The following is a 115,343-nucleotide window of genomic DNA, read 5'->3' on the forward strand; positions in this document are numbered from 1 at the left end:
GGGCCGAGAATCCGCGCTTCGACCGGGACACTCATCACTTCCAGGAAGCGCAGGAGTGAGTCGCTCAGCTTGTCATCCATCGGCGAGGAGTACATCCCCTTGGGTTTGGCTTCGGCCAGCCCGGCGACTTCATCAAGCTCCAGCATCAACTCGGCGGCCAGGTTGAAATCCAGGCGCAGATACACCGCCAGCATCGGCTCGGCTGCGCTGGCTTGCGTCTCCATGCTGAAGGGCACGGGTACCGAGACCACCAGGTAGTGTTGCGCGTCGTAGACGTAGATGTCTTCACCCAGGTAGCCACGCTTGCGCCCCTGGCAGACGATCACGATGCCCGGATCGTAAAGCACCGGCGTGCGGTTGAGCGGACGATTGGAGCGCAGAAAGCGCACGTCGTCGAGCGGTGTCAGGTTGTATCCCTCGACAGGCGCCAACTGCCCCATCAACTCGATAATGCGGTCCGTGCGTGGGTTGTCATGGCCCATGTCGCCTGCCTCCAGCGGAAAACCGGAATGTACTCCGACGGCGATGCTCCTGGATACGTCGCTCATAGGATCAGGCAAGCAATCGAGAGAAACCCGCAGCAACTCCCGGATTCCGGGCGCGCGCCCCTCTCTCCAGGCTTATAGGAATGGGCAATCAAAGCACATGAACGGATATTCGCTTGTCTGACCGATCTGCGTAGCTTGGAAAAGGACGGTTGCAGGCCACGAGCACTGCAGCCGCACTTTCAATTCCAGCTCCGGAGAGTCCTCATGCTAATCGTCTATAACCCGGCAACCGGTGAAGAAGTCGGTCGTGTCGTCAAGAATACCCCGGCCGAAGTGAAGGCCGCGGTTGATCGCGCTTGCGCGGCATTCCCGCAATGGTCGTCGAAACTGGCGAAGGAACGCAGCGACACCCTGAGACGCTGGCACGACAGCGTCAAGGCCGACAAGGAAGCCTTCGCTGAACTGCTGTGCCGGGAGAACGGCAAGTGCCTGACCGAAGCCCGTGGCGAAATCGACTACGGCCTCGGGTTTATCGAGTGGTACGCCGAAGAGGCCAAGCGTGTCTACGGCGACACGATCCCGACCCACGACAAGCATGCCTCCGTGGTAGTGACCAAAGAGGCCATTGGCCCCGTCGCGGCGATCACGCCGTGGAACTTCCCGTTCATGATGATCACCCGCAAGGTGGCGACCGCGCTCGCGGCGGGCTGCACCATGGTCATCAAGCCGGCCGAGGATACCCCGCTCACCGCTTTCAAGTTGCTGGAATACGCACGCAAGGCCGGCATCGGTGAAGGCGTGCTCGAAGTGGTGGTCGGCGACCCCAGGGAGATCGGCCTGATCCTGACCGGCGACCCGCGCATCCGCAAGATCTCCTTCACCGGTTCGACCGGGGTCGGTCGCCTCCTTGCCGCGCAATGCGCATCGACCATCAAGAAGATGACCATGGAGCTGGGAGGCAACGCGCCCTTTATCGTGTTCCAGGACGCCGATATCGACGAAGCCGTCAAAGGCCTGGTCGGGGCGAAGCTGCGCAATTCGGGCCAGGTGTGCATTTCGCCCAACCGGATATTCGTGCAGAACACTATCTTTGAAGACTTCGTGAAGCGGGTCAAAGCCAGCGTGGCCAGGATCGAGGTCGACCAGGGCCTGCGGGAAGACTTTGTCGTCGGGCCCATGGTCAACCAGATGGGCTTCGACAAGGTCGTGGCCCTGGTCGAGGAAGCCAGGGCTGCCGGTGCGAAAATCCTCGCGGGCGGCAAGCCACATGCCAAGGGCGGCCTGTTCTACGAACCGACCGTCATCACCGGCTTGTCGGATGACTCCCCGCTGGCACGCAACGAAATCTTCGGTCCCGTGTTCGCGATCTATTCCTTCAAGGATGAGGCCGAAGTCATCGAACGCGCCAACCAGACCGAGTTCGGCCTGGTCGCCTATGCCTACACCAGTGCGCTCGGCCGCTCGTTGCGCCTGGCCCGGGGCCTGGAAGCCGGGATGGTGATCCTCAACTCCGGCTCGGTGGGAACCGCCTCCGTTCCGTTCGGCGGCGTCAAGCAGTCGGGCTACGGCAGGGAGGGCAGCTACTACGGCATCGAAGAGTACGTTCACGTCAAATATGTGCTGATGGCCGGCGCTCAACTCTGATGAAAAGCTGATGCTCCCCTGATGGACCCGGGGCGGCTGCCCACAGCGGCTCGCCCCTCGCTGAAACCCTCGAAATAAAGGCCCGCGATCCCCACAACGCCGTCCCGACCTGGGCTAACATATGTCTTATGGCCAGTATGGATGCAGGACAAAAGTAAATTTTGTGTCAGTTACGCCCAATATCTCCAGAGGTGTGGCAACTTTCTGAACTATATTCATAAAATGTAACGCTTTTTCCAGAAAGCTTTTTCAAGAAAAGCCCGTTGCCAACGGCATATCCATTTTTAGCGAGTCCATCCGCGTGAACATTCGTCATTCCATCCTCGGCCTTTTTTTTGTCCTGGCCGGCACCGTCGCTGCAACCACCGTCGAGGCGCGTGAAACCACCCAGGCCCCTCGCGATACCACTCACCTGCAAGTCGCCTCCGGCAGTGCCCTGCTGATCGATCTGCAAACCAACAAGACCCTGTATTCCAGCAACCCGGACGTGGTCGTGCCGATCGCCTCGGTGACCAAGCTGATGACCGCCATGGTCGTGCTGGACGCCAAGCTGCCGATGGACGAGTACATCTCGGTGAACATCAGCGACACCCCGGAAATGAAAGGCGTGTTCTCCCGGGTCAAGCTCAATAGCGAGTTGCCGCGCAAGGAGATGATGCTGATTGCCCTGATGTCATCTGAAAACCGCGCCGCCGCCAGCCTCGCCCACCACTATCCGGGCGGCTATGCCGCGTTCATCGCCGCGATGAACGCCAAGGCCAGGTCCCTGGGCATGATCAATACCCACTATGTCGAACCGACCGGCCTGTCGATCCACAACGTGTCCACCGCCCGCGACCTCAGCAAGCTGCTGATGGCCGCGCGTCACTATCCGATGCTGAGCGAGCTGAGCACCACCAAGGAAAAGACCGTGGCATTCCGCAAACCCAACTACACCCTGGGTTTTCGCAACACCGACCACCTGATCAACAAGGACAGCTGGAAGATCAAGATCACCAAGACCGGCTTCACCAACCAGGCCGGCCATTGCCTGGTGCTGGTCACCGAAATGGGTAACCGCCCGGTGGCCCTGGTGATTCTCGATGCGTTCGGCAAGTACACCCACTTCGCCGATGCCAGCCGGATCCGCAACTGGGTGGAAACCGGCAAGAGCGGCGGCGTGCCGGACGTGGCCCTGCGCTACAAGGCCGACAAGAACCTGAAGAACCGCCAGGTGGGCGCCCAGGCCGCAAAGTAACCACGGATCAACCGGCCCGGTTCACCGGGCCGCGTTCAACGGCGTTTGAGTGCCTGTTTATGCGCGTACATCGCCTTGTCGGCGTCCGCAAGGAGACTTGCGACCGTCTCATGGCGCTCGGCGTCATATTCGATCTGCCCCACGCTGAAGTTAATGTCATAACCCCGCTGCTGCCCTGAGTTGCGCTCATCCAGGGTTTCGCGCAGGCGCGCCATGATCGCGCTGGTTTCAACGTGGTCGGTGCCGGTCAGCAGCACCACGAACTCGTCGCCGCCCAGGCGACCGATCACATCGCTTTCGCGAAAGGCAATGCGCAGCACATCGGCGAAGGTCTTCAGCGCCAGGTCGCCTTCGGCATGGCCGAAGACATCGTTGATCTGCTTGAAATCGTTCAAGTCGAAAAACAGCAACGAAGCCGGCTTGTCCATGCGCTTGCAGACACCCAGGCCATGATTGGCCAGGGCCTCGAAACCACGGCGGTTGGACAGCAGCGTCAGCTCGTCCATGGTCGCCATCTGCACCGCCACCAGCTCCTGCTCGGCCATGCGCGCCAGGTCCCGCAGCAACGCCCGTTCTTCGTCGTCGAGGGTACGTGGCCGCGTGTCGATCAGGCACAAGGTGCCCAGCTTGCTGCCATTGCCCACCGTCAGCGGGCAACCGGCGTAAAAGCGGATACCCGGCTCGCCGGTCACCAGCGGGTTGTCATGGAAACGCTCGTCATTTTCCGCATCCGGCACCATCAGCACCTGATCGCCGAGAATCGCGTGACCGCAGAAGGAAATATCCCGCGGCGTCTCGCTGACCGTCAGCCCCACGCAGGACTTGAACCACTGGCGGTTCTCGTCCACCAGGCTGACCAGGGCAATGGGCACGTTGAACAGGCGCTTGGCCAGGCGGGTCAGGCGATCGAAACGCTCTTCGGGCGAGGTATCGAGGATATTCAGCGAGCGCAGGGTTTCCACGCGGGCAGTTTCGTTGGCAGGTTTTATCGGCGCTAACATCACGGACTTCCCAGGCTTGCGGTCCTGCAAGCGTATGACAAGAAATGAACCTGTACAACGATATGGACCTTGTATATCCCCCGAGGTTCTACCGGCACGACCTGTGACCGGCGCCACAACCCGACGCCAAAACATGCCAGGTGCCCACGGCAACCGTCATACTCGCCCTCCGCCATCACCGCACAGGATGTCACCCGTGAGCGCCGCCCGTAACGAAACCCACGAATCAAAGAGCATAGGCCGCCTGTTGCTGGAATTGATCTGGCAGATCCTGGTGCTGGTGGTACCGATTTTCTTCGTGACGATCCTGCCGCCACCCCTCGCCTTCGCCGTGGTACTCGGCTGTGCCGGCGCGATGTGGCTGTGCGCGCGATTCGCCTGGCTACCCGGTGCACGGGGTGCGGCCCGACTGATGATCGCGGCGGTGTTCGGCCTGGGCTTCAGCCTGGGGCGCGCCCTCCCCGAGTACTGGAACATCGCCGCCGCCTTTATCGCCATTTTCCCCGGACTGGCCTGTGTGAGCCTCTGGGAACGCAAGCTCGGCCTGGTGCCGGAACCCGAACCGGATTCCGGTCAAGCCGGTGCCAGTGCGTGGGGCGGCCAGGAACCGACCCACACTCCGGAGGGCGAACCGATCCGGGTCTACAACTACAGCGAAATCGCCATGGGCGGTCCGGTCACCTGCGACTACCTGTTTCCCGACGGCATCCTGCTCAAGGGGCTCGGCTCGTCGGCCCGCTTCTCCAGCGATGGCCGCTATTTCGCAGCACCGGTGCCGTCGCGCCAGGACTGGGGGCTGGTGATTCTCGACCGGCCATTGCGCCGCCTCTATCGTTGTCACAACGATCGTTTCTGGGAACTGGACACCTTCAATGAGCACGGCCTCGGCGGACGCTACAGCCCGCTGGTGGACAACAGCGCGGACCTGATCGCCCTGGAGACGCTGCTCAAGGACGCCGACGCCGTGGACCTGCTGCCCGCCGGCGATCTCTGGCTCGAACCCGGCCATTGGCAGCAGGCCCTGGCCCGGCAGCAGATCGAACAGCGCTCCCCGGACGGCCGGCACCTGCTGGAAGGCCAACTGAGCCTGCCCGCCAACCTGCTGGAGCTGGAGCAACCCCTGGCACCGCTGCTGCATCCGGACTACCGCCTGAGCCTGGACGGCGAACCCGCGGCGCTGCTGGTCAAGGCGCAGACGCCGATGATCTGGAGCGAAGACAGCCAGCTTCTGGTCTGTGTCGCCACGCCCGCCGCGCCAACGTCCGGCCAGTTCCATGGCCTGTGGCTCTGGCAACAGGGCCAGGGCTGGCGCGCCTTGCGCACGCCCTGGAGCGCCAGCGACCGCAGCCCCTCGGGCTACTGGAGCGATCCGGTGGCGCTGGACGCACAGTTCGTCTGGCTGGAAAGCTACCTGCCGCTGAATCAACCCGACAACGGGCGCTTCGGCTACCAGTTGCACAACATTCATAGCGATTCGGAAATCCTCGTCGGTCACGATCCCCTCGGACGGGAACAGGATGCCGACTGGAACCGTGCGCGCATCCGCCTGGTGTTGCCGCTGGACAGCGACGGGCAGGCATCCGCCGTGCAGATCGAATCCGCGGCCTTCAAGGATGGCAGCCGTGCCCGCTTCATCTGGGAGCGGGACAACCAGGACGCCGTCGGCGGCTACCGTTGCGAAGTGGTCGGCCCGCAGCGGGACACCTGGAACCTGCCCGGTCTCTGGCGCCTGGAGCATCGGCTCAGCGAGGACGCCTGTCACCTGGCGCTGATGCCCTTTACCGATACACCGGCGATGCCGGATCGGGTGGTCGTGGCCGATCCCCGCACCCGCCGCCTGCTCGACGGACCGGCAGTACGCCTCGCCGAACTGGTGGATTTTCGCGACGCCATCCTCAGCGTCGCGGTGGTCTGCGGGCGCCAGCCCCGGGACCTCACCGGCACGCCCCTACGGCGCTTTACCGAAGCCGCCCCGCCAGCGGCAGAGGCCGGCGGGTTCTGTCATTACCGGGAAGACTCGCTGCTCTATTACGAGCTTCGCCGACTCAAGCTCGGCGCCGACACACTGGAACCGTTGCCGGCCTGGCGGGTGGTCAACCAGCCACAGATCGCCACCGCCGAGGGCGACTACATCCAGCCATCCCCCAGCGGGCTGGACGTCGCCTGGTTGTTCGGCACCGCCACCGAGTACGGCAACGACCTGCTGCGCGGACAGATCGCGCGCCTGGGCGGCCACCTGCTGACCGCTTCCGGCTGCGCCCTGTCCGACCTCGCACCGTCGATGATCTGGTCGCCCCAGGGACGTTACCTGGCGCTGACCCGACTCTACCTGGAACATCGCGATTTCGAACACGGCCGGCGCGCCTGGAAACTCCTGCTGCTCGACCTCGAGGCACACACCTTGCGGACCGCGCCGGACTGGCTGGGCAACCGGCCGCAGTTCATCGACTTCAGCGGCGATACCCTGCACCTGCGCGAGTTCGAGGCCGACTGGGACCTGCGCGATGGCTCGGACCCCGGCCGGCGGGTGAAGATCGCCTTGCAGCACGTGCTGGAATGGCCCGCCGAAGCCCTGGAACGCCATGGCGACCTCTGGCTGACCCGCGCCGATGCCCGCGACGCGCAGGCCTGGCAAGCGCTGGATAGACCGGCGCTTCTATAGCGATCACCGAAGCCTTATCACGTCATTTTTCGATCGTATCCAACAGCAAGCCGACAGCGTGCTTCCACGAATACTCCGAAGCCAATTTCCGGGCGAGCTCATGAGCTCGCTGGAAGGCCGCCTGCGGATCGCGCAGTACACCCTCGATACGCTTGGCCCACTCATCGGAGGCTGACGCCAAATCGTCCCTGGCCTCCACAATGTAATGCTGGGACTCGACATCGCCCAAGACGTGCCGAAGGAACTCACCGATACCGCTCTGACGGCTGACCAGAATGGGGACGCCGAGGGCCAGGGCTTCCTGGGCGACCAGGCCGAACCCTTCACGCCGGGAGGGCATCAGCAGCAGCGTCGCGCGCCTCAGGTCACCCTCGATCGTATTCCCCTCGCTGGCATACTCGCGCACCCGAATCGACAGGTTTTCCGCACCGGGAATATTCAACAGTTGCGTGCGCAAGGCAGCGCCTGTTCCTTGTGGCGCCCCCCGTACAATCAACTCGGGGTCCGACGGGAAACGCACGTTACGGTCCAGCAGCTTGGCCAGCCCCAGAGCGCCGATATCCAGCCCCTTGAGTTCCTGATCCTCGGCACGCCCCAGAATCAGACAATGCAGCCCACTCGGTGGACTCCTCATCGCCGAGCAGGAAAAGCCCGGAATCATTTCATGGACATCCGAAGGACTCTCCAGCGCCGCCACCAGATTACGCGCCTCACGGGACAAGCGCGGGCCAACTGCAACGACCAATGCAGCCGTTTCTGAGAGCCCGAGCTCAATCCTTTCACGCTCCTCGCTCTGGGCCGCGGCATCGTCCTTGCCCTTGAACCACTCGATCTCGCCCGGAGCCATATGGACAAAATGAATCCGCTTGGCCTCACGGAAGAAATCCGTTGCCTGGACATCCGCCGCCGGTCCGGTGATACGCCCATGTCCCACCACCAGTTGCGGGCTGAACCCCTCGGGCAAGGCCAGACGACGCAGCAATCCACTCATGACTTCGGCACCGGGCCCTCCAGGCGCGCGCAGAAGATGGATGTCATATTCCCGGGCATGACCGATTTCCGCTTCGGTGGCATCCGGCACCGCACAGACGACCCTGCACCCCGCCGCGGCCAATGCCCGGCAAAACTCACGGTTGAACGTGGACAATCCACCATGGGCGGACTTCCATTCCGTGGCCATCACCAGAATCGAGGGGCCACGGGCAAGCGCTTGCTGCGCCGGTGTGTGGGACGATGAGGGTTGCGTCGGCGCGTGGCCGCCATTTTCTTTCATGTGGGTTATCCAATCCGTGAGTTCGTGACAGGCATCCATATTCAGTGGTCGTCTCACCACATGATCCATGCCGGTCAAGGAGGGAGGCAGTAACGTCAGGCAGTTGGCAGGATGCGCGGTCGAGTAAGACACCGGCTCATTCCACAGCGCCAACAGGTGCGCCTGTGTCGCGGAGAAATCCTTCGCCTGTCGGGCACTGGTGTAGACCGAATAAAGACGAGATGCCAGGGATAGATTGCCCTGGCGAAAGGCAATGAAACAACGCAACCAGGTGTCGACATGCCCTGGCTCATTGCTCAAGCGCTCGAAAGATTCCAACACGAAATGCGCGTTGTTCACTTCGCCAGCGCACAACCGGCAAAAAACCTCCTGAATTACCAGATAGTAACTTGATGGCCATTGCACTCTGCCTTCACGGGCGATCTGCGCACCGTCAATCCATCGCCCCTCGATCTGGGCTAAAAGACATTGGGCGAGAAAAGCTATCGCCGATGCTCCCTGATCAAGTTCGATAACGCCCCTCAAATAATCGAGGTCAAGTCCGATAGCAGCATTGAAAACAGATTTTTCTCTGATAGTCCCACTCTCGGCAATGTGCCGTGGCATCTCCGGACTGGACAACAGCAAACGCGCCTCATCAATTCGGTTTTCCTGCCTCAGCAGATAAGCGCACTGGGTATAGATCGGAATCTGGTGAAACTCATGGGGCAACGCCCGCATGCTCTCAACCAATAACGCAATGGCTTCCGGTCGCCGCCCATCGTCTTTGAGCAATTCGGCACCGACAAGATAGAGGGCCGCGCGATTGCACTCCACCGGCAGTTTTTCAAGTCCCTCTCCAACCAGCTCAATCGCTTGTGACTGCCGCCCCTCTTCTTTCAAATACTCCGCGCACAGCTGATACAGTGCCACGAGATTGAATTCCGCAGGCACCTTCTCTATACCATCGAGCAACAGCGAAATGGCCCGGTCACGCTGGTCATTTTTCTTAAGCAGTTCGGCGCACTGCGAATACAGCACCACATTATTGAATTCGGCGGAAATGAGATTGATCCCATTGAGCAAAAACTCGATCGCCTCAAGACTGCGATTTTTCTCTACCAGAAACTGCACATGTGCATGATAAAGCGCGACGACATTCTTTTCTGGAGGGATAGCGGCAATACCCCGTCTCAGCAGGCTCATGGCCTCGTCCGTACGCCCCTTGCTCCTGAGCAGCCTGACTCCGTGCAGGTAGAGAGAGACGGGATTGCCACCCTCCGAATGCGCCTCGATTGCTGCATTGAGTGTCAGCAACGCATCGTCGATACGACCCAGGCGTTCTTCGAGACGAGCGACAAAATCCGCGGCATCCGGGGGCCATCAGGACCGACAGCCAACTTGGCGTGTTCTAGTGCCAACTCGATGTCACCGATCCGGTTGCGTTGTTTGAGACAACGAGCCAGGTAATACTCAAGCGGCCTGACCAGACAATCCTGCAGTAGAATGGTCAGCACCGAGATCAATTCATCCAGCTCTTCCCCTGCCGGAATCTTCGAGTTCGACTTGATGGTTTTCATCAGATGGTCGGCGGTGCTCAACACGACCCGATTGAGGTCTTCGTGGCGACCGGCATGGTGCAGGTGATAGCGAAGTTCCGCGAAGGTACTGGCGACTCGCTTTTGGTCCATCACCATCGCTCGTGCTTCGTAGGGGCGAATATGATAATCGGCGGCTTTGGAGTGAGCCTGCCTGAAATCAGGCCCGCAATCGCGCAAATGAGCCAGTCCGATTTCCCGGATGATCGGATGCAGCGAATGCCAGCCCTGACGTTGGCTCAGCAGAAAGCGGGTAATCAGCAGATTGCGAAAATCATTGGCGTCTTTGGCGACACCGCCACAGATCACATCAAAACACACACGTTCGAAACTTCTGCGATGGGCGGAGAGCATCCGTAGCCGGCGCTGCTGGAGCGGCTCCAGATGACTCATGGTACGTTCCAGCAGGTCCTGTTCGAGCCTCTGCAGGAAGTCACGGGAGACTTCTCGATCCTGATAAGCCCAGAGGCTGGGGTTGGCGCCTATCACCTCGTCCAGCGACTCATAGGCCAGGGTCGCCACCAGACTCTCGATAGCCCTCGGATTGCAGCCCAATGAACGGATCAGTTCCGGCTTGCGCTCCGGCGGTACCGCGTCAAGAGTGCCGCTGCCCTGCAACCTGTCGTCCAGCAGCGCGATAGCGTCCTCCTCCGTCAGCGCCGTCAAGGTTTTGATCGGGAAGCTCTCCGACCAACGCGCACGCTCGACCAGACGGTCGCTGACCAACAGCAATCGCCCCCGGAGGGTGGGTCGGGCTCTCAGGAAGGCCAGAATCCCGGCCAGATCGCTTTGCGGCTCCCCCGTATCCGCCTTGAACAGGCGCTGCGCCTCATCGAGAACGATCAGCACCGGTTTGCGCAATGCCTGCTCCAGGGCAAAAGCGGGATTGGGTTGCTCGGAAAGCAAGGTGTTCAACATCGTTTCGACGCCCAGCGTCGTCAGCCTTTCGGCGATATCGGACAGCGTCCCCTGCAGGGCACCCGCGCGCTCCACCACCTCTTCGATGATGACCTGCCAGTCCTCCAACTGCTCGACATGCATGGCCAGCTCTGTCGAGAGTTCACTCTTCCCGACGCCAGGAAATCCTTCGACAAAACACACCACCGGCCCGTCCTCCAGCCAGTGCTCTGTCAACCAGCTCAGTACCTGACGACGATTTTCCCCAAAATGCGCCTTGTGCATGCACACCATCCCTAGTCAACACGTAATGGGCCAGCACTTGCGCGCCCTCAGAACGCTGAAGGAATGACAGGTGAGAGATCCGGGAAGCCGTGACGGTCTCATCGACGCGTGCGGGGCGACCGGGCGAAGCGCTGGGCCGGGCAATATTTAATTGCCATCATCATAAGTCAATACTCGTCCCCTCTACTATGCCGAGACTCCAACAACGCTGTTCCCAAGCAACGTCTCTCCTGCCATTCTGATGAAAAATTCGATCTCGCCGCTCCACCCGGCCTTCACGGGCTGAATCAATGGACTTGACCATGCACAGATCTGCCACTGCCCACCCTGACGACAGGGCCCCGTACTTCTGGCGCGATGCCACCCTGCCGTTTATCGAGGCCCGCTCGATCCAGGACGGCCGCAAGGTCTGTTATGCACGCCATTCCCACGAGCATTTCTCCATTGGCGCGATCACCCACGGGCGCAGCACCTATATCAACGAACAGCAGCAATGGCAGGTCGAGGCCGGCACCGTGGTGCTGATGAATCCCGGCGAGGTGCACGCTTGCAACCCCATCGACGACCAGCCCTGGGCCTATCGGATGTTCTATGTCGAGACGCCCTGGCTGACGTCCCTGCAGCACGAACTGGGGTTCAGCCCGGACCTGGATTTCCGGGCGTTTTCAGCCACCCACAGCACCGATCCACTGCTCTTCCGGGGCTTGAACCTGCTCTACGAACAACTGGTGGACGACGATCTCGCCCATCTGGAGAAACAGTGCGCCATCGTCGAGTTCTTCACCCTGCTGCAACACCACCTGAACCCGGCGCCGATCCCCGCCCGCGAGATCAACCAGAAGCTCGAACGGGCCGCGGCCTATATCCACAAGCACTGTACCGAAGCGCTGAAACTCGAGGATATCTGCCAGGCCGCGCAACTGTCGGCGTCCTACCTGACCCGCGCCTTCAAGCAGCACTATGGCATGACGCCCCACGCCTTCCTGGTCAACCGGCGCATCCAGTACGCGCGCAACCAGTTGCGCCGTGGACGGCTGATCGCCGATGTCGCCCTGGAAGCCGGCTTCGCCGATCAGGCGCACTTCCAGCGGGCGTTCAAGCAACACCTGGCCGCGACACCCGGCCAGTACCGCGGCTGACGGCTCAAGGCAGCAGCAGGTAGATCGCGCTGAGGGACAGCAACAGCGCCATCAGCCGGTTGAACAGGCGCATGCCCCGGGGATTTTCCAGGTAGCGGCGCAGAAAGGTCCCGGCAAAGGCCCAGCAGGCAATCGAGCCATAGCAGATCACGAAGTAGATCAAGGCAAACTCCAGCACCACCCGCGTATCGCCGTTGGCGGCAAACGCCCCCATGCCCGCCACGCAGGCCAGCCAGGCCTTGGGGTTGAGCCACTGCATCACCGCGCCGACCGCCAGGGTCGGCCGCTTGCCGGGTTGGCCGGCATGCAGCGAGCCGTCGTCCATCGCCAGCTTCCAGGCCATGTACAACAGGAACGCCACGCCGCCGAGCTGGATCACCCGCGTCAGCGAGGGCAGCGCCAGCAACAGTTCATGCAGTCCCAGGCCGATCAGCACCAGCAGCAGGGTGAAACCCACGGTGGCGCCGGTGACGTGCCGCAGGCTGGCGCGCAGACCGAACTGCGCGCCGGAACTCAGGGCCACGATATTGACCGGGCCGGGGGTGATGGACGACGCCAGCGCAAAGGCGGCCATGGAAATCAGAACGCTCATCGAATACTTCCCTCTCAGTGAAATGTGACAGGCAAAGTACTCAACCACCCCGGCAGCGTATTGAAGAAAACTCCCCTGGCGGCGCATTATCCGGATCATCGTGTTGCTCTGGAGGAACATCCCACATGTCGGCTTCCACACCTGTCCCCATCATCGAGACCCACCGCCTGCTGCTGCGTCCGGTGCAGGCGGACGACCTCAAGATCGCCCAGGCCATCCACGGCGACCCGCAGACCAATCGCTACAACCCCAAGGGCGCGGCGTCCCTGGAAACCACCAGCAGCAACCTGTTCAACTGGATCGAGCACTGGAAGAGCCGGGGCTTCGGCTACTGGGCCGTGTGCGACAAGGAACACCCGCAGACGGTGCTGGGCTTCGGCGGACTGCAGGACGGCCTGTTCGGCTCGCGCAGCGGACTGAACCTGTATTTCCGCTTTGCCCCGGACGCCTGGGGCAAGGGCTACGCCAGCGAAATGGTCGAAGCCGCCCTGCACCTGGCCTTCAGGACCCTGGAGCGCAACGAAGTGATCGGCCTGGTGCGGCCGGACAACCTGCCCTCGCGCCGTACCCTGGAACGCGCCCGGATGATCGTCGACGGCGAGCTGGACGATGTTCCGGGCCAGCCCCACAGCCTGCTCTACAGCCTCAGCGCCGAACGCTACCTGAGCCCGGAAAGTTTCATGTAGCCGCGGCGGGCGAAGGCGTAAGATGGGCCGAGCACCCATTACAAAATGTGTCAGTCCAGGGAAAGCCACTATGAAATCGAGCCTCGTCAAAGCCGCACTGGTGATCGGCAGCCTGTTGTTGAGCGCCTGCTCCGGCGTGACTACCAGCAACAACAGCGCCTGCGAGACACTGAGTTGCCAGCAGCACTACAACAGCAGCGCCCGCGTCAGCCAGCAGAACGGCTCGATGAACAGCAACCTGGGCAGCAGCTTCAGTGAGTACGGTGCGAGCATGCTGCGCGACTGAAGCGATTCGCTACAGCGCGCAGACCTCCCGCAGGCAGCCGCGTAACCAGCGATGGGCCAGGTCGGCGTCCATCCTCGGGTGCCAGAGCATCGATACACTGAAGTCTGGCGCATCGAGCGGCAAGGCAAAGCTGTACATGCCCAATCGCAGCCTTGCGGTATGGCGCTCCGGCACACTGGCAATCAGATCGCTGGAACGGGCCAGCGCCAGCGCGGTGGAGAACCCCGCGACAATCGTCAGCACCGCCCTCTCCAGGCCCAGGCGCTTGAGTCCATCGTCGATCGGCTCCTTGTCGAGGCCACGACGGGACACGCTGATGTGCTGGCCCGCCGCATAGCGGGCCGGAGTTATCGTCCCTTCGCTCAACGGATGCCCCGCGCGCACCACACCGACAAAACGGTCGCGGAACAGCGCCTGGGTAAACAGCTCCGGACTCGCCGCCCTCCCCACCACGCCGGTCTCCAGATCCACCGTACCGTCGCGCAGCGGTGTGCTGTCCTTGTCCGGCTTCTGCACAAAGCGCAGGCGCACACCCGGTGCCTGCTGGCCGATGCGGGCAATCAGCGCCGCGCCGAAATTTTCCACGAAACCTTCGCTGGTGCGCAGGGTGAAGGTGCGGACCAGTTGCCCAAGATCCAGCTGTTCGGCGGGCCGTAACAACGCCTGTGCCTCCTCCACCAGACGACCGACCCGCTCGCGCAACTCCAGAGCCCGGGGTGTCGGCACCAGGCCACGTCCGGCCCGGACCAGCAGCGGGTCGCCGGTGGTTTCCCGCAGGCGCGCCAACGCCCGGCTCATCGCCGAAGGACTCAGGCGCAAACGCTCGGCGGCTCGCGCCACGCTGCCCTCGGCCAGCAGCACATCGAGGGTCAGCAACAGATTCAGGTCAGGTGTCGACATCGGCAGCCCCGCTTCAGGTGAGTCATGGATAGCGTCAGACGCACGAATAACCTGCAACCCATGCGCCTTCCGCCATAGTAGGGGCCAGCGTAGATTTCCGGTAGCTGCGTATCGGCAGCGCCGGGAAAAGAGGACGAGATGAAAGTCACCACCACCGCACGACATCAAGCCACCACAAACCATGGCAGCGATGCCCCCTCCGTACGCTGGGCCCTGGGCAGCCTGGCCCTGTCCATGCTGCTGTCGTCCCTCGGCACCAGCATCGCCAACGTCGGCCTGCCGACCCTGGCCCAGGCGTTCGAGGCGTCCTTCCAGCAGGTCCAGTGGGTCGTCCTCGCCTATCTGCTGGCAATCACCACGCTGATCGTCAGCGTCGGACGCCTGGGCGACCTGCTGGGCCGGCGTCGCCTGCTGCTGTCCGGCATCGCCCTGTTCACCGCGGCCTCGGCCTTGTGCGGCCTGGCCCCGACACTGGGCTGGCTGATTGGCGCGCGGGCGCTGCAAGGGCTTGGCGCGGCGATCATGATGGCGCTGACCCTGGCCTTTGTCGGCCAGACCGTGCCCAAGGCCCGCACCGGTAGCGCCATGGGCCTGCTCGGCAGCACCTCGGCCATCGGCACCGCCCTCGGGCCATCGCTGGGTGGCATGCTGATCGCCGGATTCGGCTGGCAGGCGATCTTCCTGATCTGCGTACCGCTGGGCTTGCTGACCTGGCTGCTCGCCTATCGCCACCTGCCCGCCGATCCACTTGCAACCCAGGCCAGGCGCCCCAGCTTCGACCTGCCGGGCACGGCGCTGCTGGTCCTGACCCTGGGCGCCTACGCACTGGCCATGACCCTGGGGCGCAACCATTTCGGCTCGCTCAATATCGCCCTGCTGGTGGTAGCGGCCGTGGGTGCCGGGCTTTTCGCGTGGGTCGAGACGAAGGTCGCCTCGCCACTGATCCAACCGGCGATGTTCCGTGACCACTTGCTGAGCGCCAGCCTGGTCATGAGCACGCTGGTTACCACGGTACTGATGGCGACCCTGGTGATCGGGCCGTTCTACCTGGCCCTCGCCCTCGGCCTGGAACCGGCACGGGTAGGCCTGGTCCTGGCGATCGGACCCGCCGTCGCGGCGTTGGCCGGCCTACCCGCCGGACGGATCGCCGACCGTTTCGGCGCCCCCGTCATGACCCTCGCCGGGTTGCTGGCCATCGCCCTCGGCTGCCTGGGGTTATCGCTGCTGCCGCGGACCCTGGGTGTCGCCGGCTACGTCGTGCCCATGGTGATCCTCACCCTGGGCTACGCCGTGTTCCAGACGGCCAACAATACCGCCGTCATGAGCGAAATCCCGGCAGACCGGCGGGGCGTGATTGCCGGCCTGCTCAACCTGTCGCGCAATCTCGGCCTGATCACTGGCGCCGCGGCCTTGGGCGCGGTATTTGTATTCGCCACGACCAGCAGCGATATCATCACGGCGGATCCCGAGGCGGTGGCAGCCGGCATGCACACTACCTTTGCCGTGGCCCTGGGACTGATCGTCGTTGCGCTGGGGCTTGCCCTGGGAAACCGCGCCAGGAGCAGATGACCATGGACGTCACGTATGCGGTGGCCGGTAAGCTCGACTGCGAGCTGTGCATTCCGGTGCGAGCGTTGTGATTAGCCGGGTGGTCGCGTCAATACAAAGCAACGGAGTGACCTCTGGCCACTCCGTTACACACTGCCAGAGACTCTTCGCTCAAATGGCGCCGTGTGCCGCCAAATTGCGGTACTGCCCTTTGAAATACAGCAACGGCTGCGCCGCGTCGGCTTTATGCAGGTTTAACGCTTTCACTTCACCAATCACGATCACATGATCACCCGCAACATATTCAGCGTGAATTTCACAATCCAGCCAATGCAGACTGTCGGCAATAACCGGATTGCCCAGCGGTGATTGCTGCCATTCGATTCCCTGCCATTTATCCGTGCCCCGGCGAGCGAACTGGTTGGAAATCCTGACCTGTTCACCGGATAGAATATTGACTGCGAATCGACCCGTCTCGCGAATTTTCGGATAGCTGGCCGAACTGCGCATGACGCTGAACGACACCAGCGGCGGGTTCATCGACACGCTATAGAACGACTGGCATGTAAAGCCAATCGGCTCGTCACCGGTGTGCGAGGTAATCACCGTAATACCGGAAGCGTAGTGGCCGAGCGCCTCACGAAAGCTCACGGGCTCAATGGCAGTAACTGTCTCAGTGGCAGGGAGTGACATGCTAAATCCTAGTTCGACAGCTCTTTGCGGATGATCTCTGCACCGGCGCTCAACGCATTCAACTTGCCCCTTGCTACCTGGCGAGGCAATGGCGCCATGCCGCAGTTGGTGCATGGATAGAGCTTGTCGGCATCGATGAACTGAAGTGCCTTGCGCAGGGTATTGGCCACTTCCTCAGGCGTCTCAATGGTATGGTTTGCCACGTCGATGGCACCGACCATCACTTTCTTGCCGCGAATGAGTTCGATCAGATCCATTGGAACGTGGGAGTTATGGCACTCCAGCGAGACGATATCGATGCTTGATTTCTGCAACTTGGGGAACGCCTCTTCATACTGGCGCCATTCCGAACCCAAGGTCTTTTTCCAGTCGGTGTTGGCCTTGATACCGTAGCCGTAACAGATATGCACCGCCGTTTCGCATTTGAGTCCTTCGATGGCCCGTTCCAGGGTGGCAACGCCCCACTCGTTCACCTCATCGAAGAACACATTGAATGCAGGCTCATCGAATTGAATGATGTCGACGCCAGCAGCTTCGAGTTCCCTGGCCTCCTGGTTGAGGATCCTGGCGAACTCCCAAGCCAGCTTTTCACGACTCTTGTAGTGGGCATCAAAGAGCGTGTCGATCATGGTCATGGGGCCTGGCAGAGCCCATTTGATCGGTTGCCCGGTTTGTTGACGCAGGAACTTCGCGTCTTCTACAAAAACTGGCTTCTTGCGGGCAACAGCCCCCACCACCGTGGGTACGCTGGCATCGTAGCGATCACGAATCCTGACGGTTTCACGCTTTTCGAAATCGACCCCTTCGAGGTGCTCGATAAATGTGGTCACAAAGTGCTGACGCGTCTGTTCGCCGTCACTGACGATATCGATGCCAGCGTGCTGCTGCTCTTGCAGCGCCAGGCGCAATGCATCCTGTTTGCCCTCGATCAACCCTTCATCCTGCAATTTCCAGGGCGACCAGAGGGTTTCAGGCTGTGCGAGCCAGGAAGGTTTAGGCAAGCTGCCAGCAGTTGAAGTCGGTAACAGTTTTTTCATAGCCGATTAAAACCTTGTATTTTCAATGACTCAAAGAGCGTAACTGGCAGACCATTGCTCAAGAATGGTCTGATAAGGCTTGATGAAGTGTTCTCCAGCAAACTTCCCCTGTTCAACAGCCAGACGACTGCGCTCATCTCGGTCGTACACGATTCGAGTCAACGAGTAGTCCTGGTGTTTCAAGCTGGGCTGATAGACTTTCCCGGCCGCGGAATTCGCGTTGTAAATCTCGGGGCGATAGATCTTCTGGAAAGTGTCCATCGTGCTGATCGTACCGATCAGCTCAAGATTGCTGTAATCATCGAGCAAATCGCCGGAGAAATAGAAAGCCAACGGCGCTGCACTGTTCGGCGGCATGAAATAGCGGACCTTCAAGCCCATCTTTTTGAAGTATTCATCCGTCAGGGAATATTCATCCTGCTGATATTCAACACCCAGTACAGGATGCTGGTTCTCGGTGCGCTGGTAAGTTCTGCTGCTCGAAACGCTCAGGCAGATGACAGGCGGCTTTTTGAAGTGCTCTCTGTAGGCGTCCGAGTTGACGAAGCATTTGAACAGCTTGCCGTGCAGATCGCCAAAATCGTCTGGCGTACTGAACCCGGTCTGATTCTTGTTGTGCTCCAGCAACACGACACTGAAATCGTAATCCCGCACATAGGAGGAGAAGTTGTTTCCGACAATGCCCTCGATGCGCTCGTTGGTTTTCCTGTCAACGATGGTGGTTTTCAACACCTCGATCAACGGGATGGCATTACCCCTGAGATGCGCATCGATATTCATTTCAGCGGAAATGATTTCCAGCTCGACCGTGTAACGATCACCTTCAGGATTGTCCCAATGCGCCAGAGTGTTGAAGCGGTTGTCGATCATCTTCAGGGTGTTACGCAAATTCTCCTGACGACTCTCTCCTCGCGCCAGATTGGCAAAGTTGGTGGTAATCCGCGTCTTGTCCGACGGACAATAGTTCTCATCGAAACAGATGCTCTTGATAGCAAATGTGAATTCGTTTTTCATCGTGACCCGCACCTGTATTTCGACAAAGCTGAACTGGCGTCTTGCTTCTTTCAGCTTTGATCAACTTTCTGTTCCTTCACTCGGCAGCCTGTAGATCGACCACGGTGAAGAGCTGCACGCATTTTAAGCAGGGAGGCTGCATGAACAAAAACGAATTGATTTCAAAAAAACATTAGTCGCGCTCATGATGACGGGTCTGCTTGACCGCTTCGATCACGAGCGACGCCACCACTCTTGCGCCAGTTGTAATCCCAATCAGTGACGTCGGGGTATTTCCGTGTGCTGCGGATACCGCTATCGGTGATCTGTTTCGTGTCTTTCCAACGAGAAATCGCCAGCGAACTGCTGATGACGCTGAAGCCATGTTCGAAGGCGTACAGGACCGTACGCTCAAAGCACAGCGTGCAACGCACGCCACGCTCAGGTTCAGGCTCCATGCCTTTCGCTGGACCCATTGTCGTTAATTGATCTATGGTGAGGAAAACTAATCCTAATACCACTCAACTCAAATTTTATTCATAATCATGATCGATATTCGTCATCTTAAAACCGTTCAAGCCATGCGTGACACCAGCAGCCTGGTTGAAACGGCTGAGCGCCTGAATCTTACTCAGTCAGCCATTTCCCATCAGATGAAGGAGTTGGAAGAGCGGATGGGAATGACATTGTTCACGCGCAAATCAAAGCCGATGCGCTTTACCAGCGCGGGCCTGAGATTGCTGAGACTGGCTGACGAAGTCCTGCCATTGCTGAGGGAAGCCGAACGCGATTTCAGCCGGCTAGCGGGGGGCTCCGCTGGACGTTTGCACATGGCTATTGAGTGCCACAGCTGCTTTCAGTGGTTAATGCCAGCCATCGACGCCTTCAGGACCTCATGGCCCGAGGTAGAGATGGATCTGGCATCAGGGTTTTCTTTCGCACCACTACCTGCACTGGCTCGTGGGGATCTGGATCTGGTCGTAACATCCGATCCAATCAACCTGAACGGCATTACCTACGTGCCGCTGTTTGCCTATGAAGCATTACTGGCAGTGGATAATCACCATCCACTGGTTGGAAAAAACGTCATTCTGCCAATCGACTTGAAACCCTTCACGCTGATCACCTACCCCATCGAACGGGACCGCCTGGATATCTTCACACGCTTCCTCGATCCAGCCGATGTCGAGCCACTCAACGTTCGAACGTCAGAGATGACCGTGATGATGATGCAATTAGTGGCATCAGGTAGGGGCGTTTGCTGCTTGCCGAACTGGGCGCTATACGAATACACGTCTCGTGGTTATGTCACAGCGCGGCGCCTGGGCGACAAGGGGTTGTTTCCGACTCTGTTCGCTGCAGTGCGTTCAGACATGCTGGCAACGCCATACATGCAAGACTTTTTACTGACGGCGAAAGATACTTCTTTCTCGACGCTGGAAGGCATCAGCGCGGTTCGTTAATAGCACTCCCCGTTCAGACCTGTCGCTCTAGATACAGCGTCCGTGAGTGTCTGCTTGGGGTTGTGGATTCAACCGGTCGACGCAACAGATTGGCCCCTGCGCAGTGAGCGAAGCGGCAGCTCTCCACTGCGAGGCCAAACCCAATCAGAGCAAACCCGGCTAGGAACATCGAGGGCGCAAAGGCGGATGCTATTGCTCACCGCATCTTCAGGAGTTTTCGTTCGGTGACTGACTTAAGCAGCAGCCATGCCTATGCAAAACGATTCGACGCTGTGCTCGCCTACATCGATACGTACCTCGAAGGCGATCTGTCGGTGAATGCATTGAGCCGGATCGCCAACTTCTCGGCGTTCCATTTTCATCGACAGTTCACGGCGTATGTCGGCGTTCCGGTTGCACAGTATGTGCAGCTGATGAGGCTTCGGCGCGCCGCGCACCAATTGGTCGGCTCACCTGATCAGTCCGTTCTGGAGACAGCGCTCAGTGCTGGCTTCGAAAGCCCCGAGGCCTTTTCAAGGGCGTTCAAGCGAGCCTTCGGCATGGCGCCGAGTGCGTTCGCAAAGGCACCGAACTGGCAGCTCTGGAGTGCGGTATTCGTTGTCCCTCACTTTTCCAGGAGTATCACCATGCAGATACGTATCGTGGAGTTCGCCGAAACCCGCGTGGCAGCGCTTGAACATCGCGGGGCTCCCGGCCTCGTCAGTGAAAGCGTCAATCTTTTCCGTCAATGGCGCATGCGGAGCGGCCAGTCGCCGGTGGCCCTGAGCCGCTCCTTTGGCATCCCCTACGACAATCCCGATACCACGTCCGCGGAGGACTTTCGGTTCGCGATTTGCGGCGAGATAAAGGAGGCCGTACTGCCCAACGAATTCGGTGTTCATGAACGGGTCATCCCCGCAGGGCGCTGTGCCGTGATTCGCCATACGGGCTCACCTGACTACATCGGAGAAACCATCTACCCGCTTTACCGCGACTGGCTTCCCTCCAGTAAAGAAGAGCTTCGGGATCATCCGTTGTTCTTCCATTACCTGAGCGTCTTTCCCGAAACGCCGCAGGATCAATGGCAAACGGATATTTACGTTCCGTTGAAATAGGCGAGGCCGGCTTCCGGCCCGGCTTGCCGCTCGATCAGTGACACGCATTGACCGGGCGGCAGCTTTCGGCCGATTCTGTTGAAAAAGTAGCTCCCCTGGCTGGCCTCCGGCAAAATCTCAGCATTGGCCGGAGGGGATCACACAGCATGATGGGACAGTTATCGAGTGGGCAGGAGCGACTGTTTTACTCGTTCAACCTTGAAGACCACATCCCAAAAAATCATCTTCTGCGCAGCATTGATCGGTGTCTCGATCTGAGCGACCTGCGCCACTACCTCTCCGATTTCTATAGCCCAATTGGACGTCCGTCGATTGATCCTGAACTGATGATCCGCATGCTGATCGTCGGCTACTGCTACGGCATCCGCTCCGAACGGCGGTTGTGCGAAGAGGCCCATTTGAACTTGGCATATCGCTGGTTCTGCCGGTTGAGCCTTGAAGATGAAGTCCCCAACCACTCAACCTTTTCGAAAAATCGACACGGCCGTTTTCGAGAGAGTGATCTGTTTCGCTGGTTGTTCAATGAAGTGCTGCGTCGCTGCATGGACGCCGGCCTGGTCAAGGGCGAAGGCTTTGCCGTGGACGCCAGCATCATCAAAGCGGATGCGAGTCGGCAGCGCGGCGTACCGGGTGATGAACCGGTCAACTGGAGCGATCCGGCCCTGAGCACCCGCGCCGTGCGTGAGTACCTTGAAGGCCTCGATGAAGAGGCTTTGGCCGAAACGCTACCGAAGCGCCTGTCGCTGACGGATCCTCAAGCCCGCTGGACCGCTGCGCCAGGCGGCCCAGCTTTCTACGCTTACTCCACGAATTATCTGATCGATACCGACCACGGCGTGATCATGGATGTGGAACCCACACCCGCTCATCGAACCGCAGAAGTCGAGAGCACCAAGACCATGATCGATCGGGTCGAAGCGCAATTCGACATCAAGCCGGAGCGTCTCATTGGCGACACCGCTTACGGTACCGCGCCGATGCTGGCCTGGATGGTGGAGGAAAAAGACATCGAACCGCATGTGCCGGTGTGGGACAAAACCGAGCGCAAGAACGACAGTTTTTCGAGCAACGATTTCCACTGGAATGAAGAGGCTGAGGAATACCGCTGCCCGGCCGGAAACCCATTGCGCAGCGAATGGCGAGCCTTCAAGAATGAGCGTTCACATGTCACCAAAGCCAACACCATCATCTTCCGATCCCGGCAGACCGACTGCGCTACGTGTCCGATGAAAGCCAAGTGCTGCCCAAACACAGCGTTCCGCAAGATCGCTCGCAGCGTCCATGAAGCCGCTCGCGATGTGGCTCGGCGCATTGCAGCAACGCCGGCATATCAGCGGTCTCGCCACAAACGTAAAAAGGTCGAAATGTTGTTTGCCCACCTCAAGCGCATCCTGAAATTGGATCGGCTGCGGCTACGTGGCATGAGTGGCGCGACGGATGAATTCACGCTGGCCGCTGCGGTGCAGAACCTGCGACGGCTTGCCAAATTTTCATCTCAAGGGCCACCAGTCACGGGATAGGTGCGCCTGCACCAAGCAAAAAACCTCAAATTAACCCAATAACAGAGCGGCAAAGGTCATCGAAGGACCGAAAAACCACTCAATGTGGTGAGTAGGTTCTCCAGTGGTGGTCGTGCCTGAGTTCAGGCCGTTTGAAAATCCGACTTTTTCAACAGAATCGGCCGATAACAGCCATCCAGCAGTTGAGTCGTCAAGCCTATCACCGCCCCCCGAAAGCAGGCCCAATGCCCCCTTCACAACTGATCAAACTGCCCCAGTCCGCGTCGCTACAACTCAAGGAACACACAAGCAATTGTCGGATACCACCCAGCAGGAAATGGCGCCAGGCAGGAGTAGCTGCTACACCTTGGGACTGACTTGACCGCCATCAGGAGCGCGCGCCATGCCCAAGAGCTTTACGCAAATGGTCGAAAGCAGCGCAGGAGCGCTGTTGTTCACGTCTTCCCAGGACACCATTGCCACGTTTCTCGGTGGTCCCATGATGAACTATGAAGGCGTGTGCGCGGCGCTGGTGATGATGTGGTTTGCCCAGAACACGGCCAAGACCGATCCTGCGAAAGGCATCATCAACAAGGCCAAGGCCTTGAACCTGCAGAACAAGATGGAAGCCGGCTGGGCAGGTCTGGCAACCGTCGAAACACAGGCGAAAGTGACTGTCGGCCAGCATTTCTGGTATCGCTCGACAACAAAGCACGAGTACACATCAAAAAAATACGGTGCCGACCTGAAATTGCAATTCGATCCGCTGAACAAGCGCGAGAGCATGAGTATTTTTGTGATCTATTTTCCGTCGGGGGCGGCACATGCCATCGGCGTATGGCGTTTCCCTACTGGCGCCATGGCTCTGTACGACCCGAATGAAGGCGCCTGTGCCATCGGCAAGGACAATTTCCGCGAGTTCCTGAATACCTTCCTGACCGAGCTTTACGACACCACCAATGGTTATGCGATCTGCGCGTTCTACAGCGATCCCAAGCCATGACCGGATGATACAGACAGGCGAACATACCCCTCATGTCTCTGCTATGTGACGCAGAGCGTCACGGGCTGCATTACCACGCAGAGCGTGGGAACGATCGAACGATCGAACGGAGGAGGTCAGAGATAAACCGTTGAGCACCCGCCCCACCGATGACCCTGTGACCTTGCACTGCAACCAAACGTGCAGCCGCCCTGGAATATCGGCACTGAACCGTACACCTGAGCAGCAAGTTTCAGGTACAGATGGGGAAAGCCTGCGACGCACTGGTATCCGGCCAGGACTTGACGTTATTGTCGGTTTTTCCGACTTTCGATCTGGAGCCTGCCATGGACCTGTCGACCCTGATCCTGTTTATCCCGGCGTGTTTCGCCCTGAACATGGCCCCCGGCCCGAACAACCTGTTGTCGGTCAGCAACTCGACCCGTTATGGCTTTCGCACTTCATGCCTGGCCGGCCTCGGGCGCTTGCTGGCCTTCGGGGGAATGATCGCCCTGGCCTCGGCGGGCCTGGCGGTGGTGCTGCAGACTTCCGAGTTGCTGTTCTACGGTATCAAGATCCTCGGCGCGGCCTATCTGATCTACCTCGCCATCCAGCTCTGGCGCGCCAACCCCGAGGCCGAAGCCAAGGCGGCTGGCGCACCGGCCAGCCTGCCCGCCCTCGCCCGCCAGGAATTTCTGGTCGCGGCGGGAAATCCGAAAGCCATCCTGATCTTCACCGCCTTCCTGCCGCAGTTCGTCGACCCGACCCAGAGTGTCTCGTCGCAATTCGCGGTACTGGGCGCCTTGTTCCTGGCGCTGGAATGGATCGCCATCAGCGCCTACGCCTATATGGGCGTGCATATGCGCCGCTGGTTCGCCGAGCCCAAGGGCAAGCGCCTGTTCAATCGCGGTTGCGCGGTGCTGTTGTCCGGGGCGGCTTCGGTGCTGCTGATGGCGCGGCGGGCCTAAGCCTCGCCCGCCAGGGCCACGGCATCCGCTCCCGCCGCAAAACGCAGCTGGCCGGTGGTATCCGTCGCGGCGCGCCATACCCCTTCGGCCACGTCCAGCTCGGTGGTCCGCGCCGACGACTGGGCGAGGGAGGCAAAGACGGCCTGGGCGAACGGCGCGTAAGCCGGGGGATCAGCCCGTCCATGCGCGCGCTGCCATTGCTGGTGAAACGGGTAGTCGGCGCATAGCCTGGCTCGACCAGCTTCACCGCGACATCGAATGCCTCCAGTTCATGGGCCAGCGACGCGGTGAACCCTTCGATCGCCATCTTGCTGGCGGTATACACGGCCACCAGCGGCATCGGCGCCAGCGTCGCGCTGGAGGTCACATTGACGATAACTCCGCAACGGCGGCCACGCATGTGCGGCAGCACCGCCTGGGTCATCGCCATCACGCCAAAGGTGTTGGTCTCGAACACTTCCCGCGTCGTCGCCATCGGCGTCACCTCGAAAGCACCGAACAGGCCGATGCCGGCATTGTTGACCAGGACATCGAGGGGCCCACTCTCCTCAAGCACGGCGGCAATGCTCTCGGGCTGCGTGACGTCGAGCGCCAGGACCCGCAGGCGCTCCGAAACGGGCAGCAGGTCCTCGCGCGGCGTGCGCATGGTCGCGATCACGTTCCAGCCCTGGGCGTGGAAATAGCGCGCGGTTTCAAGGCCGTAGCCGGAGGAGCAGCCGGTGATAAGCACGGTTTTCATGAAAAGAGATCCGGGGTAGTTTCAAGAGTGGCAACGATAGCGACGAGAGAGCGGACGCTCTACAATCGAAAGTCCTTATTTGTTTTGCAATCGTCCAAAAATGAACGATCCACTCTCCGAGATCATCACCCTGCTCCGCCCCCGCGCCGTCTTCTCCAAAGGCATCAGCGGGGCCGGGGTCTGGGGCGTGCGCTATTGCGCCTTCGGCCAGCCAGGGTTTTGTGTCGTCCTCGAAGGCAGTTGCCTGCTCGCGGTCGACCAACAACCGGTCCTCACCCTCCAGCCAGGCGACTTCGTGCTCCTGCCGGCGACACCCGGCTTTACCCTGTCGGGTTTCGAACCGGTCACCCCCGAATGCCTGGACCCCAACGCGGCAGCAACCCCCACGGGCGAGGTTCGCCACGGCCGGCAGGACGGCGCCGCCGATGTGCGCCTGCTCGGTGGCTACTTCCTGTTCGATTCGCCCGATGCCGACCTGCTGGTCTCGCTGCTGCCCGCGCAGATCCATGTGCGTGGTGTCGAACGCCTGTCGCTGCTGACCGGACTCGTCGCCGAAGAGGCGAGTCAATGGCGCGCAGGCCGCGACCTGGTCCTGACGCATCTGGTGGAGATGCTGCTGATCGAAGCCCTGCGCTCGACCTCGGGCGACGACTCGCCTCCCGGGCTGCTGCGCGGCCTCGCGGACAGCCATATCGCCCTGGCGATGCGACAGATGCATGGAGACCCCGCACGCGCCTGGACCATGGTGCAACTGGCGAAGGTGGCCGCCTTGTCACGTTCCGCGTTCTTTGAGCGTTTCACCCGCACCGTCGGCATGCCACCGATGGAGTACCTGGTGGCCTGGCGCATGGCGGTGGCGAAAAACCTGCTGGGCCGCGGTGATATCGGCATGGCGCAAATCGCCGAACGGGTCGGCTACAGCTCGGCCAGTACCTTCAGCACCGCCTTCAGCCGGCATGTGGGCCTGCCTCCGGGTCGTTATCTGCGAGGGCAGCCCGGTCCAGTCCTCGCTGCACCGCCCAGGACAACGGCAAGGTCAGCAACAGGATCGTCGCCAGGGTGATCACCGCCACGGCAATTCCGCTGGCGTCCCCCAGCCGGCCAAACAGCACCGGCGCCAGCGCCCCAGCTCCGATGGTGCCGGTGTAGAACAGGGCGAACGCCTGCTCGCGCCGGCCCGGCCCCGACACCTCCGGCACCACGCCATAGAGCACCGAGGAAGTGCCGTTCAGGGCCAGCCCCAACAACGGCAGCATCAGCATCAGGCCGGCCAGTGGCAGGTATACCGCCAGGATGATCAGCAGCGCCGTGGCCGACTCGGTCAGCCAGACCGTCTTCACCATGCCGATACGCGCCCCCAGGTAACCGCACAACAACTTGCCGAAGGCACCGCCGACGAACAGCAGCGCCAGCGCCACGCCGATGCCTGCCGTCCCGGCGCCCTTGCTGGTCAGCAGGAAGGGCAGGAAAGTGAGAAAGCCCATCCTTGCCGCGCTGTCCAGCAGACCGGTCGCCAGCAATGCGCGCAGGCCGCTGACGGAACCGCTGCCGGTGGCCCGCCGGGCCTGTTTCTCCTGCGTCGCCGGCTCGACCCGCGCGGGAATCAACCACCACAGCAAGCCGGCAGCGGCCAGGCCGAGCAGCCCGATCAGCGTGGTGCTGGCTCGCCAGCTAACGACTGTCAGCAGCAGGCCGATCAGCGCCGGGATCAGCATCTTGCCGATATCGCCGGCGAAGTTGTATTGCGACAAGGCTTGCTTGACACCCCCACCCGCCTCATGGGTATCGCTGACCATCGAGGACGCCAGCGGATGCTGGGTACTGGCGCCCAGTCCGCCCAGCATCAAGGCCAACAGCAGGACCGCCAGTCCGCCGGCCTGCCCCGCCAGCAGGTAGGCCACACCCGCCAACGCCGTCCCGCCCACCAGCAGGCGTTCACGGCCCCAGCGCCGGGCGGCGCGGCTCGCCAGCAACTGGAACCCGGCCATCATCCCCGAGTAGGCGCCACGCAACAGCCCGACCTGGGCGTAGCTCATGCCGAACTGCAACTGCCAGATCGGCAGCAGCACATAGATCACATCGGTCAGGCCGTCATGTACCGCATGGGCAGTACAGGCCGCCCACAGCGAGCGACGGCGCGAGGGGGTGTCAGCAGGTCGGGATTGAGCCTGGAAAACCTTATCGTTCGTGGTGTTCATTATCGGCGACGTCAGTCAGTAGGGTTGAAGAACAAGCCGGACTCAGCCGAGCCCGACGACCGAAGCCGCGTTCCGGGGTGGTTTCCAGCCGACCAGGGCGATCAGCAACGACAGCAGTTGAAAGCCGACGATCAGCGCCACGCAGCCCGGCCAGCCCCATGGGCTCCAGACCAGCGCCGGCACGATGGCGCCGCAGCTGCCGCCCAGGTAGTAACCGGTCAGGTACAGGCCGACCGCGCCGGCCTTGTCATGGCGGGCAGTGGACGTGATAAAGGCGTTGGCGGCCGCCTGGGCGAGAAACACCCCGGTGGAACTCAGGGCCAGGCCCGGCACGATCAGCCACAACGAAGGCAACAGCGTCAGCGCCGAACCGCTGACCCCGAGCACCGCCGCGCCCACCAGCAATTCCGATTGCGGGCGGGACTTGCTCAGGCGCCCGGCGACGGGGATCACCACCAGCGCCAGCAGGAACACCATGTAGATCGTCCCCAGCGCCGCGCTACCCAGCTCGAAGGGCGGCTGGCCGAGGTACAAGCCGGCGTAGGTGAAGGTCGCCACCTGCGAAAACAGCACACAGAAACCGACGCCATAGGCCGCCAGCAAAGGCTTGCTGCGCAGCTCGCGCAGGGCCAGCAGACGGTTGCGCACCACCGGCGCCAGCGACCGCGGATTGGCCGGCAGCAGACAATGAATGGCCAGGGCAACCAACAGGCTGATCCCCGCCAGCAACTCGAAGCCTTCGCGCCAGCCCACATATTCGCTCATCACCCCGATGACAAAACGCCCGGCAAAACCGCCGAGCACGGTGCCGGCGACATACAGGCTGGTGACTTCGGTGACCATGCCGCCACGCCAGCGCTCGCCGATATAGGCCACGCTGGTGGCGAACACCAGGGGAATCAACATCCCCTCGATAAACCGCCACGCCAGCAACTCGCCGAGGCTGTGGGCACGGGCCGCGAACCAGGCCGGCACACACAGCAGCAAGGCCGCGACGACAATCACCGGGCGTTGCTCGAAGCGACCCGCCAGGCGGCTGACAAAGGGCGCGGTGATCGCCACCGCCAGCGTGGTCACGGTGATGCTCCAGCCGGCCTGGCGGGCGCTGACGTGGAAATCCGCGGCAAACACCTGGAGGATGCTCTGGGTCGCGTACAAGTGGAGAAAGGCCGCGCAACCGCAAAGAAACAGCGCAACGCGGGCGGACAATTGGCGCGAATTCATCGGAGCTCTCGTTTTATACCGTGAGGACTTTATAAGATAGGCAGCTCACCGAAGACCAATACCGAATTCGGACCGATCAATACCCAAGGACCCGGATGCTCGATCTACGTAGATTGCGTTACTTCCTGACCGTCGCCGAAGAGCTGCATTTCGGTCGCGCGGCGCTGCGCCTGCATCTCGCCCAGCCGCCGCTGACCCGGCAGATCTCCGCGCTGGAGAGCGAACTGGGGTTTCGTCTGTTCGACCGCACCAGCCGCACGGTGACGCTCACGCCCCAGGGCCGGCACTTCCTGCCCTACGCCCGCGCCGCGTTGGAGCAGATCGACCTCGCCGAGGTGATTGCCGGCAAGCTGGCCACGGGCCTGGCCGGCCAACTGGCCCTCGGCTACGCCAGCTCGATTGCCCTGTCGGATATCTTCAGCCAAGCCATCCAGGTGTTTGCCCAGCGCTTTCCGGACGTGCAATTGACCTTGCTCGAAGGCTCTTCCGGCGGCCAGTGGTCGCAGATCGCCGATGGCCGCCTGGATATCGGCATGAGCCGCAAGCAACCGCCAGACGGCCAGGGCGGGCTGCAATCGCTGTCCCTCGGCGACGAACCGCTGGTGGCCGCCCTGCCCAGCGACAACCCGCTGGCCGGCCAGGCCGAAGTCAGCCTGGAACAGCTCGGCGCCTACCCGCTGATCCTGTTTCCGGCCGATTACGGCTCGGGCCTCAACGGCACCATCGAGCAGCTCTACCAACGCCATGACGTGCCCTTGCGACCGGGCCCGGCCGGACGCCAGATCACCTCGATCATCGCCCTGGTGGCCGCCGGCCAGGGCGTCGCGCTGGTACCCGCCTGTGCCCAGGCCCTGGCGAAAAAAGGCGTGACCTATCGCCCGCTGGCCGACCCTGGAGCCTGCGCCCCGCTGCTGGTGCTGACACGGGCGCAAGGTCGCAGCCTGCTGGTGGAGGCCTTCATGGGGGTGATCGATGAGCTGCTGGCGGACCGCTCGTAACCGGGCCAAGCCTGCGGCCAGTACCGGAATCGCTGAAAAAAACGACGGGCAGACCTGAACAATCGCGCCTGCGGGTCGATACAGGAAAAACACAATAAGATTCCTCTCCGACCCGGGACTTCCCATGAAGTGGAAAATACGCAACAAGGTTCTGCTGCTGGCCGTCATTCCTGCCCTTTTGCTGGCCTTGATCATTCAGTTGCTGGCTTTTTCCGAGCAGCAGACCATGGGCGAACGAAGCATCGAGGAGACGCGCCAGACCCTGCTCAAGACCCGCAAGGACGAGTTGGTGCACTACCTCGATCTGGCCTACAGCACCATCAAGCCACTCTATGACGGGGCCGACGCCATGGCTCCGGCCACCCAGGAGGAAGCCAAGCGGCGCCTGCGCGAACTGCACTACGGACAGGACGGTTATTTCTTCGGCTACAGCGACAAGGGCGACCGGATTTTCCTGGCCGGCAAGGACGAGGGGAAAAACTTCTGGGACCTGAAGGACAGCCACGGCACCTACCTGATCCGCGAACTGATCGGCGCCGCCAAACGAGGCGGCGATTTCGTGACCTATTACTATCCCAAGCCCGGCAATGACAGCACCGCCTACCCCAAGCTGTCCTACAGCATCTACCTGGAGAAATGGAACTGGACCGTCGGCGCCGGCTTTTATGTCGACGGCCTTGACGCCCTGATCGCCGAACAGACGCAACACCAGCAGCAGACCATGGAGGCGCTGCGCTGGAAACAATGGGGCATCATGCTGGTGTTGCTGATCGTGCTGAGCATGGTCGCCGCCTATGTGGCCCGTTCCATTGTCAGGCCACTCGGACTGCTGACGCGTAGCCTGCAGGACCTGGCCAGCGAAGACGGCGACCTGACCCGCCAGTTGCCCGTGGATGGCAACCAGGAAACCGCCGATCTCGCCAGCGCCTTCAACCAGTTCGCGGGCAAGATCCGCCATATGGTGCTCGACCTGACCCGCTGCGCCCAGCAATTGCAGGAGCGCAACGAGCAGCTCAAGCAGAGCGCCCAGCATGCCTCCGACGCGTTGACACGCCAGACCCGCGATGCCGAGCAGGTCACCCACGCCATGGAGCAGATGGCCCTGGCCACCCATAACGTGGCGGAGTCGGCACAAAGCGCGGCCCAGGCGACCCGCGATACCGATGAGCAGGCCCAGGCCATGCAGACCAACGTGAACGACACCGTCAATGCCATCGGCGGCCTGGCCCGGGATATCGAAAAAGCAGCCCAGGATATCCGGACCCTGGGCAGCGACGTGGAGTCCATCGGTTCCATCCTCGATGTGATCCGTGGCATTGCCGAGCAGACCAATCTGCTGGCCCTCAACGCCGCCATCGAGGCCGCCCGCGCGGGCGAACAGGGCCGCGGTTTTGCCGTGGTGGCCGATGAGGTCCGCTCGCTGGCCCAGCGCACCCAGCAAAGCACCCAGGAAATCCAGGGCAAGATCAGCCAACTGCAACAGGGCGCCCGGGCAGCGGTCAGCACCATGCAGAGCAGTCTCGATGGCAGCGAAGTGGCGGTGACCAAGGTCAACGGCACCGGCCAGATCCTGGCTCAGGTGAGCAACGCGGTATCCGAGATCAATGGCATGAACAACCAGATTGCAACCGCCGCGGAAGAACAGTCGAGTATCGGTGCGGAGGTCAACCAGAGCCTGTCGCAGATCAGCCAGCACATCAACGACACCCATGCCCTCACCACCCGCAACAATCAGATGTGCGTCGAGCTGGATCAGTTGTCGCGGGAATTGGGGCTGCTGGTCAAGCGCTTCCGGGTCTGACGATCCGGGCGCGCGCCTGGCACCTGACTATTCGTACACCGTCACGCAATTGCGCCCGGACTTCTTCGACGTGTACAGCGCCTGGTCCGCCCAGGCGATCAGGTCAGCGTGGGTGACCGACGGGCGACTCAGGTCGGCCACGCCCAGGCTGATGGTGAAGCGGATAACCTGCCCTTCGTGCAGCACTTCCAGCGCTTCGACCGCCTTGCGCAGGCGTTCGGCAAAGAACCGGCCACCGGCCTTGTCGGTGTCCGACAGCACCACGCCAAACTCTTCGCCGCCATAACGCCCGGCCACGTCGCTGTCACGGACATGCTCGCAGACCAGCTGGGCCACCTGCTCGATCACCTTGTCACCGGCCTGGTGCCCGTAGGTGTCGTTGACCCGCTTGAAGTGGTCGATATCGAACATCACCAGGCTGGTGGGATTGCCATGCCGCTGGTGCCGGGCATGGGCGACCTTCAGGCTTTCTTCCCAGTGCCCACGGTTGTACAGGCCGGTCAGGCGGTCGGTGCTCGACAGGGTCTGCAGTTGCGCATTGGCGGCCTGGAGCTGGTGGCGGTTGGTCGCCACGTCGGTCACGTCGTAGATCACCAGGCAGATATGGCGGATCTCGCTGTCGGTGGAGCGCAACGGCAGCAACGTGGTGTTCTGGTACATGAAATCTTCCAGGCCGGTGATCGGCTGGTAGCTCTTGAACCGCACCAGGTAAGGCCGCTGCTCCCAGATGGTGAACGCCGGGGTGCCCAGGGTCGCGACACTTTCCACCTTGCGGCTGAACCATTCGCGGTCGACATCGGGAAACAGATCGAAGAAGGATTGGTTGTTCGCGTCCTTGGGCTGCACCCCGGAGCGGTTCTCCATGAAGGTGTTCCAGACCTGCACGCAGTAGTCGCGATCGAGTACCACCACACCGACATCGATGCTCTGGACGATCGCCAGCAACCAGTGGAACTCGTTCAGATCGATGTGATCGTTCATGGCTCAGTTCATCAGGTAGGCGAGTTTATGGGTCAACCGCTCGATCGAATCTTCCGTGAACAGCAACAGCAGGTCAAAGTGGATATCGTGCCCTTCCAGGCTGTAGCTGATCTCCACCGCCAGGGTCTTTTTCCAGCGCTGCCCGTTGACCCGGATCAGCTCGTCGATGGCCGCGTGCTGCCCGAGGATCTGCGGGTGGCCCTGGGAAAACACCACGTCGATCTGCTCGGCGATGCTGCTCAGGCAGGCGCCGATCAGCACGCTCGACAGGTCCAGCAGCATCTCCAGGTCCGAGTACTCGGGCCCCTGGCGCTTCATCAGCTCGGCCATGTCGGCGATTTCCGAGTCATGGAACATCAGCAGCGCTTCACCAGCAATGCCACTGCCGATAAAACCCTGGCAGATGGCGGTGAGCTGCTGGCAACTGCCGGCATCCATCAACGCCATGTGCAACTCGCCGACTTCGAGGATATTCACATTGGGCACCGGCAGTTGCACGAATACCCCGAGGACCTTGGCAATCAGCGCGGCGGCACGGCCGATGGCGACGTTGACCGTTTCGCGAAAGGCGTCGCGAAAACTGATTTCCACGCTCGGTGCCTGGCGCGGTGCGGCCAGGGCCTGGCCCGGCGCGCCCAACAGGCCCAACTCGCCCAGGGTATGGCGCAGCTCGCTTTCGTCGAAGGGTTTCTTCAGGAAAGCCAGGGCGCCCAGGGCCCGGACCCGACGTACCGCTTCTTCCTGGACATCCCCGGAAATCACGATGACCTGGGCGGCCAGTCCTTCGGCGCGCATGGCAGCCAGGACCTGGTAACCGTCCATTTCCGGCATGGTCAGGTCAAGCAGCACCACCTGCCCCAACCCCTGGCGTATCGCCTCCAGTCCCTGGCGGCCGTCACTGGCCTCGGTGATCGACACCGACCAGTCCGCCGGCAGCGCGCGCAGCACCTGCTTGCGCGCCATGCTGGAGTCGTCACAGACAAGTAGGGGAATCACTGACACAGGCCGGTGCTCATCGTATGGAATATCAGGGAAAAGATTAGTGGCATGATGCCATAACTTTCATAAAAGACGTGTATGCCCGCGGTTTTATTGAGAACCACGTCCAATAATCCATCAGCCTATACGCAACCGGACGTAAGGGTATGGCTTAGATCAACAGACATGACACCTGCCCGGGCAGGACTGACTGGACAGTCGAGGCCTTGCCAGCCACTTAACACTCTTTGACAGTTTCCCGACAAAGCACTCAAAGACCGCCACCGCCCCCGGCCCTAGGATGGGATTATTCTCATTGCTTCCGGGTGTCCCATGCTCCGCTCGCTCCGCACGCTTCCCCTGATCAGCTTCCTGTTGGGCAGCATGGGGTGCAACGGCCAGCCACCGGCGCCGACACCGATCCTGGAAAAGGGTGACTACAGCAGCATCATCCGTTACCTGCAGACGCAGATCCCCGAGGAAATGGCCGAGCGCAAGGTCCCGGGGCTGTCCATTGCCCTGGTCGCCGGCCAGGAGCTGATCTGGGCCCGGGGCTTCGGTTATGCCGACAAGGAAGACGGCGTGCGGGTCACCGATCACACCGCGTTTCGCGCCGGCTCCCTCTCCAAATTGCTGACCGCCACGGCGGCCCTGCAACTGGTCGAACAGCGCCGGCTGAGCCTGGATGCGCCGCTGCAGGACACCCTCAAGGAGTTCTACGTCCGCTCGCGCTTTCACGAACGCCAGCAGGACGCGGACAAGGCCGTGACCCTGCGCCGCCTGCTCAGCCATCAGTCCGGCCTGCCTGGAGAATACCTGCGCGACCTGCGCACGCCGTCGGCCCTCGACCAGTTGCCGCAACGGGTCTCGGGCCTCTGGCTGAGCAACCCGCCCGGCCGTCAGGTGGCCTACTCGAACCTCGGTTATGCCCTGGCGGGTGCCGCTATCGAACGCAGCAGCGGCGAAAGCTTCGAGAACCAGTTGCAGAAAACCCTGCTCAAGCCGCTGGAAATGACCCAGTCGAGCTTTATCGGCGATGGCGACCGCCAGCCGTTCCGGGCCCAGGGTTATCAAAACGGCTCGCCGCGCCCCGACACGGAAATCCGCGACCTCTCCGCCGGCGGCCTCTGGGCCAGTCCCCGCGACCTGAGCCACTACGTGCAGATGCTGTTCGCCGACGGCACCTACAAGGGCCGACGGATCCTGGAGGCGCAATCGGTGCAGGAAATGTTCCGCCAGCAGAACCGTGGCAACGCCCTGGACTTCGACTGCCAGATGGGCCTCGGCTGGTTCCTCGCACCCTGCGGCGACGAGCCGGTCGGTCCCGGCGTACGCACGTTCCAGCACAGCGGCGCCAGCGGCGATTTCGTCGCGCAGATCAGCCTGCTGCCCGACCAGCAACTGGCTGTGATCGTCATGGCCAATTCCGACACCAGCAGCGAACTGGTCGCCTCCCTGACCACCCGCTCGCTGCGCATGATGCTCCAGGCCCATGCCGGGCAAAGCGCCTGCACCGAAGCCTGCGAGGAGGAAGCGACGGTGGCCGCCGGCACTCGTACGGTCCCCAGCGATATCGACCGGCAACGGCTGGAGGGATTCTATGCCACGCCGTCCGGGGTCCTGCGGATCCGGCAGGAACGCCAGCGGTTGTACGCCGACCTGGCCGGCAACCGCTTCGAGTTGCTGCGCGATGAACAGGGCTGGCTGCGCGCCGAGAAAAAACTGCTGGGTTTCTGGCCGGTGGACCTCGGCGAACTCGGCCGCCTGCAGATGGATGTCACCACGGTCCAGGGCCGGCAGATCCTCACCGCCCGCAGCCACGGGCAATTGATGCCCCTCGGCGAGCGCATCGAGCCGGTGCCCCTGCCCAGGGGCTGGCTGAACACCGTGGGCGAGTACCAGGTGATCAATTCCGACGAGCCCGAGGCGGCCCTGAGCGGCGTGAGTATCCGGGTCGAGGACGGCTTCCTGCTGCTGCGCGGGCGGATCAACGAGCAGGAACTGACGGAGTTCATCCTCACCCCCATCGACAACGCCCACGCGGTCCTGGCCGGCAACGGCCTGGGCCTGGGCGACACCGTCAGCCGCCAGGTGCTGGGCATCAGCGCCCTGGGCTACCGCTTCAAACGTGCCTCCGAATCCTCTCCCAGCCTGATTTTCTGATATCGGTGGCGCGATTGATGGGTCCGCTGGCCCCTACCTTCCGGACGCGCTCACCGTAGGAGCCGGCTTGCTGGCGATGAGGCCGGTAAGCCTTGCATCGCCTGATCGGCCGTCATCGCCGGCAAGCCGGCTCCTACGGGGTTGCGATGTTGTCGAAGCGACCGTCAGCGGGCCTGTTCCACATGCATCCAGGTCAGGCGGAACGAGGCTCCACCCCACTGCGAATCCCGCACCTCGACGTGGCCGCCATGCCATTGCGAAACCCGCCGCACCAACGCCAGCCCGAGGCCGAAGCCGCCGGTGCGACGGTCGCGACTGGCATCCAGGCGCAGGAACGGCTCGAAGATCTTCAGCCGGCCCTCCGCCGGCACACCGGGGCCGTCGTCACAGACCAGCACCTGGTAATGGTCTTCATGACGCGTCAACGATACCTGCACCCGCCCTTCGGCATAACGAATGGCATTGCGCAGCAGGTTGATCACCGCCCGGGCCATGAAACGCGGCTCGATGCACACGCTCTCGACTTCGCAGGCGGCAATGGTCAGTTGCACGCCGGCGGCCTCCGCTTCCAGGGCCACGCTGCCCACCACGCTGTCGAGCCAGCTGTGGGCCTCGATGATCTCGCGGCGGTTCTCCCCGGCACCGTGTTCCAGGCTGGCGTAGGTCAGCAGTTCGGAAACCATGTCCTCCAGCTCGCCCAGGTCGGCGTGCATGTCGCTGATCAGTTCGCCACTGACCTGCGGATCGATATGCTGGCGCAGTTGGTCCAGCTCGAACGACAACCGCGCGATGGGCGTGCGCAGCTCATGGGACACCGCGTTGGTCAGCTCGCGCTGGTTGTCGATCAGGCCCTCGATACGCGCGGCCATCTGGTTGAAATGCTCGGCCAGTTCGTAGATGTTCGAACGCCGGGGCAGATGCAGCCGCGCGCTCAGGTCATTGTTGCCGAAACGCTGGGCTGCCAGGCGCAGCCGTTCCAGGTCGCGCCAGTGCGGGCGCACCCAGAAGAACAGCACGATCCCCACCAGGACCCCGAGCATCAGGTAGGCCGCGATGGTATAGGGCACCGTCATGCTCGGTTCGGGCGGCAGCTTGATGCTCAGCAGTTGCGGGCCGTCGTCGATCCGCGTGATGTACTCGGTGAACTGCTCGCGGACCACCAGCTGGTTGCTGGCCAGCAGTTTCTTCTCCCGCTCGGTGAGATCCAGGGTATCGGTCTCCACCAGGCTCAGGCTCAACCCGTAATGCGGCTTCCACTCCAGCAATTGCCGCTCGCGACCGGCCTTGTCGAGAGGCCGCAGGTCCTTGACCAGGGCATAGGCCTGGCCCCGCACCGACTCACGGTTGAGGGCCTCGGTCGGGCCGTTGAGCAACTCGGTGAAGACGTAGTTGACCGTATAGATAGCGCCACCGAAACCCAGCGCCAGGAAAATGTACAGACGCAGGAACAGGCGCAGCATCTACAACTCCCAACCGAACGGATTGAACAGGTAGCCCTTGCCCCAGATGGTCTTGATGCACACCGGTTCGCGGGGATTGTCATGCAACTTGTTGCGCAGCTTGCTGACATAGACATCGACGCTGCGGTTCAGGCCATCGAAGGCAATGCCCCGAATCCGGTTGAGAATGTCATCGCGGGAAAGGATTTCCCCGGCGGCATTGGCCAGCAGCCAGAGCAGTTCGAACTCCATGGTGGTCAGTTCGATCAGCTCGCCGGCCAGGCGTACTTCGCGGCAACTGCGGTCGATGCTCAGGCGACCGAATTCGAGAGTGCCCCGCGCCGAGGCATCCGGCGTCTGCCGACGTTGCAAGGCACGCAACCGCGCCAGCAGCACGGGCGGCTTGATCGGCTTGATCACATAGTCGTCGGCCCCGGATTCCAGGCCCAGGATATGGTCGAGGTCATCTTCCTTGGCCGTGAGAATCACGATGGGGGTGTCGGCAATGGCGCGAATGTCCCGGCACACCTGCAAGCCGCTCTGCCCCGGCAGCATCAGGTCGAGCACCACGATCCGTGGCTTGAACTCCTGGAAAGCCGCCAATGCCACATCGCCGCGATGTACCGTGCGTACGTCGAAACCGTGCTGGGACAGGAATTGCGCCACCAGGGCCGCAAGCTTGAGGTCATCTTCAACGAGCAACACTTTGCTCAATGCCGAACTTTCCATAAGTGACAATCTGCAGATATATAGAGTGCGCGCATTATAGACGCGCCAGGGTCGATAAACTCCAGTGCCAGCGCAAACAAATCGGCTATTAAAAAATTCAACTATACAAACTTTTACATTCTTTAATCTTTTTAACAGTTGCCGCTCAATCATTAATAACTTTCAGCTTGCCGACGAGACTGTCGCGACTTGTCAAAGGGCCGGGGTCTTGTAAAAATCCACCTCCCTTCAATCAGGCAAACCCTGCTGTCGTGGCGTCCAGGCGTTGATTCGCGCGACGTTCGACCCCGTGGCGCCACCTCTTCCTGTCGAGCCTGCCCGTTGCGCGCATGCCGACTTCACAGACAAATACCTCGATGATTGAATGCCCATGACTATTCGACAACGACGCCCTTCCGACAACCTTCCCCTCAGTGAACTCTGGCTGCGCTCGGTGCGCGCCACCCACACTTTCCTCGATGAAACGAATATCCAGGCGCTGTATCCGCAAGTGCGCGACCTGTACTTGCCGGCGGTGCAGGTCTGGGTCGAAGAGCAGCCCGACAAGAGCCTGGCCGGGTTTATCGGCGTCAGCGACGACAAGGTCGAAATGCTCTTTATCGAACCGGCCCTGCGTGGACGGGGCACCGGCACGCGCCTGCTCGATTTCGTGCGCGAGCGTTGCGGTCCGTTGACCGTCGATGTCAACGAGCAGAACCCCGAGGCCCATGGTTTCTATCGGCACTATGGCTTCAAGGATATCGGCCGTTCGCAGACCGATGGACAAGGGCAGCCCTTCCCGCTGATCCACATGGCGCTCGAGCCGAGCTAGCGAACGTCGCTCCCGCCCATCACCGCGGCGCTACCAGCTCGGCACTCTGTCCGCTGGCCAGTAGCGCCTCCGCCACCGCCCCGCTCGCCTTCTGCCGCTCGACAAAGGACCTGACGAAGGCCGCCGCGGCCTGATGGGCCACCGGCACGGCCACCGCCTGGCGAATGGTCATGAAGTCGTCTTCCAGCAACCGCCAACGCTCATCGACCAAACCGCGCAGGTAGTCACGCACACCCGCCGCCGCGTCCAGCCCCTGCTCGATGAAAAGATCCACCGCGCCTGCCGAGGTCGGCGCGCGCACCAGTTCGGCGTGCTGCACGGTGCGGCTCAGGTAGAGGTCATAGGCCGCGCCCTGGCCCACCGCGATCCGCCGCCCCGGAGCATCCAGTTGTGCCACCTCGGTGAACGGCGCGTCAGCCGCCACCAGGTAGGTGCCCTTGATGATCACATAAGGTGCGCTGAAAGCGATCTCACGCTCGCGCACCGGTTCGATGGCGAGGAACGCCACACGCCAGGCGTCCTGCGCCAAGGCAGCGAAGACCTTGCCCGCCGCCTCGAAGCAGAACGTCTCCAGGGTCACGCCGAGTTCTTCGGCCAGGGCCTCGGCCAGCCTCATGGAAACGCCACGGGGCCGGCCATCGTCGCCACGCTGGGCGAGCACCGGGTTGCCGTAGTTGATCGCGGCCCGCAACACACCGTCGGGGGCCAGTTGTTGCAGTACCTGGGGGTCAATCGGCTGCACATCACACTCCTTGGCGAGTCCGCTTCACGGTTTTACGCACGACAAACGGCAATACGCCGCCGTGCTCAAGGTACCCAAGCTCCTGCAACGAGTCGAGGCGCAACAGCAGTTCCGTGGAGCAAAGCGTACCGTCCGCACGCCGGATCACCAGGGTGATCGGGTTCTCGCCCACACTCAGTTGATCGAGGCCCTCGAAGGTCAGGGCTTCGCTGCCGTCCAGGCGCAGGTCCATGACCCCGGCGCCGCTCTTGAACACCAGCGGCAGCACGCCCATGCCGATCAGGTTGCTGCGGTGAATACGCTCGATACTGCGCGCCACGACGACCTTGATACCCAGCAGGCTGAGCACCTTGGCCGCCCAGTCACGGCTGGAACCGGCGCCATAGTTGATCCCGGCCAGCAGTACCGTTGGCGTGCCACGGGCGATGTAACTCTGCGCCGCCTGGTACAGCGGCAGGTATTCGCTGCGGTCGGCATTCCACGCCCACACGCCCTGGCGCGCCGGCTGGCCGGTATCCAGCAGGTTGTTCAGGCGCGGATTGGTGAAAGCGCCACGCACCATCACCTCATGGTTGCTGCGCCGGGTCGAATACTGGTTGAGGTCCGCCAGGGCTTCGCCGCGCTCGCGCAACCAGTGGCCGGCCAGACTCTCGGCGGGGATGGTCCCGGCCGGCGAGATATGGTCGGTGGTGACATTGTCGCCCAGTACCACCAGGGCGCGGGCATTGGCGATGGACAGCGAGGCCGCGGGCTCGGCGCCGATTCCCGCCAGGTACTGCGGGCGACGCAGGTAGGTGGACCGCGGCTGCCAGGCGAACTGCACACTGCCGTCGGCTTCCAGGGCCTGCCAGTGATGGGTGCCCTGCCAGAGCAGTTCCTGGCGCTGGCGGAACAGCGACGGCCGTACCACCCTGCTCACCAGCGCCGCCACCTCGGCCTCGTCCGGCATCAGCTCGTGCAGGTACACCGGCCGGCCGTCCCGATCCACGGCCAGTGGCTGGCTCGATACGTCGATATCGATGCTGCCGGCAATCGCATAGGCCACGCAGAGCGCCGGCGACGCCAGGTAGCCGGCAGGGACCCTGGGATTGACCCGGCCTTCGAAATTGCGGTTGCCCGAAAGCACCACCACGCCTTTCAGGCCCTGGTCGGCAAAGGCCTCCACATGGCTTTCCAGGCTGCCGGAGTTGCCGATGCAGGTCATGCAGCCGAAGCCCGCCAGTTCAAAACCGACCGCGGCGAAATCCCGTAGCAGGTCGGCGTCCTCCAGGTAATCGGCGACCACCCGCGAGCCGGGAGACAGGGATGTCTTGACCCAGGGTTTGCGCCCCACCCCACGGGCCCGGGCATTGCGGGCCAGCAAGCCGGCCTGGATCATCTGCGCCGGGTTGGCGGTGTTGGTGCAACTGGTGATGGCCGACATCACCACCGCGCCATGGCCGATGGGCACATCGAACGACGGCTCGAAAAAGCGCTGCCCGGTATCGGTGGGGATCTGCTGGTGAAACGAGGCCGCCGCCGTCGCCAGGGACTGGCGCTGGTGCGGCTGGTGAGGCCCGGCGACGCTGGGCTCGACCGTGTCCAGGTCCAGCTCGATCAACTCGTCGAACTGCGGCTCGGGATCGCTTTCCCGACGCCACAGCGACTGCGCCGCCATATACGCCGACACCTTGCTGACCAGGGCGGTCGGGCGCGCGCTGAGGGTGAGATAGGACAGGGTTTCGTCATCGAACGGGAAAAACACCACGGTGGCGCCGTACTCCGGTGCCATATTGGCGACCGTGCCCCGTGCCGCCCAACTGAGGGACGCCAGGCCCGGCCCGGTGAACTCGACGAACTTGCCCACCATGCTGCGCCGGCGCAGCAACTCGGTCACGGTCAATGCCAGATCGGTGGCGCTGACGCCGGGGCGCAAGGCATTGCTGACCCGGATCCCCACCACCTGTGGATAGGGAATCGGCACCGGTTCGCCGAGCATCGCCGCCTGCCCTTCCAGGCCGCCGACGCCCCAGCCCAGCACACCGATGGCGTTGATCATCGGCGTGTGGCTGTCGGTGGCGACCATGCAGTCCGGGTGCAGCAGCACCTGGCCGTCGGCCATGTTCGACTCCCAGACCACCTGGGCAATCGACTCCATGTTCATCTGGTGAATGATCCCGGTGCCCGGCGGGATCACCTTGAAATTGTCCAGGCTGGCCTGGGCCCACTTGATAAACCGATAGCGCTCGCTGTTGCGACGGAAATCGATCGCCAGGTTGGCCTCCACCGCGCCGGCCTCGGCGTAGTGTTCGACGATCACCGAATGGTCGATGGTCAGCACCGCCGGAATCGACGGGTTCACCGCCCGCGGATCGCCACCCAACTCGGCCACCACGTCGCGCATGCCGGCAAAATCCGCCAGGGCCGGCAGGCAGGTGGTGTCATGGAACATCAGCCGATTGGGCTGGAACGGCACCTCGCAATCGGCACCGTTCCCCGTGGCCCGCGCCAGCACCCCGGCAGCGCCGCCGGTGCGCAGCGGGCGATGTTTTCCAGGAGGATACGCAGCGAATACGGCAACCGTGCCAGTTGCCCGGGCGTCAGCAACTTGTGCAGGTCGAGATAGGCGAAGCGTTGCTGATCAATGTCGAGGTGGCTGAGAAATTCGCTCATACGGGGACTCAAGTCAGACCAGTTGTTTGAACACGCGCTCGATGCGCTCCAGGCCCCAGTCCAGTTCTTCGCGACTGATGGACAGCGGCGGCGCGATGCGCAGCACGTTTTCGTGGGTTTCCTTGGTCAGCACCCCCTCGGCCAGCAGCGCTTCGCAGATCGGCCGGGCATCGCGGTCCAGCTCGACCCCGACCCACAGGCCACGCCCGCGGATCTCGCGAATGGCCGGCGAGCCAAGGGCGGTCAGGCGCTCCACCAGGTACTGACCCAGTTGCGCGCTATTGTCGATCAGGCCCTCGTCCTCCAGCACCTTCAACGCCTCCAGGCCGATAGCTGCCGCCAGCGGGTTGCCGCCGAACGTGGAGCCGTGGCTGCCGGCATCGAACAGGTCCATGATCGGGTGGTCGGCGACGAACGCCGACACCGGCATGATCCCGCCGCCCAGGGCCTTGCCGAGGATCAGCGCGTCCGGGCGGATGCCTTCGTGCTCGAAGGCGAACCACTTGCCGGTCCGGCCCAGGCCCGACTGGATCTCATCGAGGATCAGCAAGGTATTGGTTTCATCGCACAGTTGGCGCAACTCGCGCAGAAAACCGGCGGGCGGCAGGCGAATCCCCGCCTCGCCCTGGATCGGCTCGATCAGCACCGCACAGGTATCAGCGGTAATGGCCGCGCGGAAGCTCTCGATATCGCCGAAGCGGGCTTCGCTGAACCCGTTGCAGAACGGACCGAAATCGGCCTTGTACGCCGGCTCCGAGGAGAACCCGACGATGGTCGAGGTACGGCCATGGAAGTTGTTGTCGGCGACGACGATCTTCGCCTGGTTGGCCGCGATGCCCTTGACCCGGTAGCCCCAGCGGCGCGCCGCCTTGATCGCGGTTTCCACCGCTTCGGCACCGCTGTTCATCGGCAGGGCCGAATCGAAGCCGCTGATGCGGCACAGGGTCTGCAGGAAGTTGCCCAGCGGCTCGCTGTAGAACGCCCGCGAGACCACGCTGACCTTGTCGATCTGCGCCATCGCCGCCGCACGAATACGCGGGTGGGCATGGCCGTGGCTGACGGCGGAATAGGCCGACATCATGTCCAGGTAGCGGCGCCCGTCATCGCCGATGGCCCAGACGCCTTCACCCTGGACGATGACCACTTCCAGGGGTGAGTAATTGTGGGCGCAAAAGCGCTTTTCCAGGGTGATCGCCGGATTCGGTTGCATGGGAAAGTCCTGCCAGATAACAAAAAATGAATGGTTTCAAGGATCGCTCCCACGCTCTGCGTGGGTGCGCCGCCCGGGACGCTCCGCGTCCCGCTTCAAGTGCGCCTGGAGTTGACGCGGAGCGTCACGGGATGCACTCCCACGCAGAGCGCGGGAACGATCGGCTATTCGAGGATCAAGCGCTGAGCAACTTGCCGCTGCGAATCGGCGTGGCACCGGAGACCCGGCCCAGGGGATCGCCCGGCTTGACGAAGCGAACGTCGCGACGCATGTACAACACGCCGGTGTTGTGGCTGTTCAGGGTGGTGATCTTGCCGCTGTGCGGGTCGACGATATCGAACAGCGGCTCGCCCGCTTCGATGCGACTGCCGACCGCGGCGCGGTGGACCAGCACGCCGGCGCAGGGCGAATAGAACTGCTCGCTGCCCGCCAGGGGCGTGGCCGGGTTACGCAGTTCCGGCAGCGGTCGCGGGGTGCCTTCGATGGCGCCCAGGTGGGTCAGGTAATCGATGATCGCCGTGGCATCGTGTTCGGCCAGGGCATAAGAAACGTCGCGCTGACCGCGGTGCTCGATGGTCACCGCGACGCTGCTGTCGGGAATCGGGAAACGCGCGCCGAAGCGCTCGCGCAGGTTCAGCCACAGCAGGTACAACGCCTCGTCGAACGAGTTGGCCTGGGAATCGGTCGCCAGCAGGGAAACCTCGGCACCGATATAGCGGGCCAGGGGTTCGACCGTCGGCCACACCGTTTCCCCGGTGTAGACGTGCATGGCCGCTTCGCGGGAACAATGCAGGTCGAGCACGATGTCGGCGTCATGGGCCAGCAGCATCAGGGTGCGCTGCAACGACTGGAACTCATCCATCGGCTCGGCGGCCCGCAGGCACTCGCCCCAGGCCTGGCGAATCAGTTGCCGGTTAGCGTCGATGTCCTGGCCCAGCCGGGACTCGATCTTGCCCGCGATCTCCTGGTAGGGCACCGGGAAACCACGGTTGTAATTGCGCCCGCTGCCCAGCTCGAAACGCCCGCTCGGAGCGCCCATGATGTACTGGCTCAGGCCCGCCGGGTTGGCCACCGCCACCAGGACGATTTCGGCATTCAGGCGATTGGCGTCTTCGAGCTCCGCCAGTTGCCGACGCAACCGGGCGGCCACCAGCAATGCCGGCGTTTCGTCGGCGTGCAGCGCCGCCTGGATGTAGATTTTCCGCGCGGCCCCCAGTGCACCGTAATGCTCACTCTCCACGTGCCTGTGGGTACCCTGTGTCGCTTGCAGCAAGGGGTGTTGATTAAGTTTCATAAACCAGAAGTCTCGATATTCGAGTGACGGATGCCGTGGAAATAGTAGCGAGCAGCGGTGATCACCAGTAAGGGCGGCCAGGGCTATCTCGATCTGTTGTTCCGATCACGACCGCCCCCGCCGGGATCACTCCCACGATGCGCATGGGAGTGATCGGCGGGCCCTGTTACCAGAGGGCGATGGTGTAACCCAGCAGCACGCGGTTCTCGTTGACGTCGTTGAAGTAGTTGCCCTTGGCCAGGGCGTTGCGCCAGCGCATCGACACGCCCTTGAACGGACCGGTCTGCACCACGTAGGCGATGTCCAGGTCACGCTCCCATTCGCGGCCCTCGCCGTTGAAACCGAGGACTTCGGCCGAATCGCCCTTGGCGTACTTGGCGCCGAAGGTCAGGCCCGGCAGGCCGATGTCGGCGAAGTTGTAGTCGTAGCGGGCGTGCCAGGCCTGTTCCCGGGTCTGGGTGAAGTTGCTGAACTGGTACTCGGTGAACAGGTAGGTGATGGAGCCGTCCAGGTAGGTGAACGGCGTGGTGCCGTACTGCCGCTGGAAGCCGCCACCGATACTGTGGCCCTTGTACTGGTAGGTCAGGCGCGTACTCAGGGCACGGTTGTCGACATCACCGGCCAGGCCGGCGCCATCCTTGTCGGCCTTGAAGTAGCGTATGTCGGTTTTCAGCGCGCCCGGCCCCAGGCCGAAGCTGTTCTTGAACCCCACGTATTGCTGGTGATAGATGCTGTCCAGCTCGGCATAGTGGTAGCTGAGCAGGGTATTGGGGGTCAGCGAATAGTCGCCGCCGGCGAAGCGGAACTTGTCGCTCAGGGCCGTGCTCTTGTAGACCTTGCTGACGGTGGTCAGCTTCATGTCTTCGTAGTTGGTCGAGTCGCGGTCCTTGGCCTGGTCCAGTTGGCCGAGGCTCAGCTTGAGGTTGCTGATGTCATTGGAGATCAGCTGGGTACCGCTGAACGACTGCGGGAACAGCCGGCTGGTGTTGGGTTGCAGGGTCGGCAGGTCCGGGACCAGGTAGCCCACGCGCAGTTCGCTCTTGGCGAAACGGGCCTTGGCGGTCACCCCCAGCTTGGAATACTCGTCGGACGCGCGCTTGTCGCTGTCGCGCTGCAGCAGCCCGGTGCCGGAACGGTCGGGGCTGGAGTCGAGCTTGACCCCGAGCATGCCGGTCAGGTCCAGGCCGAAACCCACGGTGCCTTCGGTGAAGCCGGACTTGATGCCGAGAATGAAACCTTGCGCCCATTCGTTGCGCATCGACTGCGAGGCTTCTTCACGGTAGTCGCGGTTGAAGTAGTAGTTCTTCAATTCCAGCGCGCCGCTGCTGTCCTTGATGAACTCGGCATGGGCCAGCGACGGGAGGATCCCGCTGCTGACGACGCCCACGCCGGTGATGAGATGAGTCAGGGATTTTTTCATTTTTTTAGCTCCTGGCAGTGTCGAGAGGTAGGGTGTTTTTCTTGTTCTTCGGGCATGGCTTCGCCGTTCGCGCAAATCGACGATTTGCGCGGCGGGTGAAGTCAGTCCTGGGTTACAGCGCTAGCGGGACGGGGGCCGGGCGGATGCGATAGCCACCGTTGTCCAGTTTCTCCAGAGGGCTGGCGGCGGCCAGCAACTTGCGGGTATAGGGATGTTGCGGTCGGTCGAAGATCTCGTCGCGACTGCCCATCTCCACCACCCGCCCCTCGCTCATCACCGCGACCCGATGGGCAATGCGCTCCACCGCCGCCAGGTCGTGGGAGATAAACAGGCAGGCGAAGCCGTACTGCGCCTGCAGGCGTTCGAACAGTTCGAGAATCTGCTTCTGGATGGTCATGTCCAGGGCCGAGATCGGTTCATCGGCGATCACTAGCCGCGGGTGACGAACCAGCGCCCGGCCGATCGCCACGCGCTGGCGCTGACCACCGGACAGCTGGTGCGGGAAGCGGTCGACGAACTGCTCGGCCAGGCCGATATCCGCCAGCGTCCTGGTGACCCGTTCGCGCTTTTGCGCGGGAGTCATGCCGGGCACATGGCGCAGCGGTTCGGCCAGGATGTCGCCGATCTTCATGCGTGGATCGAGGGACGAATACGGGTCCTGGAAAATCATCTGGCACTGCAGGCGATGCTCGCGGTTGCCGGCCTTGAGAATGTCCACGCCTTCGAACTCGATGGCGCCGGCACAGGCGCTGTTCAGGCCGACGATCGCCCGGCCCAGGGTAGTCTTCCCGGACCCGCTGCCGCCCACCAGGGCCAGGGTCTCCCCCGGCGCGATGGTCAGGTTGGCCGAATGCACCACGCGCTTGGGCTGGCTGCGCCCCCACAGGCTGCGCGGGCCGGGGTGTTCGATGCACACGTCCCTGACCGTCAGCAACGGCCCATCCGCCTTCGGCAGTTCGGCCAGTTCGCCGCGCCGGGGCAGCGCCTCCAGCAACTGGCGGGTGTACTCGGCCTTGGGCGCCAGCAGGATCTGCTGGATGCTGCCCTGCTCCACCGCGCGGCCCTCGCGCATCACCACCACCTTGTCGGCATAACGCGCCACCAGGGACAGGTCATGGCTGATAAACAGAATCGCCGTGCCCTGCTCGCGGGTCAGCTCCAGCATCAGCTTCAACACGTCCAGTTGCGCCAGGCAGTCCAGGGCGGTGGTCGGCTCGTCGGCGATCAGCAGCGCCGGGCGCAACAGCATCACCGAAGCGAGCATGATCCGCTGACGCATGCCGCCGGAGAACTCATGGGGATAGGCGGCCAGGCAGCGCTCGGCATCCTTGATGCCGATATGGCCGAGCATCTCCAGGCTGCGCTGGCGAATCTGCGCGTCGCTCAACAGCGTGTGCAGACGCAGGCCCTCGGCCATCTGTTCGCCAATGCTCATCGACGGGTTGAGGGAGACCATGGGTTCCTGGAACACCATGCCGATCTTCGCCCCGCGCAAGGCCCGCAGTTGCTCGGGCGTGAGCTGATTGAGGTCATGTCCCTGGAAGCGCACCTGGCCGCCGCAGTGTTCCAGGGGCGGCGGCAGCAGGCCGATGGCGGCACGGGCGGCCATGGTCTTGCCGCTGCCGGATTCGCCCACCAGCGCGACGATCTCGCCGGGGGCGATGGTGAAGCTCAGGTCGTTGACCGCCAACGGGCCGTGGCTGCCCACGCGGATTTTCAGCTGATCAACCGCCAGCAATACATCGGTCGTGGTCATGGTCACTTGCTCATCCGCGGGTCGAGACGATCACGCAAGGCGTCGCCACAGAGGTTGAACGCCAGCAGCGCCATGGCGATGCAGGCTCCGGGAAACAGCCCCAGCCAACTGGCCGTGGCGATATACGGGCGGCTGGCCGCCAGCATGTTGCCCCAGGTCGCCGCCGGTGGCGGCACGCCCAGGCCGAGGAAGCTCAGGGAGCTTTCGGCGAGGATCGCCCAGCCGAACATGCTGGTGGCGAGCACACAGACGGGGGCCACGCAGTTCGGCGCGATATGCCGCAGCATGGTGTACAGCTCGGAGTTGCCGATGACCCGCGAGGCTTCGACGAACTCTTTCTCCCGCAGCGACAGCACCGTGCCGCGCACCACCCGCACCACCGAAGGGGTGTAGGCCAGGCTCAAGGCGAAGACGATGCCGTACAGGCTCGGGCCGATGATCGCCATCAGGCCCAGGGCCAGCAGGATGCCGGGAAATGCCAGCAAGGCGTCGTTGACCATCATCAGGCCACGGTCGACCCAGCCGCGCAGGAAGCCGGCCAGCAGGCCCAGCAACGTCCCGGCACTGATCGCCAGGGTCACGGTGAGAATGCTGACCCACAGGCTGGTGTGCGCACCGATCATCAACCGGCTCAACACATCGCGACCATATTCGTCGGTGCCCAGCCAGTGGGCGGCCGTCGGTGCCTGCAAGCGTGCCAGCAGGTTCAGGCTCAGGGGATCGTGGGGCGTCCAGACCAGGCCGAGCAAGGCCATGATCAACAGCACGGCCAGCAGGATCGCGCCGATCAGCGCGTTCAACGGCGGCACACGCCAGGACCTGGAAGCACGCACCGGCGCCGGCAGCAGCACCTCGGGCGCGGCAGGAAGAGGCTTATTCATAACTTAACCCTGGGGTCGAAGAGCGGGTACAGCAGGTCCACCAACAGGTTGACCAGCACATAGACAAAGGTCACCAGCAGCAGGCAGCCTTGCAGCACCGGGTAGTCCCGGGCGTAGATGGCATCGACCATCAGGCGGCCGATACCCGGCAGGGTGAACACGGTTTCCAGCACGGCGATACCGCTGAGCAGGTTGCCGAGGATCAGGCCGATCAGGGTCAGCGTCGGCGCAAAGGAATTGCGCAGCGCGTGGCGCCACAACACCGCCCGCTCCGACAGGCCCTTGGCCCGGGCATGGGTGATGTATTCCAGGCGCAGCACCTCAATGGCGCTGGCCCGGGCCATCCGCGTGATCGCCCCGAGTTCCACCAGGGTCAGGGTGACGATCGGCAGGACGATGTAGCTCAGGGCCTGCCACGGCGCCGTACCGAACGACACGTAGCCCACCACCGGCAACCAGCCCAGCTTGATACCGAAGGCGTAGAGCAGCAGCAGGCCGAGCCAGAAGCTGGGGATCGACAGCAGCAGCGTGGCCGTCGACACCACGCCGAAATCCAGCGTGCTGTTCTGTTTCCAGGCCGACAGCAGGCCGGCGGGCACCGCGATCAGGGCCGCCAGCAGCACCGACACCAGGACGATCCCGGCACTGACCTGGAAGCGCTCGAGGATCAGTGGCAGCACCGCCTCGCTGGTGGTGATCGAATGGCCCAGGTCGCCGCTGAACACGGCCTTGAGCCAGATCACGAACTGCAACGGCAGCGGCTGGTCCAGCCCCAGGGCCGCACGGGTGACTTCCAGGCTGTGGGCGTCGGCCATGTCGCCGAGCATCAACAGGGCCGGATCACCCGGCACCAGGCGGATGATCGCGAAGACCATCAGCGAGATCAGCAGCAAGGTCGGGATCGCCATTGCCAGCCGTTGAACGATGAAACGCAACATCCTCAGTTACTCCCGGACGCAGGCACGCTGACGGTCCACAGCCGCGGCTTGGACACCGGCCAGGTGCGCAGGCCCTGCACGTAATCGCGGGAGGCGGCAATCGCGTTGCCGTTGTACATCGGGATCATCGGTACATCCTTGAGCATCTGTCGATGCAACTGGTCGAACAGCGCCTGGCGCTTGTCGATATCGGATTCACGCTGGGCCTCGCGCAGCCACTGGCGCGCCTCGGGGTTATCCCAGACCTTGCGCGGTTCCTTGTCCTTGTCGCCGGTCACCGAGTCGAAACTCAGGGCCGGGTCCAGGCGCTCGGAATACGGGAAAGCCATCATCTGGTAGTTGCCGGTCTGGTAGCGTTCGAGCTGGGTGCCCCACTCCAGGGTTTCCAGTTCCAGGTTGATGCCGCTGGCCTTGGCCATGGCCTGGACGAACACGCCCATGTCGAAGATCGCGGCGTAGCGCTTGTTGACGATCAGCTTGATCGGCTCGCCCTTGTAACCGGCCTCGCGCAGCAGTTGCGCGGTTTTCGCCGGGTCGAAGTTGAAGCCCAGGTCCTGCGTCGCCTTGTGATAGTGACTGCCGCTGGCGACCATCGAGTTATTGGCCTGGGACCGTCCCCCCGTGAGCGCGGCGACGATCTGCGCGGAGTCCAGGGCATGGGCGATGGCCTGGCGCAGGCGCACGTCCTTGAGCAGCGGATCACGGGTCTGGAACAGCAGGGCATTGACCGACATGGTGCCGCTGGAGGTGACCTTGATGCCGGAACTGGCGGCCAGTTCGGTGGCGTCCAGCGGGGTGACATCGATCAGCAGGTCGACGTTCTTCGACAGCAATGCCGCCTTGGCCGCCGCCGGGTCCGGAATCACCAGCAGGCGGACGCGGTCCAGGCTGGTGGTCTTGTTTCCGGTGTAACCGTCCGGGGCCTTTTCATCCCGCGGGGTGTAGTTGGCGTTGCGCAGCAGTTCGACATACTGGCCGGGCTTCCACTCACCCAGGCGGAACGGACCGGTGCCGATGGGCGCCTTCCACTGGCCGTCCACCACCGAGTCCGGGTGCAGGATGCCGCTGCCGCCACATTCAGGCAACGCGGTGCTGGTAAGGAACAGGCCGTTGGGCTTGTCGAGGGTGAACACCACGGTCAGTGCATCCGGCGCGCTGATATCGACGATTTTCGCGCCGCCATGGCCGTCGAACTCGGGGGCGCAGCGCCATTGGGTCTTCGGGTCCAGGTAATGCTTCCAGGTCCACAGCACTTCGGCCGAGGTCAACGGCGCACCGTTCTGGAATTTCACCCCGTCACGCAGATGGAAGGTGTAGCGCAGGCCGTCATCGGACATCTGCACATCCTTGGCCAGCAGCGGGCCGACGGTCGCATCTTCACGGAAGGCCACCAGTCCTTCGGTGATGTGCAGGATGATCGCGTCGGAGTTGGTGTCACGGTTGACTCCTGGCTCGGTGCTGCGAATGTCGGCGTTCAACGCCACCTTCAACAGATTCTCGGCGTGAGCGGTGCCCATCAGCGCAGCTGACAAGGCGCCAGCCAGGATTAAAGTCTTATTCATGATAAATGCACCCTAAATGATCCTTAAGCTCGGGTTCGGACGCTGGCAGGACCCAAGAACAGGCACGGCCGAACACCTCATGATTTGTTGTTGTTTTAATCGCGCTTATCCCATAGGCCGCGGCACTATCGAATCGCTTATAACCTTTCGTTTATCAATAACCGGGTATTGATAATATTTGGTCAGACTCACTGACGCGGGTATTTCCAATCAATGCCCCGACACCGTGTTCATGTTCCGGAACCGATCTTAGAAGCAACCCGAGGAACTTGAGAAGAACGCTCGGAGTGATCGGGATCGGTCCAGGCGATCAACCCCTGGTCCGTTGTGGTCATGGCTCAACCCTACCGAGAAATCGGGCCCTGGAGCGGAAAAAATTGCGATTTCAGTGATCAGAAATACTGAACCTGATCGTCAATACCGATCTTTCAAGGCCAATTGGCATCCGATAAGCTGCGGCCGGTGCATTATTGGACGACCCGGTTTTCGCCCTACAAACAATTCTCATTCGATAATTAACGTCGTGCACACAACAACTGGAACAGCTTGATCAATAACGAACGAAACGAGGCCGACCGTCATGACTCTCACCCATCTTCGCGCGTTCTGTTCCGTGGTTGAAAAGGGCAGTTTCCGTTCTGCCGCACGCCAACTGGATGTCGCCCAAAGTACCCTGACGCAATCGATCCAGACCCTGGAAAAAGAACTCGGCGTGGTCTTGCTGCAGCGCTCGAACCAGGGCATCAACCTGACTCCGGCCGGCGAGGTGTTCCTGATCCGCGCCCGCTCCATCACCCTCGATTGCGAACGTGCCCTGCTCGACCTGCAGCCCTGGAAAGGCGAACCCGAAGGCCATATCGCCCTGGGCGTGACCTCCGAGCCCCTGGCCGAATTGCTCCTGCCGGTGCTGAGCAGCTTCACCCAGCGCTTCCCGCGCATGCAGGTGCACGTGGCGAGCGGTTCGACCAAAGGCCTGATCGAAAAGGTCCGCGACGGCCGCCTGGATTTCGTGCTCTGCCCGCTGGCCCCGAATGTCAGCGATATCGACCTGTCCATCGACCGCCTCTACAGCTCCAACGCCGGCATCATCGCGCGCAAGGGGCACCCCCAGGCCCAGGCCCGCTCGGTACAGGCCCTCACCGACTGCCAGTGGATCAGCGTGCGCCCGGCAGGCGTGGTGGGCGGCGCGGAAAACCGCCTGACCGAACTGTTTCGCGCCCAGGGCCTGGCGCCGCCGAAGATCGCCATCACCACCGACTCGCTGCTGGAAACCCTGCACATCGTCTCGGAAACCGACTACCTGACCATCGAGCCACGCATGCTGCCGGGGATGAAACTGTTTTCCAGCGCCCTGACCACCATCGCCATCGAAGAGCCCCTGGCGTCGCGCGATGTCTGCCTGATCAGCCGTCGCGCCTCGCCGCTGACCAGCGTCAGCCAGGAGCTGACCAGCATGCTGATTTCCTATTCACGGCTGGTGCACCGTACCCGCTGATCCACTCCTCCCCCGAAGACGCCGAGCCTGTCCATGCCTAGCGATTGCGCAACACCCACCCTGCCCCGCATCTCCCACGATGGCCTGCCCCGCGCCACCCCCGGCAGTGTCGGCATCGATGCCGACCATGTGCGCGCCTTCCTCGACGAAGTCCAGGCCGCCGGCCTCGACCTGCATGGCCTGATGCTGCACCGCCACGGCCATGTGGTCGCCGAAGGCTGGAGCTGGCCCTGCGACCCGAACGAACCCCGCGTCCTGCATTCGGTGGCCAAGAGCTTCACCGCCTGCGCCATCGGCCTGGCCGTGGAAGAAGGCCTGCTGAAGCTGGACGACCGGGTGGCGGCGTTCTTTCCCGAGCATCTGCCGGCCGATGCCGACCCACGGCTGGCGGACCTGACCGTCGAGCACCTGCTGACCATGCGCACCGGCCATGCTTCGAACACCTCGGGGTCGGTATGGCGCGCCATCGACACCAGCTGGATCACCGAGTACTTCAAGATCCCCCTGGCCTATGCCCCCGGCAGCCATTACGTCTATACCAGTGCCGCCAGCTACATGCTCTCGGCCCTGATCAACCGGGTGACCGGACAGACCCTGCACGAATACCTCAAGCCCCGCCTGTTCGTCCCGCTGGGCATCGACAACGAGCGCTGGGCCATCGGTCCCGATGGCGTCAATCCCGGCGGCAACGGCCTGACCGCGCCGGTCTGGGCGATGCTCAAGCTGGCGATCCTGCATGCCCAGGGCGGGATGTGGGAAGGCCGGCGGATCCTGCCGGCGGACTGGGTCGAGGCTGCCACCCGCCCGCAAGGTGGCCCGGACAGCCGCTACGGTTACCACTGGGCGATCAAGCCACGCCACGCCTATACTGCGGTCGGCGTGTTCGTGCAGATGGCCATGGTGTTTCCCGAATACGGCGCCACCCTCGCCATCGTCGGCGGCATGAAGAATTCCGCCGAGGTGATTCCCTTTATCGAACGCCACTTCCCGGCTGCCTTCGGCAACGACAGGCAACCGCGCCCGGAGGCGGATGCACGACTGCAACAGCGCCTGGCGCGCATGGGAGAAATCCCGGTGCTGGTTTCCAGCGGCGCGCCGTCAGCGGCCCCTTCGGGGGTTTTCGAGGTGCAGGCCAACAACCTCGGCGTCCGCCAGCTGTCCTTTGCCTTTGAAGATAATCTGCTGCGGTTCCAGCTGACCGATACCCATGCCAGCCATGCCCTGGAGGTAGGCATCGGGCAGTGGCTGCGCGGCGTCACCGATATGCCGGGACGGGCCCTGCACCACGGTTACGAATTCAAGGGCGCGCAGATCGTCGCCGGTGCCCGCTGGCTGGATGGCAAGAGCCTGGAAATGACCTGGATCTACCCGCAGACCGCATTTCGCGACCGGGTGCTGTGTGTGTTCGACGGCGATCAGCTGAGCTTCGCCCGCACCGTCAACGTCAACAGTGCCGGGCGCGAACAGGAAGTGTTGCAGGGGCGGCGCATCAAGGTTTGACTCTTGCCACAAACGCGGACGCGGAGCGCCCCGGAAGGCATTCCCACGCGGGAGCGCGGGAACGATCGTTCAGGCGTCCGCTCTCGCCAGCCCGCTGCCACTGAAGCGCTCGCGATAGGCCTGGGGTGTCACACCCAGGGCTCGCAGGAAACTGCGACGCAAGGTTTCCTCGCTGCCAAAGCCGCAGCGGGCGGCGATCCGCTTGATCGGCGTGGCGGTGTCGCTGAGCAGGCGACGAGCGCTTTCCACACGGAGGTTCTCGATGGCACGGGCCGGCGTCTGGCCGGTTTCCGTGCGGTAGTGGCGGACAAAACTGCGCTCGCTCATGCCCACCTGTTGCGCCAGGACCGGAATCGACAGGTCCATCGCCAGGTGCTCGGCGATCCACGCGTGCAGGTCGCCAAAACGGTTGCCGGACTTCTGCAGGGACAAGGTCGCGCTGAACTGCGACTGACCACCCGGACGCTTGAGAAATACCACCAGGTGCCGGGCCACTTCCAGCGCCATCGACCGCCCCAGGTCCTGCTCCACCAACGCCAGGGACAGGTCGATACCGGCGGTGACTCCGGCGGACGTCCAGACCGGTCCGTCATTGATAAAGATCGGATTGGGCTCGACCTGCAACTTCGGGTATTGCTCGGCCAACTGCTCGCAGCGAGTCCAGTGCGTCGCCACCCGCCGCCCATCCAGCCAGCCGCTGGCCGCCAGCAGGAATGCCCCGGTGCACACCGAGGCGACCCGTCGGGCGCAGGCGGCTTGCTGGCGCACCCACTCCACCAGCAGCGGGTCCTCGGCAGCGGCGTAGGTGCCCCAGCCACCGGCGATGATCAGACTGTCGCAGGGTGTCGTCGCCGCCGGCAGCGGCTCGGCCACCAGCGCCAGGCCGGCCGAACTCATCACCGGCCCGGCCTGGGCGGCAATCACTCGCGGCGCATAGGGCAACGGCAGGCCCTGGGAACGAGCCAGATCGTTGGCCGAAGCAAACACTTGCAGCGGCCCGGTGACATCGAGCACCTGCACATTGGGAAAAGCCAGTACCTGGATGATGCGGGGTCTGTTCATGATGATTGGCGTAAAAAGTGGGCTGTATGGCGCATTCGCCAAATGCTACGGGACTAGAGTGAAGCCGTCCACACACGCCGGACCTGCTTATCCCTTCACGAGGAGCTTTCGACATGACGCTGCACATCGGCTTTCTGCTGTTCCCCAACGTGCAACAACTGGACCTGACCGGTCCTTACGATGTCCTCGCCTCGCTGCCGGATGCCAAATTGCACCTGGTCTGGAAAGACCTCGAAACAGTGAAGTCCAGCACCGGCCTGCCCTTCACCCCGACCACCACCTTTGCCGACTGTCCGGCGCTGGACGTGATCTGTGTCCCCGGTGGTGCCGGTGTGGGAGCATTGATGGAAGATCCCGAGACGCTGGCCTTCATCAACCGACAGGCCGAGCAGGCGCGCTATGTCACGTCGGTCTGCACCGGTTCGCTGGTGCTCGGCGCCGCCGGTCTGTTGCGCGGACGCAAGGCCACCACCCACTGGGCCTATCACGACATGCTGACGACCCTCGGCGCGATAGCCGTGAAGGAGCGCGTGGTCCGTGACGGCAACCTGCTGACCGGCGGTGGCATCACCGCCGGGATCGACTTCGCCCTGACCCTGGTCAACGAACTGGTGGGCGCCGAGGAAGCCCAGGCGATCCAATTGCAGCTGGAATACGCACCGGCGCCACCGTTCAATTCCGGTAGCCCGGAAACCGCTCCCGAGGCGATCCTCGCCATCGCCCGGCAGCGGGTGGTGGAATCGCGCCGCCAGCGCGGTCTGATCACCGAACGGGCGGCCGGGCGGTTGGGCTTGCTCTGAGGATCGCGCCCTCCAGATATCTTCCTGGAGGGTGGGAAATACATCGACCTTGCGATTGCCATCGCCAGCAAGCCGGCTCCCACGGGATTCGGGCCAGACAGGGCATATGCGTCTGAATACCCACCCTGTGGGAGCTGGCTTGCCAGCGATTGAGGCCAGTGGAAATGGCATCGACCTCACGGTCGCCATCGCCAGCAAGCCGGCTCCCACAGGATTCGGGCCAGACATGACGTATGCGCCGAGCACCCACCCTGTAGGCGCTGGCTTGCCAGCGATGGGCCAGTGGGAATGGCATCGACCTGACGGCCGCCATCGCCAGCAAGCCGGCTCCCACAGGACTCGGGCCAGACATAGCCTATGCGTCCGAGTACCCACCCTGTGGGAGCTGGCTTGCCAGCGATGAGGCCAGTGGGAAATACATCGACCTTGCGATTGCCATCGCCAGCAAGCCGGCTCCCACGGGATTCGGGCCAGACAGGGCATATGCGCCCGAGTACCCACCCTGTGGGAGCTGGCTTGCCAGCGATTGAGGCCACTGGGAATTGCATCGACCTCACGGTCGCCATCGCCAGCAAGCCGGCTCCCACAGGATTCGGGTCAGACAGGGCATATGCGCCGACTACCCATCCTGTAGGAGCTGGCTTGCCAGCGATTGAGGCCAGTGGGAAATACATCGACCTCACGGTCGCCATCGCCAGCAAGCCGGCTCCCACGGGATTCGGGCCAGACATGACCTATGCGTCCGAGTACCCATCCTGTGGGAGCTGGCTTGCCAGCGATGAGGCCAGTGGGAAATACATCGACCTTGCGATTGCCATCGCCAGCAAGCCGGCTCCCACAGGATTCGGGCCAGACAGGGCATATGCGCCGAGCACCAGCCCTGTAGGAGCTGGCTTGCCAGCGATGAGGCCGGTGGGAATTGCATCGACCTCACGGTCGTCATCGCCAGCAAGCCGGCTCCCACGGGATTCGGGCCAGACATGACGTATGCGCCGAGCACCACCCCTGTAGGAGCTGGCTTGCCAGCGATGAGGCCAGTGGGAATTGCATCGACCTCACGGTCGCCATCGCCAGCAAGCCGGCTCCCACAGGATTCGGGCCAGACAGGGCATATGCGCCGAGCACCAACCCTGTAGGAGCTGGCTTGCCAGCGATTGAGGCCGGTGGGAATTGCATCGACCTCAGGGTCGCCATCGCCAGCAAGCCGGCTCCCACGGGATTCGGGCCAGACAGGGCATGTGCGCCAAGCACTAACCCTGTGGGAGCTGGCTTGCCAGCGATGGGGTCATGCAGATCGCTGCAAGCCTCAAGGACCTCATTGCCGGCAGGTCGGCGCCTGCAGGTTATGCGCTGTTTTCAATGGCCTGTTTCCTCGGCTGAACGGCATTGACCATGGCAGCGCGGTATTGACAGGAAAATCCGGCTCGGTCATTGTCTGACAACCTGACTTATGAGCAGACTCCCATGCTTGAACTCCAGCGCCCCGATTCCCTGGTCGAACGGGTCGTCAGCGCCATTCGTGCCGAAATCGAATCCGGTCGCCTCGCGGCCGAATCGCGCCTGCCCACCGAACAGCAGCTGGCTGAACAGCTGAATGTCAGCCGTTCCGTGGTGCGCGAAGCGATTGCCCAGCTCAAGGCCGACGGCATCCTCGTTGCCCGTCGCGGCCTCGGCTCGTATATCTCGCAAACCCCTGCCGGGACCGTGTTCCGTTTTCCGAAAGGCACCGGGCGCAACACCGACCTGGCGCAGATGTTCGAAATGCGCCTGTGGATCGAGACCCAGGCCGCCGCCATCGCCGCCCAGCGCCGTGATGCCGGCGACCTGCAGCGCATGCGCGACGCCTTGCAGGAAATGCACGACAAACGCACCGACTTCGCCGCCGCCGCCAGTGCCGATGTGGCCTTTCACCGGGCCATCGCCGAGGCCAGCAAGAACGACTACTTCGTCGCCTTCCACGATTTCCTCCGCGGGCAACTGGCCGAAGCCCGGCGCACCGCCTGGGAAAACTCGGCGACGCGTTCGGTAGGCGGCTCGGCCGACGCCGGCCGGGAACACCAGGCACTGTTCCAGGCCATCGTCGACGGCGATCGCCAGGCCGCGGCGGCCTGTGCCGAAGCCCACCTGCGAGCGGCGGCCAAGCGCCTGCAACTGGAGTTGCCTGCGATGAATTGAACTGTAGGCGCTGGCTTGCCAGCGATGAGGCCACTGGGAGTTGCATCGATCTCACGGCCGCCATCGCCGGCAAGCCGGCTCCCACAGGATTGGGGCCAGACCTGGCGTCTGCGCCCGGACATAACCTTGTAGGAGCTGGCTTGCCAGCGATGAGGCCACTGGGAGTTGCATCGATCTCACGGTCGCCATCGCCGGCAAGCCAACTCCCACAGGATTGGGGCCAGACCTGGCGTCTGCGCCCGGATATAACCTTGTAGGAGCTGGCTTGCCAGCGATGAGGCCACTGGGAATTGCATCGACCTCACGGCCGCCATCGCCAGCAAGCCGGCTCCCACAGGATTGGGGGCCAGACCTGGCGTCTGCGCCCGGACATAACCTTGTAAGAGCTGGCTTGCCAGCGATGAGGCCACTGGGAATTGCATCGACCTCACGGCCGCCATCGCCAGCAAGCCGGCTCCCACAGGATTGGGGCCAGACCTGGCGTCTGCGCCCGGACATAACCTTGTAGGAGCTGGCTTGCCAGCGATGAGGCCACTGGGAATTGCATCGACCTCACGGCCGCCATCGCCAGCAAGCCGGCTCCCACAGGATTGGGGCCAGACCTGGCGTCTGCGCCCGGACATAACCTTGTAGGAGCTGGCTTGCCAGCGATGAGGCCACTGGGAATTGCATCGATCTCGCGCCGCCATCGCCAGCAAGCCAACTCCCACAGTGGGTGATGTGATTTTTTATGGATTGATTAGTCTGACAACCTGATAACAAGACCTGCACTGAAAAGGGTGACTGAACCATGATCTACGACTTTTGCATCATCGGCGGCGGCATCGTCGGCCTGGCCACGGCCATGGAACTGCTCAAGCGCCAGCCCGGCGCCTCGCTGGTGATCCTGGAAAAGGAAGCCACCCTCGCCCGCCACCAGACCGGGCATAACAGCGGGGTCATCCACGCCGGCATCTACTATGCCCCCGGCAGCCTCAAGGCCGACCTGTGCAAACGCGGCGCCCAGGCCACCAAGGATTTCTGTCGGGAGCACGGCATCCGCTTCGAGGTCTGCGGCAAAGTGCTGGTGGCCTCCACGCCCCTGGAAGTCCAGCGGATGGATGCCCTGTATGAGCGCTCGCAACTCAACGGCCTGAAGGTCGAACGCCTCGACGCCGATGAACTGCGTCGCCGCGAACCGAATATCGTCGGCCTCGGCGGTCTGTTCCTCGATGCCACGGGGATCGTCGACTACCGGCAAGTCTGCGAGGCGATGGCACGGGTGATCCGCGCCGGTGGCGGGGAAATCCGCCTGGAAAAGACCGTCACCGCGATCCGGGAAAACACCGACAGCGTCACCGTCAGTACCGAGGATGACGTCTGGCAGGCCCGCAAGCTGGTGGCCTGTGCCGGCCTGCAGTCCGACCGCCTGGCAACCCTGGCCGGGATCCCCATCGAACACCAGATCATCCCGTTCCGTGGCGAATACTTCCGTCTGCCGGCGTCGAAGAACGACATCGTCAACCACCTGATCTATCCGATTCCCGACCCCGAACTGCCGTTCCTCGGCGTGCACCTGACCCGCATGATCGACGGCAGCGTGACGGTCGGCCCGAATGCGGTGCTGGGACTGGGCCGGGAGAACTACCGCAAGTTTTCGGTCAACTGGCGGGATGTCGCGCAGTACGCCAGCTTCCCCGGCTTCTGGAAAACCATTTGGCAGAACCTCGGTTCCGGCAGCGTGGAAATGAAGAACTCACTGTTCAAGCGCGGCTACCTGGAACAGTGCCGCAAATACTGCCCGTCGCTCACCGTCGAGGACCTGCAGCCTTACGAGGCCGGTATCCGCGCCCAGGCGGTGATGCGCGATGGCAGCCTGGTGCATGACTTCCTGTTCGCCGAAACGGCGCGCATGGTCCATGTCTGCAACGCGCCGTCACCGGCCGCCACCTCGGCCATGCCCATCGGCGAGATGATCGCCGAACGGATTCTCGCGCCGAGGTAAGCCGGTCTAGTCGTCCAGCTGCACAGGCATGTCGAGCAGCGCCGAGCCCAGGCTCTTGCCGTGGGCATCCAGGGCCAGGGAGCGGGTCACGCCGCCACGCAGGATACCCGGCAGGACGAAGTTCAGTGCCTGCACGCCCGGCAGCTCATGACGGCGCACCGGCCCGGCGGTCGGCTCGCGCAATTCGGCGAACCAGGCCGCGACCCGCTCCGCCGTCAGCCATTGGCGCAAACGCGGATAGTCTTCGGCGCGATAGGCGATCACCGAGATGTTCGAGGTATCGCCCTTGTCGCCCGTGCGTGAATGGGCCAGGGCCCGCAGTACCACCGTAGTCATTGCAGATCCTCCAGATGAACCCGGGCACCAAGACGTTCCCGCGGCAACAGCAACGACGCCACCGCCACCACCTGGCGGACACTCTTGCTGGCCCCGCCGCCGCCCGAGGGTCCGTTGGTGTACAGGGTCTCCACCTCATTGCCGATACGCACGGCATCGGTCCGCCGCGCACAACGAGCGGCCACCCGCAGGCGGACTTCCCAGGGCTCGCTGTCGACCCGACTGCCGAGGCGTTCGCCATGCAGCGAATCGACGCCCATCAGCTCGGCCCGTACCTCGTCCATCTCGACGCCGATGATCTGCAAGCGCTCCAGCACCACCTCCCGCGCCAGCCGCGCCCGGGCCAGCGCTCCGGGACCGCCGTAGGACATCTGCCCTTCGCCGATCCAGCCATCCAGGTAACCGACCGAAACCTTCAGCGAGTCCGGTCGTGGCAGCCCCGTGGCGCCCTGCACCGCCACCCGGTCCGGGCCCTGGTCGAGAAAACTCACCTGGGAGAAATCGGCGCTGACATCCGGGGTCAGGTACGCCGCCGGATCATGCACTTCGTAGATCAGTTGCTCGGCGCACGTCGCCCGGTCCACCCGACCACCGCTGCCGACGACCTTGGTGATGACCGCCAGGCCCTGTTCATCGACCTCGGCCAGGGGGAAACCCAGGCGTGCCAGGCCAGGCACATCCTTCACCCCGGGATCGGCAAAATAGCCGCCGGTGATCTGCCCGGCACATTCGAGCAGATGACCGATCAGGGTGCCCCGCCCCAGGCGTTGCCAGTCATCCGCTGCCCAACCGAACGCGAACAACTGCGGGGCGAGAAACAGCGAAGGGTCGGCGACCCGCCCGGTAATCACCACATCGGCATCCGCCGCCAGGGCCTGGACGATACCCTCGGCGCCCATATAGGCATTGGCGGAAATCAGTCGCTCGCCCAACTGCTCGACCCGCAGGCCGTTGTCCAGCAGCCGGCCGGGCTCGGCCTGCAGGATCGCCAGCACGTCGTCGCCGGTGACGGCGGCCACCTTGAGCTTCGTCAGGCCCAGTTCAAGGGCGATCCGCCGAACTTCCCGAGCCGCCGCCAACGGGTTGGCGGCGCCCATGTTGGTGATGATCCGCAGCCGCCGCGCATTGCCGGCGACAAAGGGCAGCACCCGCTGCATGCGCTCGCGCAGCAGGGGATCGTAGCCCGCCTCGGGATCGCTCAGCCGCGCCTGTTGCGCCAGGGCAATGGTCCGCTCGGCCAGGCATTCGAATACCAGGTAATCCAGCTCGCCCTGGGCCGCCAGTTCCACGGCCGGTTCGATACGGTCGCCGGAGTAACCGGCACCGGAACCGATACGCAAGGTTTTCATCGCAAAGTCCTTCATGTCAGAAGACGCCCAGAAGCAACGCCGTCAGGGTCATCAGCACCGAGGCGGCGAACAGGAACGGAATGGTGAAACGCTGGTGATCGGCCAGTTCGATCTTGCACAGCCCCACCAGCAGGAAGGTCGCCGGGGTCAGCGGGCTGACCGGGAAGCCGGTGGTGTGCACCCCGAGCAGCGACGCCTGGGCCACCTGCAACGGCTCCACGCCGAGGGCCTTGCCGACTTCGGCGATCACCGGCATGACGCCGAAGTAGAAAGAGTCCGGATCGAACAACAGGCTCAGCGGCATCGACAGGAAGCCCACCACCGCCGGAATCAGCTTGCCGTGCCCGGCGGGAATCTGCGCCACCGCCACTTCGGCCATGGCCTTGAGCATGCCGGTGCCCTGCATGATCCCGGTGAATACCCCGGCCGCCAGGAGAATGCTGGCCATGGTCAGCGCGGTCTTGGCATGGGCATCGATACGGGCGCGCTGGGCGTCGACGTTCGGATAGTTGAGGCACAGCGCGACCACCGTGCCGAGCATGAACATCACCACCGGGTCGACCCAGCCGGCGATCATCACCACCATCACCAACACTGTCAGCAACAGGTTGGCCCAGAACAACCGCGGCCGACGCAGGCGCTCTTCCTCCGCACCGATCACCCGGGTGGGCACGCTGTCCACCGCGGCGCCCGCGCCGAGCCCGAGGCGACGCTCTTCACGACGACCCAGCCACCAGGCGCTGGCGAAGACAAACAGCAGGCCGACGATCTGCACCGGGATCAGTGGCTGGAACAGGTCCGCCACCGGTACGTGCAGGGCCGCCGATGAACGCAGCACCGGGCCGGTCCAGGGCAGGAAGTTGACCCCGGCGGCCATGGCCGCGACACAGGCGAGGATCCGTCGATCGATACCCAGCCGCGTGTACAACGGCAGCATCGCCGGGACCGTCACCAGGAAGGTCACCGCGCCCGAACCGTCGAGGTGTACCAGCAAAGCCAGGAGCGCGGTGCCCATGACGATACGGGTCGGCCGCGTGCCGACGGTGCGCAGGATACGGTCGATGATCGGGTCGAGCATGCCGGCATCGGTCATCACCCCGAAGAACAGGATGGCAAAGACGAACATCCCCACCACCGGGGCGACGTTCTTGATACCGGTGACGATAAAGGCACTGGTCTGCAGGCCGAAGCCACCGAGCAACGCGGCAATGATCGGCAGCGCAATCAGGGCAACCAGGGGCGAGAGGCGCTTGCTCATGACAGCGGCAAGCAGACAGAGAATGGTGATGACACCCAGCGTGGCAAGCATGGGAAGACTCCAGTGAGCCGCCCCGACAGGCGAGTGGCCCGGGGGTGGACGGTTATTGTTTTCCCTGGAGTATTGGAACGCGGTTAAGCTTTGTAAATTGGAATGTTCACTGCCTTATGTTCGGAAAAACAGAATGAAGAACTCCATCCAGCATATCCGCGCTTTTCTTACCGTGGCCCGTACCGGCAGCTTCACCCGGGCAGCGGACGAATTGCATCTGTCGCCCTCGGCACTGACCGTGCAGGTCCAGCAACTGGAAGACTGGCTCGGCGTCGCCCTGCTCGAACGCAGCCCGCGCCAGGTCAGCCTGACCAGCGCCGGACAGCAGGCCCGGGGGCCGATGGAGAAGCTGCTGCTGGATCTGGACAATATCGTCAGCGGCTCCCGCGACCTGGCCAGCCTGCAACGCGGGGTGGTGACCATCGCCGCCCTGCCGTCGATCTGCTCCGGCGCCCTGCCGCCGGTACTGCGCACGTTTCGCGAAGCCTTTCCCGGCGTCGAAGTGCGCCTGCGCGATGTGGTCGCCCAACGCATCGATGCGCTGGTGCGGGAGAACGAGGTGGATTTCGGCCTGGGCGTACGGGCCCGGCTCAATCATGGCCTGGACTTCGAAGTGGTGATGGTCGACCGGCTCTGCCTGTTCGTGCCGCATCAGCATGCGCTGGCGCGAAAAAAACGCGTGCGTCTGTCAGACCTGAGCGGCCAGCCGATGATCCTCACCGGGCGCGACAGCAGCGTGCGCGAACGCGTCGAGCAGTTGTTCGACGAGCAAGGCCTGGCCCTGGTGCCGGGACTGGAGGCCAACTACATGTCCACGGTACTGGCCCTGGTGCGCCAGGGCCTGGGCATGACGCTCCTGCCGGAATCGGCGGATGACGGGCTCCATGGGCTCAGGCGACTGCCGGTGGAACACCCCGGCGTCAGTCGCGAGATCGGCCTGATCACTCGCAGTGGCCAGACCCTGGGACCGGCGGCGGCACGCTTCGTCGAGTTGGTGCGCGGCCGTTTCGGCGAAACACCGCCGGCCTGATCAGGCCCGGCCGACGTTGTCGCCAAAGGCGCGGATCAGGTCCAGCAGCATCTTCACCCGCAGCGGCAGGTTGCCGGCCGGGTACACCGCATGCATCTGCGGATTCTCGCCATGGCTGGACGTCAGCCGGTACTCGGGACAAACCCGCACCAGCCGCCCGAGTTCCACCTCGGGCTCGGCCAGCCAATCCGCCAGCCGGGCAATGCCCACCCCCGCCAACGCAGCCTGAAACACCGCCGCGCCGGAGCTGAAGCGAAATTTCGGATGCACCCGCAAGCTCATTGCCTGCTGCTCGCTGCGAAAATTCCATTCTTTAAGAATCCTTGGGGCGGTGTGCAGGATCAACGAATGGGTTTCCAATGCCTCTATCGAATCTGGCGTGCCACGGCGCTCCAGATAAGCGGGACTGGCATACAGATGACGGGCATAGCTCCAGAGCGGAAAACCGATCAGGTCGCTGGACTGCGGAAAGGCGCCGCGGATAGAAAAGTCCAGCTTGCTCTTGGCCGGGTCGATGGTTTCGTCGGTGAAGATCACGTCGATACTCACCTCGGGATAGCGCTCGCAGTACTGCGCGATCAGCCGCGGCATCACTCCGTGACCGAGAAACTCCGGGGCTGAAAGGCGGATCCAGCCGGTGGCCAGGCCGCTGATGCCGGCCAGGTCTTCATCGGCTTCACGTTGCAGATCCAGCATTTTGTGGGCATGGGGCAACAGGCGCTCACCGGCCTCGGTCAGGCTCACCGCATTGGCCGAGCGATTGAACAGCTTGACCCCGGCACTTTCCTCAAGGGCCTGAATGGCACGGGTCAGCGAGCTCGGCGAGCGTCCCAGGGTACGCGCCGCGGCAATAAAACTGCGCTTGCGCGCCACGGTCGCGAACGCTTCGAGCTCACCCAACATATCCAGCGCCATTCCTGACCTCGTTGCACTTTTCACAATGTGGCATTGCAACACAAAAACGCCCCTTCCGTTAGCCTGCGCGCTTAACCCACAGGGACGTAGGCATACAGGAGCAAAGGACGTGTCAAAGCTGGATGAAACAGTCAGGAAATCGGCCTCCCGGATCAGTGAAGAAAGCCAGCAATGGCTGGCCCCTAAACCGCCGGCATCCGCTTTGTCGGCCCTGCCCGAAATTCACATTTCGTTCGCCGAGCATCAGCAGTTGAATGAAGCCCTCGCGCACCGCGCAATCACTGACAGTGCTTCGGGTATAGCACAGATGCCGGCGCTCGCCCGGCTGCTGGAGACGGTGCTGGGCGCGGAGAAACGCCAGGTGCTGCGCGACTTCCCCCGCTCCCGCGACGTGGCCCTGATTGTCCGCGGCCTGCCGGTCGACCCGGGGTTGCCGGCCACGCCCTACGACGCCGAACCCGGTATCGAACAGGTGCCGGTCCTGGCCGGCGCGATCCTGTCGGTCCTGGCGATGCTGGAAACCCGGCCGGTGGGGTATGAAGGAGAAAGCGACACCACGGTCTTCCGGCATGTCTCGCCCAAGCAGGAACACGAAACCACCACCAGCTCCTTCGGCTCCCGCCTGGGCCTGGGCATGCATGTCGACAACCCACACCTGCCGCTGACCTGCGAAGCGGTCACCGGTTTGTCGGCCTGCCCCGAATACCTGAGCCTGACCGGCCTGCGCTGCGAGCTGGACGTGCCTACGCGCATCGTCGCCATCCAGGACGTGCTGGACAGCCTGCCCGACTTTGTCGAGCAGGAACTGCAACAGCCGAACTTTGCCATTCGCCGGCCGGATTCGTTCGGCAAGCAGGGCAATGTCCTGGAAAGCGTCCCGCTGCTCTACAGAACCCCATCCGGCGGCCTGCACTGCCGCTACAACAAAGCCAGCGTCACCGCGACCACGGCCAATGCGGACGTTGCCCTGCAATTGTTCGAGGCGGCCGCCAACCACCCCGATGTCACCCGCCACATCCTGCTCCAGCCCGGCGACATGCTGATCTTCAAGAACCAGCAGACCCTGCACGCCCGGGACGGTTTCGCCCCGCGCTATGACGGCCGCGACCGCTGGATGATCCGGGTATTCGGGGTCGACGACGCAGCCCGCGTGGTGCCGCTGGACCCGACTCAACCCTTTATTGTCAGAGCCTGATTTCATGGTCGATATCACCCTCCTTTGCGTCTTCGCCTTCTGTGCCGGTCTTATCGACGCGGCGGTCGGCGGCGGCGGACTGATCCAGATCCCCGCGTTGTTCAATGTGCTGCCCACGGCCCCGCCGGCCGCGCTGCTGGGGACCAACAAGGTCGCCGCGGCGTGTGGCACGACCTTCGCGGCACGGTCGTTCGTACGCAAGGTGGTGATCGACTGGGGGCTGGTGATCCCGGCGGCCTGCGCGGCCTTTGTCATGGCCTTCTGCGGCGCGGCGACGGTCTCGGCCGTGCCGCAATCGGTGATCCGCCCGGCGGTGCTGGTGCTGATCGTGCTGATGGCGCTCTACACCTTCTGGAAAAAGGACTTCGGTGCCCTGCACAAGCCCATGCGCATCGGCACCCGGGAAAAGCTCCTGGCGATCCTGATCGGTGGCGCCATCGGTTTCTACGACGGGCTGTTCGGCCCCGGCACCGGCAGCTTCCTGATCTTCCTGTTCATCCGCTGTTTCGCCTTCGACTTCCTCCATGCCTCGGCCTCGGCGAAACTGGTGAACATCGCGACCAACGTCGCCGCGCTGGTGTTCTTCATCCCCACCGGCAACGTGCTGTACCTGGTGGCGATTCCCATGGCGCTGTTCAATATCCTCGGCGCCCTGACCGGCACCTGGCTGGCGGTGCACAAGGGAGTGCCCTTTGTCCGCGCGCTGTTCCTGGTGCTGCTGGTCATCCTGATCAGCAAGCTCTCCTATGACCTGATCACGCAAATCTGAGGAACGCTCCATGTACCCGATCTTCGATCAACTGGTCAGCCTGCTGGACGCCCATGCCGCCAGCTACCGTGTCTTGCTGCACGACGCCGAGGGCCAGTCGGAACGGGTCGCGCAGATCCGTGGCACCGAACCTGGCCAGGGCGCCAAGGCCATGCTCTGCGCCCTCAAGGGCCAGGCCGAACGTTATGCCCTGGCCATCCTGCCGGGTGACCAGAAGCTCGACATGAAAAAACTCGGCGCCGCCCTGGGCGGGAAAAAGGCCGAACTGGTGAAGCCCGAAACCGCCATGGCGCTGACCGGTTGTCGAATCGGCGCGATTCCGCCGTTCGTCTTCGATGAGCGGATCCAACTGATCGTCGACCCCGCCCTGCCCCGTCGTTATGAGGAAATCGCCTTCAATGCCGGGCGCCTGGACGCCTCCATGGTCCTTGCCACCCGCGACTACCTGACGATTGCCAAGCCGCAATTGCTGGATATCAGCCAGGAATAACCCCCTTCGATTGCGAAACAGTCCACGAATACACACTGATAGCCAATAAACAGCATCGCCGAAGGGAATGTTTTCCCATTCGGCGCCTCCAAGGAACCATCGTTGTTCGCGGTATTGCGAGCCGGTTTCAGGGAGTGAACGTCTCATGCACAAGAAAAATATCCGGATCGCGGCGTTATCAGCACTGGTGGTTGCCCTGTTGGCGGCAGGCGGCAGCTACTACCTGGTGCAATCCCATGATCGACCGACGATCATCAGCGGCGAGGAATACGGCGCCGAGGACATGAACGAAGGCGATATCGACGACCTTGCCTCGCTGTCGCTGCCAGAAGCCAGGAAGCGCCTCAACTACCTGATCACGGTCATGCGCAGCACCCTCAATGCCCAGGCGATGATCGAGGGCCTGGACCTGCAGATCAGCCCGGCGACAGGCGATACACCCCCCACCGAATTGCAGTACGACCCGCCGTTCCAGCCCTTTGCCACACCGGAGGTCGAACAGGCCTTGGCGAACCTCAAGGACACCCCGCGGGTCATCCAGAAAATCGGCACCGCCGGCAGCCTGGTCCGTCTCGACACCAGCCCTCTCGATGACTTCTGGCAACGCGCCGCACCGCCCGAGCAACGCCTGGAAGAGCAGTACCAGATCGACCGGGTCTATTTCAGGGACGGTTCGGAACAGGCCTTTGCCGATATCGTCAACCCGAGCGAAACCGCCGCCCTGAAGGAAAGCGGACGGCCTTCCGATGCGGCGCTCACGGTGAACAAGCCGCTGGACAAGCTGAAGGTCACGGTGACCTATCCGAGTTATCCGTCCGTGCGCAAGATCGTGCTGGACAAGGATCACCCGAAGGCCAGCTTCGGCAACGGCGAGCAGTATCAACTGTCGGCCATTTCCGACAAGAGCGCCTCCCTGCTGCTGTCGCCCCCCAAGGACACATCCCTGGTGGTGCAGGCGTATGGCGCCAATCCGGACAAGCCCCTGCACAACACCGGCAGCAGTTCGCACACGCTGCCTTCGGAAGAAGCCAAGGCCAACCTGAAGAAGTACTACGAGGAACTGGTGACGGTGCGCAAGCACTTCGACCAGTACCCCGACAGCAAGAGCCTCCAGCAACATCTTGAACAGTTCGTCCAGGCGTTGCCGGACAGCAAAGACAGCCACAGCAATGTCCAGGCCGAGTACCACTTCGAAGACACGCCGCAGCGCGTCACCCTCTATGTCCTGGCCCCGGCGGTGCAGCGCACGGCCTCCCTGGAATTGCTCAACAGCACGCCGGTGCAAAGCCACTACATCGCCTATGACGACAAGACCCGGCGTGCCGGCTTTGTCGATGCCAGTGGCAAGTGGCTGATCAAGCCGCGCTTCCTGCGTATCGAGGCCCTGTCCGAGCCGGGCATCTACAGCATGGTGGTCAGCGAAAAGCCCGTCGACGACGACACCGTGGAACTGCTGAGCAAATACTTCTATCTGCTGCCCGGCACCGATACCCTCAAACAACTGCCCTTCGAGGTCATCGAACAATCGCTGAAGGACGACCTGCTGCTGGTGGAGCGTGAATCCAACGGCCCCTATGGCGTCTATGACCTGAAAAAACAGCAGTTCACGATCCCCATGAAGTTCGTCAGTCCGCAGGTAAGCGGCGATATCTTTATCGCCCGCCTCGGCGACAAGACCTATGAATTCCAACCCAGATACGGTGCCTACACCCTGGCCGGCAAGGAAATCCTGCCGCCGCGCTACTCCAACGCGACGCAACACGGCGACTTCATCTATACCAGCAGCGCCGACCGGCACCTGGACGAGGTGTTCGACCTGACCGGGAAAAAAATCAACCCGGAAGGTTTCAATGTGATCGGCACCTTCGAAGGTGAACAGCCGCTGCTGGTGCAGAACCTCAAGAGCAAGCAGTTCGCCTTTATCAACAGCCGTGGCGAACGCCTGCCCTTCAACCTGCCCTACGACGATGTCCAGCCGTTCTCCAACGGCATGGCCATCGTGGTCAAGGACAGCAAGCGCGGGGCCATCGACCTGCAAGGCAAGCTGCAGATTCCCCTGGCCTACAAATCCATCTACACCTTCCAGAAGAACCTGGCGGCAGCCGAGCCCGAACAGGGCTTTGACGGCCTGGTGCTGATCGACCGGCAGAATCGCGTGGTCAAGGAACTGGGTTATTTCTCCCAGGGCAAGGTCTCGGCCAATAGCAACGATGCCCAGTACACGGTCTACGATCCGAAAAACGACGCGCAACGCCTGGTATTCGATGCCGACGGCAACCAACTGGAAAGCTACACCGTCGAGTAAGGCCGCCCGTCCGCAGGTGCCACCGACATTGGCACCTGCGCTTTCAACACAAATGGTCCTTGCCAAGGCCCCTCGTGCTCACTGTAATGCGAGGGAGAACCACCCCCGCGAGTCCGTGCCGTGAAAAACCTCCTGCTTACCCGCTCCCTCGAGGGGCAGCGCCTGCTGCTGCGCCCGCTCCAGTTCGATGATGCCGATGCCCTGGTCGAGGCGGCCCGGGACGGCGAACTGTGGAACCTGCCCTTCACCGTCGTGCCCTCGACAGCCACCGTCGAACAGTACATCCGCGCCGCCCTCGCCGGGCGCGAAGCCGGCAACGGGATGCCGTTTGTCATCGTGCTCAAGGAGTCAGGCGAAATCATCGGCTCCACGCGCTTCTGGAAGATCGACCGCACCTATCGCAAGCTGGAGATCGGTAGTACCTGGATCTCGGCCCGCTGGCAGAAAAGCTTCGTCAACACCGAGATCAAGTACCTGATGTTGCGCCATGCCTTCGAGGACCTGGAGTGCGTACGCGTGCAGTTCACCACCGATGAGATCAACGCCCGCTCGCGCGCGGCGATCCTGCGCCTGGGCGCCAGGCAGGAAGGGATCGTGCGCAACGAACGGATCATGCCCGACGGGCGCAAGCGCAATTCGGTGCGCTTCAGTATCATCGACGATGAATGGCCTGAGGTGCGCCAGCACCTGCAAGCGCGATTGCTGCGCAACTGAAACCGCCCTGGCTGATCGTTCCCACGCTCCGTGTGGGAACGCCTCTATGGACGCTCCGCGTCCGCTGTGCGAGTGACGCGGAGCGTCACGGGCGGCGTGCCCACGCAGAGCGTGGGAACGATCGGTGCGCCAAGCGCAAGGCGGCCGTAAAACCAATGGCGCCCAGGCTGGTCTGAGTGGAATCAAGGTAAAAACCGAGCGCTGAAGACGAGCATGAAAAAATCTTTATGGGTACTGGCTGCGCTGCCCCTGTTCCTGGGCACTGCCCAGGCGGCCAGCTTCGACTGTGGCAAAGCCAAGCAGCCCGCCGAAATCGCCATTTGCACCGACCGGCAACTGAACGACCTCGACGTCGAAATGGCCACCACCTACCGCTTGCTGCGCGGTCTGTTCGCCATGGGAAACCGGGGCGCCATGCAGGATGAGCAGGTCGCCTGGCTCAAGGAGCGCAACGCCTGTGGCAGCGACAACGACTGTCTCCTGGATCAGTACGAGAAGCGCCTGACGCAGTTGAAACAGCGCTACGACCGCATCGAAAAACCGCTCTGAGCCCTTGCCGTGCGTGGCTTCCAGCGCCATTCAGATAAAACTTCTTTCACTGTGCCAAGGGCGCCGGCTGTTTATATTTGTCCCTGCTCCTTTGGTGAACCTCCCATTTAAGCCCGCCCGCATGCGGGCTTTTTTTTGCCCGCCGGACAGGGCCTGTAAATGGGGGAAACCGGCCAGGCGGCGCAGCGCGAAAGTTGCGCCCCCGGCACTCGATCAGGACAGGAAACCGGTGTGGACCGAAACGATCAGGAAGATCCCCAGGACCGCCCGATAGGCCACGAACGGCCAGGTCGAGAAGCGCTCGAGGAAACGCATCAGGCCCCAGATCGCGCCGAACGCCGAGACGCTGGCCACCACCAGGCCGAACAGCAGATGGGTCCAGGCCTCCACCGGGATCTGCGCGTGGTGCAGCACCCACAGTTCCTTCAATCCAGCCAGGGCAATCGCCGGCAGGCCGAGCAGGAACGAGAAGCGCGCGGCCTCTTCACGCTTGAAGTTGAGGAACAGGGCCGCGGTCAGGGTCGAGCCGGAACGCGACACACCCGGGATCAACGCGCCGATCTGGGCAATGCCGACAATCAGTGCATCGCGCAGGCGCATTTCGCCGACCACCCGCTGATGCCGGCAACTGAACTCCGACACCGCCATCAATACCGCCATCACCAGGCAGGAAATCCCGATGACCGTCAGGCCGCGCAAGGGCGAATCACAGGCATTGAGGGTGGACGACAAGGCCAGGCCGGCAATCCCGATGGGAATGGTCGCCAGGATGATCGCCACCGCCAGCTTGAACCACTGGCTGTCGAAATCGCGCTGGCGTACCGCACCGATACTGCCGCCGACCACGTCACGCACATCGCGCCAGAAATAACTGACTACGGCCGCCAGGGCCGCCAGTTGCATGGCTGCCGAAAACGCCGAGCCCGGATCCTGCCAGCCGAGCACGGCCGGAACGATGCGCATATGGGCGGTGGAGGAAATCGGCAGCAATTCGGTGATGCCCTGAATGACACCCAGAATGCCGATTTGTAAATAATTCAGAGAAGCGAAGCCAATATCGAGGCCGCTGGAGCAGACGTTAGACAAGATGAGTTCCTGAAAAAAGGCGAGTGGTTCACGGTCTTCGCACAGACACGCAGCAGTCCCCTGGAGCGTAGACAGCGCGGCGAATGATGGGCCTGTTTTTTACGAATTTCCAGTTAAAACAAACCCAAAAAGGCAAGCTGTAAACTGATTCCATTTGTGTCAGCCCTGTTCTGACCGCGCCTCCATCAAGACCATCCAAAGGCTCTGGCCCGAGTTTCGACGTGGCGTACAAGCTCCGACACACACCGTGTCCGGCATGGCCAGATCGGCCTGAAACAGCCTGCATCATTGATGCGGTTTTTTTATGGCCCGACGATACCTACCGTGATCCGGATTTTGTTCGAATCATCAGTGTACGAGCGGCCTCGAGAAATGAACGTCGCCAATATCTGGAGAATTGACCGATGAAAGAAGAGTATGACTTCAGCAAAGCCAGACGTGGGGCCGTTGCCAGCAGCACGGGCAAGACACGGATCACCATCATGCTGGACGACGAGGTAATCGACGCGGCGCGCGCACTCGCCGAAAGCGCGGGAACGGGCTACCAGACCATTATCAACAACCTGCTGCGCCAGGCCCTGATTTCCCACGACACCCACAATCTTGCGCCCGCCCCGCGGAAACGGGCCGAGGCAGTCTTGACGCTCAACGAAGGCATCGGCCGTTACGAGGTCCAGGCGCTTGAACAGCAGTTGATTGCCGTGGCCGGGGAACTGAATCGCGTCCTGGGCAAGCCGAAAAAACCCAGGACAAGATCCGGGACGGCGTCATGAGGGGCAAGGCTCGTCCCGCCCCTTTTCCCGTCAGGCACGGAAAGACGCCGGGATCGCCGATCAGGAAACCGCTACCCCCGTCGAGGTGGAGACAGCCCCGTAGTAGCGCCAGCAGCAATGATCGCGGTGCCCCGGCAGGATCACACAGCCACTGAGGCTCAGGAGCAGGACGGCGGCAACGAGCAACGAGAGACGACGAGACATGGTGGTTTTCCTCATGATTCAGCAGGTAGGGCACGGTGGATATGGCGGGTAACGGACAGGGCCAAAGCATCTGTCGATTGCCAGCGGTTACCGGTTGAACGTCACCACCCGCCGGAATCCGTCGCTACCTTTCAACAATTTCATGAACTGCCCGCAAACCCTGGGCAATACTTCCCTCGAACAACGCCTCAAATCCGCCGTGAAAAAAACTGTTTTTTTCGCGACGGATTTTCCGGGCGTCCCGCGTTCAACCCATCAGCAGCGTTCACTTTCGTCCGCCGCATGAAGGAGTTGTCATGAGACCTGCACGACCTCTGGCCAAATTACGCTATGCCCTGCTTATCCCGTTGGCATTCGCGGCCCTGACCAGCACGCCGACCTTTGCCCAGACCGAAGTCATCATCCGCGAAGCCCCGCCGCCCGTGCGCGTCGAAGCCGTTCCCGTCGAACGTCCCGGTTACGCCTGGGACCGCGGGCACTGGCGCTGGGAAGGTCGCGGTTATGTCTGGGAACCGGGCCACTGGCAGCCGGTGATGCGCAACGCGCGCTGGGAACCCGGCCACTGGGAAGCCCACGGACCGCGCTGGTTCTGGGTCGAAGGCCACTGGATCCGCTAAGCCCACGTCGCCTGGCAGCACACTTCGCTGCCAGGCGGCGCCCTGCACCTGACACTCAGATACCGGACCGGGATTTGCCATATTGAAAGAAACTGATCCGGACGTTGAGTTGCTGGCCCGCATCGGCAACAACGAACCGGCGGCCGTCAACGAGATGGTGTCGCGCAAGCTGCCCCGTCTGCTGGCGCTCGCCGGTCGGATCCTCGGTGATGCCGACGAGGCCAAGGATGTCGCGCAGGAAAGCTTCCTGCGCATCTGGAGACAGGCGGCGAACTGGCGCAGCGGCGAGGCACGTTTCGACACCTGGCTGCACCGGGTTGCCCTCAATCTCTGTCATGATCGCCTGCGCCGGCGCAAGGAGCGCCCGCTGGCCGATGACGAGGACATGATCGAGGTGGTCGACAGCACGCCGCCGCCCGATGAACAACTGGAAGCCACCGCCCGCAGCGAGCAGATGGCCGCGGCGCTGGCGGCATTGCCCGACCGGCAGCGCGAGGCCATCGTGCTGCAGTATTACCAGGAGCTGTCGAACATCGAAGCCGCGGCACTGATGAATATCAGCGTCGAGGCACTGGAAAGCCTGCTGTCGCGGGCCAGGCGCAACCTGCGCAGCTACCTTGCCGAGACATCCGGCGAAGCCAGCCTAGGGAGGGAAAAACGATGACGCCCGAACGATTTGGTCAATTGGCCGAGGCCTATGGTGCCGACCTGCGACGCTGGCCGGCCAGCGAACAGGCCGCCGCCCAGGCGCTGCTCGATCGCGGCGACAGTACCGCCCTCGACGCCGTGCAACAGGCCCGCTGGCTCGACAGCCTGCTCGACAGCCACACACTGCCGGCCGTGGATCCGGCGCTGATCCGACAGGTCCGCCTGTCGGCCAATCCCGCGCGACCGCCATCGTTCTGGAGCCGCTATGCCGGCTGGCTTTCCCCCGCGGGTTTTGTCGGGGTCGGCGTGGCCGGTGTCGCGGCCGGCATCCTGGTGGCGTCCCTGAGCCTGCCGCTGCCGATGCTGTCAGCCGAAGTGCTGCCCAGCGTCTTCGACCATGGCGATGCCGATGTCGTCTTTACCGTCAACGCCGAGGAAAGCGAGCAATGACCCCGCCACCCAAGCACCTGAAGCCCAAGTACCTGAAACCGCTGCTGGTCGTGTCGTTGCTGTTCAATGTGTTCCTCATCGGCGGTGTCGGCGGCGGCCTGTATCACTGGCTGGTCAACGCCAAGCCCGCCGAGACCGTGGTCAATCCCCACGGCTTGCGCCAGGCGATGCAGCAACTGCCCGAAGCACGCCGCAAAGAATTGCGGCAGTTGCTGCGACGCAACCAGGCGGACAGTCAGCCGCTGATCATCGCCGGGCGTGAAGCGCGCATGGATGTGATCAGGCAACTGGAGGCGCCGACACTGGATCGCAGCGCACTGATGGCCGACCTTGGCCGCGCCCGTGAGGCAGACGATGCCCTGAGGGTACTGGTGGACAACACCGTGGCGGACTTTGCCGGCACCCTGCCCCTGGATGAACGCCAGAAACTGGGGAAATCGTTGTACCCGCGCGGACAGGTCAAGACCAAGGCCAAGATTGCAAGGAAGGACTGAAGCGGGCCGTAGGCGATATTGATCCCCCTGACAAGCGCCGGGCACGGCGCCGACCAGACAGACAAAACCCGGCGAAAATGCCGGGTTTTGTTTTGCTGGCGTCTCACGCCTGGCGCTTGTCCGCCGTCGTCGCTCGTGCGCCGTGGATCAGTGGCGCATAACGATTACGGAACTCCCAGTTGTAAGGCACCTGACTCTTGCTCAGGCCCTGGTCCCAGTTGATCGACCAGGTCATTAGCCCCTTGATCGAATGCCCTGCCGCATCAAGTCGCTTGAAGGCATTGCTCACCGCCGTCGGGTCGATCACATAGCCCGTCGCCGCCGCATCGACGTTGGCCGGCAGGCCGATGACGAACTTGTCCGCGGCGATCCGGGTGAAACCGCGAGTCCCCGTCACCAGGCTGTCGGTCAGGTAGTAGAGGAAGTCCTCCTTCATTGCGTCGTTGTTCTGCGCGATCCAGGCGCCCTGCCCGCCATTGGCTTCAGGCACCCAGACGCCGTCGCCGCCCTGGTTGTAGTACTGCGGCGCGATAAAGTCGTAATAGCCTTCGAGGGCCTTGATGTAGTCGACGTACTTGCCGTTGCTGCTCAGATAGGGAAACTCCGGCGCCATGCTGATGATGAAATGCTTGCCCTCGCCCTTGTAGTGATCCTTGACCAGCTTCAGGGCAGCGGGCAGCACGGCCTTGTTGTCGGCGTAGTCGATGGCGCTCTGTTCCAGGTCGATATCCAGCCCGTCGAAACCATAGGTCTCCACCAGGCGGATGATTTCATTGGCCAGCGGCTGCTCGCTGCCCTTGCGCAACTCGATATGCGCATCGGCGCCGCCAAGGGAAATCAGCACCGCCCGGCCCTGGCTGTTCAGCACACCGACCTGGCGGCGAAACTCCTCGTCGGAGAGATTGTAGGGTTTGAAGGTCGGGATACCGTTGCCCTTCATGAAGGCCACGGCCACGACGTTGTATTCCTTGGGGACATCCACCAGGGGAATATTGGCGAACTTGCCGCCCTGATAGCCATCGCCTGGGCCCGCGGCCCAGTTGTGCCAGAAACCCATGAGGATTTTCTTGCCATCCAGGCTCGGCATCAGCGATGCCGAATCATTGGCCTGGGATTTTTGCAGTGAAAAATTGATAGTGGTCACATTCTGATCCTTCAGAAATTGCACAGGGTTGTCCGCCGGTTCACGGCGTTATTTGAAGTCCACATCGAAAGCCTGGTAGAAGGCATTGCCGGTATTGGCGACGATCCACAGCAGGACGATGACGTGATGGCCTTTCTTGCCGGAGGGCAGCTTCACCGAATGATCGACCCGGGCCTTGAGCTCGTCGGTATGCTGGTAGTACGGCACCTGCGGGTAGAAGTCCTCGAAGAACGGCTTGGCCTCCAGCTGCGCACGACTGATGCGCTGCTTCGGGTCCCAGCCATCCCGGGTGATCAACCAGCGATAGCCACGGGTGACATGGGGCGCGGTGTATTCCCATTTCACCTGGAAGACCTGGCCCGGATCGACATTCAGCAGCGGCCAGGTGAAGGGGCGATTGAGCTTCTGGCTCATCTCTTCGTTGGTGAAGTTGAGGCAATCGCGGTCATCGGTCTTGCCACCACTGAGGATATGGCCGTCAGCCGGAGGCACGACGCTGGGATCATCCGTCTCGAAGGGCGCGGGGAAAGGCCCGGCGGTCAGCGCCGGAAAGTTCTTGCCGCCTTCCATTTCATTGACCTGCCAGTTACCGAGCAGACCGACTTCGACGGCGACCGAACCGCGACTGGCGGGGGAAATGACACGACCGTGCCGGAGCACTGGATTGGGTAAAGGTTTGTTCATTTTCTCACTCCATTGATTGAACAGGCTCCCTCATGGGGAGCGCTGTCAACCTAACGCAGATGTGAGCTTTGTTCATGGGCGGTGAAACAGGGACTTTCCAGATCGGCTTCATATTTCATTGAGTAATCTTGAGTTTTCCACAGCCAGTTATCCGCTACTCCTACGCACTATGTAGGCAATGGACTACGCGCAAAGATTACAAAGCAGATAAATACGCAGGACATCATTTAAAACAGAAAAAGTTCATTTCAACTTTGTAAATTTTTATTTTCAGACGCCGAAGATCCCGAACGCGCCGGGTGGCTCACACTCGGTACAACGAGTAGGAGATAGCCCACTCGAAACGTCGATAAGACCTACGGTTTTGCAGGATTCGCAGCCTTGCCGCAGCCTGTCTATCCCGATAGTTTTTCAGGGTCGCCGCCAAATCGGCGACCGGTTTTGACAGACCGAAATGACGATATAGGCGCAAGCAGCGCCCCATCTACGAATGCAGGCGTTTTTTTATGTCTGTGATTCAGTAATATGGCGGCTGTGTGCGGGGCATCTTCGGGTGCGCCGGATTCCTATATCTCCGGTCTGTCAACCCGCACACAACTGCCACCCTCACTTGTTTGACAGCAGGCGATCGGTAGGCCCCCGATATAGGAGATACATAGATGATCAAGATCACACCTGATCCACCTTGTACTTCGATGAACTCGACAGCAGAAGACAAAGTGGATTCCATTTCTCAAGAAACAGTCCCCGGCAAACCTCGGAAACAACCGCTCTTCTCCGTCCGCGAAGACATCAATCTCCAGGACGCACTGACCAGCGTTTCACAACTTCTGAAAACGGCCGAATACGTTGCCGACGACATCAGCACAGGCGCCAATGGCATCGCCAGCGATCAGATCTGGACCGTGACGCACTCGGTGGAAATGGCCAGGGCGATGGTGGATGCCCTGCTGGAACGACCCCGGCGGCTGACGATTTAAGACCCATCGCCGGAATCAACAGGCCACGCCCCCGTGGCCTGCCTCCTAGAGGCTACCGTCGACAAAACGCCCCCGCACGGCCACCTCATCCTCCGCCCGCTCCATCTCGCTGCGCACCACATTGCACAGATCCTCGCAGCAGCGGTAATACGCCCGCTCGGCGATCCTGACGGCCCTGAACCCCTCCTCCAGCGCCTCCTTCGGCGTCTTGCTCAAGGACGCCACCGTCAGCCGCCAGGCCGCGCGAGCGCTGTCCCGGGCCGCCAGGTAGGGCTTCAAGAGATCCGAGTCAATCATCGTCATGAGGGGCTCCTGTCGGGCTTTGCAAATGTTGGTCTGTCTGAAAGTAATGTAGTGCGGATCGGAGCTGATTGCCCCGCAAAGATTCAGGTCGAAATCGAGGTCATGGACAGGGTGGCGTGCGGTAACTAAACTGCAGTAGCGTCAGGTATTACCTTTTGCTACAGGAGACCGACATGGCAACCCCAACCTCCATCAAGCTTGATGATGAGCTGAAAGGACGCGTGCAGCATCTGGCCGATGCTCGCCGCCGTACTTCGCACTGGATCATGCGTGAGGCTATCGCACAGTACGTCGAGCGCGAAGAAAAACGTGAAACGTTCCGACAGGAGACGCTGCAAGCCTGGGAAGAATTTCAAGCCACCGGACTGCACGCGACGGCCGAAGATGTCGAGAAATGGCTGTCGAGTTGGGGAACTGAGAACGAGCTACCTGCACCTCCATGCCACGAATGATCTTCGCCCCCGCCGCCATCCGGGATATTCAACGGCTACGGGAGTTTCTTCGCCCAAAGAATGCCGATGCGGCGAAACGCGCGGGTGAAGCGATCATCCAGGGTGTGCGGCTACTGGCAGCGCAGCCGCAGATCGGCAGACTGGTGGATGACCTGCCCGATGAGTACCGGGAATGGTTGATTGATTTTGGAGACAGCGGCTATGTAGCGCGCTATCGAATTGATCTCGATACCGTCACGATCCTGACTGTTCGACACCAGAAAGAAGCGGGGTCTGCATGATCCGGCGGTAACCCGCCCCCTACCCGCCATGGCGGCCTGGATAGAGATCGGCACCACGCCCCCTCCCAAGTCTTTCAAGCGCAATCCATTCGACTTTCAACTGCATGAAATCAGTTTTATGCGTTGGCATTCTAGATACCAAGCATCGACTATCGTACTGACGAAGTCCGACCGGACTCCCCCCCGCCAAGATTGAGGAGTTTGCTGCATGAGTGTGCCTTGCCAAAGCGTCGTGGCCCCCACGAGCCGCGCCCCCACTGCCCTGGTGCTCTTGGCGGTGGCACTGGGTTTTGTCATGGCGATGCTCGATGTGACCGTGGTGAATGTGGCGCTCTCGGATCTGCAACGGGAATTCGACGTGACCCTGTCGTCGCTGGTCTGGGTCATCGACGCCTACACCCTGATGTTCGCCTCGTTCCTCTTGCTCGGCGGAGCCCTGGCGAATGTGCTGGGGGCCAAGCGCGCCTATATGCTCGGTCTCGCCTGGTTCATCCTGGCGTCCTTGCTATGTGGCCTGGCAACCTCGGCACCGATGCTGATCGGCGCCCGCTTCCTGCAGGGTATCGGCGCCGCACTGTTCATGCCCAGCTCCCTGAGCCTGCTGACCGAAGCCTTTCCCGACCGCAGCACGCGCATACGGATGGTCGGCATCTGGGGCGCCATCGTCGGGGCCGCCGCCGGCTCCGGCCCTTTTATCGGCGGATTGCTGGTCAATGACCTGGGCTGGAGAAGCATCTTCTACCTCAACCTGCCGATCGGCCTGCTAGGTATCCTGCTGACGCTGTGGGCGATACATACCTCCCCACGCAGACCCATCGTCTTCAACCTTCCCACGCACCTGCTGATCATGCTGACCCTGGCCGGACTCAGCTTCGTCCTGATCGAAGGGCCGTCGCTGGGCTGGACAGCCCCGGCCAACCGGATCGCGATGACCGTGGCCGCCTTCGGTGCGCTCGCAGTGATCCTGCGGGAAAAGCGCTCGTCCTCGCCGGTGATCCCCGCGCCGCTGCGCCACAACGCCAATTTCTGGGCCCTCAACGGCTTGGGCTTTCTGATCAACTTCGCCCTGTTTGGCGAGATCTTCCTGGTCGCCCTGCTGCTCCAGCAGTTTCACCACACCACGGCGCTGCAGACCGGTGCCTGGATGCTGCCGGTCATGGCCACGGTGCCGATCAGCAACTATGCGTCCGGCCGCTTCGCCCAGCGCTTCGGCGAACGCCGGGTGATGCTCACCGGGCTGAGCATTGCCGTACTTGGCAGCCTTGTCACCGCCTGCGTGGGCGGCGGCGTGGCCTACCTCTGGATCGTGCCGGCCATTGCCTTGTGCAATGCCGGCATGGGACTGGCGCTGCCCGCAGCTATCAGCAGCGTCATGCATGTGGCCGGCGCCACCTACTCCAACGTCGCGGCCGCCTCGCTCAATGCCAACCGCCAGATCGGTGCACTCGCAGGCGTAGCGGTGATGGGGATTGTGCTGCACGCAATCAGCGACTGGGCGCTGTCGGTGAGGATTGCCTTTGCGATCAATGCGCTGGTTCTGCTGGTTGGAGCGTGGCTGGTGAAAGGGTTGAGGTCGCAGGGTTAGGTTTCAAAGGACAAGTCACTATTGCTGCCCAGGTACGAGCCTTCCTGGGGCTGGATGCGGGCGACCGGATTGAATTAGTGCGGGTGCTTCAATCCTGCGACCAATCCGGTGTCGCGACTCACAAAAAGTACCCTGTCACCTCATTCAACTCAGGCATAGGTGTTATTCACACAACCGGCGTTCTCGGTATTTACCTCGAAGGAGAAACTGATGCCCACCACGAGGCTGGCGACTCAACGCAGCGCCAGTCGTGTTCGCATCCTCCCGAGAGTAATAGACATGAGCAGATTACAAGGCAAGATCGCAGTCATCACCGGCGGCAGCAGCGGCATTGGCCTGGCCACCGCGCAGCGATTCGTGAGCGAAGGTGCTTACGTGTTCATCACTGGCCGACGCCAGGCAGAACTGGACAAGGCCGTCGCGCTTATCGGCCGGAATGTCACCGCCGTTCAGGGTGACGTCTCCAACCAGCAAGACCTGGACCGGCTTTACGCAGTCGTACAGCGCGAGAAAGGCAGCATCGACGTGCTCTTCGCCAACTCGGGCATCGTCGACAACAAGTCCATCGACGAGATCAGCGCCGAGCACTATGACAAGACCTTCGACATCAACGTCAAGGGCCTGTTGTTCAGCGTACAGAAAGCCCTGCCGCTGATGCGCAACGGCGGCTCGATCATCCTGACCGCCTCTATCGCGTCGACCAAAGGCATTCCCGGCTACAGCACCTACAGCGCCACCAAGGCGGCCATCCGCTCGTTCTCCCGGACCTGGACCCTCGAACTCAAAGATCGCGGTATCCGCGTCAACACCCTCAGCCCCGGCCCGGTCGATACCCCGATCATGGACAGCCAGGCGACGACGAAAGAGGAAGTCGATCAAGTGAAGACCTCCTTTGCCCAAGCGGTGCCATTGGGCCGCCTGGGCCGCCCGGATGAAATTGCCTCGGCGGCGTTGTTCCTTGCGTCCGATGAAAGCAGTTTTGTTGCGGGTATCGATCTTTGCGTGGACGGGGGTATGGCTCAGGTGTAGGTCAGCGGTTTCAGCTGGTGTGATCTTTCCCGCCCCTTCGGCCTAAGCCAGGGGGCACATCTTCCATCACCCTGATCAGTGGCTTCTTACAGCCCGCCAATGAGTGAGCAGGATTTGATCCTGGCTCTCAACGGCGTGAACGGATTTAAGCAGTCCTGAGCCTGGCCTCAGTAGTTATCCGACGCAGCCGTCATCATCTGAACCACCCCATATTCTGATGAACTCCACCGCATTCAGCCTCACGCCACTCAAGCCCGCGCCCCGCGCCGGCTGCACCCACAGCGACAGACCTTTCGTGCCTTTGAACGACGTTACCCCTTGCCGCTCCGAGCCCTCTCGACGTTTCAGCGTTGCGCCGGTGATGGATTGGATGCACTAAACGCTACAGCCCCATCTACCCTGATGAATCAGTACCATCTATAGCTCATAGCTCTATGTAGCAAATTTAAAGCAATCGCCTCAACTCTCTTCTCAACATCCAACTCGCCAACGCTAAGGTCTACAAGAGTTGCAGAGCCGTTCCTGCATCGTCTTACCGACATTACCCTTCCCCCGGCCTCGATCTGAAATCAGCCTTCCAGCTGCCCTACTATGCCTCCAGCTTTCCGAATGGAGTCGAAGGCATGTCCATTGAGTACTCTCTCCCTGTCGTTCTCGAAAAATCTACGAAAATCAGTTGTCTCTCAAAGTAGCGATTATGGAACTCACACTAGTTGCAGAAGAATAAGGCTTCGCAGATGTGGGCGAAAACGCACGGCATTGGATCAAATTACCGAGAACGCTAGTTTGAGCAGGGCTTGGCGCGTCTGAGATCGTTAGAAAATGGCTGACTCGCTGCTTCGCCGGATCGAACCAGGCTAAACGGGCTGTTTTTTCGCTTAGGTAGCCACGAAGCTAATGCTTAAGGGCTTTTCGCAGGTATGAATCACTGATTTTTCAGTAAAAAATGATGATCAAAATGGACAATTTGATGGCAAATTGATATCCTTTTGGAATCATCTTGTACACCAACCAAGGAAGGTATCGCGGCGATGTCCCCAGTAGAAACTGTCAAAATAGTCGATTTATTTTCGGGCTATGGATTCGAATACCGAGCAGATTTCTCCACTAATACTTTAATGGTATTTACCATTAAGCAGGGAATTTTTGATAACGCCGCGATACTAAAAATATCAAATACAAGCACACCGGAATCTATTAATTCCCAACTGGAAGAGCTGGGATTCCAAGTTAAGGAGTACAACCATACAACATTTCACGACCTAGAGAACAAACTATTTGGCGGCTTTTTTTCAATCTCTAAAACTAAAAAAAACTTCATTAAAGATTATGAAGAACACATCGAGAAAATCAAAGTCTCTTTCCCCGAAACCGAAAGTAGCTACAGCTACATCTCCACACCATATTCGAAGAACTCCAGCGAACATCACTCTGAAGAAAGCTTACTAATAGACCTTAAATCTGAATTATTCATTCCGGGGCCTAGACTAATTCTCATTGAAGCAGCGGCAGGCTTTGGTAAAACCTGTACTGCTTACGAAATCGCCAAGATGATTTCTGATGAGAACGAGAATCACATTGTCTTGTTCGCAGAACTCTCTCGAGACCGACAGGCCAAAATTTTTAGCCATGTTTTGCATAAGGAACTAGCACGTTCCTTTCCTGCTGTTTCCACAGATCTTGTTTTGAGAGAAATCAAAAACGGCCGTGTGATCGTCGTGCTAGATGGTTTTGACGAACTTCTTAAGGAGAGAGAGAAAGAAGATGTTCTTTTTGAAAAGTCCCAAGCCATGCTTGAGACTATCGCAGAAATACTAAATGGCGAAGCAAAAGTTATTCTTACAACTCGTAAAACCGCCATTTTGCAGGGCGACGACTTTGATGAATGGATAGGCACCCACACTAACGACTTTGAATTCGTAAGATATAGCTTAAAAGAGCCATCGATTCGTCACTGGCTTCCTGCTGAGCGACTTGAGCGACTCGATCAATCTCGAATCAACATAAAAAACATTGCAAACCCTGTACTTCTAACTTTTCTCAAGTTCATCAACGACACTCAATTCTTCGAGATATTGGAAGACCCTGATTCAATCGTCGAAAAATACTTCTTATCAATGTTTACTCGCGAAATCAAGAGACAGGATCTAGAACTAACCATAGAAGAGCAGTCAGGAATACTTAAGCGTCTAGCGCAAGACATGATGACTTACGATTACACCCGAGACTCCAAAGAAAATATCATCAGTTACTTTTCACAAACTGAAATAAATTTAATTGAAGAGTCTCGTGCTCGCTACGACATGGACAGCCGACCGACTTATGAAGAGATGGTCGATAGATTCTCCAATCACGCCCTATTAGACAGATCGAAGACTGACAACAAGATCGGCTTCATCAACGATTTTGTATTGGGGCACTTTGTAGCATTAGATCTTAATGACTCACCTACAGAAGGTTGGGTCGCAGAAAGCAAGTTTGTCGAAGCCGCGATCAACTCATTTTCATCTCGTTCTCTCGCATCACGCTTAGATATTTGGAGCAAGCTCTCTGAAACTCTTCAATTCATCCCCCCGAGGAACGAATCCAACTAGAGCTTAGACTTCTAGATCGCGCATCTGGCGACATAAACCATGTCCAATTCAACGATGTACTCTTCGACACTGATGACTTCTTTACCGATGCACTCGTAAGCAACTGTTACTTTCACGAATGCACATTTAAAAATTGCAACTTTATCTTCTCACAAATCCACCTATGCATATTTCACTCTTGTACTTTTTATAATTGCACCAGCGCCGGAGCAAATACCACTAATGAATTCGTTTCTTGCGAACAGTTCGGCGATGACATTATGTGCACCTCAGAAGAGGAGCAGATTCCGAACGCCACCTTCGAAAACAACGAAACTGTAAAGAGCTATATCCTAGAAAAGTTCTGGCCAATCGGAAAAGAAACTATTGCATTTGCACATCGACCCATCTTCATATTTTATAGAGGCAACCCTTTTCCGTCCCATCTAATTTCCGAAGCACTAGATGAAATGAGGAAAGACGGAATTATTACCACTGCTAAAAAGAAGAACTGGGTTGGCTTAGATTTAAGCACCTCAAATTTTTCCACAATCAAAGAGCTTTTGGGTCGTTAATCATGCAATCTAGCCAAACAGCGCTATTGATCAAAGAGATAGAATCGGCCATATCCAAGCACGGCATAATGTTTCGTATATTTTTCAGAGAAAAAACCCAAACCTCTCTGCTTGCCAAATTAGCTAAAAACCCCGACAAGTATAATGATTCAAAAAAAATTCAGGACATCTTGGGAGTTCGGATAGCACTGTATTTTTTAGATGATGTTCAGGTGGCACGTAGCATCCTAGAAAAAAAGTTTATTTATCTGCCTGAAGACTCCCAAATCGACCAACTAGAACATGAAAACTTTAAAGCTAACAGATGCAACTTAATATTCAAACTCCCAAAGATTTTCAACATAAAAACCCTGGTTGGAGATGAGCATCAACACCTTATAGATGACACTTTCGAGGTTCAGTTGCGCACGATTCTATCTGAGGGCTGGCATGAAATTGATCATGATCTCAGGTACAAATGCGAAGATGACTGGGCGGAATTAAATACTGAAAATCGTGCACTCAACGGTGTCTATGCAACTTTAGAAACCAGCGAATGGACGATGCTGAAGCTGTTTGAAGAAATAGCCTATAAGCATTACAAAAACCAAAATTGGCGTGCAATGCTACAAAATAAATTCCGCCTACGACTGGTCGCATCACCAAGGGATACCGAGACACTTGAACTACTAAATACCATTCCAGAGCTGGCAAAACACATTTATAGATACGATAGAAACAGATTATTTTCGTGTATCTCTAGCAGGCTACCATTACCCATGACACTTTCGAATATTGTTTACATAATAAATCTAGATTGCATTCGCGACTCGGATATAATGGGAATCACTCCTAGCGCGATGATTCGCTGGTGGGACCTGAAGTAAAATATAACAACCAACAAATACTCTAATTTCTCATCAAACCGTGTACATAGTCGTTTTCGCTGCAATCGAACGTTATAGTAGCTCCAACCTGGAAGTTGGTAGCCCTAACTTAGGGCAACCAACGCCCGATATTCTTCGGGGCACTTACCGAGGTTAATCCTCAAAATTAAATCCGCCCCCCCTTTTTCCTTCGCTTATACATCGACATCAGCTGCTGGTGGGACAAGGGTCAACGACTTCCCAGATGCTCACCTCCGTATGCCAAGGAACGGCTGTACCAGGAACCACACCGCCTACGGTTTTCTTCCGGTCGGTTTTGCGGACATAGGAACCTTCGGCATGCTTGAATACAGGCTGGCCTTTGCTCAACAGATAGTCAAAGAACTTCACTTTTACGGGAGTATTTATTGTTCCTCTCGGTGTGACAGGCGTGACCAGAATGCCTTTATCCTGAATGAATACAACAAATGGCTCCCCTGCGTCCCGGCCACCTACCGTTTTGGCGCAGGCGACTTGATCGCTACTGATACGAATGACCTCAGTGTACGTCTTGTTTTTATAGAGACTAAGAGTCAGTCCACTATCGGTCAGTACACCTAAACCCTGAGTCACAGTACAAGCGACATCGCTTCCGTATTGATAGAAACACCAGTTAGTTTCCGAAATGGCCTGAATTTCATCGGGGGCCAGCCTCAGATCGTGCTGAATTTGATTTCTGGCCTCCGGTGTTTCGAAGGGGATCATCACACACCCACTGAATCCCAACAGCGTGGTGAGACCGAAAAATACTGTGATTCTGCGCAAAATCACCTTAGGGTAGCAACGCATCGTTGAAGCTCCATGCCTGTGTCGTGATAGATGCCGCTGTTTCAACGCAGACATTGCTGCCTCTTTGAATCTCGCTAGCAGAAAATTAAACTAACTCGGCAAGAATGATAGCTATACGCCATCAACACAAAAAGTAGCTAGCACCAAAATTGTCCGATGGTATTTCACATTTCAACAGACCGAAGACTTCATGTGATCCGACAGAACCTCGGCCAGCTGGATCAGCTCATATTCTGATAGACTCCATCCCATTTAGCCCCACACGCCACTCAAGCCCGCGCCCTGCCCCATTCGCGCCGGCTGCGCCCACAGCGACCGATTTTCCATGCCCTTGAACGACGTTACCCCCATCCGCTCCGAGCCCTCTCGACGCTTCAGCGTGGCCCCGATGATGGACTGGACGGACCGCCACTGCCGGTTCTTCCTGCGCCTGCTTTCCAAGCACACGCTGCTCTACACCGAGATGGTTACCACGGGCGCCATCCTGCACGGTGATCATGAGCGTTTCCTGCGCTACAACGCTTCCGAGCATCCCCTGGCGTTGCAGCTGGGCGGCAGTGTGCCGGCCGATCTGGCCGCCTGTGCCCGCATGGCCGAGGACGCCGGTTATGACGAGGTGAACCTCAATGTCGGCTGCCCCAGCGACCGGGTGCAGAACAATATGATCGGCGCCTGTCTGATGGGACATCCCGAGCTGGTGGCCGATTGTGTGAAGGCGATGCGCGATGCGGTGTCGATTCCGGTGACGGTCAAGCACCGCATCGGCATCAATGGCCGGGACAGTTATGAAGAGCTCTGCGACTTCGTCGGCAAGGTGCGCGATGCCGGTTGCCGCAGTTTTACCGTGCATGCGCGAATTGCGATTCTCGAAGGCCTGTCGCCCAAGGAGAACCGGGATATTCCGCCGCTGCGCTATGACGTGGCCGCGCGGTTGAAGGCGGATTTCCCGGAGCTGGAGATTGTTCTCAACGGCGGGATCAAGACGCTGGAGCAGTGTCACGAGCATCTGCAGACGTTTGACGGGGTGATGCTGGGCCGCGAGGCTTATCACAACCCGTATCTGCTGGCGGAAGTGGATCAGCAGTTGTTTGGCAGTGAGGCGCCGGTGCTTTCCCGGGCCGAGGCGCTGGCGCAGTTGCGGCCCTATGTGGCGGCGCATATCGCCGACGGTGGGGCGATGCACCATATCACCCGTCATGTGCTGGGGCTGGGCACGGGGTTTCCGGGGGCGCGGCGGTTCCGGCAGTTGCTGTCGGTGGATATTCACAAGACCAAGGATCCGCTGGCTCTGCTGGATCAGGCTGGGGAGTTGCTGGAGGGGCGGTAATGCGGCTGGCTAGAGACCGTGTCATCGTTCTTCGCTGGCAAGCCAGCTCCCACAAGGACCGCGTTATCGTTTATCGCTGGTAAGCCCAGCTTCCACAGGGACCGCGTTATCGTTCTTCGCTGGCAAGCCCGGCTCCTACAGGGACCGCATTATCGTTCTTCGCTGGCAAGCCAGCTCCTACAGGGACTGCGTTATCGTTCTTCGCGGGCAAGCCCGGCTCCCACAGGGGCCGGCGGTGTTTTGGGAGCAGCGCAAAAAGGGCGACATCCAGGTGGATGTCGCCCTTTTTTGTACGCTCGTGGCGTCAGTCGCTCAACTGCGCTCCAGCGCGTTCACCAGGTCGTGAAACGCTTCGCGGTTGGAGTCGTTCAAGCCCATGAGGATCTTGTGCGCTTCCAGCACCTTGACCCGCACCACTTCTTCCGACTGGTCCTGCGAAGGCAGGTCGGTCAGGCATTCCGGGCACGGGATCGGGCGGTTGACGATGTTGAACACCTGGTCGAAACCCATGGACTGCAACAGACGGGTGATGTCGTCGTGGACGGTCACCACGGTCGGCAACAGGCCCACTTTCTGCCGCGACAGGATCGAGAGCTTGGCCAGCAAGCCCAGGGTGGTGCTGTCGATGCTGCGGGTTTCGGTCAGGTCGATCACGATCGCCGTGAAATTCAGTGCCGTGAAGATCTTCTCGATCGTGGCATCCAACGCTGAACACAGGGTCAGGCGCACTTCACCAACGAACTTCAGAACGAAGGTGCCATCCTGTTCGGCGAACTGGATTCTACCGGTACTCATCAAAGATTCCTGCTCAACACTAACAAGGCGATATCATCCGGCATCTCCCCTAGCGTGGCCAATCCAAAAACCTGGCGCAAGCCATCCAGGCTGCCGCCGGCTGTTCTCACCAATTCTGGCAAGGCAGCCTCTTTCTCTTTGAGTGTATCTTGCTGCAAAAGATCCAGAATGCCATCAGACATCAGTGTAAGACTAAATGTCGGCGGCAGTTCCAGAATGTGGTCTTCATAGGTGGCCTCGTTGAACAGGCCCACCGGCAGGCCACGGCCTTCCAGGTAACGCACGCTGTCCGGGGTGTACAACACCGGCAACGGCAGATGACCACCGATGCTGTAGGTCAACAGCCCGGTTTCTTCATCGATCACGCCACCCACCATGGTCACGTGCTTGCCCAGCTTGCAGTTGATCAGGCCACGGTTGATATGGCCCAGCACCTGCGAGGGGGTGAATTCCGGCAAGGTGCCGTTGCGCTTGGACTCGAACAGCAATCGCGTGGTCATGAACTTCAACAGCACGGTGACAAAGGCCGACGACGCACCATGGCCGGAGACATCCGCCAGGTAGAACGCCACACGCCGCTCATCGACCCGGAAGTAGTCGACGAAATCGCCGGACAGGTACAGGGACGGAATGATCTGGTGGGCGAAGTTGAAGTCGTCGATGCTCCAGGGACTGACCGGCAGCATGTTCATCTGGACCTGGCGACCGGCGTTCTGGTCTTCCTGCAACAGATGGAGGCTGGCTTCGAGCTCGCGGTTGGCGGTCTCGAGCTTTTCCCGGTAGCGCTGGTTTTCCAGCAGCAGGCGCGCACGGTCCAGGGCCCGGCGCACGGAGTGCTCCAGGACGGCGAGGTCTTCGAGGGGCTTGATCAGGTAGTCCGCCGCACCCAGGCGCAACGCTTCGACGGCATCGTTCATGACGCCCGCGCCCGAAACCACGATCACCGGCGTTTGCGGCGCGAGGTCGGTCACCTGGCGAATGAGCTCGAGGCCACCCATCTGGGGCATGCGCAGGTCGCAGATCACCAAGTCGGGCTGTGCTTGCTCGAATACCTGAAGTCCCTGCAGGCCGTTGCTGGCTTGCAGGACGCTGAATCCGCTGTCTTCCAAATAGGCCGCAAGGCTTGCGCGCACTACTTCGTCGTCATCAATTATCAGCAGCGTGGCACTGGTTTTTTGCATGTGGGCAAACGGCGCCAGAATTAGGTTGGCGTAGACGGCAAGGCTTTATGCCCGGCTCGTACTACTGGATTCACTCGAGAGCTGCCTGCACGACGATCATGCTGCGTCAAAAACAGGCCCGGAATGCTCATTGACAGCAGCCAACTCCACGTCCTCTCCTGTTTTTGCCTTGCCTGATCGCCGCTCGGCGAATTCTCGTACAGGCCTCAGCCTCTCTGTCTCGATCGGTCGGACGATCACGTCCGGTGCATCGGTATCAGAGGTGCCCTTCTAAGGCGCAGACGGTACTCCCATCCGCCGGGCGTTTCAAGCTCATGCCGATGGTCGCTTGAGGTCTTTACACCTCAAATCACCGGGAGTTATAAGAAGTGTGAAAACCACAACGGAATCGAAGGACAGAGTCCATGAGCCAAACCGATCGTGACTACAGTGAAAAGCGTGATTACATCCGGATGCGCGTCGATGCCGACGTGACGCTGATCCACGCCGGCCTGGAGATTTCAGCGGTGTGCCTGGACCTGTCCAGCACCGGCATGCAGGTCGAGGCGCCCCGGCAGTTCAACGCCGGCGACCGGATTTCGGTGCGCATCGACTCCGATCACCCGGCGCTCAAGGGCCTGGAGGCGGAAACCGAGGTGGTGTGGGCCAACGATCAGAAACTGGGCCTGCGCATCCTGAAAATGCGCTGAGCGCAATTACCCCCATGAAAAAGGCGACTCACCGAGTCACCTTTTTTCGTTTGCGCGGCGCAAAGCCAGGGGCCGGGGACTAGAAGTCGTCGACGACCTTGCCGTCCTTGACCTTGAACTCGCGGTTCTGCAGGTAGGCGTTGCGGATGAAGATGTACTTGTCGCCGCTGATCAGCTTCTCGCTCGACAGCAGGCTGGCCCGGGTGTCGATGATATCCAGGCCGAAGGTGATGTTGCGCGCCGGCACGTCGTTGATGTAGCGGTACGGTTCGGTGTAGCTGTCCACGTACTTGGACGGCGCATCGCGCAGGGTGCTTGGGCCGAGGAACGGGATGACCACGTACGGACCGCTGCCGACGCCCCAGTGACCGAGGGTCTGGCCGAAGTCTTCGTCGTTGCGTTGCAGCCCCATCTTGGTGCCGACGTCGAAGAAGCCCGCCACGCCGAGGGTGGTGTTCAGCAGGAGGCGCGCGGTGTCGACGCCGGCCGCCTGTGGCTTGAGCTGGAGCACGTCGTTGACCAGGTTGCCGACATCGCCGAAGTTACGAAAGATGTTGTGGATACCGTCTTCCAGGAATTGCGGCGTGACCGCCTGATAACCCTGGGCCAGGGGTTTCAGGGCGTAGGTGTCCAGTGCATCGTTGAACTTGAAGATAGGACGGTTGACGCTTTCCCACGGATCTTCGTCCGCCGCCTGTGCGGCAAATGGCACCAGCGCAACGCTGGCACACAACGACAACTGAGCTAGACGATCGATCCAGCGCATAGAGAGAAACTCCTTGGATGAGACGGGATGCGGGGCGCCATGCCCTGATTGATGAGGCGCAGTATAAAGCGGATGCCCGGGTTTAGGCAGTATGACTCGGACAAGTCCTACAAAGAATTACAGGTTAGGCCAAGGACGAGCAGTCATCCAATTGTCATGGCGGCGCCTTATTCTGCGCAGTCATCATCAGGGACGCTGCCATGCCACTACCCGCCGTCGCACCTTTGCCCGTGCCCACCGCCCTGCTTTTCGGCCTGACCGGTTGCCTGGTGGATTTCGGCGCCCGCGCCCGCCCGCACCTGGATCCGGACGAGCATAACCACGCCACGCCGGGTGCCCTGGAAGTTCTCCAGGGCCTGCAACAACGCGGCGTGCCCTGCGCCTGGCTGGATGAATTGCCCCACGCCGTCAGCCAACCGCTCGCCGCGACCCTGCCCGACTGGATCAAACCTTCCCTGACTCCCGCCAACTGCGTGCAGTGGCCGGCGCCCAATGCCTGCTGGCATGCGCTGATGGCGCTCGGCGTGGAGCAACTGGAAGGCTGCGTGCTGGTCAGCGGCGAACCGCGCCTACTGCAATCGGGCCTGAACGCCGGGCTGTGGACCATCGGCCTGGCCTCCTGCGGCCCCCTGTGCGGCCTGTCGCCCATGGAGTGGCAGGCACTGCCGCAGAAGGAACGGGAACGCAAGCGCGGCAAGGCCACCGTGGAGCTGTTCAGCCTCGGCGTGCACTCGGTGATCGATCACCTCGGTGAACTGGCGACCTGCCTGGACGATATCGCCCTGCGCCGGCTCAAGGGCGAGAAACCCTGAGCACGGGTCTTGATCAGGATCAGGCACGGATCGCCGTCGTGGATTACTCTGAAAGGCAGGCACAGACCTTTATCGCCGTACGAAGGTCTATGCCAGAGACTATCCATAGAAGGAAACCACCATGCCTGCCCGCGAACTGCAAGAACAACTCGATACCCTGCGCGAGCAACTTGAGCAGAATCCACCGCTGTCCGAAGCCGAACGTGAAAACCTGCAGGACCTGATGCGCCAGATCGAACTGCAGTTGAAACTGGAAACCGCGACCCAGGACAGCAGTGTGGCCGACGGCGTCAACCTGGCGGTCGAGCGCTTCGAACTCGAACACCCGGCCATCGCCGGCACCTTGCGCAATATCGTCCAGGCCCTCGGCAATATGGGGATCTGACCCACCGATAGCTGAGCCAGGCCCCTTGGCGGCCCGTCCCGATCCGGTATAGCTACGGCTGCTTTCAAGGGGCGGGCTTCACGGATCCGGGCTTTCGGGCGCCTGGGCACGGTCCAGTGCCTGCTGGGTGATCCGCACTTCCCCGGCTTTTCGTTCGCGATCGATCGCTTCCAGCGCCTGCTCATAGACGCTATCGTCCATTTCCCGGCCAACGGGAATATCCGCCTCGGCGATCCCCAGGACACTCGCTCCCTGCTTCACCGTCGCGGTCCAGCCGGCGATTTCCCCGGCCGAGGCCTGCGGCTGCCGCGCCAGGCCTTCCAGCGCCTCGCGCAGTTCTTCCAGGGCCTGCAACTGTTCCTGCGCGACGACCGCATGCCGTTGCGTCTCGGGCAGGGTCTCCAGGTAATCCCTCCAGAGCGGTTGTTCAAGCAGCAATTCGACCTGCCTGCCGGGTACGTTCTCGGCAGCCAGGATGCGATCGCCCGCTTCCCGGGTCATGTCCCGGGTCACATTGCTGGCGCCGCGATACAGCATGGTCAGGGGCTGCCAGGGCAGCGCCAGGCGCTTGGCGAGATCGACACGGTAGGCCAGGTAGATCTCGACCTCATCGACATGGGGCGAGCGCTCGTCAGCAGCCGCGGCCGCCACCTGCCCCGCCGCCTCGATTTCGGCCTCGCTCAGGCCCAGCCCGCTGGCCGTCGCGACGGCCTGCGTCCTGGCGTCCTCGATATGGCCGGCCCGGGTGATCTCCTGGCTGGCGGTTTCGACCTTGGCGATATCGTTCAGTCGAGCCAGGCGCGAGCGCCCCAGGGCGAGCCGCGTGTATGCCGTTTCCCTGGCATCATCCGCCAGTTGCTGCGCCTCGTAGAGCAGGACCTCGCCGCCCAGGCGGCTGAACACCTCTGTAAAGCCATCGGCACAGGTTTCCAGGTCGCTCGTCCAGTCGAACAGGAGCTGACGCAAGCGGGTGTCGGCCACTGCCGCCTCGATCATCCGCCAGACCCGCCGGATCAACTGATCCCGGTATTCGACGCGATAGTCGGCCGAGTAACGCAGCGCGGCAATCGACTCCAGGAACGTCTGGCTGCCCGGCTCATCGACCATCAGGCTCCACAAGGTCCTTAGCCGTTCCTGTTCGGCAACCGGGATACTGCTGTTCAGCCAGTTTTCCACGACCGGCATCAGCTTCGGCACCCCCTGCTCCAGGACGCCCGTGTCCTCCGGCAGGGTGAAGCGTATCGAGGGACGGTCAATGAACTGGGCGATCGCATAGCGTGTCGGCGCATCGAAGGGATTGCCGTATAGCAATACCGTTCTCATCCTGCGACTGCTCAGGCTGTAGAAGCTCCAGGGGATCGAGGTCAGGCGGTTTCCCTGCAGGTCCAGCACGGCCAGATCGAGCAGGTCCAGGGCCCCGAGGGGCCAGATGGACAACCCCGTACGCTGCAACTGGAGCCCTTGCAGCCTGGGCATCCCGCTGGCGCTGAACATCCCCAGGGGATTGCCGTCCAGGTTCAGTCGCCTCAGGCGTTTCAGACTGCGCAGTTGCTGCCCCAGCGTCACGGTCCAGACGATCCGGTTGCCGTTGAGTTGCAGCCTGCGCAACTCACTCATCTCGCCAATGCCGACCGGCAGCCGCGTGAGCCTGCCCCCGGATATCTGCAACTCGCGCAACTGGGTGAAACACTTGAGAAAGGTATCGAGGTCGCGGCGATCGCGCTGCCCGACCAGGGTCAGCTTCAACGAGACCACATGATCGAAACTGCCCTCTTCGAGTTCCGGCAACTTCAGCAGGCGTTCGCCCGACAGGTCCAGTTCATGCCCCAACGGCTGGCCGCCGGCATCGAGCAGCGGCGGCGACTCCCGGCGCCAGCACCTGCGGATCCGCTCCACCACCCGTGACTTGGCCGCCTTGTTGACCAGCCAGCCGCCGCTGCTGCCACGCTCGTACTCACCGTCGAGCCGCCAGTATTCCAGCATCAGTTTCAGGCGATGGTATTCGTCCTGCCGTTTCTTGAGGGCCCTCAGGAAAACCCCGTCATCCGCCCCTTCAACTGTCAGGAACTGGCGGACCACCTCCACGTCCTGGCCGGGATAGAGCTTGTCCACCAGCAGTTGCAGATGACTCGGCGACACCCTATGCACACCCTGCCGACCGCCGAGCGGATAACCGATCCGGCCATCGCTCAAACGCATGGGCGACCTGAATCCGGGCTTGATCGCCTGCATGTCCAGCAACGAGCGAACGCGTGGGCGCGACAACTCCAGGTGACGTGCCACCGCCTGCCTGAACAGCTCCGGGGCAGTGGTGCGCGAAAAGCCCAGTGCCTGGAGCCGGTTATCCGGCAGCGCCTGCAACAGCGCCATCTGGAGATCGCCAGGCCGGGGCTGCCCTTCGATCACATAGCCCCCCGACGTGCGCAGCAACGCCAGCGGCGTGTCGGAGGTCGGTCCCAGGCTGTCGAGCAGGCGTCGCCCGCCCGGTGCCAGCTCGGCAGGCTCATACAGTTCGACGCGCAGGTTTTCCGACCAGCCCGGCAGGTTCTCCAGTGAATGCAGGAACAACCGGTCGGCATCCAGGCTGACCGAAGACTCGATGAAAAGCCCCTCATAGGCCCGGGCGATACGGACCTGCTGCGCATACCGGCGACTTTCTTCCGCCAGCCGCAACGGCACCCTGCCCGCCTCCAGCGACGCCACCTCATAGCTGTTGGCCGCACCGGTCAACTCATCGGCAATCATCGTCGGCAGGTTGGGGAAATCACGCTTGAACAAGGCGGCAAAGGCATTGCGCGACCGGCTGCGAAATTGGTAATAGGCCTCGAACAGCGCGCTGCGCTGGTTGCGGGCCTCGTCGGCAAGCCGCCGGTTCAGCGCCGTCAGTTGTTCGGCATCGGTCAATCGCGCCTGGCCCGGCTGGCGCCCGAGCAATGTATCGACCTCTTCCCGGTCAAGCCCCTGCAACACCACCTGGAGCAGTTCGGCGTCATGGATCTGGGCTTCGGTCACGGTCACCACCGGCAACCGCGCCTTGTCCGGCGGACCGTATTCCTTCAGCACCCGCCCTTCGCCATTGACGAACCGCAACACCCGGGTCGGCGGCCACAAGGCTTCCAGCAACTGTTCCTGGATATGCCAATCGACCACGCCACCATTGGTCGTACCGGTGTCGATAAACCGCTGGATGTCCGCATCGATCCGGAAGCGCTGCACCGTGTCGTTGAGCAGCGCCGGGCAGCTCATCTGATCCAGGTACACCGGCCGCAACTGATCGGCCTCCACGCCGCTGATGGTCATGATCCGGGTCGCCTGTTCCGGGGAAAAGTCCGCCACTTCGGGTCCCAGGCGTGCAAACAGCTTGAACGCATCCCACTGCAACGGCTCCTCCAGCTCATGGGTCCAGGCGCCCGAGCCGTTGTGACTGAACAGCGGCGAATAGGTCGTGCGGGTGGGATGCTCGGCGCGATACTCATGGCTGACACGAGTGGGACTGAGCCGGTAGTAGTCCCCGTCCAGCGATAGATAAGTACTGGCATTGCGCGTGTGCAGGCCCGACGCGTCGGGCCTGAGGCCTTCGGGCAGGGCCAGAGCCTGTCGATAGGGGGCAAGGTCGGCTTTCCATAAGCGGGTGTCACCGTCCGCCAGCCTGACCTGCTTGAGGCTGTCGATAAAAGCCGTCGCCTCGGTATTGCGGGCCAAGGCCTGTATAAAGGCGCCGAGTTCCAGGTTCAGCACCACACCGAGAAAGGCCAGTACGGCCTGCTTTTTGTCGTCGTGGTCCCACGCCTCGATGCCTTCGTAGACCTGGACCAGCATCTGGGCCGCAGCCACCGCCAGCATCGCCTCGCCCAGGCCCGGCACGAAAAACAGCAGGTTGACGCCCCAATCCAGGAAGGCATGCCAACGGGCGCTGCGGGTCTTCTTGTCCTCCGCGCCCGTCGACACCGCCAGTAACCGGGCATCATCGAGCATCTTGTCGGTGTGCTGCGCATAGAGCTCGAAAAAGGGATCGCCGGTGATCCGGGCAAGCTGCAACTGCAAGCGTGCCTGCTCATCAGGCACCCGCCGGCCGGTTTCGCCACTCACGGGATTCAGGCGTTCGTTCAGCACGGTGAAAAACACCGGTTGAGAACGCAGATGAAGGTAGCGCCGAAACTCGTGCCGATACCCCGGGTCACGCAGCCGGCGCCGGAGATCATCCTCGAAGGCCGCCAGGCTCGAATACTGCTTGAGCGCCTGTTCGCCATCACCGGACAGGTACACCACACAGGGACAGGATTCACCACTGCTCGGGACGTCGAAACGGATCAACAGGACGCCCTTGAGCAAGGCCCCCCGATAGCCACCGTCAGGGATGCGCACATCGAGCATCTTGATTTCATGAAACTGCACGGCATGCAGGCTCCAGAGGGGACTGGCGTTGCCGCCGACCCACTGCTTGAGCATCCGGTAGGCCGAGTCGTCGATATGCCCTTTCATCACGGCAATATCGGCCTGGAGCGCCAACTCGGAGATTTCGTTGGTCATGAACAATCGACGAAACTCGTCATCGCGTTGCCCGGAGGCATTCTTGCGTAACAGGAAAGACTCGATATGCTCTTTATATTTACCGCCCAGGTCCAGCTCGCGACATAACCGGGCAAATACCCGCGGCGTAAACTCCTTCAGCAACACGCCTGAAGTCTTGCGCAATATCTGCGAGCCTCTATCGAAACCAAAGTAGGTCGTTTCACTCTCTTCGAAGTTCTGCAATGCGGCCTGCAACAGTGTTTGTTGCGTCAACCGTTGCTGATAGGGTGTGGACAGTGTTTGCGCCGCCAGTATGTGAACATGCCTGAGCTGGTCCTCATGCACGTCCAGGCCCGGGCCGAATTCCTTGTCCAGGGCGCCTTGCAGAAGCGGCGCGGCAAACGCCTCCGGGCTTTGCAAACCGCGTAGATACGACGCCAGGCGAGCCTTGTCCGACTGATGGCGCCGCAGGCTGTCGGCGTAAGCGCTACGGGTCGCGAAGGGTGCATCCTTCAACCAGGCCGGCAGCCGGCTGGCCACCAGGGCATGATAGCCCTCACCATCAAGTACCACAGCAACATTCGATGTTTCAAAAGCAGAAACCTTGAATAACCTCAATCTCCTTATACTAATCTTCATCGCCCTGATAAAAAGTTCAAATAGCCAATCGCTTCCGCACTCCTTCCATCTATATTATCCACCCATGAAATATCTATTAACGCCCTCCCACAACCAAACCAGCAAACAGCTTTTCGGCTGATCGCAAACTCCTTTCATAAAGTGCAAATACGCTTGTACCGCCATCAATAAAAAAGCCCCGACTCTCACGAGTCGGGGCTTTCAGTTACCACTTGTTCCAGGCTATGCGAGTACGGATTGACCAATCATTGCCAGGTCCATCAACTCACGGTTGGCCACTGCGTACATGGCGTAGTCGGTGCCGCTGGCGGCACGGATTTCCACCAGCATTGCACGCCAGCGATCGGCCATGCTCGCGTTCTGCTCCAGCCACAGGGCTACGCGGGCTTCCATGTCTTCCGGCGCGTCGGCCAGTTTCAACACGGAGATGGTGATCGCCCGCTGCTGCCAGTCGACATCGTCGCGGAACGCTTCGCGGGCCTGGGCCTGCCAGTTGTTGCCGACACGCAGGTCGCTGATCTGCTGGGAATACCAGGTCAGGTCCAGGGCACTGCCCACCGCGAAGTAGGCCTTGGCCACTTCGGCGGCGTCGTGACCGGTGACATCGGCCGCTTCGATGATCGGCAACAGGGTGTACAGGTGCGTGGTACCGGCCACCATGCGCGCCAGCAACTCCGGTACACCGGCCTGGACATAGGCCTGGTAGCGGGTCTGCCAGACTTCGCGGGTCGGACCTTCCAGCAGTTCGTCGAGCTTGAGGCCCAGGGCTGCCAGGTGCGGACCGAAGTGCGCGACGTCACGGGCGGCATCCTGCTCGTTGCGACGGCTGCGCAGGAACCAGCGCGTGGCGCGACGGCCCAGGCGCATCAGTTCGTCCATCAGTTCCAGTTGGGTCTCGGCCGAGACCTTGTAGTCCAGGGCCTCGATCTGACGGAACCAGTGCGGGAGGTGGAAGATGTCACGCACGATGACATAGGCACCGGCGACATTCGCCGGGCTCATGCCGGTGGACTCCTTCAGGCGCTGCACGAAGGTGATGCCCATGTGGTTGACCAGGTCGTTGGCGATCTGGGTACTGACGATTTCACGCTTCAGACGGTGACGACGCATGGCATCGGCGAACTTGCTCACCAGCGTCGGCGGGAACGCGGTTTCCATGTCGCGGGTCAGGTACTCGTCGTCCGGCACCTTGGAGTCGAGCAAGGCAGCCTTGAGGTCGATCTTGCTGTAGGAGATCAGCACCGACAGTTCGGCACGGGTCAGGCCCTGGCCGGCCGCCACACGCTCCACAAGCTGCTCTTCCGACGGCAGGAACTCGATGGCGCGGTCCAGCTTGCCACGGCCTTCCAGGTCGTTCATCAGGCGCTTGTACTCGGCGATCCGGTCGTAGGCACGACGGGCTGCCAGGGACAGGGCCTGGGTCTGCTTGTAGTTGTTGCCGAGCACCAGGCCACCGACCTCGTCGGTCATGCTGGCCAGCAGCTGGTTGCGCTGCTTGTCGGTCATATCGCCAGCCTGCACCACTTCGTTGAGCAGGATCTTGATATTCACTTCGTGGTCGGAACAGTCCACGCCACCGGCGTTGTCGATGAAGTCGGTGTTGGAACCGCCGCCATTGAGGCCGAACTCGACGCGACCGAGCTGGGTCATGCCCAGGTTGCCGCCCTCGCCCACCACCTTGCAGCGCAGTTCGTTACCGTTCACGCGCAGTGCATCGTTGGCCTTGTCGCCGACATCGGCGTGGCTTTCGCTGCTGGCCTTGACGTAGGTACCGATACCGCCGTTCCACAACAGGTCCACCGGCGCCTTGAGCAAGGCGTTGAGCAGTTCGGTCGGGGTCAGCTTGTCGGCGCTGATGTCGAAGCGCTCTTTCATCTGCGGGGAGATCGCGATGCTCTTCGCGCTGCGCGAGAAGATACCGCCGCCTTCGGACATGATGCTGGTGTCGTAGTCGGACCAGGCCGAACGCGGCAGGTCGAACAGGCGCTGGCGCTCGGCGAAGCTGGAAGCCGGCTCCGGGTTCGGGTCGATGAAGATGTGCAGGTGGTTGAAGGCCGCGACCAGCTTGAGCTTGTCGGACATCAACAGGCCGTTGCCGAACACGTCGCCGGCCATGTCGCCGACACCAACCACGGTGACGCTGTCTTCCTGGACGTTGATGCCGCGCTCGCGGAAGTGACGCTGTACGCCCACCCACGCGCCCTTGGCGGTAATGCCCATCTTCTTGTGGTCGTAGCCGGCCGAGCCGCCGGAAGCGAAGGCGTCGCCGAGCCAGAAACCGTAGTCGATGGCAATGCCGTTGGCGATGTCGGAGAAGGTCGCGGTGCCCTTGTCCGCCGCTACCACCAGGTACGGGTCATCGTCGTCATGACGCACGACGTTGGCCGGCGGCACCAGGGCGCCGTCCTTGAGGTTGTCGGTGATGTCCAGCAGGCCGGAGATGAAGATGCGGTAGCAGGCGATACCTTCGGCCGCGATCTCGTCACGGCTGCCGCCCAGGGGCAGGCGACGCGGCAGGAAGCCGCCCTTCGCGCCCACCGGCACGATGACCGAGTTCTTCACTTGCTGGGCTTTTACCAGGCCCAGGACTTCGGTGCGGTAGTCTTCCTCGCGGTCCGACCAGCGCAGGCCACCGCGGGCGACGTTGCCGAAGCGCAGGTGCACACCCTCGACCCGTGGCGAATAGACGAAGATCTCGAATTTCGGCACCGGCTTGGGCAGCTCGGGGATCGCGTGCGGGTTGAACTTGAAGCTGAAGTACGACTTGTTCTGGCCGTTGGCGTCGGTCTGGTAGAAGTTGGTCCGCAGGGTTGCCTTGATCAGGTCGAGGTAGCGACGCAGGATGCGGTCTTCGTTCAGGACTTGGACGTCGTCCAGGGCGGTCAGGATCGCCTGCTCCAGGCGCAGTTGCTTGTCGTCGAGGTCGTCGGCGCTCAGCTTGCGGGCCAGGTAGAAGCGGGTCTTGAACAACCGGGTCAGTTCGCGGGCGATATCGGTGTGGTTGTTCAGGGTGCTGGCGATGTAACCCAGGTCGAAGCCCAGGCGGATCTGCTTCAGGTAGCGGGCGTAGGCACGCAGCAGCGCCACGTCGCGCCATGGCAGGCCGGCGGTGAGCACCAGGCGGTTGAACGCATCGTTCTCGGCATCGCCACGGACGATGTGGACGAAGGCGTCCTGCAGGGTATCGTTCAGTTGCTGGATATCCAGGTCCAGGCCTTCGGCAGCGGTGAAGGCGAAGTCATGGATCCAGAACTCGCGACCGTTGCTGTGACGCAGGCGATACGGGAACTCGCCCAGTACGCGCAGGCCGAGGTTTTCCAGGATCGGCAGGACATCGGACAGTGCCAGCGGGGTATCGGCGTGGTAGAGCTTGCAATGCAGCTCGCGCTGGCCGGACACCTGGCCCAGCGGCTGGTAGAAGCTCATGACCAGCGGGTTGGCTTCGGTCAGGCTCAGCAGGTGCTGCATGTCGACCACGGCCGAATGCGCGGCGAAACGCTCGCGGTAACCGGCCGGGAAGCCTTTCGGGAAGTCCGACAGCACATTGGTGCCGTGGGCTTCGCCGAAGCTCTCGACCACCAGGCTGGCGTAGTCGTCCTGCCAACTGCGGCAGGCCTGGACCACTTCTTTTTCCAGCAGGACCGGATCGATGTCCAGGCGGTTCTTCGGATCGACCCGCAGAATCAGTTGTACACGGGCCAGCACGGACTCGGAGAAGAAAGTCCAGAACTCGCAGTCGGTGGCTTTCAGGCGATCCATCAGCACTTGCTGGATCTTCTGGCGCACTTCGGTGGAGTAGATGTCACGCGGCACATAGGCCAGGCAGTAGCAGAAGCGACCGTACGGGTCTTTGCGCAGGAAGACGCGGATCTTGTTGCGTTCCTGGATCTGCACGATCGACATCACGGTGCTGAACAGCTCGTCCACCGGCGTCTGGAACAGGTCGTCGCGCGGCAGCACTTCGAGCACCTGGGCCAGTTCCTTGCCCAGGTGGGCCTTGGACTGGAAGCCGGAGCGGTGTTCGATTTCCTCGACCTTGCGGCGGATATACGGAATCACGCGCACGCTTTCGCCATACACCGACGAGGTGTAGAGACCCATGAAGCGGCATTCCTTGACCACCTTGCCGTCGGCGTCGATCACCCGCACCGAAACGAAATCCGGGTAGGCCGGGCGATGCACGCGGCTCGGGTGCGCGGCCTTGGCGAACGACAGCGGGGTCGGCTCGGCCAGGTAGTTCACGGCGTAGTCTTCGATGCGCAGGTCATCGGCGGTGAGGCCGGCACGCAGCAGCTTGGTCAGGCCGAGGAAGGAATTCTGGTCATATTCGATGTGACCGCCGTTCTGGTCGTCACGGACCACGAACTCTTCGTAGCCGAGGAAGGTGAAGTGGTTGCCCACCAGCCATTCCAGGAAACTCTTGATCTCGCTTTTTTCATCAGCTTCGATGGCGAACTGGCTGTTGTCGATGCCTTCGATCAACTGCTGGACCTTGGCCTTCATCGGCTCGAAGTCAGCGACCGCGACCCGGACTTCCGCCAGAACCTGTTCCAGTTCTTTTGACAGCACGTTCAGTTCGGCGGCGTTGGCACAACGGTCGATCTCCAGGTACATCAGCGATTCGTGAAGAATCCCCTCGCCCTGGGTGCCTTTTGGCAGGATTTCGAGCAGTTCGCCCTTGCTGCCACGGCGCACGCTGAGCACGGTGGTTTGCAGGGTATGGATGCTGTAGCCGCGGCGGTTGAGTTCTGTACGCACCGAATCCACCAGGAATGGCAGGTCGTGGTGCAGGACTTCGACGGCGGTGTGGGTCGACTGCCAGCCATGGCGTTCGTAGTCGGGGTTGTAGACCCGGACTTGTGGCTGGGCGTGATCGAAGCGCTCCAGCAGGCGCCAGGCCGACAGGGTGCAGCCGGCGAGATCGGAGAGCCGACGCTGGGTCAGCTCGTCCAGGGAAATGATGCCGAAGAACTGTTCAGCAAACAACGCCACTTGTGGCAGTGCCTGTTCGCTGATGTGCTGCGCCAGTGCCGCTTGCAGTTGATGCTGGAAGTCGGCTTTGCTGGCTGCGGTGAAGAACGCCATCTGTGGTACTCCGCTTGGGCTTGTTATAGAGAGAAGCGTCGCGCGTTTTCCCCGTAAAAAGGGGTCCTGCATCACTCTGCAGGGTATATCTGGGCAGTGCAGAGTGACAGGTTGATGAAGCTGGCCGCGACCCAGGGGTCACATTCACGTTCGAAGATTAGCTTCTTCGGGGGCCGCCGCCGATTCTACAGGCCGGGCACGGGGAGAAAACTATCCGTTGCGCAGCTTAACGAGTGGGCGAACGCCCGTGCTTGCGGCGCTGCGACATATTCGGACATTGGCAGGTAGCGCAGGGGGAAACGATGCGTTTCAGCCCGGTACGGAGCGGGTTGCCCGCCCCGCCATGTCGCGACCGAAGCAGGACAGAAGCGTGCCTGATCGACTCAGGACTCGGTCAATTGCGACAAGACCTTTCTTGCCGGCTCCCAGCTCCAGTTCCTTACCGTCCTGAAGCCGGAATTTCTCAACCTGTCACGCAAGCCATCGTCATCCATCAGCCTCCTGACAGCCGATCTCGCGGCCAACACGTCGCCGGAGCCCACCTTCAACACATTTTCTCCATCCACCGCATACTCAATCCCGCCCTTCACCTCCATGACGACAACGGAGCAGCCACAGGCCATGGCCTCCAGCGGTGGGTAGGCAAAGCTCTCTATCCTGCTCATCTTCAGCAGAATGTCGCACGACGAGTAAATCCTGCGCATATCCTCCTGCCTGACCTTCTGGAAAAAACGATCGACGCGCCAATGCGGCTCCGGAACACCGTCACTGCTGACGACCCACAACTCACAATCGAGCTCGCTGACCGCGGCGTATGCATCCGCTACCCCCTTGAAAGGAACGGAAACAGGTCCCTCGATCAGAACACGCGGGCACTGCGGGTTCTTTTCTGATAGCGGAACATCCGGATAAAACAGAGCAGCATCAATGCCATTGGGAAGATAAACGACCGAACGCCCAAACTCGTCCCGCAGGAAATCAACGATCCAATTCGCAATGCCGATATATTCGATATCCTTGCCATAGGTTTGTGCGACGCGACGTTTCAATGCGGGATCTTCATAAAAAAGTCGCTCATCCGACTGAACCAGGTACAGCTTTCTTCCAGCCGGAATTTTTTCAAGCCATTCGACGGTGGTCCAGAACGTCGCAAAAAGCATGTCGATGTTATCAATCCCACAGGCTGATAACTCATTCAGCCGGTACACGCGGATCGCAGGATTTCCATACCAATCGATATCTCCCTGTCCGCCAAGATCAATCACGAAAGCATCGTGACCTTCGTCAAGCAGCAGGCTGACATGCTTCAGCGCGACGGCTGCGCCCCCGGATATACCCAAGCCGGCCAGGAGAAAGGCGATTTTCTTGGGGCTGGGCCCCTTTTTGCGGTATTCGTCCCTGAGCAGGGATTGCCAGTGGCTATCGTCGTTCTTGAAGTTCAGTTCATTGTTGCCGGCATGCAAGCGCAGATCGGTGAGAACATAGGGAATGGCCTTGAATTTCGCGCCATGATAGGCAAGCCGCAGCCATAACTCATGGTCTTCCCTGTATTCCATCCGATGTTTCAGTAACCCACAGCGCAGAAGCGTATCTCGCCTGACCATGACGGTGCTTTGGCAAGGCACACAGGTTTTCTCCAGCATCTCCAGGCTGCAATCGGGGCTATAGACCACCTGACCATTGACCAATCCATCGATTGCGCGAGTGCCATCCAGTAACGCGCGCCAACCGCCATAGACCACATCCACGCCACTTTCCAAGACCGGCAGGCAAACCTCCAGGCGATCGACGGCAGCGATATCGTCACTGTCGAGGAAAGCGATGTATTTACCTTTCGCTTCAAGAATCCCCTTGTTTCGACCTCGCACAGCGTTGCCCGAACTGGTGGGGAACTTGAAGATCCTGACCAATGGGTTGTCGCGAAACTCCTCGATCACCGTCAAGGTCTGAAGGGGAGAACCATCGGCAACCAGAATGACCTCGAAGACCTGTTGCGTCTGGGCCAGGGCCGAATTCACCGCTTCACGCAACACCTCGACCCGATCATAGATAGGGATGACAAACGAAACCAAAGGCGCATCCACCGCCAACACGGAGCTTTCAGCCTTGTTGAATCTCGCCAGTTTCAGCGACGCCGTCTTCCTTTGTCGCCAACGCAGCAGAAAGCCGGTTGCCCTGCGTACAAATGGCACAACACCTTGCTGGCGCAATACAAAAACCGAATTATCCAGTAGCACCTTCATATAGGCCGCTTGCAGCCTGCACCACCGCCCAAGGCGCCGGAATGGGGCAGTGATTTTCCAACTGGTCGAATCGAGTGTCGACATCAACTCTTGACGCGACAACGCCAACAGTCTCTCAAGTTCGGCAATCCGCCGAGTCGACTCCTGCGTCACTTGCCTCCTGGAATATGAAGCATCCTGTAGCTCCTGATTGGCCAAGGCCAATTCGTCACTCAGCCGGGCGATCCTGGCCTCTTGCTCACAAAGCAAGCCATTGGAAACTGCCAGCCGCGCTCGCTGTCCTTTGGAGTCCAGATTGGCATGAGGCGCCTTTTCTTCCTGTTTTGCCGTGCGAACAGGGGCTGCGGCCAGCTTGGCTTCCCAATCCGCCCGGGTCATGTTGAATGTTTCCATATTGGAAGAACAGCTCTCGAGCTCCCCCTCCAACCGGGCCACCCGACCTACACAATTCGAGAGTTCGGTATTCAAGAGCTCGACCTGGGCTTCACGTGCGATCAATACCTTGTTCACATCCCTATCCACCACGTCTTGCTCAGCTTCAGATGGGTTGATGTTTGCCAGTCGGGCATCGCGTTCAGCGACAGCCTGTTGGTAGTTTTTTATCACCCGTCGTTGTGCCAGAAAGACTTCTGACTCCCTGGACAATATCTCGATTTCAGTTTTGGAAAACTTCCTGAGCAAAGGAAAGCTCTTGCACTGGTCAAGAACCGCTATCAAATTCCGCTTGAGCGAAAACCGATCAAGAGCAAGGTCCCTCAACGAACGGGACTGCGCCAAAGTCGCTTCGTACCCGGCGACCATCTCTTCAATGATCTGAGCTGCTGAAAGCTTTCTGGGCGTACATCGACCTGAGAAGTTTTTTGCGAATGCCATCTCAAAATGACTGCTGGTGATCCAGCCGGGGCCACCAAAACGATCGTAGCAATAGACGGGGATACCAGCAGCCAGACAATACTGCACAGTTTTCCCGATACTGATGACAGCGTCGTACTGACGGATCAATTCAGGGGTCACTCTTTTCGGTGTCCCCTGAAGGCCAATCAGCTCGACATTGATGCCACGGTTTTCGAGCAATGCCAACAGTTCAAGAACTTCATCGGGAGCATGATTTGAAACAATCCCTATGGACCGAAGTTCGGGCCGGGCCGAATGCCTGATTACCTCAAAATACTCTGCGGGTGCGGCGTTGGGAAAAATACCGAGACGGTCAACGAGGTGAGGATAGCGCGCGGAAAAATGCTCGAAATTTTCCTGAGAATGAACAAGGTACTGTGAAAAAAGTATATTCGGCAGCGGCGGTGTTTCGAGCGGTTCGAAATGAGACAAGGAAGAATAGAAAGCATGCCTGGCCGAAATCCGGTCACGCACCAATAAATGATACGCCACCACATAATGGCTGACCCATACAAGGTCAAAGTCCTTGTCGGCCAGACTGACAACGGAAAGATCGACAAAATACAGCCCTTTCGCGTTCAGCTCGGCCTCGATGAAACCACCCACCTCCATCGCCGCGAGCACAACCTCATACCCGAGGTCCGCCAAGGCTGCGGCAACTTCCAGGGTTGCCATCTCGGCACCCGCAAAATCCACCAATCGGGAACACGCGACCAGCGCCTTTTGCCCCTTGAATTCAGTGCATTTCATATCAGTTGATCTTTATTGAGTTTTCGAATAGCGCACCACTCCACGCCTGTAACTCACCATCAAAATCAGACAGTTCATGAAGCGCCCGCCCTTTGCGCTTTGACCATTTTTCTCCATAGGGCACCCAGGGAAAGTGAGTACTGTAGTAGTCGCAGGTGGCATCCCAGTGCTCATACGAAAGACTTTTACCGTAATGCTGGCAGAAAAAATTGACATCGATACGACCAGTGACCACGGGCTCCCTGGCATCCAACCCGACAAACTTCACCGTTTCACGATTCTGCCAGAGCATGAGTATGTCCCGCCGCTCCACGCCAAACAGGCGTCTGAAATTCAAGAGTGGTGTTCCGGGCATATACGGAGCGTCATCTCCTCGACTCATATAGGCGTCAAACAGCTGGATCCTGACTGCCTCGGGCTTGCAATCCAATGATGATGTCACGTACTCCCGGATGCGCCCGATATATCGTTCATCCGCGTCACAGCACATGCACCAGCAAAACTCGAAATGCCGTCGTGCCATTTCCAGCAATAATCCCCGATGTCGGGTTTCAGACAACAGTCGATTATCGGCGCCGGACAGCCACTGATCGTTCTCCACGATCAATACAACCTTCTCGCACGATTTCAACAACTCACGGGTGCCATCATTGCTGGCATCTTCATAGACACAGATATAATCAGCGAACGTCGAGAGGTGATCGAGCGTATCCGGGAGAACAAGCTCTTCATTGCGCACCCGGAGCAGTACCAGCAGCGGTACTCGACAATCAGCTTTCGCCGGCAGCCCGGGCCGTATCCACAAGCGTTCGCTGCTATTGAGCTCCCAACAGGCACTGTTGGTCCACTCATGATCGGACCTCAACACACCGTCGACTTTTGCCAAGCCTCGCGAGCTTCTTTCCATCTTGATATCAAACTTAAAGCACGATTCCAGTTTGTCGTATGAGAACATCCCATGCTCATCCGAAACAGAGAGCACGCCACGATAAGATCCAGGAACAAAATTATTATTCCTGATAACCAGAGAAACGCTCTCATTGGCTTGAGAGAAAAATATATCGTCTCTCAGGGTGCTGAAAATTGTCACCACTTTTTCGTCAGCGTCATAAATGATCAGGCCGATACCATATACAGGCGGCACACCGGCAAACCGCAATTTTATTTCAACACGTATTTCATCGCCCATTTTGTAAACTTGTCTATCAGCGATAACCGACTCGATCTCGATTGTCCTGGCTTTCGGTTTGAAGATTGAAACCGGCGGTTTTCCACTTTCCGGGGCTTGCAAGGGCGCATTGCCCTGGCGAATCGCCTGTTCCATCTCCGCCTGATAGCTATCACATACGCCCTGACGCTCACCGATTGCCCGGACACTTCCCCTGTCCAGCCAGATGGCTCTGTCGCAGAAATTGCGAACCGCCGGCGTGGAATGCGAGACAAACAGGATAGAGGTACCGCCTTCACGGATTTTTTTCATCCGCGTGAAGGATTTCTCCTGGAAAGCCATGTCGCCAACACTGAGCGCTTCGTCGACAACCAGAATATCGGGATCAACCTGGACTGCGACCGAGAAAGCCAGCCTCGCCAGCATGCCGCTGGAATAGGTCCTTACCGGCTGATCCAGAAAATCCCCGATGTCGGCAAATGACTCGATATCCGAAAAGCGGCTTTCTATTTCTCCCTTGGTCAAACCCAGGATTGCGGCATTCAAATAGACGTTTTCGCGCCCGGTAAACTCGGGATTGAAACCGGACCCCAGTTCCAGCAAAGCGGCAACCCGACCACGTGTCTCTATCTCTCCACCGGTGGGACTGAGCGTCCCACAGATCATTTGCAACAATGTGGACTTCCCGCTGCCATTACGACCGATCACGCCAATGGTTTCGCCACGCTTGATTTCAAAGGAAACATTGCGCAGCGCCCAGAACTCATTGAAATAATTATGAGGAGCGCCCTCCTGTTTGCGAAATCCGATACGGGGCAGGACAAACTGCTTCAGGCGATCCAGGGGTGCTTTATAGACTTCATAGCGCTTGCTGACATTCAAGACCCGTATGGCAATCTGCTCATAGGACATCGGCGAAACCTTTTCTCGTTTTCTGAAACCAGGCAAAACCCGCCCAGGCGAAAGCCGTTGCCACCGACATATAGAGGGCCAGTCCAGTCCAGTCAGGCATTCGCCCCCATATGAGTACCGCCCTGGACTGCTCGATGATGAAAGTCAGGGGCGTGGCCATCATCCATGGCCTGAATCCTTCGGGCACCGCGGAGATCGGATAAAATATCGGGGATAAAAATGTCAGGACCGTGGTAATGATCACCGCAAGCTGTCCCGTGTCCCGCGCAAACACACCCAATGAAGCCAGAAACCAAGAAAATCCCAGTATCAGGACAACCAAGGGAAAAATAACGATCGGCATAAATACAACCGTCCAATGAACAAAACCATTGAACACGAAGAACGCAATCAACAGCACAAGAAGGCTTACAACTCCGTGAAACAATGCAGTGCCCATCGCTATGACGGAAAGTATTTCCAAGGGGAAAACCACTTTTTTGACATAGTTCACATTGGCGACAATCAATCCCGGTGACCGGGTGAAAACTTCAGCAAAGATCCCCTGAACAATCATTCCGACGAACAATATGACTGCAAACTGGGTCTTGCTGTCCTCGGTACCCGTGCCGCCCCAGCGAACCTTGAATATTTCGGAGAAGACGAACGTGTAGATCAGCAGCATGACAACGGGATTGAAAAACGACCACGCCAAGCCCATCGTGGAACCTTTATAGCGCCCGACCACCTCTCTCTTCGTCATCTGCCAGATCAGTTGTTTATTGCGCAATACGCTGGCAATCAGCTCTCGCAGACTTGCCGGGCGTCTGGCATGGGGATTGATTGCATCAACCAACACTTTCATAAAGACTCCTGCCTGGAAACCCCGGGACTCGGTGCATAGGGCCGCTTACCGGCCCGTCACATCGAGACTTTTATCGATAAGAGGAATGCCATTGATTGCGCTCGCGACAGGATCGTGATTCGACCTGATCAACAGTGCTTCGTGGCACCAGTGAAGTTGCTTGTGATCGTGTTGCTCGCCGTCGGCGATGGCGACCTGGATGACATAGTCTCCCTTGGCCAGCCATGGCATGGAGAATTCGAACCTGGCCAACAACGTCGAACCTGCAGGCACTGCACGCTCCCGACCGGCCTGATAGCCATAGGTGTTGTCGCCGAACAGGGTCTGCCCCAAGTGATCCTTGAGAAAAAAACCGATAATGGGGCTTTGCAGAACAATGGACGTCTGCGCGTTGACTTCGAGCGTCACACGCTCGCCAGCCAGCATCCAGGTCACGCCGACACCCGAAGCATCGTTGAGCCTGACGTCGACGATCCTTGCCTCGTCCCCACCAAATGCTTGCGCGCCAGGAGCCTGCGGGTCGAACCGGGAGACTTCCAGATCATGCGACTTGATCGTGCCGGCGTGCAGGTCACGCCACTGCGGAGTATCGCGCCCATCGCCATGAACGTCCGAAGACGACCCCTGTTCGGTTTTCATCGAGCCAGATACATCGTCCAGGTAAGACTCACAGACCGCCCTGGATGGCCCCACCTGCTTTTCCTGCCCACCCTCCAGCCAAATCACCCGATCACACAGACTGATGACCGCATCCATATCGTGACTGACAAAAACAAGCGAATGGTCTTGCTTGAACCTATGCATGAAATGCATGCACTTCTGCAAAAAACCGGCGTTGCCCAGGGACAGTGTTTCGTCGACCAGCAGAATATCGGCATCCACGTGAGCACTCACCGCAAAAGCCAGGCGCACGCACATCTCGCTCGTGTAGGTCATGAGGGGCTGTTCCATAAGCCCGCCAATATCGGCAAACGCGGCTATCGCGGAAAAGCGCAGATTGATTTCCTCAAGACTCAATCCATACAGCGAAGCCGCCATATAGATATTTTCACGCCCACTGCACTCGGCATTGAAACCGGCCCCCAACTCCAGTAATACCGCAACACGTCCCTGCACACGGAGAACTCCGGAGGTCGGGCTCAAGGTCCCATAAATCAGTTGCAACAAAGTTGACTTGCCGGCCCCTTTTTTACCGATAACACCAACGGTTTCGCCCTTTTTTATCTCGAAAGAGAGATTCTTCAGTGCCCAGAATTCTCTATGGCGACAATTTTTTCCCAACGGCAACATTTGCAACAGCCGATCACTGGGTTTGTTGTAGATCGTATAACAATGGCTGAGGCCCTCGGCACAAATCGCAACATCAGAGGACATCGAACAGCCCTCCAGCGAGACCTTGCAATGCGCGGCCACCCAACCTGGTTCCCGGCATACGCCTATCGTCGTCCGTGATCTCATACATTCAATCGACACTCCTGATATGAAAAAGCAAGAAACCGGCCTTAAGAAAACAGCCAAAAACAACGCGCCTGTAACGAGTGATCAGACTTTTCTGATCAAGGTCGCGAACATCAATCCGAGATTGCCACCGAGCGTCTGTCGGTACACACCGGAGCGCCTGATACCGGCAAGCCGATGAAAGAGAGGTTGTTCCCTGGCACTTTTGAAACTCGAAAGCACTTCGACACTTTCTTTGTTCAAGCGATGACTCATCAGTTCCAGCGCACGGATATTCTGTCTGTTCCATTCATGAAAACGGCCGTGCACCAGCATGCGCACGCGATAAAGACGAGCCCACCAACCGGCATTGCTGCCGACCAGATTGGCCTTGTGCTGACGGTAGAGAGTCTTGGGTTGCGGGTCGTAGAAGACCACGCCGCCCTCGGCACCGGATACCAGTTGATAGGCCCACCAGTCATGGGAAGGGATGGATATATGGGAACCCGCCTCCCGTAGAAGTTCTCGGGCAGCATGGTTAAATACCATTGTATTGCCACCACCAATACTCTGTACCAACGCATTGGCGAACTTTGGTGGCCGACAAAACCTGGGAGACTGGCCGGCGCCTATTCCCAACTCACTGATCAACTGGGTGCGCCCGCAATAAAGCGCCGGTACGTGAGAAGGAACATCTTGCAGCCACATCAGTGCCGTTTCGAGCTTGTCTTCATTCCAGATATCGTCCTGATCCGACCAGGCATAAAAATCCGCCTGAACTTCAGGACGAAAGGTCAATGACAGGAAGTTGGCGACAAAACCCTGCCTCGGACCGGAGAATACTTTAAGGCGCTCTACTGGCCAACTACTGGCACAATCCTGGATTATCTCCAGCGTCGCATCATGGGAACCGTCGTCAGAAACAGCCAGACTCCAGTTGGAGTGACTTTGACGCTCAAAGGAGTTGATCTGTTCGGCCAGAAAACGTTGGCCATTGTAGGTGCACATCAGGATCGAGACTTTCAAGGCCTTATTCCTCCGCCATAAGATTTATGAAAAATCTTGAACCGGACAACGCTGGAACTCGGCTTGGCGACGATTATCAAGACTTCGGATGACATCGTCTACTGTCAGAAATGACAGGTATATACGAGAAATCCGAAGCCAATATGGAATCAATAAAGTTTGCGCCAGGAAATATCCTACATGGCCCGATCATCCGTCGGAGCAAGGCCAGGGCCCGATTCAAGCCTTGCAATCACCTGTTCCTGAAAAATATCCCGAATGCAGGCAAAATACCGCCACTTCCCCGCCCAGACAGGACACTCCGCCATGCAGCTCAGTACCGCCCATCTCATTGCCAACCCTTGCGACGATGAAGAAGACGACATGGCCATGCTTTGCTGCCATAGCGACAAGGGGGAGATGTTCCTGATGACCCGCTATCCCGACGAGGATGAATTGGAGATCACCCTCGATGGCGAGCCTTCCACCCTCGACGGCGTCAAGGTCACCTTGAGTGCCACGCGCCTGCTGATCGAAATCGCCCCCGGCGATGCCGATGCCTTGAACGGCGACGATCACCTCGAGATCCTGCACGCGACCGCCGCTTCCGACCTCGCGGAAGTCGAGCAGACGCTGAAAAACATCCTCGACGGCACCGGTACCTACATCAGCGAACTGGGCTGAGCCTTCCCCGCCGGCCTGAAACATCCCTGATCGGCACAGACATAAAAATGGAGTGTTACTGGTTTAGAGTGCTCCGGTTTTTATTTCTGATCAGGAACCCTGAATGAGCAAGTGGCTTAAAGTCTTGGCGCTGTTGGTGATCGCAGCGGTACTGGTGGTGGTGCCCTGGCTGATCTGGGGGCACGGCAACGGTAACGCCCTGTGGCGGATTGTCAGCCAGCAATGCGTGCCCGATCAGCGCAACACGCAAAATCCCGCACCTTGCCTGGTGGTGGACCTTGAACAGCACTATGTCCTGTTCAAGGATCGCCTGGGGCCCCTGCATGACCTGACCATTCCCACGGACCGGATCACCGGTATCGAAAGCCCGCTGCTGCTCGAAGACAACGCCTACGCGTTTTTCGCCAATGCCTGGCAACAACGTGGGCGCCTGGCCGCCGAAGCGGGCAAGCCGATCAAGGACGAGTTCCTGTCGCTGGCCGTCAACTCCCGGTATGGCCGCTCCCAGGGCCAGTTGCATATCCACCTGGCCTGCCTGCGTCCCGAGGTTCGCACGCTGCTGGACCAGCATGGCGCACAGGTCACCGGCGACTGGCAGCCACTGGGCGCCAGGCTGAACGGACATGAATACCTGGCGAAACGCCTTGACGGCCAGGACCTGGCTCGGGAAAACCCGTTCAAGGTATTGGGCGACTATGTCCGCCAGCAGGATGACAGCATGTCCCGCTACGGCCTGGCCCTGGTGGTCGCGCCCGGCGGCGACCTGCTGTTGCTGGCGAACCGCCTGAGCCTCGGCGATTTCAACCTGGGCTCCGCCGGCGAGATCCAGGACTATGGCTGCGCCCTGGCCCGATAAGCCGGAGAGCGGTATGGCCCCGCCCCTGCCGAAAGTGACAGGACGGGGCCTATTCACAGGATATGTTTCTCAACAACGTAGGACTTTTCTTCAAAATCCATAAAATTCCCCATAGCCGTTAGTCGCCACCACCCCCGATGGATTAAAGTAACGCCCCCAGCCACGACATTATTCGAATGCCGTCGGCCACCCTCTCCAGGAACACTCATCGATGGAACATCGTGAAGCGCTGCTGGCGCTGCGAACCTTTCTCTCAGCGCAGATTCTCGGCCAGGAAAAGCTGATCGAGCGCCTGCTGATCGCATTGCTGGCCGACGGTCACATGCTGGTCGAAGGCGCCCCCGGCCTGGCCAAGACCAAGGCCATCAAGGAGCTGGCCGAAGGTATCGAAGCGCAGTTCCATCGCATCCAGTTCACCCCCGACCTGCTGCCCGCCGATATCACCGGCACCGAGATCTATCGTCCGGAAACCGGCAGCTTCGTGTTCCAGCAAGGCCCGATCTTCCACAACCTGGTCCTGGCGGACGAAATCAACCGCGCCCCGGCCAAGGTTCAGTCGGCCCTGCTCGAGGCCATGGCCGAGCGCCAGGTCAGCGTCGGCCGCAGCACCTACGAACTGTCCCCGTTGTTCCTGGTGATGGCGACCCAGAACCCGATCGAGCAGGAAGGCACCTACCCGCTGCCCGAAGCCCAGCTCGACCGCTTCCTGATGCACGTCAAGATCGGCTTCCCGGATGCCGCCGTCGAACGGCGGATCCTGCAACAGGCCCGCGGCGAAGCGCTGAACGGCGAAACCAAGCCCGAGCGTCGGGTCAGCCAGCAGGCGATCTTCGCCGCCCGCAAGGAAATCCTCGGGTTGTACATGGCCGATGCCGTGGAGGAATACCTGGTGCAACTGGTGATGGCGACCCGTACGCCGGCCAAGTTCGACCCGGAAATGGCCGAATGGATCGCCTATGGCGCCAGCCCGCGCGGCTCGATCGCCCTCGATCGCTGTGCCCGCGCCCACGCCTGGCTGGCCGGACGCGACTTCGTCAGCCCGGAAGATATTCAGGCGGTGCTGTTCGACGTACTGCGCCACCGCATCATCCTGTCGTTCGAAGCCGAAGCGGCGGGGATCGACCAGGACCGGGTCGTCCAGCGGATTCTCGACGTCGTCGCCGTCGCCTGACCCCGACAATGATCACCCCCCTACCCGCCGAGCCCGGCATCCGCACCACACTCGCCGAGTTGATCGAGATGCGCCATCGCGTGCGCGAAGTGCAACTGTTCTCGACGCCGAGCCAGCGCAGCCCGCTGATCGGCCTGCACCACTCGAAACTGCGTGGACGCGGGGTGGACTTCGACCAG

94 protein-coding genes and 5 pseudogenes (2 of these 99 cut by a window edge) are annotated in these 115,343 nt (G+C 60.9%); 51 read left to right on the plus strand and 48 right to left on the minus strand.

The genetic code is table 11. The annotated features are described in order from the left end of the window. Window positions 1–482 carry the 5' portion of an AraC family transcriptional regulator gene (locus tag KI243_RS20855; protein ID WP_212809854.1) on the minus strand. It extends 457 nt beyond the left edge of the window, so 482 of the gene's 939 nt are visible here — the first part of the coding sequence; its start codon is at window positions 480–482; the stop codon falls past the left edge of the window. 270 nt (window positions 483–752) lie between these two features. Here KI243_RS20855 and KI243_RS20860 point away from each other — a divergent pair, with 270 nt between their 5' ends. Further along, a complete protein-coding gene (locus KI243_RS20860) occupies window positions 753–2,132 on the plus strand; it encodes an NAD-dependent succinate-semialdehyde dehydrogenase (protein ID WP_103032728.1) in 1,380 nt (459 codons plus the stop codon). Between the two features lie 301 nt (window positions 2,133–2,433). After that, window positions 2,434–3,369, plus strand: a complete 936-nt coding sequence (pbpG, locus tag KI243_RS20865) for a D-alanyl-D-alanine endopeptidase (RefSeq protein WP_017124675.1) — start codon at window positions 2,434–2,436, stop codon at window positions 3,367–3,369. Window positions 3,370–3,404: 35 nt separating this feature from the next. On the opposite strand, the gene KI243_RS20870 is transcribed toward pbpG, so the two are convergent. After that, a complete protein-coding gene (locus KI243_RS20870) occupies window positions 3,405–4,370 on the minus strand; it encodes a sensor domain-containing diguanylate cyclase (protein WP_042934691.1) in 966 nt (321 codons plus the stop codon). Window positions 4,371–4,566: 196 nt separating this feature from the next. Here KI243_RS20870 and KI243_RS20875 point away from each other — a divergent pair, with 196 nt between their 5' ends. Beyond that, entirely contained in the window at window positions 4,567–7,032 is a 2,466-nt protein-coding gene (locus KI243_RS20875; RefSeq protein WP_244861754.1) for a hypothetical protein, read from the plus strand. A 22-nt stretch (window positions 7,033–7,054) separates the two neighbouring features. On the opposite strand, the gene KI243_RS20880 is transcribed toward KI243_RS20875, so the two are convergent. Together KI243_RS20880 and KI243_RS20885 are read right to left on the minus strand one after the other, a co-directional pair. Beyond that, a complete protein-coding gene (locus tag KI243_RS20880; protein WP_212809856.1) occupies window positions 7,055–9,490 on the minus strand; it encodes a glycosyltransferase in 2,436 nt (811 codons plus the stop codon). 104 nt (window positions 9,491–9,594) lie between these two features. Beyond that, complete coding sequence (locus KI243_RS20885) at window positions 9,595–11,064, minus strand: hypothetical protein (protein WP_212809857.1); 1,470 nt, start codon at window positions 11,062–11,064, stop codon at window positions 9,595–9,597. Window positions 11,065–11,366: 302 nt separating this feature from the next. Here KI243_RS20885 and KI243_RS20890 point away from each other — a divergent pair, with 302 nt between their 5' ends. Beyond that, window positions 11,367–12,203 (plus strand): helix-turn-helix domain-containing protein, encoded by an 837-nt coding sequence (locus KI243_RS20890; protein ID WP_177087499.1) that lies wholly within the window; start codon window positions 11,367–11,369, stop codon window positions 12,201–12,203. A gap of 4 nt (window positions 12,204–12,207) precedes the next feature. On the opposite strand, the gene KI243_RS20895 is transcribed toward KI243_RS20890, so the two are convergent. After that, complete coding sequence (locus KI243_RS20895; RefSeq protein ID WP_017124680.1) at window positions 12,208–12,795, minus strand: LysE family translocator; 588 nt, start codon at window positions 12,793–12,795, stop codon at window positions 12,208–12,210. 125 nt (window positions 12,796–12,920) lie between these two features. On the opposite strand from KI243_RS20895, the gene KI243_RS20900 reads away from it, so the two are divergent. Then, window positions 12,921–13,481: a GNAT family N-acetyltransferase gene (locus tag KI243_RS20900; RefSeq protein ID WP_212809858.1), complete on the plus strand. Its 561-nt coding sequence runs from the start codon at window positions 12,921–12,923 to the stop codon at window positions 13,479–13,481. Between the two features lie 70 nt (window positions 13,482–13,551). After that, window positions 13,552–13,767, plus strand: a complete 216-nt coding sequence (locus KI243_RS20905) for a hypothetical protein (RefSeq protein ID WP_017124682.1) — start codon at window positions 13,552–13,554, stop codon at window positions 13,765–13,767. 9 nt (window positions 13,768–13,776) lie between these two features. Here the strand turns inward: KI243_RS20905 and KI243_RS20910 are convergent, their stop codons facing one another. After that, window positions 13,777–14,667, minus strand: a complete 891-nt coding sequence (locus KI243_RS20910; protein WP_017124683.1) for a LysR family transcriptional regulator — start codon at window positions 14,665–14,667, stop codon at window positions 13,777–13,779. A gap of 138 nt (window positions 14,668–14,805) precedes the next feature. Between KI243_RS20910 and KI243_RS20915 the strand changes: the two genes are divergently transcribed. Beyond that, window positions 14,806–16,236 (plus strand): MFS transporter, encoded by a 1,431-nt coding sequence (locus KI243_RS20915; protein ID WP_212809859.1) that lies wholly within the window; start codon window positions 14,806–14,808, stop codon window positions 16,234–16,236. Window positions 16,237–16,386: 150 nt separating this feature from the next. Here the strand turns inward: KI243_RS20915 and KI243_RS20920 are convergent, their stop codons facing one another. The 4 genes and pseudogenes from KI243_RS20920 to KI243_RS20935 all read right to left on the minus strand — a co-directional run. Beyond that, window positions 16,387–16,908, minus strand: coding sequence for a flavin reductase family protein (locus tag KI243_RS20920; RefSeq protein ID WP_212809860.1), 522 nt, complete (start codon window positions 16,906–16,908; stop codon window positions 16,387–16,389). Window positions 16,909–16,916: 8 nt separating this feature from the next. Next, window positions 16,917–17,945, minus strand: coding sequence for a methionine synthase (locus KI243_RS20925; RefSeq protein ID WP_212809861.1), 1,029 nt, complete (start codon window positions 17,943–17,945; stop codon window positions 16,917–16,919). 30 nt (window positions 17,946–17,975) lie between these two features. Beyond that, on the minus strand, window positions 17,976–18,959 hold the full coding sequence (locus tag KI243_RS20930) for a DUF1852 domain-containing protein (RefSeq protein ID WP_212809862.1): 984 nt from the start codon (window positions 18,957–18,959) through the stop codon (window positions 17,976–17,978). 175 nt (window positions 18,960–19,134) lie between these two features. Next, window positions 19,135–19,405, minus strand: a pseudogene (locus tag KI243_RS20935) (epoxyqueuosine reductase QueH); the annotation flags it as partial. 78 nt (window positions 19,406–19,483) lie between these two features. Between KI243_RS20935 and KI243_RS20940 the strand changes: the two are divergent. The 5 genes from KI243_RS20940 to KI243_RS20960 all read left to right on the plus strand — a co-directional run bounded on the left by KI243_RS20940 (window position 19,484) and on the right by KI243_RS20960 (window position 24,944). Next, window positions 19,484–20,401 carry a LysR family transcriptional regulator gene (locus KI243_RS20940; RefSeq protein WP_212809864.1) on the plus strand — a complete coding sequence of 306 codons (918 nt, stop codon included), beginning with the start codon at window positions 19,484–19,486 and terminating at the stop codon, window positions 20,399–20,401. 224 nt (window positions 20,402–20,625) lie between these two features. Beyond that, window positions 20,626–21,495 (plus strand): AraC family transcriptional regulator, encoded by an 870-nt coding sequence (locus KI243_RS20945; protein WP_177119096.1) that lies wholly within the window; start codon window positions 20,626–20,628, stop codon window positions 21,493–21,495. Between the two features lie 146 nt (window positions 21,496–21,641). After that, window positions 21,642–23,015, plus strand: coding sequence for an IS1182 family transposase (locus KI243_RS20950; protein ID WP_212809462.1), 1,374 nt, complete (start codon window positions 21,642–21,644; stop codon window positions 23,013–23,015). A 382-nt stretch (window positions 23,016–23,397) separates the two neighbouring features. Further along, complete coding sequence (locus KI243_RS20955) at window positions 23,398–23,997, plus strand: hypothetical protein (RefSeq protein WP_177072961.1); 600 nt, start codon at window positions 23,398–23,400, stop codon at window positions 23,995–23,997. Between the two features lie 326 nt (window positions 23,998–24,323). After that, on the plus strand, window positions 24,324–24,944 hold the full coding sequence (locus KI243_RS20960) for a LysE family translocator (RefSeq protein ID WP_017124693.1): 621 nt from the start codon (window positions 24,324–24,326) through the stop codon (window positions 24,942–24,944). Here the strand turns inward: KI243_RS20960 and KI243_RS20965 are convergent. Continuing rightward, entirely contained in the window at window positions 24,877–25,683 is an 807-nt protein-coding gene (locus tag KI243_RS20965) for an SDR family oxidoreductase (protein WP_244861756.1), read from the minus strand. The genes KI243_RS20960 and KI243_RS20965 overlap by 68 nt on opposite strands. Before the next feature lie 100 nt (window positions 25,684–25,783). On the opposite strand from KI243_RS20965, the gene KI243_RS20970 reads away from it, so the two are divergent. Continuing rightward, on the plus strand, window positions 25,784–26,746 hold the full coding sequence (locus tag KI243_RS20970) for an AraC family transcriptional regulator (RefSeq protein WP_212809865.1): 963 nt from the start codon (window positions 25,784–25,786) through the stop codon (window positions 26,744–26,746). Here KI243_RS20970 and KI243_RS20975 read toward each other — a convergent pair. Together KI243_RS20975 and KI243_RS20980 are read right to left on the minus strand one after the other, a co-directional pair. Then, window positions 26,631–27,881, minus strand: a complete 1,251-nt coding sequence (locus tag KI243_RS20975; protein WP_212809866.1) for an MFS transporter — start codon at window positions 27,879–27,881, stop codon at window positions 26,631–26,633. The genes KI243_RS20970 and KI243_RS20975 overlap by 116 nt on opposite strands. A 42-nt stretch (window positions 27,882–27,923) precedes the next feature. After that, complete coding sequence (locus KI243_RS20980) at window positions 27,924–29,105, minus strand: MFS transporter (protein ID WP_212809867.1); 1,182 nt, start codon at window positions 29,103–29,105, stop codon at window positions 27,924–27,926. Window positions 29,106–29,200: 95 nt separating this feature from the next. Here KI243_RS20980 and KI243_RS20985 point away from each other — a divergent pair, with 95 nt between their 5' ends. Both KI243_RS20985 and KI243_RS20990 read left to right on the plus strand, forming a co-directional pair. After that, window positions 29,201–30,103, plus strand: coding sequence for a LysR family transcriptional regulator (locus KI243_RS20985; protein ID WP_177086852.1), 903 nt, complete (start codon window positions 29,201–29,203; stop codon window positions 30,101–30,103). 124 nt (window positions 30,104–30,227) lie between these two features. Further along, complete coding sequence (locus KI243_RS20990; RefSeq protein ID WP_244861757.1) at window positions 30,228–31,904, plus strand: methyl-accepting chemotaxis protein; 1,677 nt, start codon at window positions 30,228–30,230, stop codon at window positions 31,902–31,904. 27 nt (window positions 31,905–31,931) lie between these two features. Here KI243_RS20990 and KI243_RS20995 read toward each other — a convergent pair whose 3' ends face one another. Together KI243_RS20995 and KI243_RS21000 are read right to left on the minus strand one after the other, a co-directional pair. Further along, window positions 31,932–32,885 (minus strand): diguanylate cyclase, encoded by a 954-nt coding sequence (locus tag KI243_RS20995; protein WP_212809868.1) that lies wholly within the window; start codon window positions 32,883–32,885, stop codon window positions 31,932–31,934. Between the two features lie 3 nt (window positions 32,886–32,888). Then, complete coding sequence (locus tag KI243_RS21000) at window positions 32,889–33,887, minus strand: response regulator (RefSeq protein ID WP_212809869.1); 999 nt, start codon at window positions 33,885–33,887, stop codon at window positions 32,889–32,891. Between the two features lie 309 nt (window positions 33,888–34,196). Here KI243_RS21000 and KI243_RS21005 point away from each other — a divergent pair, with 309 nt between their 5' ends. Further along, window positions 34,197–36,026 carry a serine hydrolase domain-containing protein gene (locus tag KI243_RS21005; protein WP_103032725.1) on the plus strand — a complete coding sequence of 610 codons (1,830 nt, stop codon included), beginning with the start codon at window positions 34,197–34,199 and terminating at the stop codon, window positions 36,024–36,026. 164 nt (window positions 36,027–36,190) lie between these two features. Here KI243_RS21005 and KI243_RS21010 read toward each other — a convergent pair whose 3' ends face one another. Together KI243_RS21010 and KI243_RS21015 are read right to left on the minus strand one after the other, a co-directional pair. Then, complete coding sequence (locus KI243_RS21010) at window positions 36,191–37,486, minus strand: ATP-binding protein (RefSeq protein ID WP_177086846.1); 1,296 nt, start codon at window positions 37,484–37,486, stop codon at window positions 36,191–36,193. Continuing rightward, the gene (locus KI243_RS21015; protein ID WP_177129241.1) at window positions 37,487–38,194 is read right to left on the minus strand and encodes a response regulator; all 708 of its coding nucleotides are present in this window, start codon (window positions 38,192–38,194) and stop codon (window positions 37,487–37,489) included. It abuts the gene before it with no gap. Window positions 38,195–38,564: 370 nt separating this feature from the next. Between KI243_RS21015 and KI243_RS21020 the strand changes: the two genes are divergently transcribed. Beyond that, window positions 38,565–39,005, plus strand: a complete 441-nt coding sequence (locus tag KI243_RS21020) for a GNAT family N-acetyltransferase (RefSeq protein WP_212809870.1) — start codon at window positions 38,565–38,567, stop codon at window positions 39,003–39,005. A gap of 19 nt (window positions 39,006–39,024) precedes the next feature. Here the strand turns inward: KI243_RS21020 and KI243_RS21025 are convergent, their stop codons facing one another. The 9 genes and pseudogenes from KI243_RS21025 to KI243_RS21065 form a co-directional block, all read right to left on the minus strand. Next, complete coding sequence (locus KI243_RS21025) at window positions 39,025–39,747, minus strand: transporter substrate-binding domain-containing protein (RefSeq protein ID WP_178991159.1); 723 nt, start codon at window positions 39,745–39,747, stop codon at window positions 39,025–39,027. Window position 39,748: 1 nt separating this feature from the next. Further along, a pseudogene (gene acnA, locus KI243_RS21030) lies at window positions 39,749–42,399 on the minus strand (aconitate hydratase AcnA). A 13-nt stretch (window positions 42,400–42,412) separates the two neighbouring features. Continuing rightward, the gene (rocD, locus tag KI243_RS21035) at window positions 42,413–43,609 is read right to left on the minus strand and encodes an ornithine--oxo-acid transaminase (RefSeq protein ID WP_177107015.1); all 1,197 of its coding nucleotides are present in this window, start codon (window positions 43,607–43,609) and stop codon (window positions 42,413–42,415) included. A gap of 175 nt (window positions 43,610–43,784) precedes the next feature. Next, a complete protein-coding gene (locus KI243_RS21040; RefSeq protein ID WP_212809871.1) occupies window positions 43,785–44,903 on the minus strand; it encodes a succinylglutamate desuccinylase/aspartoacylase family protein in 1,119 nt (372 codons plus the stop codon). Window positions 44,904–45,069: 166 nt separating this feature from the next. Then, on the minus strand, window positions 45,070–46,323 hold the full coding sequence (locus KI243_RS21045; protein ID WP_103032619.1) for an OprD family porin: 1,254 nt from the start codon (window positions 46,321–46,323) through the stop codon (window positions 45,070–45,072). Window positions 46,324–46,435: 112 nt separating this feature from the next. Then, the gene (locus tag KI243_RS21050; protein WP_017124710.1) at window positions 46,436–48,079 is read right to left on the minus strand and encodes an ABC transporter ATP-binding protein; all 1,644 of its coding nucleotides are present in this window, start codon (window positions 48,077–48,079) and stop codon (window positions 46,436–46,438) included. A 2-nt stretch (window positions 48,080–48,081) separates the two neighbouring features. After that, complete coding sequence (locus KI243_RS21055) at window positions 48,082–48,960, minus strand: ABC transporter permease (RefSeq protein WP_042934704.1); 879 nt, start codon at window positions 48,958–48,960, stop codon at window positions 48,082–48,084. Next, window positions 48,957–49,898 (minus strand): ABC transporter permease, encoded by a 942-nt coding sequence (locus KI243_RS21060; protein WP_017124712.1) that lies wholly within the window; start codon window positions 49,896–49,898, stop codon window positions 48,957–48,959. Before KI243_RS21060 ends, KI243_RS21055 begins: the two co-directional genes overlap by 4 nt. Window positions 49,899–49,900: 2 nt before the next feature. Next, window positions 49,901–51,460, minus strand: a complete 1,560-nt coding sequence (locus tag KI243_RS21065; RefSeq protein WP_212809872.1) for an ABC transporter substrate-binding protein — start codon at window positions 51,458–51,460, stop codon at window positions 49,901–49,903. Window positions 51,461–52,040: 580 nt separating this feature from the next. Here KI243_RS21065 and KI243_RS21070 point away from each other — a divergent pair. After that, complete coding sequence (locus KI243_RS21070) at window positions 52,041–52,955, plus strand: LysR substrate-binding domain-containing protein (RefSeq protein ID WP_017124714.1); 915 nt, start codon at window positions 52,041–52,043, stop codon at window positions 52,953–52,955. A 33-nt stretch (window positions 52,956–52,988) separates the two neighbouring features. Further along, complete coding sequence (locus tag KI243_RS21075) at window positions 52,989–54,455, plus strand: serine hydrolase (protein ID WP_244861759.1); 1,467 nt, start codon at window positions 52,989–52,991, stop codon at window positions 54,453–54,455. A 69-nt stretch (window positions 54,456–54,524) separates the two neighbouring features. Here the strand turns inward: KI243_RS21075 and KI243_RS21080 are convergent, their stop codons facing one another. Beyond that, the gene (locus KI243_RS21080; RefSeq protein WP_017124716.1) at window positions 54,525–55,517 is read right to left on the minus strand and encodes a GlxA family transcriptional regulator; all 993 of its coding nucleotides are present in this window, start codon (window positions 55,515–55,517) and stop codon (window positions 54,525–54,527) included. A 113-nt stretch (window positions 55,518–55,630) separates the two neighbouring features. Here KI243_RS21080 and inhA point away from each other — a divergent pair, with 113 nt between their 5' ends. From inhA to lhgO, 3 genes are all read left to right on the plus strand, one after another. Further along, a complete protein-coding gene (gene inhA / locus KI243_RS21085; RefSeq protein WP_212809873.1) occupies window positions 55,631–56,317 on the plus strand; it encodes an isonitrile hydratase in 687 nt (228 codons plus the stop codon). Window positions 56,318–57,781: 1,464 nt separating this feature from the next. Further along, the gene (locus KI243_RS21090; protein WP_017124718.1) at window positions 57,782–58,492 is read left to right on the plus strand and encodes an FCD domain-containing protein; all 711 of its coding nucleotides are present in this window, start codon (window positions 57,782–57,784) and stop codon (window positions 58,490–58,492) included. Between the two features lie 790 nt (window positions 58,493–59,282). Next, the gene (lhgO, locus tag KI243_RS21095) at window positions 59,283–60,476 is read left to right on the plus strand and encodes an L-2-hydroxyglutarate oxidase (protein WP_177109087.1); all 1,194 of its coding nucleotides are present in this window, start codon (window positions 59,283–59,285) and stop codon (window positions 60,474–60,476) included. Between the two features lie 6 nt (window positions 60,477–60,482). On the opposite strand, the gene KI243_RS21100 is transcribed toward lhgO, so the two are convergent. From KI243_RS21100 to KI243_RS21110, 3 genes are read right to left on the minus strand one after another with little or no spacing between them, the layout of a single operon-like run. Next, entirely contained in the window at window positions 60,483–60,803 is a 321-nt protein-coding gene (locus tag KI243_RS21100; protein ID WP_177109090.1) for a hypothetical protein, read from the minus strand. A gap of 5 nt (window positions 60,804–60,808) precedes the next feature. After that, window positions 60,809–62,161: an acyclic terpene utilization AtuA family protein gene (locus tag KI243_RS21105; protein ID WP_212809874.1), complete on the minus strand. Its 1,353-nt coding sequence runs from the start codon at window positions 62,159–62,161 to the stop codon at window positions 60,809–60,811. A gap of 16 nt (window positions 62,162–62,177) precedes the next feature. Further along, window positions 62,178–63,470, minus strand: a complete 1,293-nt coding sequence (locus tag KI243_RS21110) for a citrate:proton symporter (RefSeq protein WP_017127960.1) — start codon at window positions 63,468–63,470, stop codon at window positions 62,178–62,180. A 133-nt stretch (window positions 63,471–63,603) separates the two neighbouring features. On the opposite strand from KI243_RS21110, the gene KI243_RS21115 reads away from it, so the two are divergent. Continuing rightward, entirely contained in the window at window positions 63,604–64,500 is an 897-nt protein-coding gene (locus KI243_RS21115; protein ID WP_177109089.1) for a LysR family transcriptional regulator, read from the plus strand. Here the strand turns inward: KI243_RS21115 and KI243_RS21120 are convergent, their stop codons facing one another. After that, window positions 64,501–65,415 (minus strand): LysR family transcriptional regulator, encoded by a 915-nt coding sequence (locus KI243_RS21120; RefSeq protein WP_177086824.1) that lies wholly within the window; start codon window positions 65,413–65,415, stop codon window positions 64,501–64,503. A 307-nt stretch (window positions 65,416–65,722) separates the two neighbouring features. Between KI243_RS21120 and KI243_RS21125 the strand changes: the two genes are divergently transcribed. The 6 genes from KI243_RS21125 to KI243_RS21150 all read left to right on the plus strand — a co-directional run bounded on the left by KI243_RS21125 (window position 65,723) and on the right by KI243_RS21150 (window position 71,437). Beyond that, entirely contained in the window at window positions 65,723–66,610 is an 888-nt protein-coding gene (locus KI243_RS21125) for a TauD/TfdA family dioxygenase (RefSeq protein ID WP_244861760.1), read from the plus strand. A 4-nt stretch (window positions 66,611–66,614) separates the two neighbouring features. Beyond that, the gene (locus KI243_RS21130; protein WP_103032623.1) at window positions 66,615–67,379 is read left to right on the plus strand and encodes a TSUP family transporter; all 765 of its coding nucleotides are present in this window, start codon (window positions 66,615–66,617) and stop codon (window positions 67,377–67,379) included. A gap of 10 nt (window positions 67,380–67,389) precedes the next feature. Beyond that, the gene (locus KI243_RS21135; protein ID WP_212809875.1) at window positions 67,390–67,869 is read left to right on the plus strand and encodes a YbaK/prolyl-tRNA synthetase associated domain-containing protein; all 480 of its coding nucleotides are present in this window, start codon (window positions 67,390–67,392) and stop codon (window positions 67,867–67,869) included. 145 nt (window positions 67,870–68,014) lie between these two features. Next, on the plus strand, window positions 68,015–70,174 hold the full coding sequence (locus tag KI243_RS21140) for a WG repeat-containing protein (RefSeq protein ID WP_212809876.1): 2,160 nt from the start codon (window positions 68,015–68,017) through the stop codon (window positions 70,172–70,174). A gap of 120 nt (window positions 70,175–70,294) precedes the next feature. Next, a complete protein-coding gene (locus KI243_RS21145; RefSeq protein ID WP_244861761.1) occupies window positions 70,295–70,888 on the plus strand; it encodes a GNAT family N-acetyltransferase in 594 nt (197 codons plus the stop codon). Between the two features lie 213 nt (window positions 70,889–71,101). Next, window positions 71,102–71,437, plus strand: coding sequence for a lysozyme inhibitor LprI family protein (locus tag KI243_RS21150; protein WP_212809877.1), 336 nt, complete (start codon window positions 71,102–71,104; stop codon window positions 71,435–71,437). A gap of 213 nt (window positions 71,438–71,650) precedes the next feature. On the opposite strand, the gene uppP is transcribed toward KI243_RS21150, so the two are convergent. Further along, window positions 71,651–72,523 carry an undecaprenyl-diphosphatase UppP gene (gene uppP / locus KI243_RS21155; protein ID WP_017127953.1) on the minus strand — a complete coding sequence of 291 codons (873 nt, stop codon included), beginning with the start codon at window positions 72,521–72,523 and terminating at the stop codon, window positions 71,651–71,653. Between the two features lie 317 nt (window positions 72,524–72,840). Between uppP and KI243_RS32940 the strand changes: the two are divergent. Both KI243_RS32940 and KI243_RS21160 read left to right on the plus strand, forming a co-directional pair. After that, a pseudogene (locus KI243_RS32940) lies at window positions 72,841–72,924 on the plus strand (BrnT family toxin); the annotation flags it as partial. Between the two features lie 3 nt (window positions 72,925–72,927). Continuing rightward, window positions 72,928–73,296 carry a BrnA antitoxin family protein gene (locus KI243_RS21160; RefSeq protein ID WP_177108793.1) on the plus strand — a complete coding sequence of 123 codons (369 nt, stop codon included), beginning with the start codon at window positions 72,928–72,930 and terminating at the stop codon, window positions 73,294–73,296. 60 nt (window positions 73,297–73,356) lie between these two features. On the opposite strand, the gene KI243_RS21165 is transcribed toward KI243_RS21160, so the two are convergent. Next, on the minus strand, window positions 73,357–73,500 hold the full coding sequence (locus KI243_RS21165) for a hypothetical protein (RefSeq protein ID WP_167331653.1): 144 nt from the start codon (window positions 73,498–73,500) through the stop codon (window positions 73,357–73,359). A gap of 94 nt (window positions 73,501–73,594) precedes the next feature. Between KI243_RS21165 and KI243_RS21170 the strand changes: the two genes are divergently transcribed. The 5 genes from KI243_RS21170 to KI243_RS21190 all read left to right on the plus strand — a co-directional run bounded on the left by KI243_RS21170 (window position 73,595) and on the right by KI243_RS21190 (window position 75,709). After that, window positions 73,595–73,786: a hypothetical protein gene (locus KI243_RS21170; RefSeq protein ID WP_212809878.1), complete on the plus strand. Its 192-nt coding sequence runs from the start codon at window positions 73,595–73,597 to the stop codon at window positions 73,784–73,786. 10 nt (window positions 73,787–73,796) lie between these two features. Continuing rightward, window positions 73,797–74,117 carry a YXWGXW repeat-containing protein gene (locus KI243_RS21175; protein WP_017127950.1) on the plus strand — a complete coding sequence of 107 codons (321 nt, stop codon included), beginning with the start codon at window positions 73,797–73,799 and terminating at the stop codon, window positions 74,115–74,117. 82 nt (window positions 74,118–74,199) lie between these two features. Next, window positions 74,200–74,781: an RNA polymerase sigma factor gene (locus tag KI243_RS21180; RefSeq protein ID WP_042936136.1), complete on the plus strand. Its 582-nt coding sequence runs from the start codon at window positions 74,200–74,202 to the stop codon at window positions 74,779–74,781. After that, window positions 74,778–75,215 carry a hypothetical protein gene (locus KI243_RS21185; protein ID WP_177108795.1) on the plus strand — a complete coding sequence of 146 codons (438 nt, stop codon included), beginning with the start codon at window positions 74,778–74,780 and terminating at the stop codon, window positions 75,213–75,215. Before KI243_RS21180 ends, KI243_RS21185 begins: the two co-directional genes overlap by 4 nt. Further along, window positions 75,212–75,709: a periplasmic heavy metal sensor gene (locus KI243_RS21190; RefSeq protein WP_017127947.1), complete on the plus strand. Its 498-nt coding sequence runs from the start codon at window positions 75,212–75,214 to the stop codon at window positions 75,707–75,709. Before KI243_RS21185 ends, KI243_RS21190 begins: the two co-directional genes overlap by 4 nt. 142 nt (window positions 75,710–75,851) lie before the next feature. On the opposite strand, the pseudogene KI243_RS21195 reads toward KI243_RS21190, so the two are convergent. Both KI243_RS21195 and KI243_RS21200 read right to left on the minus strand, forming a co-directional pair. Further along, window positions 75,852–76,796, minus strand: a pseudogene (locus tag KI243_RS21195) (chitinase); the annotation flags it as partial. Window positions 76,797–76,901: 105 nt separating this feature from the next. Continuing rightward, window positions 76,902–77,537 (minus strand): lytic polysaccharide monooxygenase auxiliary activity family 9 protein, encoded by a 636-nt coding sequence (locus KI243_RS21200; RefSeq protein WP_177063762.1) that lies wholly within the window; start codon window positions 77,535–77,537, stop codon window positions 76,902–76,904. Window positions 77,538–78,196: 659 nt separating this feature from the next. Here KI243_RS21200 and KI243_RS21205 point away from each other — a divergent pair. Continuing rightward, entirely contained in the window at window positions 78,197–78,517 is a 321-nt protein-coding gene (locus tag KI243_RS21205) for a DUF3077 domain-containing protein (RefSeq protein ID WP_017127944.1), read from the plus strand. A 45-nt stretch (window positions 78,518–78,562) separates the two neighbouring features. Here the strand turns inward: KI243_RS21205 and KI243_RS21210 are convergent, their stop codons facing one another. Then, window positions 78,563–78,820 carry a hypothetical protein gene (locus KI243_RS21210; RefSeq protein ID WP_017127943.1) on the minus strand — a complete coding sequence of 86 codons (258 nt, stop codon included), beginning with the start codon at window positions 78,818–78,820 and terminating at the stop codon, window positions 78,563–78,565. Window positions 78,821–78,993: 173 nt separating this feature from the next. Here KI243_RS21210 and KI243_RS21215 point away from each other — a divergent pair, with 173 nt between their 5' ends. The 6 genes from KI243_RS21215 (at window position 78,994) to KI243_RS21240 (ending at window position 86,181) form a co-directional block, all read left to right on the plus strand. After that, window positions 78,994–79,272, plus strand: a complete 279-nt coding sequence (locus KI243_RS21215) for a CopG family ribbon-helix-helix protein (protein WP_017127942.1) — start codon at window positions 78,994–78,996, stop codon at window positions 79,270–79,272. Further along, complete coding sequence (locus tag KI243_RS21220; protein ID WP_042936135.1) at window positions 79,260–79,553, plus strand: type II toxin-antitoxin system RelE/ParE family toxin; 294 nt, start codon at window positions 79,260–79,262, stop codon at window positions 79,551–79,553. The genes KI243_RS21215 and KI243_RS21220 overlap by 13 nt, the downstream gene beginning before the upstream one ends. A gap of 208 nt (window positions 79,554–79,761) precedes the next feature. Further along, a complete protein-coding gene (locus KI243_RS21225) occupies window positions 79,762–81,138 on the plus strand; it encodes an MFS transporter (protein WP_212809879.1) in 1,377 nt (458 codons plus the stop codon). Between the two features lie 279 nt (window positions 81,139–81,417). Continuing rightward, the gene (locus tag KI243_RS21230) at window positions 81,418–82,167 is read left to right on the plus strand and encodes a glucose 1-dehydrogenase (RefSeq protein WP_177086807.1); all 750 of its coding nucleotides are present in this window, start codon (window positions 81,418–81,420) and stop codon (window positions 82,165–82,167) included. Window positions 82,168–83,198: 1,031 nt separating this feature from the next. After that, on the plus strand, window positions 83,199–84,761 hold the full coding sequence (locus KI243_RS21235; protein ID WP_212809880.1) for an NACHT domain-containing protein: 1,563 nt from the start codon (window positions 83,199–83,201) through the stop codon (window positions 84,759–84,761). Window positions 84,762–85,317: 556 nt separating this feature from the next. After that, window positions 85,318–86,181 (plus strand): RelA/SpoT domain-containing protein, encoded by an 864-nt coding sequence (locus KI243_RS21240; RefSeq protein WP_212809881.1) that lies wholly within the window; start codon window positions 85,318–85,320, stop codon window positions 86,179–86,181. Between the two features lie 207 nt (window positions 86,182–86,388). Here the strand turns inward: KI243_RS21240 and KI243_RS21245 are convergent, their stop codons facing one another. After that, window positions 86,389–87,009 carry a hypothetical protein gene (locus KI243_RS21245; protein ID WP_212809882.1) on the minus strand — a complete coding sequence of 207 codons (621 nt, stop codon included), beginning with the start codon at window positions 87,007–87,009 and terminating at the stop codon, window positions 86,389–86,391. A 325-nt stretch (window positions 87,010–87,334) separates the two neighbouring features. Here KI243_RS21245 and dusA point away from each other — a divergent pair, with 325 nt between their 5' ends. After that, a complete protein-coding gene (dusA, locus tag KI243_RS21250; protein ID WP_212809883.1) occupies window positions 87,335–88,336 on the plus strand; it encodes a tRNA dihydrouridine(20/20a) synthase DusA in 1,002 nt (333 codons plus the stop codon). A gap of 312 nt (window positions 88,337–88,648) precedes the next feature. Here the strand turns inward: dusA and rssC are convergent, their stop codons facing one another. Both rssC and rssB read right to left on the minus strand, forming a co-directional pair. After that, the gene (rssC, locus tag KI243_RS21255; protein ID WP_017127881.1) at window positions 88,649–89,131 is read right to left on the minus strand and encodes an anti-sigma factor antagonist RssC; all 483 of its coding nucleotides are present in this window, start codon (window positions 89,129–89,131) and stop codon (window positions 88,649–88,651) included. Next, a complete protein-coding gene (rssB, locus tag KI243_RS21260; protein WP_017127880.1) occupies window positions 89,131–90,312 on the minus strand; it encodes a two-component system response regulator RssB in 1,182 nt (393 codons plus the stop codon). The genes rssC and rssB overlap by 1 nt, the downstream gene beginning before the upstream one ends. A 404-nt stretch (window positions 90,313–90,716) precedes the next feature. Between rssB and KI243_RS21265 the strand changes: the two genes are divergently transcribed. Continuing rightward, window positions 90,717–91,001: a PilZ domain-containing protein gene (locus KI243_RS21265; protein ID WP_017127879.1), complete on the plus strand. Its 285-nt coding sequence runs from the start codon at window positions 90,717–90,719 to the stop codon at window positions 90,999–91,001. 79 nt (window positions 91,002–91,080) lie between these two features. On the opposite strand, the gene KI243_RS21270 is transcribed toward KI243_RS21265, so the two are convergent. Next, window positions 91,081–91,767, minus strand: coding sequence for a VacJ family lipoprotein (locus KI243_RS21270; protein ID WP_017127878.1), 687 nt, complete (start codon window positions 91,765–91,767; stop codon window positions 91,081–91,083). Window positions 91,768–91,967: 200 nt separating this feature from the next. Here KI243_RS21270 and KI243_RS21275 point away from each other — a divergent pair, with 200 nt between their 5' ends. Beyond that, window positions 91,968–92,579 (plus strand): HAD family phosphatase, encoded by a 612-nt coding sequence (locus KI243_RS21275; RefSeq protein WP_177119071.1) that lies wholly within the window; start codon window positions 91,968–91,970, stop codon window positions 92,577–92,579. 121 nt (window positions 92,580–92,700) lie between these two features. Next, complete coding sequence (locus tag KI243_RS21280) at window positions 92,701–92,964, plus strand: DUF4404 family protein (protein WP_177086790.1); 264 nt, start codon at window positions 92,701–92,703, stop codon at window positions 92,962–92,964. Window positions 92,965–93,042: 78 nt separating this feature from the next. Here the strand turns inward: KI243_RS21280 and KI243_RS21285 are convergent, their stop codons facing one another. The 8 genes and pseudogenes from KI243_RS21285 to KI243_RS21315 all read right to left on the minus strand — a co-directional run bounded on the left by KI243_RS21285 (window position 93,043) and on the right by KI243_RS21315 (window position 112,474). Beyond that, entirely contained in the window at window positions 93,043–98,049 is a 5,007-nt protein-coding gene (locus KI243_RS21285) for a DUF6543 domain-containing protein (protein ID WP_212809884.1), read from the minus strand. Window positions 98,050–98,337: 288 nt separating this feature from the next. Beyond that, a complete protein-coding gene (locus KI243_RS21290; protein WP_212809885.1) occupies window positions 98,338–103,200 on the minus strand; it encodes an NAD-glutamate dehydrogenase in 4,863 nt (1,620 codons plus the stop codon). A gap of 383 nt (window positions 103,201–103,583) precedes the next feature. Then, a complete protein-coding gene (locus KI243_RS21295; protein WP_244861762.1) occupies window positions 103,584–107,087 on the minus strand; it encodes a glycosyltransferase in 3,504 nt (1,167 codons plus the stop codon). 1 nt (window position 107,088) lies between these two features. After that, window positions 107,089–108,411, minus strand: a complete 1,323-nt coding sequence (locus KI243_RS32945) for a glycosyltransferase family 2 protein (protein WP_348529745.1) — start codon at window positions 108,409–108,411, stop codon at window positions 107,089–107,091. A gap of 9 nt (window positions 108,412–108,420) precedes the next feature. Next, window positions 108,421–109,167: pseudogene (locus KI243_RS32950) on the minus strand (ABC transporter ATP-binding protein); the annotation flags it as partial. Beyond that, a complete protein-coding gene (locus KI243_RS21305) occupies window positions 109,157–110,011 on the minus strand; it encodes an ABC transporter permease (RefSeq protein ID WP_244861763.1) in 855 nt (284 codons plus the stop codon). The gene KI243_RS21305 and the pseudogene KI243_RS32950, both read right to left, overlap by 11 nt. 45 nt (window positions 110,012–110,056) lie before the next feature. Continuing rightward, entirely contained in the window at window positions 110,057–111,385 is a 1,329-nt protein-coding gene (locus KI243_RS21310) for a Wzt carbohydrate-binding domain-containing protein (protein ID WP_178990712.1), read from the minus strand. Window positions 111,386–111,553: 168 nt separating this feature from the next. Then, entirely contained in the window at window positions 111,554–112,474 is a 921-nt protein-coding gene (locus KI243_RS21315; protein WP_280529432.1) for a glycosyltransferase family 2 protein, read from the minus strand. A 306-nt stretch (window positions 112,475–112,780) separates the two neighbouring features. Between KI243_RS21315 and KI243_RS21320 the strand changes: the two genes are divergently transcribed. The 4 genes from KI243_RS21320 to KI243_RS21335 form a co-directional block, all read left to right on the plus strand. After that, complete coding sequence (locus tag KI243_RS21320) at window positions 112,781–113,137, plus strand: hypothetical protein (RefSeq protein ID WP_017127867.1); 357 nt, start codon at window positions 112,781–112,783, stop codon at window positions 113,135–113,137. A gap of 103 nt (window positions 113,138–113,240) precedes the next feature. Beyond that, window positions 113,241–113,993 carry a CDP-diacylglycerol diphosphatase gene (locus tag KI243_RS21325; protein WP_177086780.1) on the plus strand — a complete coding sequence of 251 codons (753 nt, stop codon included), beginning with the start codon at window positions 113,241–113,243 and terminating at the stop codon, window positions 113,991–113,993. A gap of 211 nt (window positions 113,994–114,204) precedes the next feature. Continuing rightward, the gene (locus KI243_RS21330; RefSeq protein WP_017127865.1) at window positions 114,205–115,164 is read left to right on the plus strand and encodes a MoxR family ATPase; all 960 of its coding nucleotides are present in this window, start codon (window positions 114,205–114,207) and stop codon (window positions 115,162–115,164) included. A gap of 8 nt (window positions 115,165–115,172) precedes the next feature. Next, on the plus strand, window positions 115,173–115,343 hold the start of the coding sequence (locus KI243_RS21335) for a DUF58 domain-containing protein (protein WP_017127864.1). The gene runs 774 nt beyond the window's last position; 171 of the gene's 945 nt are visible here — the first part of the coding sequence; it begins with the start codon at window positions 115,173–115,175; its stop codon lies beyond the right edge, outside the window.

Origin of the sequence: Pseudomonas sp. Ost2, assembly GCF_018326065.1 — a bacterium.
Classification (GTDB): Bacteria; Pseudomonadota; Gammaproteobacteria; order Pseudomonadales; family Pseudomonadaceae; genus Aquipseudomonas; species Aquipseudomonas gingeri.

Excerpts from the sequence above, each read along its gene's own strand:
- KI243_RS20860 (WP_103032728.1), top strand. The coding sequence starts at position 753 with ATGCTAATCGTCTATAACCCGGCAACCGGTGAAGAAGTCGGTCGTGTC.
- KI243_RS20870 (WP_042934691.1), bottom strand. The coding sequence starts at position 4,370 with ATGTTAGCGCCGATAAAACCTGCCAACGAAACTGCCCGCGTGGAAACC.
- KI243_RS20880 (WP_212809856.1), bottom strand. The coding sequence starts at position 9,490 with ATGAGCCTGCTGAGACGGGGTATTGCCGCTATCCCTCCAGAAAAGAAT.
- KI243_RS20885 (WP_212809857.1), bottom strand. The coding sequence starts at position 11,064 with ATGCACAAGGCGCATTTTGGGGAAAATCGTCGTCAGGTACTGAGCTGG.
- KI243_RS20890 (WP_177087499.1), top strand. The coding sequence starts at position 11,367 with ATGCACAGATCTGCCACTGCCCACCCTGACGACAGGGCCCCGTACTTC.
- KI243_RS20895 (WP_017124680.1), bottom strand. The coding sequence starts at position 12,795 with ATGAGCGTTCTGATTTCCATGGCCGCCTTTGCGCTGGCGTCGTCCATC.
- KI243_RS20900 (WP_212809858.1), top strand. The coding sequence starts at position 12,921 with ATGTCGGCTTCCACACCTGTCCCCATCATCGAGACCCACCGCCTGCTG.
- KI243_RS20905 (WP_017124682.1), top strand. The coding sequence starts at position 13,552 with ATGAAATCGAGCCTCGTCAAAGCCGCACTGGTGATCGGCAGCCTGTTG.
- KI243_RS20910 (WP_017124683.1), bottom strand. The coding sequence starts at position 14,667 with ATGTCGACACCTGACCTGAATCTGTTGCTGACCCTCGATGTGCTGCTG.
- KI243_RS20915 (WP_212809859.1), top strand. The coding sequence starts at position 14,806 with ATGAAAGTCACCACCACCGCACGACATCAAGCCACCACAAACCATGGC.
- KI243_RS20920 (WP_212809860.1), bottom strand. The coding sequence starts at position 16,908 with ATGTCACTCCCTGCCACTGAGACAGTTACTGCCATTGAGCCCGTGAGC.
- KI243_RS20925 (WP_212809861.1), bottom strand. The coding sequence starts at position 17,945 with ATGAAAAAACTGTTACCGACTTCAACTGCTGGCAGCTTGCCTAAACCT.
- KI243_RS20930 (WP_212809862.1), bottom strand. The coding sequence starts at position 18,959 with ATGAAAAACGAATTCACATTTGCTATCAAGAGCATCTGTTTCGATGAG.
- KI243_RS20940 (WP_212809864.1), top strand. The coding sequence starts at position 19,484 with ATGATCGATATTCGTCATCTTAAAACCGTTCAAGCCATGCGTGACACC.
- KI243_RS20950 (WP_212809462.1), top strand. The coding sequence starts at position 21,642 with ATGATGGGACAGTTATCGAGTGGGCAGGAGCGACTGTTTTACTCGTTC.
- KI243_RS20955 (WP_177072961.1), top strand. The coding sequence starts at position 23,398 with ATGCCCAAGAGCTTTACGCAAATGGTCGAAAGCAGCGCAGGAGCGCTG.
- KI243_RS20960 (WP_017124693.1), top strand. The coding sequence starts at position 24,324 with ATGGACCTGTCGACCCTGATCCTGTTTATCCCGGCGTGTTTCGCCCTG.
- KI243_RS20965 (WP_244861756.1), bottom strand. The coding sequence starts at position 25,683 with ATGAAAACCGTGCTTATCACCGGCTGCTCCTCCGGCTACGGCCTTGAA.
- KI243_RS20970 (WP_212809865.1), top strand. The coding sequence starts at position 25,784 with ATGAACGATCCACTCTCCGAGATCATCACCCTGCTCCGCCCCCGCGCC.
- KI243_RS20975 (WP_212809866.1), bottom strand. The coding sequence starts at position 27,881 with ATGAACACCACGAACGATAAGGTTTTCCAGGCTCAATCCCGACCTGCT.
- KI243_RS20980 (WP_212809867.1), bottom strand. The coding sequence starts at position 29,105 with ATGAATTCGCGCCAATTGTCCGCCCGCGTTGCGCTGTTTCTTTGCGGT.
- KI243_RS20985 (WP_177086852.1), top strand. The coding sequence starts at position 29,201 with ATGCTCGATCTACGTAGATTGCGTTACTTCCTGACCGTCGCCGAAGAG.
- KI243_RS20990 (WP_244861757.1), top strand. The coding sequence starts at position 30,228 with ATGAAGTGGAAAATACGCAACAAGGTTCTGCTGCTGGCCGTCATTCCT.
- KI243_RS20995 (WP_212809868.1), bottom strand. The coding sequence starts at position 32,885 with ATGAACGATCACATCGATCTGAACGAGTTCCACTGGTTGCTGGCGATC.
- KI243_RS21005 (WP_103032725.1), top strand. The coding sequence starts at position 34,197 with ATGCTCCGCTCGCTCCGCACGCTTCCCCTGATCAGCTTCCTGTTGGGC.
- KI243_RS21010 (WP_177086846.1), bottom strand. The coding sequence starts at position 37,486 with ATGCTGCGCCTGTTCCTGCGTCTGTACATTTTCCTGGCGCTGGGTTTC.
- KI243_RS21015 (WP_177129241.1), bottom strand. The coding sequence starts at position 38,194 with ATGGAAAGTTCGGCATTGAGCAAAGTGTTGCTCGTTGAAGATGACCTC.
- KI243_RS21020 (WP_212809870.1), top strand. The coding sequence starts at position 38,565 with ATGACTATTCGACAACGACGCCCTTCCGACAACCTTCCCCTCAGTGAA.
- rocD (WP_177107015.1), bottom strand. The coding sequence starts at position 43,609 with ATGCAACCGAATCCGGCGATCACCCTGGAAAAGCGCTTTTGCGCCCAC.
- KI243_RS21040 (WP_212809871.1), bottom strand. The coding sequence starts at position 44,903 with ATGAAACTTAATCAACACCCCTTGCTGCAAGCGACACAGGGTACCCAC.
- KI243_RS21045 (WP_103032619.1), bottom strand. The coding sequence starts at position 46,323 with ATGAAAAAATCCCTGACTCATCTCATCACCGGCGTGGGCGTCGTCAGC.
- KI243_RS21050 (WP_017124710.1), bottom strand. The coding sequence starts at position 48,079 with ATGACCACGACCGATGTATTGCTGGCGGTTGATCAGCTGAAAATCCGC.
- KI243_RS21055 (WP_042934704.1), bottom strand. The coding sequence starts at position 48,960 with ATGAATAAGCCTCTTCCTGCCGCGCCCGAGGTGCTGCTGCCGGCGCCG.
- KI243_RS21060 (WP_017124712.1), bottom strand. The coding sequence starts at position 49,898 with ATGTTGCGTTTCATCGTTCAACGGCTGGCAATGGCGATCCCGACCTTG.
- KI243_RS21065 (WP_212809872.1), bottom strand. The coding sequence starts at position 51,460 with ATGAATAAGACTTTAATCCTGGCTGGCGCCTTGTCAGCTGCGCTGATG.
- KI243_RS21070 (WP_017124714.1), top strand. The coding sequence starts at position 52,041 with ATGACTCTCACCCATCTTCGCGCGTTCTGTTCCGTGGTTGAAAAGGGC.
- KI243_RS21075 (WP_244861759.1), top strand. The coding sequence starts at position 52,989 with ATGCCTAGCGATTGCGCAACACCCACCCTGCCCCGCATCTCCCACGAT.
- KI243_RS21080 (WP_017124716.1), bottom strand. The coding sequence starts at position 55,517 with ATGAACAGACCCCGCATCATCCAGGTACTGGCTTTTCCCAATGTGCAG.
- inhA (WP_212809873.1), top strand. The coding sequence starts at position 55,631 with ATGACGCTGCACATCGGCTTTCTGCTGTTCCCCAACGTGCAACAACTG.
- KI243_RS21090 (WP_017124718.1), top strand. The coding sequence starts at position 57,782 with ATGCTTGAACTCCAGCGCCCCGATTCCCTGGTCGAACGGGTCGTCAGC.
- lhgO (WP_177109087.1), top strand. The coding sequence starts at position 59,283 with ATGATCTACGACTTTTGCATCATCGGCGGCGGCATCGTCGGCCTGGCC.
- KI243_RS21105 (WP_212809874.1), bottom strand. The coding sequence starts at position 62,161 with ATGAAAACCTTGCGTATCGGTTCCGGTGCCGGTTACTCCGGCGACCGT.
- KI243_RS21110 (WP_017127960.1), bottom strand. The coding sequence starts at position 63,470 with ATGCTTGCCACGCTGGGTGTCATCACCATTCTCTGTCTGCTTGCCGCT.
- KI243_RS21115 (WP_177109089.1), top strand. The coding sequence starts at position 63,604 with ATGAAGAACTCCATCCAGCATATCCGCGCTTTTCTTACCGTGGCCCGT.
- KI243_RS21120 (WP_177086824.1), bottom strand. The coding sequence starts at position 65,415 with ATGGCGCTGGATATGTTGGGTGAGCTCGAAGCGTTCGCGACCGTGGCG.
- KI243_RS21125 (WP_244861760.1), top strand. The coding sequence starts at position 65,723 with ATGCCGGCGCTCGCCCGGCTGCTGGAGACGGTGCTGGGCGCGGAGAAA.
- KI243_RS21130 (WP_103032623.1), top strand. The coding sequence starts at position 66,615 with ATGGTCGATATCACCCTCCTTTGCGTCTTCGCCTTCTGTGCCGGTCTT.
- KI243_RS21135 (WP_212809875.1), top strand. The coding sequence starts at position 67,390 with ATGTACCCGATCTTCGATCAACTGGTCAGCCTGCTGGACGCCCATGCC.
- KI243_RS21140 (WP_212809876.1), top strand. The coding sequence starts at position 68,015 with ATGCACAAGAAAAATATCCGGATCGCGGCGTTATCAGCACTGGTGGTT.
- KI243_RS21150 (WP_212809877.1), top strand. The coding sequence starts at position 71,102 with ATGAAAAAATCTTTATGGGTACTGGCTGCGCTGCCCCTGTTCCTGGGC.
- KI243_RS21160 (WP_177108793.1), top strand. The coding sequence starts at position 72,928 with ATGAAAGAAGAGTATGACTTCAGCAAAGCCAGACGTGGGGCCGTTGCC.
- KI243_RS21165 (WP_167331653.1), bottom strand. The coding sequence starts at position 73,500 with ATGTCTCGTCGTCTCTCGTTGCTCGTTGCCGCCGTCCTGCTCCTGAGC.
- KI243_RS21175 (WP_017127950.1), top strand. The coding sequence starts at position 73,797 with ATGAGACCTGCACGACCTCTGGCCAAATTACGCTATGCCCTGCTTATC.
- KI243_RS21185 (WP_177108795.1), top strand. The coding sequence starts at position 74,778 with ATGACGCCCGAACGATTTGGTCAATTGGCCGAGGCCTATGGTGCCGAC.
- KI243_RS21190 (WP_017127947.1), top strand. The coding sequence starts at position 75,212 with ATGACCCCGCCACCCAAGCACCTGAAGCCCAAGTACCTGAAACCGCTG.
- KI243_RS21200 (WP_177063762.1), bottom strand. The coding sequence starts at position 77,537 with ATGAACAAACCTTTACCCAATCCAGTGCTCCGGCACGGTCGTGTCATT.
- KI243_RS21205 (WP_017127944.1), top strand. The coding sequence starts at position 78,197 with ATGATCAAGATCACACCTGATCCACCTTGTACTTCGATGAACTCGACA.
- KI243_RS21210 (WP_017127943.1), bottom strand. The coding sequence starts at position 78,820 with ATGACGATGATTGACTCGGATCTCTTGAAGCCCTACCTGGCGGCCCGG.
- KI243_RS21215 (WP_017127942.1), top strand. The coding sequence starts at position 78,994 with ATGGCAACCCCAACCTCCATCAAGCTTGATGATGAGCTGAAAGGACGC.
- KI243_RS21220 (WP_042936135.1), top strand. The coding sequence starts at position 79,260 with ATGCCACGAATGATCTTCGCCCCCGCCGCCATCCGGGATATTCAACGG.
- KI243_RS21225 (WP_212809879.1), top strand. The coding sequence starts at position 79,762 with ATGAGTGTGCCTTGCCAAAGCGTCGTGGCCCCCACGAGCCGCGCCCCC.
- KI243_RS21230 (WP_177086807.1), top strand. The coding sequence starts at position 81,418 with ATGAGCAGATTACAAGGCAAGATCGCAGTCATCACCGGCGGCAGCAGC.
- KI243_RS21235 (WP_212809880.1), top strand. The coding sequence starts at position 83,199 with ATGTCCCCAGTAGAAACTGTCAAAATAGTCGATTTATTTTCGGGCTAT.
- KI243_RS21240 (WP_212809881.1), top strand. The coding sequence starts at position 85,318 with ATGCAATCTAGCCAAACAGCGCTATTGATCAAAGAGATAGAATCGGCC.
- KI243_RS21245 (WP_212809882.1), bottom strand. The coding sequence starts at position 87,009 with ATGCGTTGCTACCCTAAGGTGATTTTGCGCAGAATCACAGTATTTTTC.
- dusA (WP_212809883.1), top strand. The coding sequence starts at position 87,335 with ATGCCCTTGAACGACGTTACCCCCATCCGCTCCGAGCCCTCTCGACGC.
- rssC (WP_017127881.1), bottom strand. The coding sequence starts at position 89,131 with ATGAGTACCGGTAGAATCCAGTTCGCCGAACAGGATGGCACCTTCGTT.
- rssB (WP_017127880.1), bottom strand. The coding sequence starts at position 90,312 with ATGCAAAAAACCAGTGCCACGCTGCTGATAATTGATGACGACGAAGTA.
- KI243_RS21265 (WP_017127879.1), top strand. The coding sequence starts at position 90,717 with ATGAGCCAAACCGATCGTGACTACAGTGAAAAGCGTGATTACATCCGG.
- KI243_RS21270 (WP_017127878.1), bottom strand. The coding sequence starts at position 91,767 with ATGCGCTGGATCGATCGTCTAGCTCAGTTGTCGTTGTGTGCCAGCGTT.
- KI243_RS21275 (WP_177119071.1), top strand. The coding sequence starts at position 91,968 with ATGCCACTACCCGCCGTCGCACCTTTGCCCGTGCCCACCGCCCTGCTT.
- KI243_RS21280 (WP_177086790.1), top strand. The coding sequence starts at position 92,701 with ATGCCTGCCCGCGAACTGCAAGAACAACTCGATACCCTGCGCGAGCAA.
- KI243_RS21290 (WP_212809885.1), bottom strand. The coding sequence starts at position 103,200 with ATGGCGTTCTTCACCGCAGCCAGCAAAGCCGACTTCCAGCATCAACTG.
- KI243_RS21295 (WP_244861762.1), bottom strand. The coding sequence starts at position 107,087 with ATGAAATGCACTGAATTCAAGGGGCAAAAGGCGCTGGTCGCGTGTTCC.
- KI243_RS32945 (WP_348529745.1), bottom strand. The coding sequence starts at position 108,411 with ATGGAACAGGCGATTCGCCAGGGCAATGCGCCCTTGCAAGCCCCGGAA.
- KI243_RS21305 (WP_244861763.1), bottom strand. The coding sequence starts at position 110,011 with ATGAAAGTGTTGGTTGATGCAATCAATCCCCATGCCAGACGCCCGGCA.
- KI243_RS21310 (WP_178990712.1), bottom strand. The coding sequence starts at position 111,385 with ATGTCCTCTGATGTTGCGATTTGTGCCGAGGGCCTCAGCCATTGTTAT.
- KI243_RS21320 (WP_017127867.1), top strand. The coding sequence starts at position 112,781 with ATGCAGCTCAGTACCGCCCATCTCATTGCCAACCCTTGCGACGATGAA.
- KI243_RS21325 (WP_177086780.1), top strand. The coding sequence starts at position 113,241 with ATGAGCAAGTGGCTTAAAGTCTTGGCGCTGTTGGTGATCGCAGCGGTA.
- KI243_RS21330 (WP_017127865.1), top strand. The coding sequence starts at position 114,205 with ATGGAACATCGTGAAGCGCTGCTGGCGCTGCGAACCTTTCTCTCAGCG.